This window comes from Acidovorax sp. Leaf78 (assembly GCF_001422735.1).
Lineage (GTDB): Bacteria > Pseudomonadota > Gammaproteobacteria > Burkholderiales > Burkholderiaceae_C > Acidovorax.
On record NZ_LMLZ01000001.1, the window covers coordinates 171218 to 282062 of the forward strand.

The following is a 110845-nucleotide window of genomic DNA, read 5'->3' on the forward strand; positions in this document are numbered from 1 at the left end:
CGCGCGGCGGCCAGGTCGTCGTGGTGCGTGGCCACCAGCGCCACCTGCGACGGCGCGGCGTCGAACACCCGCGCCACACCCAGGTAGGTGGCCGGGTCGGGCTTGTAGGCACGGAACACCTCGGCACTCAGCACGCAGTCCCAGGGCAGGCCTGCGCGCTTGGCCATGTGGGTCAGCAGGCCGATGTTGCCGTTGGACAGCGTGGTGATGATGAAGCGCGTCTTCAGGCGCTTGAGGCCTTCCACGCTGTCGGGCCAGGCATCCAGCCGGTGCCACACTCGGTTGAGGTGGCGGCGCTCCACCTCGGACAGATGCGCAAGGCCAAAGCGCGGCAGGATCTCGTCGAGGATGCTGCGGTGGAGGTCGTCGATCAGCGTCCAGCCCTGCTCGCCCCGCATCACCCGGGCCATGGCCGGCTGGTAGCCCGCGCGCCAGGCCAGCGCGAATGCATCGCCGTCCACGGCCGGGTACAGCGCCTGCATCTCGCGCACGATGCTGCCGTGCCAGTCCACCACGGTGCCGAAGATGTCGAAGGCCAGTACCTTGACGGTGGAGGCAATGCTGTCGGCGGTTCCTGCAGTCGATGTCATGGAAGGTCTTTCGTTCAGGGTGGGGCGTTGTCATGGCCTTTGCCGGCAGCGCAGGCGGCGCCAGCAGTGCTTGCGATGCCTGCGATGCCTGCGTTGGGCGCAAAGCCAAGGGTCTGCAGGCGCACCGCCAGCCTAGCAGTGCCTGCTGTTCGGCGTGTTCGCGCAGGTTACACATGTCCCCAGGCCTGCATGTTCGCGCAGAGAATGCTATGGTTACGGAAATCGGGTTTACCCCTGTAACTCGGTTTCTCCCTCCATCCCCTGTATTCGTTGTACGTCCCGCGCCGGCCCATCGGGTGAAGGCGGGGCGTTCGCTTGCTGCCGCCAGCCATGACCGCGCCTTTGTCTCCCCCATCCCCCGCGTCTTCCGAGCCGCCCATCGCCCACACCCCCACCGACGACCGCACCCTGGTGCGTGCCGTGCTGGCCCTGGGGGTGGGCGGCTTTTCCATCGGCACGGGCGAATTCGTCATCATGGGCCTGCTGCCCGAGGTGGCGCGCGACATCAACGTCACCATTCCGCAGGCCGGCCACGTCATCAGCGCCTATGCGCTGGGCGTGGTGGTGGGTGCGCCGGTGCTGGCGGTGCTGTGCGCCCACTGGGGGCGCCGCACGCTGCTGATGGCGCTGATGGTGGTGTATGCACTGGGCAACTTCGCATCGGCCCTGGCGCCGGGCTACCTGTCGCTCAGCGCCATGCGCCTGTTCACCGGCCTGCCGCACGGCACCTATTTCGGCGTGGCGGCGCTCGTCGCCGCGGCCCTGGCACCGCCCGGGCGCCGTGCGCGCGCGGTGGGCTGGGTGATGCTGGGGCTGACCACAGCCACGCTGGTGGGCGTGCCCATTGCGGCGGCGCTGGGCGAGTATTTCGGGTGGCGCGCGGCGTTCGTCTTTGTGGGGCTGATCGCCCTGGCCGCCGTGGCCATGGTGCGCCTGTGGGTGCCCGACATGCCCGCATCGCACGGCGCCAGTCCGCTGCGCGAGCTGGGCGCGCTGGCGCGCAAGCAGGTGTGGTTCACGCTGGGCATCGGCGCCATCGGTTTCGGCGGCATGTTCGCGGTGTTCAGCTACATCAAGCCCACGCTGCTGGAGGTGGCCGGCATGCCCCCTGCGCTCATGCCCTTCGTGCTGTCGCTGTTCGGCCTGGGCATGGTGGCAGGCAACATCGTTGGCTCGCGCATGGCCGACAAGGCGCTCATGCCCGCCATCGGCAAGGTGCTGCTGTGGTCCATCGCGGTCATGGCGCTGTTCGTGCCTGCTGCGCACCACCCCGTCAGCGCGGCGGTGGCGACCTTTCTGCTCGGCACGGTGGTCGCCATCGGCCCGGCCTTGCAGATCCGGCTCATGGATGTGGCCGGCGATGCGCAGACCCTGGCGGCGGCGCTCAACCACTCGGCCTTCAACGCCGCCAATGCGCTGGGCGCGTGGCTGGGCGGGGTGTCCATCGCGGCCGGCCTGGGCTGGACGTCCACCGGCTGGGTGGGCGTGGTGCTGGGGCTGTGCGGCGTGGGCATCTTTGCCCTGGCGCTGTCGTCCGAACGGAAAACGCAGCGCGCCACGGAAGGCCTGAGCGCCTGAGCGTAGCGGCGGTGCGACACCGCCGCGCCGGGCGCGGCGAACGCCGCGTTCTGCATTACAGTGAACGCGGGCCAACCCCATTGTTGGCCACGTCGCTCGGACGGTTCCGGGCGCTTACGTGAAAGTTCACCAGCATGTCTGCTTCTCAGGGCAAGCGCCGCTTTGCGCGCATCGATCGCCTTCCTCCCTACGTCTTCAACATCACGGCCGAGCTCAAGCTGGCCGCCCGCCGCCGTGGCGAAGACATCATCGACATGAGCATGGGCAACCCCGATGGCGCGACCCCGCCGCACATCGTGGCCAAGCTCACCGAAGTGGCCCAACGGCCCGACACCCACGGCTACAGCGCCAGCAAAGGCATCCCCCGCCTGCGCCGCGCCATCAGCCACTGGTACAAGGACCGGTACGCGGTGGACATCGACCCCGACACCGAGGCCATCGTCACCATCGGCTCCAAGGAGGGCCTGGCCCACCTGATGCTGGCCACGCTGGACCGCGGCGACACCGTGCTCGTGCCCGACCCGAGCTACCCCATCCACATCTACGGCGCGGTGATTGCCGGGGCCGACATCCGCAGCGTGCCCGTGGCGCCCGATGTGGACTTCTTTGCCGAGCTGGAAAAAGCCATCCGCGGCAGCTACCCCAAGCCCAAGATGATGATCTTCGGCTTTCCGAGCAACCCGACCGCACAGTGCGTGGAGCTGAGCTTCTTCGAGCGCGTGATCGCCCTGGCCAAGAAGCACGACATCCTGGTGGTGCACGACCTGGCCTACGCCGACATCGTGTACGACGGCTACCGCGCCCCCAGCATCATGGAAGTGCCTGGCGCCAAGGACGTGGCGGTGGAGTTCTTCACCCTCTCCAAGAGCTACAACATGGCCGGCTGGCGCGTGGGTTTCATGGTGGGCAACCCTGACCTCGTGGCTGCGCTGGCCCGCATCAAGAGCTACCACGACTACGGCACCTTCACTCCGCTTCAGGTCGCAGCCATCGCCGCGCTGGAGGGCGACCAGCAGTGCGTCAAAGACATCGCGGCCCAGTACCAGCGCCGCCGCGACGTGCTGTACAAGGGGCTGTCGGAATCCGGCTGGGCGGTGGACTGCCCCCGGGCCAGCATGTACATCTGGGCCCGCATCCCCGAGCCGTATCGGGCCCTGGGCTCGCTCGAGTTCGCGCGCCAGCTGCTCGACAAGGCCAAGGTGTGCGTGTCGCCGGGCATCGGCTTTGGCGACCAGGGAGACGAGTACGTGCGCTTCGCCCTCATCGAGAACGAGGCCCGCATCCGCCAGGCCGTGCGCGGCATCCGTGCCATGTTCAAGGCCGATGGCTTGCTGAAGGTGCCTGCGGCGCCTGCGCCGGCCACTGCTGCGGCCTGAGCGGCGGCTGCTGGATACCCGCCGTGCCTGTGTGCCAGTGAGTCAGCAGGTCAGCAGGTCAGCAGGTCAGCAGGCGTGTTCGATTCGATACCGAATCTACACGTCTGCTTACTGCCATCCTCACCGGTCGCGGATTAGACTGGCGGGTATGCATTTTCTCGACTACAACCCCGACGACCTGGACGTCACCATCTCGGAACTGCTGGTGGCCACCAGCGACTCTGCCGACCCCGAACTGCCCGCCGTGGTCGCCACCGTCTTGAAACTGCTGCGCACCCGACTGGGCATGGACGTCGCTTTTGTGTCCCAGATCGCCAATGGTCGCCGCACCATCGAGATGGTGGACAGCACGCCGGACTTCTCACCCATCCACGCCGGCATGTCCGACCCGGTGGAAGAAAGCTGGTGCCAGTACGTGGTCGAAGGCCGCCTGCCCGAGACCATCGAGAACGCCAAACCCTTGATCGAAGCGGGCAAGGTGCCCGACCCCGGGTTCCCCATCGGCACCCACCTGAGCACTCCTGTGCGCCTGCCCGGCGGCGAGTTGTATGGCACCCTGTGCTGCTTCAGCCGCGGCGTGCAGCCGGATGCCGATATCGAGCGCTTGAGGTACACCGCCAATTTGCTGGCGGCCAAGTTGTCGCCGGGTGTGGAGTCCCCGCTGGAGTCGCCGACAGGCCGGTAGGCGGGTCTAGCCGCCCAGGTAGAAATCCATCGGAATCAGCTCGACCGCCCATCCGCCTTCTTCGCCCAGCATGGCCGCCGGGTGCATGGACGCGATGCGAACGGCCTCGTCACGGCTGTCCGCCTCGATGATGAACAGGCCGCCAACCACTTCCTTCGACTCGGTGTAAGGCCCATCGCTGATGCGCGTCTTGCCGCTGTGCGGGCGCAGTGTCACCCACTGGTCCAGATCACCCAGCGACGCGGACACAAGCACCTTGCCGGTGGCGCGCATCTTCTCGTCCAGGGGCGGGCATTGGGTGACCAAAGCCTTGACGTCGTCGGGCGCCATGGCCGCGAATCTTTCGGGGGTGAAGTAGGCCAGGCCGAGGTATTTCATGGAGGTGCTTTCAGAGGGTTGATGCACTGACGACGAAGCTGACGGTCCGAAATCGACACAGTGAAAAAGAAATTGCGTCGGTCCCTGCGAGCGAAGGTCGGCGCGGGCCGGTGCGAGCTGGCTCCGACGCGCTGCCAGCTCGACAGGTGCCCAGAGTTTCTGTCCACTGGTGGCTGGTTCTGGTTGGCTCTGGCGGTCATCGGTTGGCGAGACCGGCGCAGCCCCACCCCTACATCGCCCAGATCCGGGGCGCATCCCCCGCCAGTTCCCACAATTGCTTCCTCCACGCCACGCGCACTGCCTTGAGCAGCTTCATCGCGGGCTCCACCTGCAGCGCCAGCACGCGCACCACCACCATCTGCGGGTTGGGGCTGGTGGCGCCTGCGATGGCTTTCACATGCGGATGCTGATCGATCACGGCTCGGGCGGCGTCCAGCGCGGCGTCGCGGCGATTGCGGTCCAGCGCGCCTCCGGCGGCGAAGAACAAGCTGGCGAGGCACTTGTGGCCTGCCAGGCCCAACGGGCTTTGCAACAGGCGCTTGTCGGCCGCATCGATCACGCCGCGCTCCAGCCACAGGCCGGGCACTTCCAGGTGCTGCACGAAGCGGCCCTGTTCAAAAGGCTGGTTGGCGTGGGGCAGGCCCAGCGCGGTCACGTCCCAGCCCATGCATTCGGCGCCGGGGGCGAGGTTCAGCGTGAGGTGGTTTTCGGCGTTGCAGGCGCTATAGCACAGGGCCTCCAGCGGCAACCATTCCAGGCGGCCTCCGTCGGCCACGCTCAGGTGGCTGCGCTGCAAGGCCTGCGGGCCGGTGGACCGGTAAAAGCGCGTGGCACCCGGTGTGGTGACCAGGCCATGTGCTCCCGGGCCGACGGTGGCGGTGATGTCCAGCGTGTCGCCGCCCACCAGGCCGCCGGGCGGGTGCACCAGCACGTTGTGGCAGATGGCGTCGCCCTCGGGGTACAGGCTTTGCAGAATGCGCAGCGGGCCGTTGTGCTCGTACCGCGCCACGGTGCGGGCGGGTTGGGTGTCTGCCGTGTAGTCGAGCTGCAGGCGGGCGTGCCAGGGCATGGGTGGGTTGTCTGCTATTAAATGAGTAGCTAATTATGCCCTGTGGGTGCGCGGTAGGGGCTATTTTTGGTCGTGTAGCTGTGCATGGCGGTGTGGCGAAGTGTGGCGGCGTGTGGCGCCGTCGGATGTTCGGCTCACAGTCTGCGGTGGGCCCACGCCCTGCCCGCAGCGTGCCAGGGCGAGCGAGGCCAATGGACAACTGCGGCAACTGCAGCAACAGCCTCAGGCCGTCTGGCGTTCCGGCGCTTGCACAGGTGTGGTCTCTTCAGCCGCATACCAGCTGCGCAGTTTGCCGGGGTTGAGCAGGCCCTGTGGGTCGAAGCGGCGCTTCATGTCCACCACGGCGGGGTCCAGGTGGTTTTGCTTGCCGTCTTCCACGATGTAGACGTGCGGGTTGTTGATCTGCACGCCGTGGTCGCGGTAGATCTGCATGATCTGGTTCAGGCGCTCTTCTGTGCTGTAGCGGATCAGCTGCAGCCCGCTGCAGTTGAAGGCGCCTTCCTTGGTGCGCAGAAACTCCAGGTGCATCATCACCTCGCCGCCCAGCGCCTTTTCCAGCGCCTTCACCTGGTCCAGCCGGGTGGCGGGGGTAAAGCCGCTCTGGATGTAGGTGAGTGTCTTGTCCACCTTCAGTGCGTGCAGGGTGGTGTGGTTCCAGGTGTATTCGAGCAAGGTCTTGTGGCTCTTGTCCACCTCTTCGGCGGTCTTGCGGTAGCTGACGGTGCCGCCGTATTTGGCAGCCATGTCGCGCATGCCGTCTTCCGACTGCGGGGCCACCAGCAGCATCACCGCGTGGCAGCCCGCGGGCAGGTGCTCGGCCAGGCTGGTGAAGTAGGCGGGGATGGGTGCTGCCAGAAAGCACACCTCTTTCTTCTCCAGCCCCGGCGCCGCGCCGAAGCGGTCGGCAAAGTCGAGTGCGGTGTCGAATTCGGTGAAGGTGACGATGCACTCCGTCCACGCCACGGTGGGGGTCAGCGCCACCTCCAACTCCAGCACGATGCCGTTGGTACCGTAGGTGTGGTGCAGCAGCATGGCCTCGGGGCCGCGCAATTCGATGATCTGCGGCTCGGGCTCCACCGTCATGGCGCGCACGGCCAGCACGTTGCCGGGCGCGGCCAGCGGGCCGTGGTTGAGGGACCCCGCGCCGCCAAAGCCGCCACCGAAAAGCCCACCCAGCGTGGCGCTGCGGTAGGTGGAGGGCAGCCAGCGCAGCTCCTGCCCCAGGGGCTTGGCCTGCGCGTCAAAGTCCGAAAGGCGGATGCCCGCCTGCGCCCGGCCCACGCCGCCGCGCACCCAGCCAAAGCCGTTGTAGCCCGACAGGTCCAGGATCACGCCGCCCTGCAGTGGCGTGCTCTGTCCGTAGTTGCCGGTGCCGCTGCCGCGCACTGTGATGGGGATCTGCGCTTGTGCACAGGCGGCCACCACCTGGCGGATCTCGTCCTCGGTGCGCGGGCGCACGGCCACGTCGCCGCGCTTGCCGGCCAGCTCGCGCTTGAGCACGGGGCTGAACCAGGCAAAGTCCTGCGACAGGCGGCCCACGCGCAGCGGGTCGGCAATCCAGTCCAGGCCGGGCAGTTGTTCGGGCAGTTGGTGGGCAGTGGTGGTGGTCATGTCGATATCTCCTGGGCCATCGGCGGCCGGTATGGGAAAAAGGGGCCCTGCACCGCGCGCGAACGAGCGGAGTGGCGGTGAAGGGATGGCTCAGTTGTTCGGCGCGTTACGCGCCATCCACAGACGTCGAACGCGCGCGGCCCAGGCCAGTGCCGCCGTGCAAGGGCCGCCCCGCCGCAGGGGCGGCGTCCCCCTGGGGGGAAGGCGCGCAGCGACTCAGGGGGGGCTTCTCAATCCATCGAGTTTTCGCTGGCGTGCCAACTGCCCAGCGCGACCCTGGTGCCCCAGGCCATCAGCGCGAACAGCGCCACCCCGGTCAGCGATATCAGCAGCAGCGCAGCGAACATGCGCGGTATGTTGAGCTGAAAGCCCGCTTGCAGAATCTGGTACGCCAGGCCCGCGCCCTGGCCGCCGGTGCCGGCCACGAATTCGGCCACCACGGCGCCGATGAGCGCCAGGCCGCTCGATATGCGCAGCCCGCCGAAGAAGTACGGCAGTGCACTCGGTATGCGTAGGCGCAGCAGGGTCTGCATGCGCGTGGCGCGGTTGAGCTTGAAGTAGCTTTGCAGGTCCGGCTCCACGCTGCGCAGGCCCAGCGTGGTGTTGCTGATGATGGGAAACAGCGCCACCAGCGCGGCGCAGATCACCATCGATGCCATCGGGTCCTTCACCCAGATGATGATGAGCGGCGCCACCGCCACGATGGGCGTGACCTGCAGCAGCACGGCATACGGGAACAGCGCGGTCTCGATGCGTTTGCTTTGCACGAACAAGAACGAGATCAGCACCCCGGCCACCGTGGCCACGCCAAACGCCAGCACTGTGATCTTGACGGTGACCCAGAGCGAGCCGCCCAGGGCCGCCCAGTCGGTGAACAGCGTCTTGAGCATGAGCAATGGCGAGGGCACCAGATAGGGCGGCAGCTCCAGCGCGGTGACCAGGCCCTGCCACAGCGCGATCAGCACCAGGCCCACCAGCAGCGGGTAGACCACGCGCTGCACGCGCGGCTGGGCCATGAGGGGAGTGCGTGGCTTGGCGAGCTTGGTGGGCTTGACGAGCTTGGGAGGGGCCGGTGCGCGCGTGGGTGTGCTGCGCTCTGCAGCGGCGGGTGCCGCGATGGGGGCTGCAGTTCCAGTGACAGAAGCAGTAGGGTAGGGCGTGCTCATGCTGCGGTCTCCTCGGCGTCTTCGGGACTGGCGCTGGCGCGCAGCAGGCTGTCCTGCAACTGCTTGGCATAGCGGCTGAACTCGGGCGACACCATGAAGTCGGCGGTGCGCGGGTAGGGCGCGTCGATGTGAAACTGCTCCACCACGCGGCCGGGGCGCGCGGCCATCATCACCACGCGGCTGGAGAGGAACACCGCCTCGTGGATCGAGTGGGTCACGAAGATCACGGTGAGTTTTTTCTTGCGCCACAGGTCCAGCAGGTCGGCGTCGAGCTTGTGGCGCGTGATTTCGTCCAGTGCGCCAAAGGGCTCGTCCATCAGCAGCAGGTCGGGCTGGGTGACCAGGCCGCGCGCAATCGATACGCGCATCTGCATGCCGCCGGACAGGGCGCGCGGCAGTGCGCTCGCAAACTTCGACAGCCCCACCAGGGCCAGCGCCTCGGCCACGCGGGCGTCGGCTTCGGCGCGGGGCACACCGGCCAGTTCCAGTGGCAGGCGCACATTGGTCTGCACGCTGGCCCAGGGCATGAGCGTAGGCGACTGGAAGACGAAGGCCATCTTCTTGCCGCTTTCGTCCAGCTGCGCCACCGGCTTGTGCCACAGCTGCAGCCGGCCATCGGTGGGCTCCAGCAGGCCTGCCACCATCTTGAGCAGCGTGCTCTTGCCGCAGCCCGAGGGGCCGAGCAGGGTGACGAACTCGCCCTCGTCGATGGTCAGGTCCACCGGCAGCAGGGCCTGCGTGCCGTTGGGGTAGGTCTTCTGGGCCGACAGCACCTGCACGGCAGGGGTGCTGCGCGGCGCGGGTGCCACGGGGGGGGAGGCAGCGGGAATGGACATGGTGGTGCCTTTCGATGGATGTGGCCGGGGCTGACCGCTGTGTCAGGGCGAGAGTGCGACTCTGTCGCCACGCTGGGCCCTTGCCGATGGCAACTGGCGCGGCTCAAGCCAGCGAACGCCGAGCAAGGGCCGCCCCGCAGCGAGTGTGTTGTCCCCCTGGGGGGAAGGCGCGAAGCGACTCAGGGGGGATCAAGGCAATACCTTGAGGTCCTTGACGAAGGCAGTGCTGTAGGTATCGGCCAGCTTCACCTTGGAAGGGTCGATGAGCTTGGCTTCCACCAGGAAGTCGTAGCTCGCCTTGGCGCGCGCATCGGTCATCACGCCGATGCCCATGGTGGCTGCGTCGCCGCCCGTGACCATGCCCATCTCCTTGAGCTTGGCCACGCTGTAGGCCAGCTGTTCGTCGGTCATGTTCGGGTTGTCCTTCTTGATCAGCGCATTGGCCGGGGCGGGGTCGGTCAGGTAGCTTTTCCAGCCTTCCATGGTGGCCTTCACGAACGAGGCGACGGCGGTGCCGCGCTCCTTCACGGTCTTGTCCATGCAGCTCACCGTGGTGGCGTAGGCGGGGTAGCCCTGGTCGCTGAACATCAGCGTGTTGGCCTTCACGCCAGCCTTGGCGATGGCGAACGGCTCGGACGTCAGGTAGCCCTGCTGGGCGGTGTTCTTGTCGGCCACGAAGGGCTGGATGTTGAAGGTGTAGGGGCGCGTCTGCGAGTCGCTGAAGCCGTACTTGGCTTTCAGCCATGGCCAGTAGCCGCGCTGCGCGGCCGAGGCGATGAGGATGGTCTTGCCCTTCAGGTCCTCGAACTTCTTCACGTCGTCGTGCGCGATCAGCACCTGCGGGTCTTTCTGGAACACCGCGGCCACCGTGGTCACGGGCACGCCGCCCTCTCGCATCTGGATCATCTGCAGGTCGCTCGACCCCATCACGCACTCGGCCTGTCCGGCCGCCATCATCTGCACGATGTTGACCTGCGGGCCACCCATCTTGATGGTCACATCCAGGCCGTGCTTCTTGTACAGGCCCGTGGCCACCGCCTGGTAGAAGCCGCCGTGCTCGGCCTGCGCGTACCAGTTGGTCATGTAGGTGAACTTTTCCTGCGCGTGGGCCGGCAGGGTGCCGGCGGCACCCGCAGCGAGCAGCGCGGCTGCACCAAGTCGGGAAAGGTGGGAGGCGGTGTTCTTCATCATGGCAGTGCTCCGGTAGGGGATGGAGGGGGAACAGGGACGAAAGGGACGAAAGGGACGAAAAGGGAGGCGGGATGCGGCTGGGTTCGCAGGTTTCAAGCCAGGGCGGATGCGTGCTCCACATGCCCCGTGTGGTGGGCGCGGCCCCAGGTGGCTTCGGCGCGCGGGGCCCAGCGCAGCTGGTGCAGCTCGGTGATGGCGGCGGCCCAGCTCACGGCCAGCGAATCGAGGATGGCGTGGCCCTGCTCGGCCGTGGCCGGCAGCGGGTCGCCGATGATGCCGCTGGGTCCGAAGTCGCGCGCGGTCCAGGCGCAGGCCGGGCGGCCATCGGGCGAGAGCAGGGGCGACGGGAAGGCAGGCGGGTAGTTCACCACCGCGCGCTCCATGTGCACGGTGTCGGGCGCCAGGGCCAGCATCAGCGCCGTCTCGGCATGGCCGGCGTGCATGGCCAGCTTCTTTTCCTGCTCCGACAGGTACTTGCCCGCCACGTGCGGCACGCGCCAGGTGAAGCTCGGGACCACGATGAAGTCGCCATGGCGCAGGCGCAGTTCGCGCGCGCACATCTCCATCACCTGCGGCTGGCCGCCGTGGCCGTTGACGAACAGCAGCTTGCGAAAGCCCGCGCGGTAGACCGACTCGCCCACCTCGTTCATCGTGGCCAGCAGGGTCTCGCCGCTCAAGGTGACCGTGCCGGGAAAGTGCAGGTGCTCCTCGGACTTTCCGTAGGTGATGGGTGCCATGGCGAAGGCCGGCACTTCGGCCGGCAGGCGGGCCATGGCATGGCCGACCACGCCCGCACTGATGACCGTGTCCACCGCACAGGGCAGGTGCGGGCCGTGCTGCTCGGTGGCGCCCGTGGGCAGCACGATCACGGTGTTTTCCTTGTCCGGCAGGTGGGCGATCTCGGTCCAGCTCAGGTAGGGCAGGTAGCGATGGGGCGGGGTGTAGCCGTGCAGCATGGGGCGGGTCTTTCGTGAAGGAGGATGTGGAGGTCAGCGCAAGGGGAGGTAGGCAGTCGCTTCGACCTCGACCAGGATGTCGGCCGTGGGCAGCATGCCGGTGACCTCCACCACGGTGGAGGCCGGCGGCTCGCCCGGGAAGAACAGCTTGCGCACGCGGCTGTACTGGGGAAAGTGGTCCAGGTGCTTGAAGTACTGCACCAGCTTGAACACGTCGGACATCTGGCCGCCCGCGGCCTCGACGGTCTGGCGGATGCGGTCGAGCACATACCAGCTCTGCGCCAGGATGGGCCCCTCCTTGATGTCGCTGCTGAACTCGCCAGTGCGGCCGATCAGCGTGGCCGCCTCGTCGGGGATGTCGGCATAGCCGCGCACGATGCGGCTGGCCGCAGGGTCCACGGCAATGATGCCGGACAGGAACACCAGGTCGCCCGCGCGGCGCCAGGCGGCGTAGCGGGCCAGGGGCTGGGCGATGCCCGGGGTGGTGGGTGCGGTCATGCAAGGCTCCGTGCAGGGATGGGGGAAGGGGACGGCGTTGTACCCGCCACATGCCACGCCGCGCTGGCATGGCCACCGGCGACGCAGCCCTGGCGCAGCACCACGCGCTGCTGCGTGCGCGACGGAAAGCCCCAGCCATCGGCCTGCTGGAAGACGATCAGGTCGGCGGGCATGCCGGGCTGCAGCGGCAGGGCCTCGGGCCCGCGGCGCAGCCAGTCGCTGCGGCACAGCGCCTCGGACCAGCGGTCGAACGACGCATCGAGCTGCGCGGCCAGCACGCCGGTGGCCAGGGCCTCCAGCGGGTCGAAGCTGCCCACGGGGCAGAACGGGTCCTGCACGTTGTCGCTGGCCACCAGCACCGGGATGCCGCGCGCACGCGCCTCCTTGACGAGGGTGATGCCGCGCTGGCGCGGTGTGCGGCCGGTCACTGCGTCCTGCAGCAGCAGGTTGGTGATGGGCAGCGTGACCAGGGTGATCGGGCTTTGCGCCACCGCGTCCAGCGTGGCCAGGGCGGAGGCCTCGTCCTGTGCGGCCAGTGCGCAGGTGTGGCCGCAGACCACATGGCCCCCGAAGCGCAATTCCTGGAGCAGCGCGGCCGTGGTGGCCAGGCCCTGGGCGCCGGGGTGCAGTTCCTCGTCCACATGCAGGTCCACGTTCAGGCCATGGTGCTGCGCGGCCTCGAACAGGTGGCGCAGGGCCTGCGGGTCCCAGTTGGTGGAATGCACGAAGCCGCCCAGCAGCGCGCCCGGGCCGCTGGCGGCCACGGTGGCGGCCAGCTGCAGGGCGGTGGCGCGCTCGGTGTACAGGTGCAATGGGATCAGGGCCACGCGCTCCAGCGCGATGCGGCCGGCCCATTCCTGCGCCAGCGCGCGCAGCACGTTCCAGGCGAGCGGTGGTGCATCGGGCTCCCACCAATCGCAGTGGGTGCGCAGGTGCACCGTGCCCGCCTCGTACGCCCATTGCAGGGCGCGGCTGGCGCGGGCGCGGATGTCGGCCTCGGTCCAGCCCTGGCGGTCGACCATCATGGCCTCGATGGCGCCCAGCAGGCCGGGCTTGACGGTGCCCATGCGCGGCAGGGTGAAGGCCTTGTCCAGGTGGGTGTGCGCATCCACCAGGCCGGGCAGCACCAGGGCGCCGGCCAGATCCCAGGTGGCGCCCGCGGGGGCAGGCTGCGCAGGGCTGTGCGGCGCTATGGATGCGACGCGGCCCTGCACCAGGTGCACATCGGCCAGCGCGGGCTGGCTGCCCTGGGTGGGCCACTGGCGTGGCAGCAGCCAGCGCGGCAGCCGGGCGCGCAGCAGGTGGTCGGGGGTGTTGGATGCATGCATGCGACGGAGCCCTTATGCGAAGCGCGCCATGGCCTGGCCCACGCGGGCCTTGAAGGCCTCGAGCCGCGGCGGCGTGGCCACGTTCATGTGGTAGTAGGCGTGGTAGTCCACGCGCGCCTTGCCACCGGTCAGCAGGCGCATGTAGCGCGTGACGGACTTGCGCGGCGGGTCGCCCATGAGCAGCGCCGTCCAGCGCGGGCGGCCGTAGGTCACCACGGCCGAGATGCGCTGGATGTGCGTGAGCGAGGGCTTGACGTTCTGCGGATCGCTGATGTCGAAGGCCACGCCGGGCATCAGCACCCGATCGAAAAAACCCTTGAGCATGGCCGGCATGCCGAAGCACCAGGTGGGAAAGCAGAACACCACCGCCTGGGCCCAGAGCAGCCGGTCCACATAGCCCTGCACGGGCAGGCGGTTGCTCGGCACCTCGTGGTAGCCCAGCCGCTCCTCGCGGCTGAGCACGGGGTTGAAACCCTCGGCATACAGGTCGCAGTCGTCCACCTGGTGGCCCGCGCCGCGCAGCTGTTGCACCACCTCGGCATGCAGGGCCGCGTTGTAGCTGGTCTCCACCGGGTGGCAATAGATCACGAGGATGCGCATGGCGGGCTCCTTCTTCAAAGGTCGAGCGTGAGCGTGGGCCCGTGGCTGCGTGCGCAGCACACGGCCACATGGGTGGCCTGCTCTTCAGGGCTCAGGCAGCTGTCGCGGTGGTCGGGTGCCCCGGCCAGCCAGCGCGTGGCGCAGGTGCCGCACACACCCTGCTCGCACAGCGTGTCGATGGCGACGCCGGCGAGCTGCAGCACATCGGCCATGCTTTCGCCGGGCTCCACGGGCAGCCGCATCTGGCTGCGCGCAAGCTCGAGTTCAAAGGAAGCCGGTTCCGTGGCGGGCAGCGGCGCTGCCATGGCTGGGGTTTGCATGTTTGACCACTTGATTTGATCGATTGGTCAAACTATTGCAAGTGCTGTGCCAGCAGGCTTTCGGGCCGTTGCCTGTGGGCCCTGGGTCAACGCGCCGCGCTGGCGCGGCTGCTACGCCCGCCAGCGTGCAGACCTGTTCACTCTGGTGCGCAATCCGGTGCCAGGCCACAGCCCAGCAGCACAAAGTTGGTGAGCTCGCGCACGATGGGCTCGCGGTCGATCGTCTCTTCGGGCGCCAGGCCCAGCATGATGTGCACCTGCACGCCGTAGTCGGCGTAGTGCTGCGTCATGCCCCAGATCTGCATGAGCAAGAGGCGCGCGTCCAGCGGGCGCATGCGGCCCTCGGCGATCCAGCGGTCGATCAGGTCCACCTTCTGCTGGGTGGACTTCACGGCCACGGGCCAGTACCGGCCCAGGTTGCGCCCGCCGCCCAGCACCTCGGTGGTGAAGATGCGCGACAGGCCCGGGTTGTCCAGCGCGTAGTCGAGCTTCTTGCGCACGTAGGTGCTCAGCACCTTCTTGGGGTCGTCGCTCTGGCTGTCGAACTGGAAGGCGCCCGACCAGCCGTTGAGCACCGAGTACAGCAGCTCCTCGTACAGCTCTTCCTTGCTGGCGATGTAATAGTGCAGCTGCGGCTTGGTCAGGCCTGCGCGCTCGGCAATGGCCTTGGTGGAAGCGCCCTTGAAGCCATGGCGGCTGAACTCGGCAATGGCCGCCTCGCGGATCGCGCCCAGGATGCGCTCGCGCCCCTGCTTGGGGCGGCTGAGCAGGGCGCCGGAAACGACGTTGCTGGGGGTCTCGGTGTCGGCGTCGTTCATGGGCGGGGCGGGGTTCGGCATGGTGGGCGATTGTCGCTGGTCACGACTTCCAGAAGCCGACATGCGGCGCGCTGGCCTCTTCGATCAGTGCGGGCCCGATGCACTCGATGGGGTGGTGCGATGCAGCGAACACGTCACGGCACGACAGTTCGGCGTCGCGCTGCTCGGGGCGGTCGCCGCGAAACTCGCGCAGGCGCACCGCGTCGATCCCGAAGACCACGCGGCCAATGCCCGCCCAGAAGATGGCACCGGCGCACATCACGCACGGCTCGGCCGACGAATACAGCGTGGCGCGGGCCAGCATCTCGCGCGCGAAGCGCGGGCTGAGCTGGCGCACGGCGTTGGTCTCCGCATGGCCCGTGCAGTCGCCCGTCTCGGTGGTGTTGCAATAACCCTCGGCCAGCAGGTCGCCCTGCTCGCTGACCACCACCGCACCAAAGGGCCGGTTGCCCCGCGCCCGCGCCGTGCAAGACCAGGCGATGGCCTGGCGCAGGTAGGTGCCATCGATGGCATCGAGTTGGGCAGGGTCGTCGAACTGCTGGGGCGCTGCGGACATGAGGGCAAGCATGGGGTGTCTCCGTCGTGGGTGCTGCTGTTCCCCTCGCTATGCATTTGGCATGCCATGAACAATGTGTGACATGTGCGCGGGCTGTGCGTCGTGCAGCACACCGCAGTGCTGCGCGGCACCGCCTGCGGGTTGCAGCACAAATCGCTCAATGGGGCCGGACTTTCAGGATTTCCACGCACCTTGGTGCGATGCGGACGACTCGTCGATCAGTGCCGGCCCTGTGCATTCGATCGGGTGCGGCGAGCTGTAAAAGACATCGCGGCACGACAACTCGGCGTCGCGCTGGTCCAGGCGTTCGCCGCGGAACACGCGCAGCCGCATCGCGTCGATGCCGTACACCACTCGCCCGATGTTGGCCCAGTAGATGGCGCCCGCGCACATCACGCAGGGCTCGGCCGACGAGTACAGCGTGGCGCCCGCCAGGTCGTCGCGGCTGTGCACGGGGCTGGCCAGTCGCACGGCGGAGGTCTCGGCATGTGCGGTGCAGTCGCCGTTTTCGCCGGTGGAGTTCCAGGCCTCGGCCAGCACACGGCCATCGGCCGCCACGATGAGCGCACCAAACGGCCGGTTGCCGCGCGTGCGGGCCTTGTCGGCCAGTGCGATGGCCTGGCGCAGGTACAGACCGTCGCGCGCGTCCAGGATGGCCTCCTGCGACAAGGCGATGGCTGGGGCTTCGGTGGTGAGGGGTGCAGCGCTCATGCCACCACCTTGCGGTCGGCCAGGGCGGGCAGGAAGGCGGGGTTGAACACGCGCTCGGGCGCGGGCTTGCGTGCGAGGTTGAACACGGCCGCCACTTCCTCGATCTGGTGCGCCAGCACGGCGCCCTGCACGCCGCCCAGGCCCACGGCCTGCGATTCGGCCGTCTGCAGGTACTGGCGCGTGATGGCCCAGCGATCGCGTTCCACGTCCATGTTCAGGATGGCTTCGCGCGCCTTGATGGCTGCGAACGCGGCCTCGGGGTTGGCCAGCGTCTCGCGCAGCGCGCGGTTGCTGGCGCGCAGGAACGCCTTGGCCGCCTCGGGTTTTTCCTGCAGCAGCTTGCCGGCCAGGATGGCGTTGCCATACAGGTTCAGGCCTGCCTTGTTGTATTCGAGCACCGACAGGTCCTTGGCTGGCAGGCGCGCGAACAGCGACACGGCCGAGTCATGGAAATAGGTGGCTGCATCCACATCGCCGCGCACCACCACGTTGTCGCGCGCACTGAAGTCTGTGGTCACCCAGTCGAACAGCTCGGGCTGTGTCTTGAGCGCGCGGGCCACCATGGGCCAGCTGCGGCGCGTGGACTCCACGGCGGCGGCCGCCACCTTCTTGCCCTTGAGCGACTGGAAGTCGGTGGTGATGCCCCGGTCCTTGCGGCCGATGATGACGAAGGGCGCGCGGTTGTAGTACTGGTAGATGGCCTGCACCGGCGTGTCGGGGTTCTGCGCGTGGAACTCGGCCAGCGAGCAGATGTCGCCCAGGCCGATGTCGTAGGCGCCGCTGGCCACGCGCGTGATCGAGGCGACCGAGCCCGCGCCCACGTCGATGATTACGTCCAGGCCTTCCTGCTTGTAATAGCCCTTGGCTTGCGCCAGGAAGAAGGGCGAGGTCTGGCTGGTAACGCGAAAGTCCAGCGTGAACTTGAGCGGAGTCACCGAGCCCTGCGCGTGCACGGCAGGAGTGCCCAGGGTGGCGGCGATGGAAGAGGCGAGGGTGGTCGAGAGAAAGCGGCGGCGTTGCATCATGGTGGTGGCCCAGGTTCGGTGGAGTGCCCGGACCGCAGGCGCATGCCGCCGCAGGACCGGATCGAACTGAGCAATTTCCGGGCGCCACCATCGCACAGGGGTGGCAGCGCTGAACGCTTCTACTCAAGGAATGCTGATGCAGGATGCGTGCCCGGTGTGGTGGGCACGCGGCAGCGCGCAGTGCGGCTGCATGCTCTGGGCAGGCTTTGCTCTGGGCAGGCTTTGCTCTGGACAGGCTTTGCTCTGGGGCAGGCGCTGGAGCGGCCCCATGTGCCGTGGGTGCGAGGCGCACAGCGCGATTCGGGCAACCGGCGCCATGCGGTGGTGCAGCAAGACCGCTCTGCCCTGGTGCGGCCCCGCCCCGGTTTGGTGACGGGCTTTGTTCTGGGCGGGGGCATTGACGGGCTGGCCCTGGGCTTTACCGTTGGCCCGCTGTTTGCTTGCTTCAGCGCCGAGAGTAGAAGCGTTCAGACCAGCAGATCCGCATTGCGTGGGCCGGCTGGCGGGTCATTGCTCTTGAAGCCGGTGGCGGCTTGTGCGCGGTGCGCGTGCCCTTGGAGGGCCTGCGCAGCCTGCGGGCCGTTGCCATTGTTCCCTTCAAGAGCCCATGGCGCCGCGCCGCTTCTTCAGCAGTTTTTGCGACGTGCCGTGTGCCTTGTTTGCCATTGATACAACGAGGAAACCACGCCATGCACAGCAGCAGCACTGCCACCCCTGCGGCACCGTCCGTCTATGAACCCACTGTCGCGCCCGATGTGCTGGGCGAGCTCGAAAAAGAATCGCGCATGGGCGGCGCGATGGACGGCGAGACCTCCACGCGCGAAGTGCGCCGCATCGACATATCGAACTTCGACGCGCGCAAGGAAGAGATCGCCGAGCAGCTGTGGGCCGCATCGGTCGACATCGGCTTCTTCCAGGTCACGAACCACGGCATCCCCATCGAAGACATCCGCGCCGCCTTCGCGCGCGCCGAAGCCTTCTTCGGCCAGCCGCAGGACACCAAGGCCCAGTGGCCCCTGTCGCGCAACGCCGGCTGGGAGCACAAGGCGCAGATCCGTCCCTCCACGCGCACGCCGGACCAGAAGGAGTCCTACCAGGTCACGCGCCCGCGCATGGCGGGCCTGTGGCCCACCGAGGCCGAGCTGCCTGGCTTTGAGGCCGCCACGCTTGCATTCGAGCGCCAATGCTGGGAGGTGGGCATGCGCCTGCTCTCGTGTTTTGCCTACAAGCTGGGCTTCGATGCAGACTTCTTCACCCGCGCCCACCAGCCCGACCTGCCCACCTACCAGAGCACGCTGCGCATGCTGCATTACTTTGCGGTGGACCCGGCGCTCAAGGACGAGCTGGGCCTGTGGCGCGCCGGCGCCCACACCGATTTCGACTGCCTCACCCTGCTGTTCCAGCGCCCCGGCCAGGGCGGCCTGCAGGTGCTGCCCGGCAAGGAGGCCGAGGGCCGCCAGTGGACCAGCGTGGAGCCGGCCGAGGGCGTGATCACCTGCAACATCGGCGACATGCTCATGCGCTGGAGCGACGACCAGTTGCCCAGCAACTTCCACCGCGTGCGCAACCCCCTGCCGCACGAATACCAGGGCGCGCGCTACAGCCTGGCCTTCTTCTGCCAGGCCAACGAAGACGCGGTCATCGAAGGCCCCGCCAAGAAGTACCCGTCCATCACCGGCGCGGAGTACCTCCGCCAGCGGATCAGCGCCAATTTCTCCAACAAGTACTGAAGCACCCCCTGAGTCGCTCCCCTCCCGACTCGCTGCGCGAGTCGGGAGGGGGACGCCCCCAGCGCGGCGGAGCGGCCCTTGCGCGGGAGCAATGGCTTGGGCCGCGCCAGTTTCGAGGCTCGCTGGTGGCGTCCAGCGCAATGGACAACTGGTCGAACAAGAGCCGGTCGGGTTCAGCCCCCGCCGCGCATCCAGAAGTAGGCCATCACCGTGATGACCAGCACCACTGCCACCACGATCCAGTTGCCCGCCCCGCCGGCGGGCTGCTGGCCCGGCGACAGCCCGGGCGCCACGGCACCCAGGCCGATGGACGCGGGCTCGTCCATGGACTGCTCGATCGCGTCGACTCGCTCCTTGGCCTCCTTCAGGCCCAGGCCTTCGTGGTCCCGCAGCAGGCGGATGGCCTCGATCTTGTGGCCCTCGGCCAGGGCCTGGCGCACGGCGTCGGGCACGTGGGCTGGGGATGCGGCCCGCGCGGTGGTGGCAAGCTCTTCGCCGCGCTGGTGCGCATCGATCAGGTCCTTGGCCTCCTTGAGGCCCAGGCCCGTGGCTGCGCGCAGGCGCTTGATGGCTTCGATGGTCTGGCCTTCATCGAGTGCGGCCAGTACATGGGGCGGGAGAGAGGTGCCGGCATGGCGCATGGCAGGTCCTGTTCAGCGGTTGCGACCGGGCTTTCTACCATGCGCAACGCAGCCCCTGGATCGGGGGTAGACACTTTCCGCGCCGATGGGCGCGGCACGCCGGGTTGCTGCGCCAGATCGCACTCGAATTGGTTGCAATGGAAATCAAGCCGGCGGTAGGCCCGGTCTTAGCCGGTGAGCAGGTCGAACCATTCCCGGTACGGCGTGTTCTTCACCATCTTGCGATTGAAGTCCGGCTCACCGTCTGTCCACCACACCGGTCCGCGTTCGCCGAGCGCGTTTTTTGTTTCGTCAACCTGCTCGCGCGCCTGGGCGCGCCGGGCCGCGGAGGGCTTGCCACGCAGGGCGCGTCGGGCATCCATCAGCTGCGTAACGAGTGCTGCCCGCACCTCCTCAGGCAGCGCGGGATTGGCCTTGCGCCACAGCCGGCCCCGCACGACGAAGTACCTGCCGTCTGGCGTTGTGGGGTAGGGGGGATGGTCCGGCGACACAGCCAGTCGACGGGTGGGCCTGCGCGCGAAGCGGGATCAGGACAGGGCCAGGTCCCGCTGCCGTGGCTCGCGCTGCTGCCAGTCCTGGGTGTGGGGCCGCAGATAGCGCTGTGCCACGTCCACCGTGGAGTGTTCGCCCAGCTGCCCGCCGTGCTCCGCGAGCCACGCATCGCAGGCACGCCGGCCGTCCTGGCGCAGCATCTCGAACAGCACGCGCCCCACGGTGCGCTTGATGGACGGCTCGGTGCCCAGCAGCCCGGCGGGCTGGTCGGGCAGGCTCAACACGTGCATGCGGATGTCGGCGTCCGGCACATTGCGGTTGATGACCTCCAGCGCCCGCAGCTCGGACACCAGCCCGCTGACGGACGCCACTTCGTTGATGCGGTTCAGAATGTTCTTGGCGGACAGCGGGGTCTCTGCGCGGTGCAGCGGGGTCAGCTCCACCAGCAGGATGTCGGTGTCCAACTGGTCCTCGTACAGCGGCCACAGCGAGGGGTTGGCCGCGTAGCTGCCGTCCCAGTAAGCCTCCCCGTCGATCACCACCGGCTGGTAAGACAGCGGCGCACAGGCAGACGCCAGCACGGCGTCAATGCTCATGTCCGCCGGACCGAACACCCGGCCAGCGCCGCTTTGCACGTGCAGTGCGTTCACAAAGAGCCTGGGCGCTGCGCTCGCCTCGCGCAGCAGGGCTTCGTCCACCACGGTGTTCAGGATGAAGCGCAGCGGCGCCATGCCCATGGGGTTGGTTTGGCAGGGAGAAAGGATGGGCAGCGCGTCGTCCCACATACCCATGCCCGGCTTGCGCAGCGGCAGCATGAGCAAGGTCATCAGCGACCCTGCCTGCGCCACCTGCTCCCACAGCATGGCCAGATGCTCCCGCGCACCGGCCCTGCCGCCGCGCGCCATGCCGGTGGCCAGCGCCGCACCGTTGAGCGCACCGGCACTGCTGCCGCTGATGGCACCGATGTCGATGTCCTCTTCTTCCAGCAGGCGGTCGAGGACGCCCCAGGTGAAGGCACCCTGTGCGCCACCACCTTGCAGTGCCAGATTCAGCTGCACCCGCCCAGGCGCTGCGCGCCGCATTGCTTTTGCCATGGTGGCCCCTTTGTGAAAAGGCCATCGTATGGGGCTGCTGGCGCAGGCGTGTCAGCCAAGGGCGCAATTACGGGTGTCGTGCAGCACCCACTCCACAGGGTTTGCCGCTTACTTGGCCGCCGGGGCCGGGCACCCCTCACCCATGCCCGCCATCCCCGCCAGCCGCTGCAGGCGCGAGCGGTTGTCCATACACGCCTTGTGTTCCGCTTCCCGCACCTTCTCCTGAGCCAGCTGCGCAGCGCGCGCACGTTCGGCCTGCAATTGGGCAATGCGCTCGCGGATCTGCGGCATGGCCGCCAGGGCGGCCTTTTCGCCTTCCAGGATGGCGCTGGCCCGCTGGCCGAAGTCAGCCGGGCCGATGTCCAGCACCTTGGGGCGGATGACCACGTCGGCGCGGGCCAGTTCGGCTTCGCCCAGCTTCTGGCCCATGATGGCAATCGACTGGCCCAGCGCGCCCAGCATGTTGCCCGGCGTCTGGCCCCGGGCCTTGTTGGAAATGTCCACCGCAATCACGATGTCGGCGCCCAGCTGGCGCGCCGCGTCCACCGGCACGGGGCTCACGATGCCGCCGTCCACGAAGTGGTACTTGCCGATGGTGACGGGCTGGAAGACGCCGGGCACGCTGCTCGATGCGCGCACTGCCTGCCCGGTGTTGCCGCGAGCGAACACGGTGCGCTCGCCGTCTTCGAGCCGGGTGGACACCACTGCGAAGGGCTTGGCCATCTGCTCGAGCGGCTTGCGGCCCACCTGTTCGTTCACATAGTCCTCCAGCTTCTGGCCCAGCACCAGCCCGCCTGAGGACAACTGCAGGTCGCGGATCTTGGCTTCGTCCAGCGCCACGGCCTTTTCCTGCATCTCGAACGCGTTCATGCCGCTGGCGTACAGCGCGCCCACCACGCTGCCCGCGCTGGTACCCGAGACAACGGCGGGCGCAAGGCCGTTGGCCTCGAGCATCTTGATCACGCCGATGTGGGCAAAGCCCTTGGCTGCCCCGCCGCCCAGGGCAATGCCGATCTTGATGGGGCCTCCTGCGGGGGCGCCTGCCGTGGTGGTGGATGTGGCCTGCGCAGTGGCTGCGGGCTGGGTCGGCGCTGTGCCGCCGCATGCGGCAAGACTTGCGCAAACCAGGAGCGCCAACGGGCGCAAGAAGACGTTGTCCAACCGCATATGCAGGATCCTGTTCTCAACGGAGGCGGCGAGTGTAGCGGCAGGGGCACGCCATCTGCCCATCCAATCAATCGGAACAAATTGTCACAGGCCCGTTCATCGCCGTTACCTACACTGCCACGTCCTTTTTCGGGCTGCCCTCATAACCCATCCAACATGGTCAAACCTGTCGTAGCTGTCATCCCCGGCACCATCATCGCCGGTGGTCCACTGAGCCAATCCACCATCCTTGCCGTCAACAAAGCGGCCGAAAAAACGCCTGCGCAATGGCGTCGGTTCGTGGCATACGCCTCCTTGGTCAAGGTCGGCGGCTCGCTGGCCTGGCGTGCCAACAACCCGGGCAATTTGCGTGATTCGCCGCTCAAAATCGGCAACGTCTCCGGCGCCGTGGGCGTCTTTGCGGTGTTTGCCAATATGGACGACGGCCATGCCGCGCAGCGCGCGCTGTATGTCAAGAAGTACGGGACCATGAAGGTGCGCGATGCCATCGCCAAGCTCACCCCGCCGAACGAGAACGACACCGAGCGGTATCTGCGGGAGCTGGAGAAGGCGGGCGTGGACCTGGACAAGGACGTCAACTCGCAGATCGACGTGCTGATGCCGGCTGTGGCAGCGAGTGAAGGCGTCATTGCCGGTATCGAGGTGCCACGCTCATGAAGCGCCTGGCACTTGTCGCATGTCTTGTCGCCGTCCCCGCACTGGCGCACGCGGCAGACCAGGTCGCCGTGGGTTGCCAGCGCGTGAAGCTGGTGCTCGACGAGCGGTTCACCCCGAGCGAACGCGACCGTCTGTGGGCCAGCGGCGAGGAGGCCAGCGGCGCGCCGGCTGTGTTGCAGTTGCGAGGTTGCCAAGGCGAATTGCTCGACAGCCTGACGCTGGAAGCACCCCTGGCCAAGCTGGACCGCACTGCCTTGCGCGGCGTAGGCACCCCCACCGTGCTCGTGACGGTGGACTTGACGGCGCCGGCGGGCAGCTACAGCGGACCGCTGACCAAGCCCGTTCAGGTGAAGGGCAACCGCCTGGCCTACGCGCAGGCCCGTGCTGCGGACGGCACGGTGCAGCCCATCGTGCTGGCCCAGACGGGCAAGGCAGCGTGGAAGAAGGTGCGGGTGGTGGCTGCAGACCAGTTGCTCGCGGTGCGCAGCGAGCCGCGCGATGGGGATTTCACGACCAGCTACCGCCGTTATGTCCATGGCAAGCAGGGCTGGACGGTGCGGGTCCGGTCACAGCCTGGCCTGTGGGAGTCGGACGGCGAGTTCCCTGCGCGCCGCTCGTTCCCCTGAGCGGGCGGGGCGGGCGGTGACCGGCGGGCGGTCACGGCGGGGTGGGGCGCGTTGACCGCGCCCCCGAGGCTCACTCGCCCTGCGACCCCCGGTGTGCCCAGCCCGTGGTGCGCTTTTCGACCCAGCTGAACAGCTCGTACATCACCATGGCCATGGCGCCCACCACCATCAGGCCGGCAAACGCCAGGCCCATCTGCATGGACGAGCCTGCCGAGATCAGCAGGTAGCCGATGCCCTCGTTGGCGGCCGTCATTTCCGACACGGTGGTGCCCACGAAGGCCAGCGTGATGGCGACCTTGAGCGAGCCGTAGAAGTACGGCATTGACCGCGGCAGGCCTACCTTGACCAGCACGTCCCAGCGCTTGGCGCCCAGCACGCGCAGCACGTCTTCGAGCTCGGGCTCCAGCGTGGCCAGGCCCGTGGCGATGTTCACCATGATCGGGAAGAAGCTGATGAGAAACGCGGTGAGGATGGCCGGCCCCACGCCGATGCCGAACCACACCACCAGGATGGGCACGAAGGCCGCCTTGGGCAGCGCGTTGAACGCGGTCATCAGCGGGTAGACGGCGGCATACGCCAGGCGCGAGCTGCCGATGAGGAAGCCGAGCAGCACGCCCACCACGATGGCAATGCCGAAGCCCGCCATGGTGACCCAGTAGGTGCGCCAGGCATGGGCGGCGATCACGCCTCCGAACTCGACCAGCTGCGTGCCGATGGCCCAGGGGCTGGGGAAGATGAATTCCGAGACGTTGAAGGCCGAGCAGATGATCTGCCACAGCAGGACGATGGCGACGAGCAGGATCCAGGGGGACCAGCGCTCCGCAGTTTTCTTGTGCATGGTGGTGGGGGCCTTGTGGGTTTCTTACTGCTGGAGGGGGGCGCCCGCTTTTCGCAGGGCACCGATGTGGCCGCGCAGCTCGTGCACGATGTCGGTGAACTCCTTGGTGTAGGTGATCTCCAGGTCGCGCGGGCGGGGCAGCTCGATGTCGCGCTGCACGACGAAGCGGCCGGGGCTTTTGCTCATCACGTACACGGTGTCGGCCAGGAAGACCGACTCGCGCAGGTCGTGCGTCACCAGGATCACGTTGAATTTCTGCTCGGCCTGCAGGTCGCGCAGGATGCACCAGAGCTCCTCGCGGGTGAAGGCATCGAGCGCGCCGAAGGGCTCGTCCAGCAGCAGCATCTTGGGCTCGTGGATGAGTGCGCGGCAGATGCTGGCGCGCTGCTGCATGCCGCCCGACAGCTGCCATGGAAACTTGTCCTCATAGCCGCCCAGGCCCACCTTCTGCAGCAGGGCGCGGGCGCGGGCCTCGTACTCCTTGCGCTTGGCCTTGAACTGGCTGCGGTGAGGCTCCACGATCTCGAGCGGCAGCAGCACGTTGTCGACCGTGGTGCGCCAGGGCAGCAGCGACGGCGCCTGGAAGGCCATGCCCGATATCTTGAGCGGCCCGGTCACAGGCTGGCCGTCGATGAGGATCTTGCCTATCGACGGCATCTTCAGGCCCGTGGCCAACTTCATGAAGGTGGACTTGCCGCAGCCCGACGGGCCGACGATGGCGATGAACTCGCCCTGCCGGATCTGCAGGTCGATGGCCTCGACGGCGAAGTGGTTCTGCGCGAGCAGCTCGTCGTTGTACGCGAGCCAGACATCGCGGAAGTCCACGAAGTAGGAGTCAGCAGCCTGCATGTGAAGAATCTGAGTAAAAATGGTCGCTACCGCTTGATAGGTAAGCGCTAGCAGCTATTGTTTTGATAGTAAGCCTGTGCCTGGTCTCCGCGCAGGCTTCCGTGGCGCACCGCGCCTTACTTCTTCGGCAGGATGTTCAGGTCGGCGGTGCTAGGGAGGAAGCTCGCGTTCCACACGTCGTCGGCGTTCACCCGGGTCTTGGTGTTGAACGCATCGGACACTTGCGACGCCATCAGCGACAGGCGGCCGGGCACGGCCTTGCCGAAGCCTTCGGCGCGTGCGTCGGGGCTGTTGATGACGGTGTCGATGGCCAGTTGCAGGCGGCGGGTTTCGAGCGGCACGTTCACGATGCCGTCACGTGCCTTCACGTGCTCGATGGAAGCGGCCGGGTTGGCGATGACTTCCTTGGCGCCCTTTGTGAAGGCGGCCAGGAAGGCCTTGATCGCGGCCGGGTTCTCCTTGATGAGCTTCGGCGACGCGATGATCACGTTGCCGTACAGCTTCACGCCGAAGTCGGCATAGGGCAGCACCACCACGTCGGCGGCCTTGGCGCCGCGGGCTTCCAGGTTGAGCAGCGAGGTGAAGGTGAAGCCGGTGATGGCGTCCACGTCGCCGCGCACCAGCATGGTCTCGCGCAGCGGCGGGTCCATGGCGGTCCACTGCACGCTGCCCACGCCGTTGGCCTTCTGGAAGATCGGGAACGCGCGGCGGCCAGCGTCGAACACCGGGGCGCCCAGTTTCTTGCCAGCCAGGTCGGCCGGCTTGGTGATGCCGCTCTTCTTGAGCGCCATGACCGACGCGGGCGTGTTGTTGTAGACCATCATCACCGCCACGGGCTTGTTCTGCGCGTCGGGGTTGTTGGCGTGGAACTCCATCACGGCGGCCAGGTCGGCAAAGCCCATGTCATAGGTGCCCGACGCCACGCGCTGTACGGCACCGCCCGAACCGTTGCCGGCGTCCACCGTCACGTCCAGGCCGGCTGCCTTGAAATAGCCCTTGGCCACCGGCTGCAGGAAGAGGGCGGCAGGGCCCTCGAAGCGCCAGTCGAGCTGGAACTTGATCGGGGTGGTGGCCTGCGCGTGGGCGGTGGAGAAAGCGCCGGCGGTGGCCAGCAGCAGGGCGGCTTGCAGGAGGGTGCGTTTGTTCATGGGAAGGTGTCCTGTCAGAAGTCGTCGAAGGGAAGGCATGCGGGGCCGGCGCCGCAGGCGGGGCCGGGCCTTGCCGCATACCATGCTGTCCCAGTCAGCAAAAACGATGCCTGCTTTCACCGGGGCGGGGTAGAAGAGCGGACTATTGTTCGCCAATTTGGTGCACGCGGCTCTAGAGGCTTTCCCGAAATGGTGCATGGCCGGTGCCGGCCGCTGGCTGTTGCTGGCTGCCGCGGGTGCACCGCGCCGGGGCACGGCACCGTGTGCGGCACGGCACATTGGGGCAAACGCGCAGGCAGCCGGTGCGCGCCGGTGGTACAACAAAAGTCCTCATCACCAGCACAGTCCTTGGGAGGGCTTTTCATGGCGGACATCCAGGCATTCTTCGAAAACGTGCAACTACCCACCATCCCAGATGTGGCGCGCGAGCTCATCGCCACCATGAAGGACGATGACATCCCCTTTGAAAAAGTGCGCGGCGCCATCTCCAAGGACCCGGCGCTCACCGCCAAGCTGATCCGCCTGGCCAACAGTGCCCGCTTCGGCCTGCCGCGCCAGGTGGCCTCGCTGGACGACGCCATCACCATGGTCGGCCTGAACCAGGTGCGCACGCTGGCGCTGGCTTCGTGCATGTCTGGGGTGTTCAAGGACGCGCCGGGCGTGGACGCCGAGGCCTTCTGGAAGGAGAGCATGGCGATTGCGGGCTATTCGCAGTGGCTGGCGCGCACGCTGGGCTCCAACGTGCAGGAGTCGTGGCTGGCGGGCTTTCTGGTGCGGCTGGGCGAACTGATCATTGCGCAGAAGGCGCCCGAGCAGATCCCGGCCATCGAGCAGCTGCCCCACCACGCTGGCGGCCGCTGGCAGCGCGAGCGCACGCTGCTCGGCTTTACCGAGGCGCAGGTCACGGCCGAACTGGCCCGGCGCTGGCGCTTTCCGGACACCATCGTGCAGGCGCTGGAGACGGCCGAGGACCCCGTCGCCACCACCCCGTTCTGCCGGCTGGGCGGCATCCTGCACGTGGCCACGCTGCTGGCCGAGATCGGGCTGGAAGAGCCCATGTCGCCCGCCGACACCATCGCCAGCCTGCCTGCCGAGATCAAGCAGGCGCTGCAGCTGGATTCGGCCTGGCTGGCAGAGCACCTGCCACCGGTGGCGGACTATGTGGATGTGTCTGTGCGCTAGAGGCTGAGAGCACCCCCTGAGTCGCTTCGCGCCTCGGTGCCACCGCCAGAGGCGGTGGCTCTTCGGGCACGTCCAAGCCTGCGCAGGCAGGCTTGGAGCCGCGGCCCTCAGCCCCTCTCTCTCCTCGCTCCGCGCGTCGGGAGGGGGATGCCCCCGGTGCACGCAAGCGAAGCGCCGCCTCCGCGCCTAGGCGGCCCTTGCACGGGGGCCCTGGCTGGGGCCGCGCCAGTTTTGTGCGATGTGGGTGGCGCGCAGTGCTATGAATGACTGAAACGACAAAGGGGGCCGAAGCCCCCTTTGTCGTTGGTGCGCTGCTGGCAGTCAGCTCTTGCGCGATGCCGCGCTGGCCACCGCCAGGGCCGTCATGTTGAACACCCGGCGCACCGTGGCCGCGGGGGTCAGGATGTAGGCGGTGGCGGCGCCGCCCATCAGGATGGGGCCCACCGTCACGCCGCCGCTGGTCGTGGTCTTGAGCACGTTGTACAGGATGTTGGCGGCATCCAGGTTGGGGCAGATCAGCAGGTTGGCCGAGTCGCTGAGCGTGGATTCCGCCATGTACACGTTGCGGATGTTCGGGTCCAGCGCGGCGTCGCCGTGCAGTTCGCCGTCGCACTCGATCTCGGGGTGGGCCGCCACGAACAGGTCGCGGGCTTCGCGCATCTTGCGGGCCGAGGGGCGCTTGGACGAGCCGTAGCTCGAATGCGACAGGAACGCCACCTTGGCGGGCAGGCCGAAGTGCTGCACCTCCTGCACCGACATCCAGGCGATGTCCGCCAGCTGCTGGGCCGTGGGGTTCTCGTTCACATAGGTATCGGCGATGAACAGCGTGCCGCGGTCGGTCATCAGCGCGTTCAGCGCCGCGTAGTCGTTCACGCCTGCCTGGCGGCCCAGGATGCTGTGGATGCGCTCCAGGTGCGTCTCATACGTGCCCACCAGGCCGCAGATCATCGCGTCGGCATCGCCCAGCGACACCATCAGCGAGGCGATGATGGTGTTGGAGCGGCGCACCGCAGCCTTGGCCACCTCGGGCGTCGCACCGTTGCGCTGGTTGAGCTGGTGGTAGTGCTCCCAGTACTGGCGAAAGCGCGGGTCATCCTCGGGGTTGCAGACCTCGACGTCCTTGCCCAGCCGCATGCGCAGGCCGGCTTTCTCGATGCGCGCCGCAATGACGGCAGGGCGGCCGATGAGGATGGGGTGGGCGATCTTGTCGTCGATGGCCATTTGCGCGGCGCGCAGTGCGCGCTCGTCTTCACCGTCGGCGTAGGCCACGCGCTTTTGGCCCTCAGGCAGGGCCTTGGCCGCCGTGATCACGGGGCGCATCAGCATGCCGGTTTGATACACGAAGCGCGACAGGGCTTCCTTGTACGCTTCCATGTCTTCGATGGGGCGCGTGGCCACGCCGGACTCTGCAGCGGCCTTGGCCACGGCCGGCGCGATCTTGAGGATCAGGCGCGAGTCGAACGGCGTGGGGATCAGGTAGTCGGGGCCGAAGGTGAGTTCCTTGCCCGCATAGGCGCTGGCCACTTCCTCGCTGATGTCGGCCTTGGCCAGGTCGGCGATCTGGCGCACGCAGGCGAGCTTCATCGCCTCGGTGATCTTGGTCGCGCCGCAGTCCAGCGCGCCGCGGAAGATGTACGGGAAGCACAGGACGTTGTTGACCTGGTTCGGGTAGTCCGAGCGGCCCGTGGCGATGATGCAGTCCGGGCGGATGGCCTTGGCCAGTTCGGGGCGGATCTCCGGCTCGGGGTTGGCCAGCGCCAGGATGATGGGCTTGGGAGCCATGGTCTTGACCATCTCGGCCGTGAGCACGCCGGGTGCCGAGCAGCCCAGGAACACGTCGGCGCCGTCGACCACGTCGGCCAGCGTGCGGGCCTCGGTCTTTTGCGCATAGCGCTGCTTGGAGGCGTCGAGCCCGCCGGGGCGGCCATCCCAGATCACGCCCTTGGAGTCCACCATGAAGATGTGCTCGCGCTTGACGCCCAGGCCCACCATCACGTCCACGCAGGCAATGGCTGCGGCGCCAGCGCCGGACACGGCGATTTTGACCGCGCCGATCTCCTTGCCCACCAGCTCCAGGCCGTTGAGCAGCGCAGCGCTGGAGATGATGGCCGTGCCGTGCTGGTCGTCATGGAACACCGGGATGTTCATGCGCGCACTGAGCTGCTGCTCGATGTAGAAGCACTCGGGCGCCTTGATGTCTTCCAGGTTGATGCCGCCCAGCGTGGGCTCCATCGCCGCGATGATCTCGACCAGCTTGTCCGGGTCGCGCTCGGCCAGCTCGATGTCGAACACGTCCACGCCGGCGAACTTCTTGAACAGGCAGCCCTTGCCTTCCATCACCGGCTTGCCGGCCAGCGGGCCGATGTCGCCCAGGCCCAGCACGGCCGTGCCGTTGGTGATCACACCCACCAGGTTCCCGCGCGAGGTGTAGTCGAACGCCTTGGACGGGTCGGCCTGGATATCCAGACACGGGTAGGCCACGCCGGGCGAATACGCCAGCGACAGGTCGCGCTGGTTGGACAGGGGCTTGGTGGGGGTCACCGCAATCTTGCCCCGGGTGGGGTTGCGGTGGTATTCACGCGCGGCGTCGCGCAGCGCCTCTTCGGCGGCGGAAAGTTTCTGGGTCATACGGAAATCCTGGAAGTCTTCGGCGGAATGCAAAACAAGGGTACCCGATGGCACGGGTGGCTGGCATGGCGGTTTATGCGTATGCAGCATGAAGCCAAAACCCCCTGGCAGCCCGGCTGCAAGGGGGTCATCACGGTGCGGGCGGCAGCGCTTTCTGGCAGCGGGCGGCGGGACGCTAGTGGGCGTCGGCCTGGCGTGCGGCGTTCACAGCGGCGGAGGTGTCGCGGCTGGCGCCATTGAAGAAAACGTTCAGGGCCACGGCCGTGATCGAGGCCAGCAGGATACCGGATTCGATCAGCGGGTGGATCGCATGCGGCATCCACTGGCGAAAGCTCGGCGCGATCAGCGGGATCATGCCCACGCCGATGGACACGGCCACGATCATCGCGTTGAAACGGTTGTGCTTGAAGTCCACCCCGCCCAGAATGCGGATGCCCGTGGCCGCCACCATGCCGAACATCACCAGGCCCGCGCCGCCCAGCACCATGGTGGGCAGCGATTCGACCAGCGCCGCCATCTTGGGCAGCACGCCCAGCACGATCAGGATCACGCCGCCCGCCACGCAGACGAAGCGGCTCTTGACGCCGGTCACGGCCACCAGGCCCACGTTCTGCGAGAAGCTGGTGTACGGAAAGGTGTTGAAGATGCCGCCCAGCAGCGTGCCCAGGCCGTCGGTGCGCAGGCCGCGCGTGAGGTCGGCCTGCTCGATCTTGCGGTCCGTCATCTCGCCCAGCGCGAGGAACATGCCGGTCGACTCGATCATCACCACGATCATCACGAGCGTCATGGTCAGGATCAATATGGGGTCGAACACCGGCCCTGCGATCTCGAACGGCAGCACGAAGTCGAACCACTGCGCCTTGGCCACCTTCTCGAACGACATCAGGCCCATGGCCACCGCGATCACGGCGCCGATCACGATGCCCAGCAGCACCGAGATGTTGGCGATGAAGCCGCGTGCGAACTTGGCGATGAGCAAAATGGACACCAGCACCACCGCCGAGATGCCCACGCCCGTGAGGTCCGCGTAGCGGGGGTTGGGCACCGTGGGCACCACCGCAAAGCCCTTGGGCACCGGCGGCAGCGACGAGCCCGGCGCGCCCGCGGCGGACTGCATCTCGGTGAGCCACTTCAGGTGCTCGGGGTTCACCACGCTGGGCGCGGTGGGCCCCACGGGGTTGCCGAAGATCCAGTTGATGCCCACCCGCATCAGGCTGATGCCGATGACCGCGATGATGGTGCCGGTGACCACCGGCGGAAAGAACCGCAGCATGCGGCTGACCAGTGGCGCGATCAGGATGGACACCACCCCCGCGCCGATCACCGAGCCGAAGATCAGCCCCGCCCCCGCCGTACCGCTGGTGCTCTGCGCCATGGACACCATGGGCGCCACCGAGGCGAAGGTCACGCCCATCATCACCGGCAGGCGGATGCCGAACCATTGCGTGGCGCCCAGCGCCTGGATCAGCGTGACCAGCCCGCACACGAAGAGGTCGGCCGAGATCAGCTTGGCCACCTGGTCGGGCGTGAGGTTGAGCGCGCGCCCGACGATGAGCGGCACGGCCACCGCGCCGGCATACATCACCAGCACATGCTGCAACCCCAGCGCGGTCAGGCGCCCCAGGGGCAGGTGTTCGTCCACGGGGTGCACAGACGGTTGCATGGGAAATCTCCTTGAGGTGGGGCGCGGTGTGGGGATCTGCGTGCATGTGCGTGGCACCCATCTTTGGTGCACAACGATCCATACAAAAAGTGTATACACATTGCCGGATCCGTTGGCTACGGTAAACCCTAGGTGCGGGCGCCCGACCGGGGCCGGTGCGCAGGCAAAAGGCCGCGGCGAGGCAGGGGTTTCGGGTGGTGGCGGCAGGCGCTTTTTTACAATCGCAGCTCGCCGCTGCGCCGTGACTGCGCCACCGCTGTGGCGTCGCACCTGCTGCGCAGCCGCCGCAGCGACTGCTCCTCCCCACACGCCCGCTCCATGAACCTGCCCCCGCTCCGAACCTCCCTTGCCGCTGATGCCGCTGATGCCCGTCCACCCGCGGGCGCGCTGGCCCGCTGGCGCCTGGCGCTGGCCGTGGGCATGGTGGTGGTGGGTGCGGCCTGCATGGACGGCTATCCCCAGCAAGACGCCCCCGCGCTCGACCCGTTCACGATGACGCAGGGCCAGCGGCTGGCGCACATGAACGTGTTGGGTGGTGAAGCGCACGCCGAGCGCCGCTGGAGCTACGAGCTGTTGCCCGGCTGCGTGCTGCGCATCGACGTGGACGGCAAGGCCGGGCCGCGCCCCTCCTTCGATATCCCGCTGCTGGGGGCTGCCGTCACGCTGGCCAACGACCGGGCGGATGCCACCTTCGACGTGAACGTGGCCACGGCGCTCGCGCACAGGCAGGAAGCCGCCGTGTCGGTGCTGGAAGCGCAGAACTGGGTGCACGCCAGCGGCATGCAGCTGCTGCTGCGTGTGCTGCAAAAAGGCTGCGTGGATGCGCAGAATGCGCACCACGCGGCGCGGTCCTGACGGGGTTCTCCGGGCCTGAAAAGGCTCAGGCCAGCAAGGCCTTGACCAAATCCGTCTGGCGGTCGGGCCGCCCGGTGTCGAGCTCCAGGTTGGCTTCAATGCGCCGCAGGTGCTCCATCATGCTGGCCACGGCGGCCTCGGCATCGCCGGCGCGGCACAGCTGCAGGAAGTCTGCGTGTTCTTCCGACGAGCAGTGCGGGTCGTTGGACGAGTGGTACAGCATGGCTATCAAGGAACTGCGGGCCACCAGCTCGCGCACCAGCTCGGCCAGCGTGCGGTTGCCCGTGGCTTCGGCCAGCACCACGTGGAAGTCGCCCAGCAGCTTCTCGCGCACGCGGCCGGTGGTGGTGCTGCCCCGCAGCGCCGCGCGTTCGAAGCGGATGTGCTGCTCCAGCAACTGGTAGTCGGCGTCGCCCGCCGTGGCCACGAACAGGCGCACGACCTCGCTCTCCAGCACACGCCGCACGGCGAACACTTCGCGCGCGTCCTGCACGCTCGGGCGGCTCACGAAGGCGCCCTTGTCGGGGATGATCTCGATCAACTTGTCCTTGGACAGCATCACCAGCGCCGCGCGGATCTTGGTGCGGCTCACGGTGTAGACGCGGCCCAGTGCTTCTTCGCGCAGCCAGGTGCCGGGCGGTAGGCGCTTCTCGACGATGGCGGTGGCCAGGTCCTGCGCAATGCTCTCGGTGGATGCCAGGCGGTCGTCCGCCGGGGCCAGCACGCCCTCCACGGGCTCAGGCGCGGTGTCGGGAGGGGCGGCGGTGCGGGTGCTGGATCGGGCGCGGGGCATGCCCGATTGTGGCCTGGATGGGCGGTGCGGCCCATCCTCGCAGACCCCCATTCAAGCCGCGCGCGGCAGGCGCACCGCCGTGGCAGGCTGCAGCGCAAAACCCGCCAGCGCGCCCGCCATGGCCTTCGGCAGGGGCCGCGCCAGCTCGCCGTGCTTGCTGGTGGACAGGCCCAGCAGCACCAGCGATTCGACCATGGACGTGGCGGCTGCCACGCCGTCGATCACCGGCACGCCGAGCGCTTGCGAAATGTGCTCGCACAGGTCAGCCATGCCCGCGCAGCCCAGCACCAGCGTGTCGCAGCCGTCTTCGGCCAGCGCGCGGCGGCATTCTTCGGTGATGCGCTCGCGCGCGTTCGAGCCCGGCACTTCAAGTTCCAGCACCGGCAGCTCGCAGGCCCGCACGTTGGCGCAAAAGCGCTGCATGCCGTAGATCTCGGCCAGGTGCCAGGCCTGGCCCATGGTGCGGGAGAGTGTGGTCACCACCGAGAACTTCGAGCCCACCATGCTGGCCATGTGCATGGCCGCCTCGGCGATGCCCACCACCGGGCCGTGCGCCAGCTCGCGCGCGGGTTTGAGGCCCGGGTCGCCGAAGCAGGCGATCACATAGCCGTCCATTGCGTCGCGCTCGCCGGCCGCGATCTCCTGCAGCAGGCCGGGCACGGCCAGTGCCTCGTCGTAGTGGCTCTCGATGGAGGCCGGGCCCATGGCAGGGCTCACCGCCAGCACCTCGGTGCCGGGCCGCGCCACGGCGCGTGCGCAGGCACCGATCTTCTCGGTCATGCTCCAGGTGGTGTTGGGGTTGATGATCTTGATGCGCACGGATTCGTTCTTTCTTTTTCAGTTCTTGCGGTTCAACGCCAGGTAGATGACGAAGCCCAGGCCCATGCCGATGAACCAGGCGTAGTTGGCGGCCGGCCGCAGCACGGGCACGAACACGCACAGGATGGGCACGAGGGCCGCGGGGATGAGCGTCCAGATGGCGCGCGGGTTGTAGCCCTTGCTGTACCAGTAGGCGCCGCGGCTGTTCATGGTGTAGAGGTCGTCCACCAGCACCTGCTGGCGGCGCACGCAGTAGTAGTCGGCGATCAGGATGCCGAACAGCGGGCCGATGAAGGAGCCCAGCACATCGAGGGTGTAGTGGATCACCTCGGGGTTGTTGTACAGGTTCCAGGGCGTGATGAAGATCGAGCCCACCGCAGCGATCATGCCGCCCGTGCGCCAGCTGATGTGCTGCGGCGCCACGTTGGAAAAGTCGAACGCGGGCGACACGAAGTTGGCCACGATGTTGATGCCCACGGTGGCGATCATGAAGGTCAGCGCGCCCAGCACCACCGCGGTGGTGCTGTCGATCTTGCCCACGGTGTGCACCGGGTCGGTGATCAGCTCGCCGAACACCGGCAGCGTGGCCGCCGTGGTCACCACCGTCAGCAGCGAGAAGAACACGAAGTTGACCGGCAGTCCCCAGAAATTGCCTTTCTTCACCGCGTCAAAACTCTTGCCGTAGCGCGAGAAGTCGCCGAAGTTGAGCATCGGTCCGCTGAAGTAGCTCACCACCAGCGCAATGGCCGACAGCATCACGGGCACCGCGTCCCAACCCTGGAACTTGATGCCGCCCAGGTTGAGGTCGATGTTCTTCCAGCCTGCCTTCCACACCAGCCAGCCGCACAGCACCGCCATCACCACGTACACCGCGGGGCCCGCCCAGTCGATGAACTTGCGGATCGCCTCCATGCCGTGCCAGAACACCAGCGCCTGCAGCACCCACATCACCATGAACGCCAGCCAGCCCAGGCTGGACAGGCCCGCAAAGCCGTGCTGCGCGACGTCCGCATACGGCGCCAGGCCCGGAAAGAAATGCAGCGTCAGCAGCAAGAAGGCGCCGGACGCCAGGTAGGTCTGGATGCCGTACCACGCCACCGCGATCAGCCCGCGGATGATGGCCGGGATGTTGGCGCCCAGCACCCCGAACGATGCACGGCAGATCACCGGGTAGGGCGTGCCCGTCACCTGGCTGGGCTTGGCCACCAGGTTGCAGAAGAACTGCACGATGAGGATGCCCACGAGCAGCGCCACCAGCACCTGCCAGCTCGACAGGCCCAGGGCGAACAGGCTGCCCGCCGTGATGTAGCCGCCCACGCTGTGCACGTCGGACATCCAGAACGCGAAGATGTTGTACTGGCCCCAGGTCTGGCGCTTGAGCGGCGCCAGGTCCTCGTTGGTCAGGCGCGGGTCGTAGCCCGGCTTGATCAGGGCGTTGCCATGGTGCGGGCCGGCGGGCTCGGTGCCCGCCGTCAAGGGTGTGCTGCTGACGGCTGTGTTCACGGGTGTCTCCTCGTGTGGAAAAGGACGGGTTCCGGGCATCTGCGGCCTGGATTATTTTGTACCCTATATTTGTATACAAAAAATGGGTGCAATAAAACGCCGTTGGGGCATGAATTGACAGGGGTTTACCCGCATGCGCACGAACGCGTGCAATAAACAAAAACCGCCCGAGCCGTGGAGGCCGGGGCGGTTGCTGGGTGGGAATGGAATGGGAGGGAGAAGGAGACGCAGAGAGAGGCAGGTCAGCCGTCGGTGCTGGCCCGCGCACCGGGCAGCGGCGTGAGCGAGTCGCGCAGCCGGTCGCGCACCATGGGCTGGTCGTGGTTCAGCGCATCTTCCACATGGCCGATGTGGGCCAGCAGGCGCTCGCGCGCCAGGGCGGTGTCGCCCGCTTCCAGCGCTTCGACGATGGCTTCGTGCTCGGCGCACGACTGGCTGGCCTCGTGCCGTGATTGGTAGAGCGATGCCGCCAGCGTGGTGCGTGCCGTCAGGTCGCGCAGGATGTCGCTCAGGCTGCGGTGGCCCATGCTCTCGGCCAGGCACACATGGAAGTCCGCCAGCAGAAAGGCGCGCGTGGCGGCATCGGCGCCTTCGATGGCCTGCTGCTCTTCGGCGATGTGCGCGCGCAGCCGCGGCGTGACCGACTGCAGGGGCCGCCCGGCGTCGGCCAGGATGCCCGATTCGATGATGCGCCGGGCCGAGAACGCATCGCGCGCATCGTCCACCGACGGCTCCACCACATACCAGCCGCGGCGCGGGCGCACCTCGACGAAGCCGCGCGCCTGCAGTTGCATCAGCGCTTCGCGCACCAGGGTGCGGCTCACGCCGAACAGATCGGCCAGCTCCTGTTCGCCCAGACGCTCGCCGGGGGACAGCTTCTGGGCCAGTATGGACTCGACCACCTGCTGTGCGATCTGGTTCGGGCTGATGCTCATGGATAGTGGTGGTGGTGATATGTGGCGGGCAGCGCCAGTCTAGGGGTAGGGCAGGGTAAAGGCAGCGTCAGCGCGGGAGCGCCAGGCGGGACGTCGCAGAAGATGCGGCGCGGTCGCCGTCGAGCTTGAAGCCTGCCACGGTGCGCGCCAGGTGGTGGGCCTGCTCGTTCAGCACGGACGACGCTGCGGTGGATTGTTCCACCAATGCCGCATTTTGCTGTGTCGAGCGGTCCATCTCGGCCACGGCCTGGTTGATCTGGCCGATGCCGGCGCTTTGTTCGTTCATCGATCCGTTGATCTCGCCGATGATCTGCGCCACCTGCTGGATGTCTTTGACGATCTCGCCCATGGTCTTGCCCGCGGCCTGCACGCGCTGCGTGCCGGTGGCCACGCTGGCGCCCGAGGCATCGATCAGCGTCTTGATCTCCTTGGCGGCCGTGGCACTGCGGTGGGCCAGGCTGCGCACCTCGCTGGCCACCACGGCGAAGCCGCGGCCGTTCTCGCCCGCGCGGGCTGCCTCCACCGCCGCGTTCAGCGCCAGGATGTTGGTCTGGAATGCGATGGAGTCGATCACGCCGATGATCTCGCCGATCTTGGCCGAGGCGGCCGAGATATCGTCCATCGTGCTCACCGCGCCGGCCACCACATCACCACCCCGCATCGCCGTGGCGCTGGCCGAGTCGGCCAGGCGTGTGGCCTGGGCGGCCGCCTCGGCCGACTGCTTGAGGGTGACCGTCAGTTGCGAAAGCGAGGCCGAGGTTTCCTGCAGCGCGCTGGCCGAGCCTTCGGTGCGGTTGGACAAATCCTGGTTGCCGGCCTTGATCTCGTCGGTGGCCGTCTTCATCGACTCCACGCCCTGGCGCACGTCCTGCAGGACGGTGCCGATCTTGTCCACGAAGCTGTTGAACGACATGGCGATCTGCGCCACCTCGTCGCGCCCCTGCACGGGCAGGCGGTGCGTGAGGTCGCCGCTGCCCGAGCCCACTTCATCCATCGCATCGCGCACCTGCGACAGGCGGCGGAACGACTGCGCGGTGAGCAACGCGGTGACGCCAGCCGCCGTCAGTACCAGCAGCACGATGGCGATGGCCGAGGTGCGCACCACGCTGGCGAGGCCCGCCGTGGCTTCGGCCTTGTCCAGCGCCACCACCAGCAGCCAGTCGGTGCCCTGCACGGGCAGTGCGCGCAGCAGCTTGGGCGCGCCGTTGAGTTCGGCTTCGAGCGAGTGGCTCGCGCCCTGCAGCGACGACACCACGGTGGGCGTGAGCGCGGCAGACAGCTCTGCCACCGGCTTGAGCATGCGCTTGGCGTCCGGGTGGGCCAGCACCAAGCCGTCCTTGTCGATCACGAAGCCCAGGCTGCTGGGCGTGGGGTGCACGGCGGACACCACCTCTTGCACGCCCTTGAGCGGCACCGCGCCGCTGATCGCGCCCTGCGCCGTGCCGTCCCGCAGGATGGGCGCGGCGAACGACACGAAGGGCTCGCCGGTGGAGGCATCGCCATACGGCTTGGTCACCACCAGCTTGCCGGCCTGCAGCGCGCTCTTGTACCAAGGGCGGGCGGTGGGGTCGTAGGTGGGCGGCGTGGTGCTGCTGCTCGACACCCAGGTCTTGTCCTGCCAGCCGCCCGTTGTCACCGGGAAACCGCCGGACTTGTTCATGTGCAGCACCAGGCCCTTGGGGTCGCCGGGTTCGACCACGGCGGCCGTCGCCGTCACGGCGGTGGCCTTGGCGGCGACCCATTTCTCGATGGCCAGCGTGTTGCCCGAGGCGATGGCGGCCAGGTTTTCTTCAATCGTCTGCAGTGTGGCCGACCGCACGATGGTGTAGGTGGCAGCGCCCGTGAGTGCCAAGGCTACGGTGACGGCTGCGGTGGTGATGAGCAGGATGCGGGTGCGAAGCGAGGTGATCATGGGAGTACGGCCTTTGCCGGGGTGGCGCAAAGCGGCGGTGCGGCGGTGGGGCGCTGCACGCCGCGGTCTTGGGGGCGGTGGTGCGTTGGCGGGGCTCAGCCCTTGGTGTCCTTGAACATCTCTGGCGAGACGCTGTGCTTGAACCAGTGCATGGCGTTGACCATCAGCGCCTGCGATGACCGGGCCTGCGCCAGGAACTCATCGACCCGCGCCAGCAGCCGGGGCTCGCGCTTGCGCACGCCGATGTAGCAGGGGCTTTGGCGCAGCACGGCCACCCGTTTGATGCGCTCGCGCATCGCAGCATCGGGGATGGATTCGGCGACCACGTTGCCCGCCGCAAAGGCGTCGATGCTGCGGCGCACGTACGCATCGAGCATGGGGGCGGAGCTGTCGAATGCCACGGCCGTGGCCTGCGGCGCCTGGGCCTTGAGTTCGGTTTCCTCCAGGCTGCCGCGCACCACGCCCACGCGGCGGCCCTTGAGGGCGGCGAGGTCAGCCGGACCCGCGCTGGCATCGCCGAAGATGCCCATGTAGGTGGGCGCGTAGGCAGTAGAAAAGTCGATCTCGCGCTCGCGCTCCGCGGTCTTGCCCAGGCTGGCGATGATCAGGTCCACCCGGTCTTCGAGCAGCGCGGCCAGGCGGTCGCCGCTGGCCACGGGCTGGATCTTGAGCGTCACCCGCAGGTCGCCGGCCAGCATGCGCGCCACCGCAATGTCAAAGCCATCGACCACGCCGTTGCGCGTGAAGCCGAACGGCGGGAACTCCTGCGGTACCGCCACGCGCAGCACCCGGCTGCGCAGGATGCGGTCCAACTGGTCGGGCTCGCCCTTGCCCTGGGCGGCGGCGGGGCCCCAGCCGAAGGGAAGGGCGTACAGCCCCGCAGCGCCTGCGATAGCGCGGCGGCGGGTCAGAACGGTAGAAGAGTGCATGGGGTGGGCCGTGGTGTTGTGGGTTGTTATGGCTTGGCTTGTCGCATGCGGTCACTGCTGCTGCGGCGGCACGGCCTGGCCGTCCAGCACGGCGTGGGCGCGCTCGCGGTCGATGTCGCCTTCCCACGCGGCGATGGCCACGGTGGCCACGCAGTTGCCGATCAGGTTGCCCAGCGCACGGGCAATGCCCATGAACCAGTCCACCGACAGCACCAGCACCAGCCCGATGGCCGGAATGGCCGGAATGGCGTGCAGCGTGGCCGCCAGCACCACGATGGCCGAGCCCGGCACGCCGTGCGCGCCCTTGGAGGTGACCAGCGATATCGCCAGGATGGTCAGCAAGTCGGTCATGGTGATGGGCGTATTCGTGGCCTGGGCGATGAACACGGCCGCCAGCGTGATGTAGATCGAGAACGCGTCCAGGTTGAACGAGTAGCCCGTGGGGATCACCAGGCCCACGGTCGAGTCGCGGATGCCCATGTGCTTGAGCTTGGCCATGATCTGGGGCAGCACGCTGTCGGACGACGTGGTGGCGAACACCACGGCCAGTTCTTCGCGCAGGTAGCGCAGCAGCTTGAACAGGCTGAAGCCCGAGACCCGCATGATGAGGCCCAGCACCACCACCACGAAGATGAACACGGCCGCATAGAACAGCACCACCAGCATGCCCAGCTGCTTGAGCGAGCCGATGCCGTACTTGCCCACAGTGAACGCGATGGCACCCAGCACGCCCAGTGGCGCCAGCTTGATGATCAGGCCCATGGTCTTGAACAGCACGTGCGACAGGTCTTCGATGAGGCTGGTGATGCGCGCGCCGCGCTCGCCCAGCAGCGCCAGCGCGCAGCCGAAGATGATGGAGAACAGAAGCACCTGCAGCACGTCGCCGGTGGCGAACGCGCTCACGGCGGTGGTGGGGATGAGCTTGAGCAGAAAGTCGCTGAAGCCGCCGCCCGTGAGCTTGCTGGCGTTTTCCGCATAGGCGCCCATGGCCTTGGGGTCCAGCGCGCTCGGGTCCACATTCATGCCGACACCGGGCTCGAACCAGAACGCAAGCGCCAGGCCCAGCACCAGCGCGATGGAGGTGACCACCTCGAAGTAGATGAGCGACTTGATGCCCACCCGGCCCACCCGCTTCAAGTCACCCGTGCCGGCAATGCCATGCACCACCACGCAGAAGACGATGAGCGGAATCAGCATCTTGATGAGCTTGATGAAGCCGTCGCCCAGCGGCTTGAGCTGCACGGCCGTGTCGGGCCAGAGCAGCCCGACGGCCACACCGGCAATCAAGGCCAGGATCACCCGGCCGAACAAGGAGTTGAGGAAGCGGAGCATGGGAACCCTTTGCGGAAAAAAGGAGAAAGTGGCACTGCGATCAATCTTGCATACAAGAAATGTAGGCAAGTGTTGCGCACCAGAACATAGGGTTATCCCCCGATGGCCACGCAGCAACGGCCCTGCACCCGGGGGTGGACGGTTGAAGTTCTTTTGACTTGCACGCAGGGTATCGGCCGGCCGGGTGCCGCACAATCGCCCGCGGAGACCACCATGACCGCTGACCACAACGTGCCCGACCCCCTTCGCCAAAGCGGCGAATTCCTCGAATACCTGTACCGCGTGGCCGTGCGCCGCGCGCTGCCGCTGCACAACACCGCGGCCTTCCTGCCCGCCCCGCCCAGCCCGGAGAGCGGCGGGCGCACCCTGGTGGTGGGCGCTGGCAAGGCCGGAGGCGCCATGGCCCAGGCGGTAGAGGCGCTGTGGCCGGCCGATGCGCCCTTGTCGGGCCTGGTGGTCACGCGCTACCACCACACGCCGCCCCGGCCGGAAGGCCTGCCGCAGCGCATCGAGGTGGTCGAGGCCGCGCACCCGGTGCCCGATGCGGCGGGGCTTGAGGCCGCGCAGCGCATCCTGGCGCTCACTCAGGGTTTGACGGAAAACGACCTGGTCCTGTGCCTGATCTCGGGCGGCGGCTCGGCCCTGCTCACGCTGCCGGCTGACGGACTCACGCTCGAAGACAAGCAGCGCATCAACAAGGCGCTGCTCGAGAGCGGCGCCGCCATCGACGAGATGAACTGCGTGCGCAAGCACCTCTCGCGCATCAAGGGCGGGCGCCTGGCGGCGGCCTGCGCACCCGCGCGCGTGGTCACGCTCACCATCAGCGACGTGCCGGGCGACGACCCCTCGGTCATCGCCAGCGGCCCCACCGTGCCCGACGCCACCACCTGCGCCGACGCGCTGGCCATCCTGGCGCGCTATCACATCGACATCCCCACCAGCGTGCGTGCTGCGCTGGAGGCGGGTGACCTCGAAACCCCCAAGCCCGGCGATGCCGTGTTCGCAGGCCACGCCGTGCACATGACCGCCACGCCCCAGCAGTCGCTGGAGGCTGCTGCCGAGGCCGCGCGGGCGGCGGGCGTGCCGGCGTACATCCTGTCCGACGAGATCGAGGGCGAATCGCGCGAAGTGGGCAAGGTGCACGCTGCGCTGGCACGGGCCGTGGCCCGGCACGGTCAGCCGTTTGCGCGGCCCTGCGTGATCCTCTCGGGCGGTGAGACCACGGTCACGGTCCGCCCGCGCGCACCGGGCGCCCCCAAGGGCCGGGGCGGTCGTGCGGGCGAGTTCTGCATGGGGCTCGCGCAGGCGCTGCAGGGCCAGCCGGGCGTGTGGGCGCTGGCTGCGGACACCGACGGCATCGACGGCGTGGAAGACAACGCTGGTGCACGCGTAGCGCCCGACACCCTGGCGCGTGCCGGGGCGCAGGGCCTGCGCATTGCGGACCACCTGGACCGCAACGATGCGTATGGCTACTTCGATGCGCTGGGCGATCTGGTCATCACGGGGCCCACGCACACGAACGTGAATGACTTTCGGGCGATCCTGATTTTGTAGTGGCTGGCGCTGGCTGCGCCTGGGCTGCGGGGCGATAAGGTCCAGGGTTTGGGCTGGCGCTGTGCCTGATCATTACCCCTCTCCCCAGCCCTCTCCCGCAAGGGGAGAGGGAGCTTGAGGGGCGCCACGACGGTAAGGATGTTTGCGACCGCCGCGCCCGCCGCGATGCGCGAAGGCCGCAGCAACGACGGCTCATGGGGCCAACACCGTGCCACCACCACCGGCGTCCCTGCCTTCACCCCCTCTCCCCTCGCGGGAGAGGGCCGGGGAGAGGGGGCCTCCCCCAGGGCGCAACCTCGTCATCTCCCAGCCCTCCTTTACTTCCTCGCAGCCCCCTCACGCGGCAAAGCGTCAACCCAGTCCTTGCCAAACCGCCCCTGCAAAAAAGCGACGAACGCCTGCACCTTCTGCGGCACCAGCCGCGGTGACGGGTACACCGCATGGATCTCCTGCTCGGGCAGGCGGCAGGTCTTGAGCACCTCCACCACGCGTCCTGCCGCCAGCGACTCCACCGCCACGTAATGCGGCAGCGCCGCAATGCCCATGTGCGCGCGCGCCGCCGCCAGCAGCGCAGAGAGGTTGTTGGACCGCAGCCGCCCCGTGACAGGCACCGACACCGCCTCGCCGCTCGCATTGCGCAGCCGCCACAGGTCATTGCCCTGCACGCTGCTGTAGATCAGCGTGGCGTGGTCCTTCAGGTCCGACGGCCGGCGCGGCGTGCCGTGGCGGCGCAGGTAGGTGGGCGATGCCACCAGCACCCAGGGGTTCATGCCCAGCGTGCGCGCACCCAGGGCCGAGTCGGCCAGCTTGCCCAGGCGGATCGCCACATCGATGCCGTGGGCCACCAGGTCGGTGTAGCGGTCCTCGAAGCTCAGGTCCAGCTGCACCTGCGGGTTCTGCGCCATGAACTCCAGCGCCAGCGGCACCACCACGCGCCGCCCGAACGCCACCGAGCTGCCCACGCGCAGTTGGCCCTGCACCTGCGTCTGGCGCACGCGCACCACGCTCTCGGCCTCGGCCACCTCGGTCACGATGGCCTTGCACTTCTCGTAGTACAGCGCGCCGGGCTCGGTCAGGCTCACGCCGCGCGTGTTGCGGTTGAGCAGCCGCACCTTGAGGTGTGCCTCCATGGCCGCCACCTGCTTGGTCACCGTGGGCTGCGTGGTGGCGAACTCGCGGGCCACCTTGGTAAAGCTGCCGGTCTCCACCACCCGCACGAACATTTGCATGGCATCGAGCCGGTCCATCGTGGTTGCCTCCTTGAAGCCTGCATGGTGCGGCATGCGCACGCCGAGGTTTATTCCTGTGTGGAATAAATTTTATGGTCTGCCGCCACCTTCCGCCGCAAAGGGTGCTTGCCTAGAGTTGCCACATCAACGACCCCAACCGAAGGAGATGTGCAATGCCAAGAATGAAGGCCATCGAGGCCGCCGTGAAGGTGATGGAGAAAGAAGGCGTGAGCGTCGCGTTCGGCGTGCCGGGCGCGGCCATCAACCCGCTGTATGCGGCGCTCAAGGCACATGGCGGCATCGGCCACATCCTCGCGCGCCATGTGGAAGGGGCCAGCCACATGGCCGAGGGCTACACCCGCGCCGTCGCCGGAAACATCGGCGTGTGCATCGGCACCAGCGGCCCGGCTGGCACCGACATGATCACCGGGCTGTACTCGGCCAGCGCGGACTCCATCCCCATCCTGTGCATCACCGGCCAGGCTCCGCGCGCCCGCCTGCACAAGGAAGACTTCCAAGCCGTGGACATCGCCGCCATTGCCAAGAGCGTGACCAAGTGGGCCACCACGGTGCTGGAGCCCGCGCAGGTGCCGCAGGCGTTCCAGCAGGCGTTCCACCTCATGCGCTCGGGCCGGCCGGGGCCGGTGCTGATCGATCTGCCCATCGACGTGCAACTGGCCGAGATCGAGTTCGACCCCGACACGTATGAACCCCTGGTGCCCTACAAGCCTGCCGCCACGCGTGCGCAGATCGAGAAGGCGCTGGCCATGCTGAACGACGCGGAGCGCCCGTTGATCGTGGCAGGCGGCGGCATCATCAACGCCGATGCGTCGGACCTGCTGGTGCAGTTGGCCGAGCTGCTGGGCGTGCCGGTGATCCCCACCCTCATGGGCTGGGGCAGCATCCCCGACGACCACCCGCTCATGGCCGGCATGTGCGGCCTGCAGACCAGCCAGCGCTACGGCAATGCCAGCATGCTCGCCAGCGACTTCGTGCTGGGCATCGGCAACCGCTGGGCCAACCGGCACACGGGGTCCGTCGATGTGTACACCCGGGGCCGGAAGTTCGTGCACGTGGACATCGAGCCCACGCAGATCGGCCGCGTGTTCGCGCCGGACTTCGGCATCGTCTCCGATGCGGGCGCCGCGCTCCGACTCTTCGTCGACGTGGCGCGTGAATGGAAGGCCGCGGGGCGCTTGAAGGACCGCAGCGGCTGGGCCGCCGAATGCCTGGGCCGCAAGCACAGCGTGGACTACCTGCGCAAGACCCACTTCGACAGCGTGCCCATGAAGCCGCAGCGTGTGTACCAGTGCATGAACCGCGCGCTGGGCAAGGACGTGTGCTATGTCTCCACCATCGGCCTGTCGCAGATCGCGGGCGCGCAGTTTTTACACGTGTACCAGCCGCGCCACTGGATCAACTGCGGCCAGGCCGGCCCGCTGGGCTGGACGGTGCCTGCCGCCCTGGGCGTGCGCGTGGCCGACCCGGCGCGCAAGATCGTGGCGCTGTCGGGCGACTACGACTTCCAGTTCATGATCGAGGAGCTGGCCGTGGGCGCGCAGTTCAAGCTGCCCTACATCCACGTGCTGGTCAACAACAGCTACCTGGGCCTGATCCGCCAGGCGCAGCGCAGCTTCAGCATCGACTACTGCGTGCAGCTCGCGTTCGACAACGTGAACATGGCCGAGGGCGAGGTGGCGCGCGGCTATGGCGTGGACCACGTGAAGGTCGTCGAAGGCCTGGGCTGCAAGGCCATCCGCGTGCACCGCCCCGAGGAGTTCGCACCCGCTCTTGCCCAGGCCGAGGCCTGGATGGCCGAGCACGCCACGCCCGTGGTCATCGAGGTGATCCTGGAGCGCGTGACCAACATCGCCATGGGCACGGAGATCGACAACATCGTCGAGTTCGAGGAGCTGGCCACGCAGGTGGCGGATGTGCCGAGCGCGCTGGCGGTGCTGGACTGAGGCGACCCCCACCGTTCAGCCTGAGCTTGTCGAAGGCTACCCCCGGGCCCTGGCTTCGACAAGCTCAGCCCGAACGGTGGATGGGACGGGCGGCAACCGGTGCCCTCCAAGACAACCTCAAACCCAAACCGTTCAGCCTGAGCTCGTCGAAGGCCACCCCCAAGCCCTGGCTTCGACAGGCTCAGCCCGAACGGTATGGGGTGGCGCCCCAGCTCAAAGTAATCCGCATTTTTACCCACCTTCACGGAGACTTCCTTATGCCCCGCTTTGCTGCCAACCTCAGCATGCTTTTCACCGAAGTGCCTTTCCTCGACCGCTTCGAGCGCGCTGCCCGCGCCGGATTCGAAGCCGTGGAGTTCCTCTTCCCCTACGCCCACACTCCTGATGAACTGCGCGCACAGATCGACGCGCACCACCTGCAGATCGTGCTGCACAACTTGCCCGCCGGCGACTGGGACGTGGGCGAGCGCGGCATTGCCTGCCACCCGGACCGCATCGCCGAGTTCCGCACCGGCGTGGCCCGCGCCATCACCTATGCGAAGGCGCTGGGCGTGCCACAACTTAACTGCCTGGCCGGCAAGGCGCCTGCGGGCGTGGACGCTGCCGTGCTGCGCCGCACTCTGGTCGAGAACCTGCGCTTTGCGGCCACCGAGCTCAAGGCGGCCGGCCTGCGCCTGCTGGTCGAGCCTATCAACCCGTTCGACATCCCGGGCTTCTACCTCACCCGCACAGACCAGGCGCTGGCCATCCTGGACGAGGTGGGCGCCAGCAACGCCTTCGTGCAATACGACATCTACCACGCGCAGCGCACCGAGGGCGAGCTGGCCGCCACGCTGCAAAAGCATCTGCCGCGCATCGGCCACGTGCAGGTGGCCGACAACCCCGGCCGCCATGAGCCGGGCACGGGCGAGATCAACTACCGCTACCTGTTCGCGCACCTGGACCGGCTGGGCTATGACGGCTGGGTCGGTTGTGAATACAAGCCCACGCGCACCACCGAAGTCGGCCTGGGTTGGCGCACGGCGCTCACCGCATGAGTCACAACCCGCGGATGGACGAATCACCACAACACAAGGAGAAAAAGAACATGACCGACACCCCCCTCAAACTCGGTTTTATCGGCCTGGGCATCATGGGCGCGCCCCTATGCGGCCACCTCATCGCCGCCGGCCACCAGCTGTATGTGCACACGCGTGGCCGGGTGGCGCCGCAGATCGCAGAGAGCAGTGCCACGCAGTGCACCACGGCGCGCGGCGTGGCCGAGCGGGCCGACATCATCTTCCTGATGCTGCCCGACACGCCCGATGTGGAGAAGGTGCTGTTCGGCGCCGACGGCGTGGCCCAAGGCTTGAAGGGCAGTGTGGGCAAGGTGGTGGTGGACATGAGCTCCATCTCGCCCGTGGCCACCAAGGACTTCGCGGCGCGCATCCAGGCCGTGGGCGCGCAGTACCTGGACGCCCCCGTGTCGGGCGGAGAGCTGGGCGCAAAGAACGCCACGTTGTCCATCATGGTCGGCGGCCCCGAGGCTGTGTTCGAGCGCATCCGACCGCTGTTCGAGCGCCTGGGCAAGAACATCACCCTGGTGGGCCGCAACGGCGACGGCCAGACCGCCAAGGTGGCCAACCAGATCATCGTCGCCCTGAACATCGAGGCCGTGGCCGAAGCACTGCTCTTCGCCGCCCGCGCGGGCGCCGACCCGGCCCGCGTGCGCCAGGCGCTGCTGGGTGGCTTCGCATCGTCGAAGATCCTGGAGGTGCATGCCGAGCGCATGATCAAGCGCACCTTCGACCCCGGCTTTCGCATCGGCCTGCACCAGAAGGATCTGAACCTCGCCCTGTCGAGTGCGCGGGCCCTGGGCGTGCCGCTGCCCAACACGGCGATGGCGCAGGAGCTGTTCAATGCCTGCGTCGCGCATGGCGGCCAGGGCTGGGACCACTCGGCGATGGTGCGGGCGCTGGAGACGATGGCGAATTTCGAGATCGGGCAGGCATCGCCAGCCTGAAGCTGGCGGGCATGAAAAATCCCGCTGGCCTTTCGGCGAGCGGGATTTTAGGTTTGATGGGCTGCTAACGCTTGTCTATCAATCGCTAGCAGCTATCAAATAAATAGCAATCAATACCCCAGCGTCTTCCCATCCGGATTGCGCGGGTCTGAGTAGCCATACAGCGCGCCGCCGCGGATCTGGATGGTCTGCGTGCGGCCCATCGACGGCTTGACTGCGATGTTGTGGCCGCGTTGCTTGAGCAGGGCCAGGGTGTCGGGCGAGAGGCCCTTTTCCACGCGCAGCTCGTCGGGCGTCCACTGGTGGTGCACGCGGGGTGCGGCAGCGGCTTCGGCGGGGTTCATGCCGAAGTCGATGGTGTTGACCACCGTCTGCAGCACCGTGGTGATGATGCGCGCGCCGCCGGGGCTGCCGGTCACCAGGGTGGGCTTGCCGTCCTTCAGGACCAGGGTGGGCGTCATCGACGACAGGGGGCGCTTCTTGGCGGCCACCGCGTTGGCGTCGCCGCCGACCAGGCCGTAGGCGTTGGCCACGCCGGGCTTGGCCGAGAAGTCGTCCATCTCGTTGTTGAGCAGGATGCCCGTGCCCTTGGCGACGATGCCGCTGCCGAAGTTGGTGTTCAGCGTGTACGTCACGGCCACGGCGTTGCCGGCCTTGTCCACCACGCTGTAGTGGGTGGTCTGGTCGCTCTCGTATGGCTGGGGTTGGCCGGGCTTGATGCTCTTGCCGCTGCGCGCGGTGTTGGCGTCGATGCCCTTGGCCAGGGATGCGGCGTAGCGCTTGGAGGTCAGGCCCTTCAAGGGAATCTTCACGAAGTCCGGGTCGCCCAGGTATTCGGCGCGGTCGGCGTAGGCGAGCTTCATGCTCTCGGCCATGTAGTGGATGGTCTGCGCGCTGTTGGGGCCCCACTGGGCCAGGGGCAGGGGCTCCAGCATGTTCAGGATCTGCACCAGGTGCGGGCCACCGGAGGAGGGTGGCGGCATGGTCACGATCTCATAGCCGCGGTAGGTGCCGCGCGTGGGCACGCGCTCGGCCACCTTGTATTCGCGCAGGTCCTGCAGCGTGAGGGCACCGGCGTGCGGTGCCATTTCGGCGGCGATCTTCTGGGCGATCTCGCCTTCATAGAAAGCCTTGGCGCCCTGCTGGCCGATCAGGCGCATGGACTGGGCCAGGTCTTTTTGCACCAGCGGCTCGCCCACCTTCAGCGGCTCGCCGTTCTTCCAGAAGATGGCCTGGGTGGCGGGCCAGTTGCCCATGTTCTTCTTTTCCTGCTGCAGGATCTTGGCCAGCGTCTCGCTGACCGGGAAGCCCTTGTCAGCCAGCTCGATGGCGGGCGCGATCACGCGCGACAGGGGCAGGGTGCCCCAGGTCTTGAGCGCATGCTCCATGCCGGCCACGGTGCCGGGCACGCCCACGGCGTAGTGGGTGTACAGCGACTTGCCGTCCACCACATTGCCCTTGGCATCGAGGTACATGTCGCGCGTGGCCTTGATGGGCGCCACTTCGCGGAAGTCCAGCGCCACGCTCTTGCCGGTCTTGGCGTCGTGCACCACCATGAACCCGCCGCCGCCCAGGTTGCCCGCATTGGGCAGGGCCACGGCCAGCGCAAAGCCGATGCCGACGGCGGCGTCCACCGCGTTGCCGCCGGCTTTCAGGATGTCGAGGCCGATCTGCGAGGCCAGTTCCTGTTCGGTGGCGACCATGCCGTTGCGTGCCACCACAGGGTGGAACACGTCCATGTCGAAGTCGTACGCGGCGCTGGCGGCCTGGGCCGAGGCCGTTTGCTGTACGGCGGGGGCGGGTGCTGCGGCGGCAGCGGGCGGCGTGCTGCTGCAGGCGGTGAGGCTGGCCAGGGCCAGCGCGACGCTGCCGGCCAGCAGCGTTTGGCGAATGTTCATTGCAGATCTCCTTGTGTTGTTGATGGGGGGCGCGACGAAAAACGCAAACCGGTTCAAAACAAAACGGGCGCCTCCATCGTGTGGACGCGCCCGCGACAGTGTAGGCCGGTCAACGCGCCGCCAGAAGCGATTGCGCCATGACTTTGCAGCGCGGCAATGATGCGCGTGCGGCATGACCGGGGCTTATGGATCGCTTCCCTTCACTTTCAAAAATACGAGAACCGTTCACGCTGAGCTTGTCGAAGCGCTGCGAAAGGCTTCGAAAGGCTCAGCCCGAATGGCGTGGGGCGGATGAAAGGTTGGACGCACATTCGTGTCAAACCGCCAAAGCGTTCCAAACTCGGAAAGAAGAAAAACCGTTCACGCTGAGCCTGTCGAAGCGCTGCGCAAGGCTTCGACAAGCTCAGCCCGAACGGTATGGGGTGTTGAACGACGGAGCGCGAACCCGTGTGAAATCGCCAAAGCGCTCCAAGCTCGGAAAGAAGAAAAACCGTTCACGCTGAGCTCGTCGAAGCGCCGCGCGAGGCTTCGACAGGCTCAGCCTGAACGGTATGGAGTGCTGAGTGATGGAGCGCGAATTCGCGTGGGATCGATCGCCCAAGCGTTCCAGGGTCAGGCCAACAGGTCGCTCAGCGTGCGCGCGATCACCTTGGTGGCGCGGCGCAGGTCTTCGAGTTGCAGGCGCTCGTCGGCGCGCTTGGCGTGAGATTCGAGCACGGTGCGCGGGCCGGAGCCGTAGATCACGCCCGGGATGCCGCGCTCCACATACAGGCGCACGTCGGTGTACAGCGGCGTGCCCACCGCAGGCACGGGCTCGCCGATCACGGCCTGCGCGTGCTTCTGGATGGCGTCCACCAGGGGCTGGTTGCCGGCCAGCGGCGTCATCGCGTTGGCCAGCAGCAGCCGCTTGATGTCCACGCTAATACCGGCACGCTCGCCCGCAGCCTGCTCGATGATGCGGCGGATGGCGGCTTCCACTTCCACCGGGTTCTCTTCGGGGATCATGCGGCGGTCGAGCTTGAACATGACCTTACCGGGCACGACGTTGGTGTTGGTGCCGCCCTCGATGCGGCCGACGTTCAGGTACGGGTGCTTGATGCCTTCGACCTTGGACGTGACCTTCTTGTACTCGTCGTTCTGCGCATACAGCGCGTTCAGGATGTGCACCGCGCCCTGCAGCGCGTCCACGCCGGTGTGGGGCACGGCGGCATGGGCCATCTTGCCGTGCACGGTCACTTCCATCTGCAGGCAGCCGTTGTGGGCGGTGACCACTTCGTAGCTGAAACCAGCCGCGATCATCAGGTCGGGCTTCGTCAACCCTTTTTGCAGCAGCCAGCCGGGGCCGAGTTCGCCGCCGAATTCCTCGTCGTAGGTGAAGTGCAGTTCCACCGCGCCCCGGGTAGGCTTGGCGACGGCTTCGAGCGCTCGCACCGCGAAGGTGAAGCTCGCGAAGTCGCTCTTGCTCACCGCGGTGGCGCGGCCGTACATGGCGCCATGAACGATCTCGGCGCCGTAGGGGTCGTGTGTCCAGCCTTCGCCGGGGGGCACCACGTCGCCGTGGGCGTTCAGGGCAATGGTCTTGCCGCCGTCGCCGTACGGTCTGCGCACGATGAGGTTGGTGATGGACTCCATGCCATAGGCCAATACGTCGGCGGCGGGTACAGCGTGCTTTTCGGCGGTGTAGCCGAACTCAGTCAACAACTCCGCAGTGCGTTCGGCGTGGGGGGCATTGTTGCCGGGCGGGGTGTCGGTGGGCACGCGCACCAGGGCCTGCAGAAAGCGCACTTCCTCGTCGAAGTGCTGGTCGATCCAGGCGTCCAGCGCGGCGTAGTTCTGTGGGGTGTTGTTCGTCGTCATGGTTGTTGTTCCTCTGCAAGTTGGCGCAGGACCTGGGTGAAGGCGTCCACGGCCAGCTGCATGTCGTTGTTGGTGGTGGATTCGAGCGGGTTGTGGCTGATGCCGGAGTTCAGCCCGCGCACGAAGAGCATGGCCTGGGGCATGATTTCGTGCAGCTTCATCGCATCGTGTCCCGCCCCGCTGGGCATGCGAAACACGGGCACGCCCAGAGTATCGACGGCGCGCTCCCAGTGGTGCTGCCACGCGGGCGCGCTGGGTGCTGCGGCGGCGCGCATGGATTCTTCCAGCGTGTAGCGCAGGCCGCGGCGGGCGGCGATCTTGGCAAGCTGCTCCTTCACGTCGCTCACCAGCGCGTCGCGCTGGGCGTCGGTGGGCGCGCGCAGGTCCAGGCTGAATTGGCAGCGGCCGGGCACCACGTTGATGGAGCCTGCAGGCACCTGCAGCTGGCCGATGGTGCCCACCGAGTCGCCGTCTTGCGCGGCGCGCTGCTCCACGTACAGCGCAAGCTCTGCCACGGCCACGGCCGCGTCGCGGCGGCGGTCCATGGGGGTGGTGCCGGCATGGCTGGCGGTGCCGATCATCTCGCACAGAAAGCGCACGCTGCCGTTGATGGAGGTGACCACGCCCAGGGGCAGGTCCAGCTCGTTGAGCACCGGGCCCTGCTCGATGTGCACTTCGATGAAGCCCAGGTACTGCGCGGGGTCGCGCTGCAGCTTGGGAATGTCGTCGATGCACAGGCCCGCGTGCTGCATGGCCGCGCGCATGGTTACGCCGTCCACATCCTTCTGGTCGAGCCAGGCGGGGTTGAAGTCGCCGATGAGCGCGCCCGAGCCGAGGAAGGTGGCCTTGTAGCGCTGGCCTTCTTCTTCGGCAAAGCCCACCACCTCGATGCCGAAGGGCAGCCGCCGGCCGGAGCGGTGCAACTCGCGCACGCAGGCCATGGGCACGAAGATGCCCAGGCGGCCGTCGTACTTGCCGCCGTTGCGCACGGTGTCGTAATGCGACCCGGTGATGAGGTAGCGGGCCCCTTCGGTGGCGGGGTGGTAGCGGCCCACCACGTTGCCCACGGCGTCCACTTCCACTTCGTCGAAGCCGCAATCGCGCATCCAGTGGCTGATGCGCTGGGCGCAGGCGCGGTGCGCGTCGGTCAGATACGTGACGGTGAGCTGGCCCTTTTCGGCGAAGCCGGGGTCGGAGTGTTCGGCCAGCTTTTCCTGCCAGTCCCACACGTCGTTGCCCAGCACGGGCTCGGCGGCGAACTTGTCGTTCAGGCGGATCTCGGCGATGCGGTGGATGTTGCGCAGGGCCTCGGCCAGTTCGAACTCGGGGTGGTTGTCCAGGCGGCGCGCAAACGTGTCGATGATCTCCCGCTTGGGCAGGCCGGTGCCGCGCGGCCCGCGCACCGCCAGGATGAACGGGAAGCCGAAGCGCTCGTTGTACGCGGTGTTGAGCGCCTGGATGCGGTCAAACTCTTCGGGCGTGCACTGCGTGAGGCCCGCCTTGCTCTGCTCGTTGGTGGACTCGGCCGTGAGGTTCTGCGCCACCATGGCCTTGCCCGCCAGTTCGGGGTGGGCGCGGATGAGGGCCAGCTGCGCATCTTGCCCCGCGGTGCGCACCGCCTGGGCCATGGCGTGCTGCAGGTGGGCCAGCGAGCGGAACGGCCGCTGCGCCAGCGCCTGCTCGGCGATCCAGGGTGAGTGCTCGTACAGGCCGTCCAGCAGCTGCAGGGCCTCGGCCGCACTGGCCGTGTTGAGTTGTTCCAGGGTCAGGGCCATGGTGTCAGCCTGCTTTCTGAGAAGGGTAGGGGTGCGCCTGTTTCCAGTGGCGCGCGATGTCGATGCGGCGGCACACCCACACGTCGCTGTGCTGCTGGATGTGGTCCAGGAATCGCTGCAGCGCCGTGATGCGGCCGGGGCGCCCGAGCAGGCGGCAGTGCATGCCGATGCTCATCATCTTGGGCGCGTTGTCGCCGGCCGGGTCGCCTTCGGCATACAGCGCGTCGAACGTGTCCTTCAAATATTGGAAAAACGGGTCGGCGTGCGAGTAGCCCTGCGGCAGCGCAAAGCGCATGTCATTGCAGTCGAGCGTGTAGGGAACGATGAGCTGGGGCACGGTGGCTCCGTTGCTCTTTTTCACTTCCATCCAGAACGGCAGGTCGTCGCCGTAGTAGTCGCTGTCGTACTCGAAGCCGCCGAAGTCGGCCACCAGGCGGCGGGTGTTGGGGCTGTCGCGGCCGGTGTACCAACCCTGAGCGCGGTGGCCCGTCATGCGCTGGATGATCTCCATGGCCTCGGCCATGTGGGCGCGCTCGACTTCTTCAGGTATGTGCTGGTAGTGGATCCACTTGAGGCCGTGGCAGGCGATCTCGTGGCCCAGCTGCACGAAGGCCTGGGTGAGCTCGGGGTGGCGCTGCAGCGCGCTGGAGACGCCGAACACGGTCAGCGGCAGCTTGCGCTTTTCGAACTCGCGCAGGATGCGCCACACGCCGGCCCGCGAGCCGTATTCGTAGATGCCTTCCATGCTCATGTGCCGCTCGGGGTAGCTCGCGGGGTTGAACATTTCGGACAGGAACTGCTCGCTGCCCGCATCGCCGTGCAGCACGGCGTTCTCGCCGCCTTCTTCGTAGTTGAGCACGAACTGCACGGCAATGCGCGCACCGCCCGGCCACTGCGCGTGGGGCGGGGTCTTGCCGTAGCCGATGAGGTCGCGGGGGTAGGGCTGGGTGGAGTCGTAGATCATGGGCGTCGGGGATTCAAGGGGTCATGTCACGGACGGGAATGTCACGCGCTGAGCGCGGCGGCCAGGTCGCTGGCCGGGCGCTTGCGGTCGAAGGTCAGGCTGGCCTCCACATGTTCGAGGTGGGCCTGCATGAGGGAGACGGCCAAGGTCTCGTCGCGTGCGGCGAGGGCGGCCACGATGTCGCCATGCTCCTCGTGGGAGTGCTCGGCGGCGCTGGCCGACTGGTACATCAGCGTGATGAGCGCGCAGCGCGAGATCAGGTCGCCCAGCATCTGCGCCAGCACCTCATTGCCCATGAGCTCGGCCATGCGCACGTGGAAGTCGCCGAGCAGCTCGGTGCGGCTGCTCGCATCGGCCGTGCCCATGACAGCCTTCTCGCTGGCGACGTGGGCGCGCAGCGCCTTGATCTTGGCGGGGGTTACGCTCTGCACGAAGGCGCGCGTCATCTCGGTCTCGAGCATGCGGCGCACGGCGAACACCTGGCGAGCTTCTTCTACCGACGGGGTGGACACGAACGCGCCGCGCGCGGGCTCCAGCGTGACCAGCCGGTTCTGTGCCAGCTGGAACAGCGCCTGGCGCACCAGCGTGCGCGACACGCCGAAGTGGTCGGCGAGCTTTTGCTCGGCCAGCTTGGTGCCGGGCTGCAGGCGGTGCTCCACGATGGCGCGGGTCAACGCCTCGACAATCGCACTGGTGGATGAGGATTCCATGGCTGCATGATAGGTGGATTGGATAAAAGTGTATACACTTTTGGTCTACAGGTCGCGCTGTTCCGGCCTGCTTTCTTCAGGAGAATCCCCAATGGGCTTGAGCACTCACGTTCTGGACACGATGCATGGCTGCCCCGCAGCCGGCATGGAAGTGGCGCTGTACTCCACGGACGGCGACGACAACGCCACGCTGATCAAGCGCCTGGTGCTGAACCACGACGGCCGCACCGATGCGCCGCTGTTCGACAACGCCAGCCTGCGCACCGGCACCTACCGGCTGCGTTTCGATGTGGCGGGGTACTTCAAGGCGCGGGGCGTGCAGCTGCCCGAACCCAATTTCCTGAACCAGGTGAGCCTGGACTTCGGCATTGCGCACACCGACCAGCACTACCACGTGCCGCTGCTGGTAAGCCCGTGGAGCTATTCGACGTACCGAGGATCTTGAGTGCTATGAGATAGATAGCGAGTGGCGCTTGCCAGTGCGGGCTTCAGGCCAAAAGAACTTGAAGCCCAATACAGTCAAGCGCGAGACGCTATCTTTTTAAAGCTGCCCTTCGGTCAGCGTGTCGAGCTGGAACTTGCCGCTCTTGTCCCACAACCAGGTCTCGGTGTAGGTGACCTTGCCCAGGCGGGTGGGGGCCGGAAAGGGCGCTGCGGCGCGCACGGTGCGCTCGATTTCCTTGATCACCTCGGGCGCGTGGCGCGGGGCGCGCAGCCAGTTCAGGCGGTTGACCTTGCCGGTGCGGTCGATGTCCACTTCCAGCACGCCGATGGCATAAAGCTGCGGCGGCAGCTTGCCCTTGAAGATGCGCTCGCTGTTGAGGCCGTACAGGTGCGTGGCCCCGTCCTGGCGGTAGGCTTTGGGTGTGGCGGCGGCCGAGGCGCGGGCCGAGCCGGCGGCAGCAGGCACGGGGCCCTTCACGCCAGGGGTTTCCGGGGCTGCCGGCGAGCGGCTTTCCGGCTCGGGCGTCGGGGTGGGTTCAGGGCCGGACCTGCAGGCTGCGACCAGGGCCGCACCTGCGGCCATGATGCCTGCCAGCAGCCAGTGGCTGCGCTTGCCGTTGGGGCCTGGGGGCGGGGTGTTGGACATGGTGGGGTGGCTCGTGGTGGGTGGCCGAAGGCGCTCGCCGTTCAGGCGGTGCCGCCGGGCCTGATGTAGGAACGAAAAGGACGATGGCGGTGGAACACTTGCGTTTGTTGCTGGAAGGCCTTGCGGCCGCGCCTGCCTGCCTGGTCAGGGTGGAGTCTACCCAAGGGTCCGTGCCGCGTGAACCCGGGGCCTGGATGGCCGTGTTCGCCGATGGGTTCGTGGGCACCATCGGCGGCGGGCACCTGGAGCACCAGGCCATGGCCGAGGCGCGCCGACGCCTGGCGGGCGTACCGTCGCCGCCGGGTGACGGTCCGATGCGCTTTGCGCTCGGCCCGGCCCTGGGGCAGTGCTGTGGCGGGGTGGTGCACCTGGCGTTCGAGCTGCTGACCGCAGGCGACGCGCCCACGCTCGCCGAGCGCCTGGCGCCCCGCCTGCACCCGGTGGCGCTGTTCGGCGGCGGGCACGTGGGCCACGCGCTGGCGCGGGTGCTGGCGCCGCTGCCGTTTGCACTCACCTGGATCGACAGCCGCGACGGAATCTTTCCGCAGCCCGCACCCGACGGCGTGGCCTGCGAGCATTCGGACCCGGTGCAGATGGCGGTGCCGGGGCTGGCGCCGGGCACGCGCGTGCTGATCATGAGCTTCAGCCACGCCGAAGACCTGGACGTGGTGGCCGCCTGCCTGCGCCGCCAGCGGGAGCGGCAGGATCTGCCGTTCATCGGCCTCATCGGCAGCAAGACCAAATGGGCGACTTTTTCGAACCGACTGCACGGACGCGGCTTTGCGCCGGAGGAGCTGGCGCAGGTGACCTGCCCGATTGGCGTGCCGGGCATTGGGGGCAAGGAGCCCGAGGTGATTGCGGTGGCGGTGGCTGCGCAGTTGCTGCAGACGCTGGGTTGAATTTTCCGGAAGACGGCGCGGCGTTAGTGCGGCCCTTCGACAGGCTCAGGATGAACGGGCGGGGGCGTTGGCAAGTGGACTCGCGAGTCACCACCTCCCGTTCGGACTGAGCTCGTCGAAGTCAGGGCGCAGCGTGGGCGAGCACTCCGCCGCCACGTGATCTCGCCTTCACCCCTTTGCCATCACTCCGCCGTCGCCCCCGACTTCTTCACCAGCGCCGCCCAGCGCGGGATCTCCTTGGCCATGTGCTCGCGCAGTTCTTCGGGCGTGCTGCCCACAATCTCCATCGCCAACTGGTCGGTCAGCTTGGCTTTCACGTCGGGCTGCTTCAGGGCCTTGACGATCTCGGCATGCAGCCGCTGGATGATGGGCCGCGGCGTTCCCTTCGGGACGTAGATCGCCTGCCAGGACGACATCTCGAAGCCCGCGATGCCCGACTCGATCATGGTCGGCAGCTCGGGTGCCAGGGTGATGCGCTGGCCCGTGGTCACGGCCAGCAGCTTGAGCTTGCCGGCCTTGACCAGCGGCAGCGCGGCGGTGAGCTGGTCGAACATGAAGGGCACCTCGCCCGCGGCGACATCCGTCATGGCGGGCGGCGTGCCCTTGTACGGCACGTGGGTGAGCGGCACGCCGATGAGGTCGGCCAGCATCTCGCCCGCCAGGTGGGTCGATGTGCCCGCGCCGGACGACGCGAACATGCGCTTGCTCGGGTCCTTCTTGAGCAGCGCGATCAGGTCGGCCACCGAGTTCACGCCCAGCTGGGCGTTGACGATGAGCACGTTGGGCAGGCGCGCGACCAGCGTCACGGGCTCGAAGTCCTTCATGGGGTCGTACGGCAGCTTCTTGTACAGGCTGGCGTTGATGGCGTGCGTGCTGATAGTGCCGCCGAACAGCGTGTAGCCGTCGGGCGCGGCCTTGGCCACGTAGGCCGCGCCGATGCCGCCGGCCTGGCCGGGCTTGTTCTCGACCACAACGGATTGCTTCAGGCTCTCCTGCAGCTTGTGGGCCACAGTGCGGCCCACGATGTCGGTGGAGCCGCCTGCAGTGAACGGCACCACGTAGGTGATGTGCTTGGCGGCGGGCCAGTCCTGGGCGTGGGCGTGCGGCGTGCCCAGCAGGGCGAACAGGGAGAAAAGGGCCAGCAGCGGTGCTGTGGCGCGGTGGATGGATGGCATGGTTTTGTCTCCGGGTGGTGGTGTTGAAGGCCGGGCGCCCTGGCGTTTTTCGCTCTGGGTGGGCTGCCTGGGTGGCTCAGACGGTGAACAAGTTTTCAGCGCCCTTGTGCGGCGCGCCAGGTGGCGAAGTCGGTGCGCGCCTGTTCGTCGGTGGGCGGGTACAGGCCGATGATGGAGCGGCCACCCAGCACCTGCTCCTGCACGAAGTCCTCGAACACGGTCATCTCGGTGGCCTCGGCGGCGACCTCGTCGGCCAGGTGGGCGGGGATCACGATCACGCCTTCGGCGTCGCCCACGATCACGTCACCGGGGAACACCGGTGCATCGCCGCAGCCGATGGGGCCGTTGATCTCGATGGCCTCGTGCAGCGTGAGGTTGGTGGGCGCGCTGGGGCGTGCGTGGTAGGCGGGCATGCTGTATTGGGCGATGTCCGGGCTGTCGCGAAAGCCGCCGTCGGTGACCACGCCCGCCACGCCGCGCTGCATGAGCCGCGCCACCAGGATGCCGCCGGCCGATGCCGCCCGTGCGTCCTTGCGGCTGTCGATGACCAGCACCGCGCCCACGGGGCATTGCTCCACGGCCACGCGCTGCGGGTGGTCGCGGTTCTGGAACACGCCAATGGGGTTGCGGTCCTCCCGCGCCGGCATGTAGCGCAGGGTGAAGGCCTCGCCCACCATGTTGGGCAGGCCCGGGTTCAGGGGCAGCACGCCCTGGATGAACTGGTTGCGCAGGCCGCGCTTGAAGAGTGCGGTGCACAGCGTGGCGGTGCTGACCTTCATCAGCAGCGCGCGGGTGGCGGGGGTCATGGGCATCAGCTCCGTTCAGAAAATGTCGGGTTCGGGAACCGCCTTGCCGAAGGTGGTCTCCAGGAAGTCGAAGTCGCAACCTTCGTCGGCCTGCAGGATGTGCCGGCCGAACATCCAGCCGTAGCCGCGCTCGTAGCGCGGGGGCGGCGGCGTCCAGGCGCTGCGGCGTGTGGCGAGTTCGTCGTCGGTGATCTCCAGGTGGATGGTGCGGGCGGGCACGTCCACCGTGATGCGGTCGCCGGTGCGCACCAGCGCCAGCGGGCCGCCCACGGCCGCCTCGGGCGAGCAGTGCAGCAGGCAGCCGCCATAGCTGGTGCCGCTCATGCGGGCGTCGGACAGGCGCAGCATGTCCGTCACGCCTTGCTTGAGCAGCTTGGTGGGGATGGGCAGCATGCCCCATTCCGGCATGCCGGCCCCGCGCGGGCCGGCGTTGCGCAGCACCAGGATGTCGTCGCCCGTGACGTCGAGGTCCGGGTCGTCCACCGCCTTCTTGAGCGAGGGGTAGTCGTCGAACACCAGCGCCCGGCCCGTGTGGCGCAGCAGGTGCGGCGCGCAGGCGCTGGGCTTGATGACCACGCCGTCGGGCGCCAGGTTGCCGCGCAGCACGGCCAGCGCGCCCTCGGCGTAGATGGGGTTGTCGATGGGGCGGATCACGTCGTCGTGGTAGACCTCGGCGCCCGCGATGTTCTCGCCCAGGGTCTTGCCGTTGACGGTGAGCGCATCGGTGTGCAGGTGGCCGCGGATGCGCTCCAGCAGGGCGCGCAGGCCGCCTGCGTAGAAGAAGTCTTCCATCAGGTAGGCGTCGCCGCTCGGGCGGATGTTGGCGATCACCGGCACGCGCCGGCTGGCCGCGTCGAAGTCGGACAGGTCCACCGGGTGCCCCGCGCGGCGCGACATGGCGATGAGGTGGATGATGGCGTTGGTCGAGCAGCCCATGGCCATCGCGCAGGCGATGCCGTTCTCGAAGTGGGCGCGGGTGAGCATCTTCGCGGGCGTGAGGTCGTCCCACACCATCTCGACGATACGGCGCCCGCACTCGGCGCTCATGCGCACATGGTTGGCGTCGGCCGCTGGAATGCTGGACGCGCCGGGCAGCGCCAGGCCCACGGCCTCGGCGATGCCCATCATGGTGGCGGCCGTGCCCATGGTCATGCAGGTGCCGTGGCTGCGCGCGATGCCGGCTTCCATCTCGCTCCAGGCCTGGTCGGACAGGCGGCCGGCGCGGCGCTCGTCCCAGTACTTGAAGGCGTCCGAGCCCGAGCCCAGCACCTTGCCGCGCCAGTTGCCGCGCAGCATGGGGCCGGCCGGCAGGTAGATGAAGGGCAGGCCCATGCTGAGCGCGCCCATGGTCAGGCCCGGCGTGGTCTTGTCGCAGCCGCCCATCAGCACCGCGCCGTCCACCGGGTGGCTGCGCAGCAGCTCTTCGGTTTCCATCGCCAGGAAGTTGCGGTACAGCATGGTGGTGGGCTTGACCATGCTCTCGCTCAGCGAGATGGCCGGCAGCTCCAGCGGAAAGCCACCCGCCTGCAGGATGCCGCGCTTGACGTCGTCCACCCGCTGCTTGAAGTGCGAATGGCACTGGTTGGCGTCGCTCCAGGTGTTGATGATGGCGATGACGGGCTTGCCCATCCAGTCGTCGTAGCCGTAGCCCATCTGCAAGACGCGCGAGCGGTGGCCGAAGGAGCGGAAATCGTCAGCAGCGAACCAGCGGGCGCTGCGCAAGGAATCTGGGGTGCGTCGGGTCATCGTGGTGCATTAAAACACTAATATATCACTCGCGCAATGCGAGAATCTTCCGATGTCTTTGACCCGCAAAATCAAGCTGGACCGCTCGCGCCTGGCCGCCCCCCAGGTGCTGGAAACGCTGCGCCACGCCATCCTGTCGCTGGAGCTGGCGCCGGGCGCGGTGCTGGTGCGCAGCGAGCTGGCCCAGCAGTTCGGCGTGAGCCAGACGCCCGTGCGCGAAGCGCTGTTGCGGTTGGAGGAAGAAGGGCTGGTGGATGTGTTCCCCCAGCACGCCACGCTGGTCTCGCGCATCGACGTGGCGGCGGCGCGCGAGGCGCATTTCCTGCGGCGCTCCATCGAACTGGAAATCCTGCACCAGCTGGCCAGCGACGCGCCGCCGGGCCTGCTGGCACAGCTGGAAGCGCAGATCGCGCTGCAGGCATCGCTGGCTGCGGCGCAGCGCTACGGCGACTTTGTGGATGCCGACCGGCGCTTTCACCAGCTCATGTACGAGGCCGCGGCGGTGCCGGGGCTGTGGGTGCTGGTGGAGAGGTCGTCCGGCCATGTGGATCGCCTCCGCCGCCTGCACCTGCCCACGGCGGGCAAGACCGAGGCCATTTTGGCGGACCACCGTGCCATCGTGGCGGCCTTGGGCCAGGGCGACGCTGCGCGTGCCCAGCAAGCCGCGCGGGACCACCTGTCGGGCACGCTGAGTGCGGTGGACGCCATCTGCGCACAGTACCCGGACTACATTGCGGTAGACCGCTGACCGGCCGCATGCCGCTATCCTCGGGACAACCCGGGGGTTTGCCTGCTGGCTTCCCAGGCGGAAAGTGCATACACTTCGTGTCCACAAACAGTGGTCGCAGCGGTGCCCCGGCATGCCAATTGCATACCAAGGTGCGCGACCTCCTGGAACGTGTTGGCGATCTACCCGTTGTGGAAGATCACCAGCCCGTCCTGTCTTGCTCAGAGCGCCCGCAGTGGTGAGCAGGTTGCACACAGGCGGCGCGCCCTGCGCCGCCAAAGTTGATTGAGAGATTTCCATGGAAAGCTACTTTCTCGACTGGGCCAACCTGCTGCTGCGCTGGGTCCATGTCATCACCGCCATCGCCTGGATCGGCTCGTCGTTCTACTTCGTCTTTCTGGACAGCAGCCTCACGCCGCCCGAGGACGAAGACCTGAAGAAGCAGGGCGTCTCCGGCGAGCTCTGGGCCGTGCACGGCGGCGGGTTCTACCACCCGGTCAAGTTCGCCGTCTCGCCGCCCAAGCTGCCCGGCCACCTGCACTGGTTCTTCTGGGAGAGCTACAGCACCTGGATCAGCGGGTTTGCGCTGTTCACGGTGTCTTACCTGTACAGCGCCAGCACGTACCTCATCGACAAGTCGCGCATGGACTGGGCGCCTGCCACGGCCATCGTGGTGGCGCTGGCGTTCTTCGTCGTGTTCTGGCTGCTGTACGACGCGATCTGCCGCATCTTCGGCCAGAAGAAGAACGGCGACGCCATCGTGGGCGCGCTGGTGTTCGGGCTGGTGTGCATCGCATCGTGGCTGGCGTGCCACTGGTTTGCCGGGCGCGCCGCCTTCCTGCTGGTGGGCGCGATGATCGCCACCGCGATGAGCGCGAACGTGTTCTTCTGGATCATCCCCGGCCAGCGCACCGTCATCCGCCAGATCCGCACCGGCCAGGACGTGGACCCCATCCACGGCAAGCGCGGCAAGCAGCGCAGCGTGCACAACACGTACTTCACGCTGCCGGTGCTGTTTGCGATGCTGAGCAACCACTACAGCTTTACCTGGAGCCACCCGCAGAACTGGCTGGTGCTGATCCTCATGATGTTCGCGGGCGCCGCCATCCGCCAGTTCTTCGTGGCACGCCACGGCTACAAGCTGGGGCGCAACGGCAACCCGCTGCCGTACGCGCTGGTGGGCGTGGTGGTCATCCTGAGCGTGATCGCGTGGATGCGGCCTGCGCCGGTGGTGGCTGCGGCGACGCCCGCAGCGCCCGCGGTATCCACAGCGCCTGCAGCTGCTGCTGCAGCAGCAGCCCCTGCTTCTGCCGCCGCCAATGGGAGTGCTACTGTTTCGATAGCTGGTGGCGCAAGCGGATCCAGCGGTAGCGCCCAAAATGACTATGCAACGCTGCAGCCCGTGTTGGCCCAGCGCTGCTACATGTGCCACGGCGAGCAGGTGCAGATGAAGAACCTGCGGCTGGACGCGCCCGCCAGCGTCAAGCAGCATGCGCAGGCCATCTACCAGCAGGTAGTGGTGCAGAAGTTGATGCCGATGAACAATGCGACCGGCATGACGGATGCGGAGCGGGCGCTGGTCAAGCGGTGGTTCGAGGCGGGGGCGGTGACGGGGCCATGAATTCAGTGGGGTACGTGGGCCCACTTGCAAGAGCCGGCCATGACCACTTAGTCGCCGCAACCACCGAAGACACCTGCAGATTGTTTGGTCGCAGGAAGACAGCTGTATGTCCGAACTGACCTTGTTCGATCCTTACCTTCAGCGCTGGAAGGCGGAGCCAGACGGCCAACCATTCGCGACCCATGCGGGTCACCTGATGCCGGTTCGCCTCGCCGAGCACCCGGACGGCCGCCTCGCGATGATCAAGATCGCCCGGCATATCGATGAGCGGATTGGCGCGTTGGTGATGTGTTGGTGGGACGGCCATGGCGCGGCGCGTGTCTATGCATGCGATGAGCAGGCGGGCGCGCTGCTGATGGAGCGCGCTGCCGGCCCGGGTCATCTTTTGACAATGGCTGCCAATGGCCAGGATGACGCCGCCACAAAAATTGTTTGCGACACCATCGGCCAGCTGCATGCAAAGCGCCCCTCGCCGCCGCCTGAGGAACTACTGTCTCTCTCCTGTTTCTTCGAATCGCTGGCGCCGATGGCGCAGCGCGAAGGCGGCCTGATGGCCGAATGTGCGGTAGTCGCCAACAGGTTGCTGGACTCACAGCACGAGCAGGTGGTGCTGCATGGTGATGCGCATCACAGCAACATCCTCGATTTCGGTGAGCGCGGCTGGCTTGCCATCGATCCCAAGCGCGTGACTGGCGAGCGCTCCTATGACTATGTGAATGTACTGTGCAACCCTGACTTGAAGACCTGCACCGACCCCACGCGTTTTGCGCGGCAGCTCGACATCGTGCTCAATACAGCTAGTCTGGACAGGCGCCGCTTGCTGCAATGGGTCATGGCGCATGCGGCGTTGTCGGCCGCCTGGTTTTTGGAGGACGGAGAGCGCGACGAGGCCGACAAGGAGCTGGCTGTAGCGGATCTGGCTCGCCACGCCTTGGGTTGATCTTTGCCAAGTCGGCCCGGGCCTAAACCAGGACCTGTGCTCGTAGAAGGCCTTTCAGGGGCCTTGCAATCGATGGGCTCGCTGCTGGATGCCGTCTCGCGCCACTGGCGAACTTTCTCATATCCGGGGTCTGGCTCAACCCGCTTCGTTACGCTGCCAACACATCCTGTAGCGCGCGGCCCAAGGCTGAGTTAGCTGTTGTGCCGTGCAGCACCACACCGCTGGCTGACTGCTTCGCCTCATGCTTGGCTACAGCCGCCAGGTTAGCCACCTCTTCCGCATGCCGAAACCGCCCCGCCATGATCCGCACCGCGCCGATCGACAGCGTCGTACACGGAAAGAACCGCTGCACCCCATGGCGGTCCTCGGCCCCGATGCCGCCCGCCTTGCGCGCCGCGTCGTCGAACAGCGTGAGCGCCTCGCGTGCAAATTCATCCACGATGTTCTTGCAGCGCTGCAGCCAGTTGCTGCTCTGGAACACCAGCATGAAATCGTCCCCGCCCACATGCCCCACGAAGTCGCGGCGGGCGTCGCAGTGGGCTGTGGCCAGGCGGGCCACCAGGCGGATCATCTGGTCGCCGCGCCAGTAGCCGTAGTGGTCGTTGAAGGGCTTGAAGTTGTTCAGGTCGGCATAGCAGGCGACGAACTCGGTGCCCGCGTCCAGCAGGCGCTGCATGTGCAGGCTGATGGGGATGTTGCCGGGCAGGAAGGTCAGCGGGTTGGCGTGGCGCGCGGCTTCGATGCGGGTCTCGGTCACGGCGCGCACCAGCTGGTCGCCGGTGCCCAGTCCGAGGTAGCGGCCGTTGTCGGTGACGATGTAGCCGTCGCTCAGGTAGCGCTGGTCCTGCGATGTGAGGATGCCCACGAGCTGGTCCACGTCGCAGTCCAGTTCCACCACGCGGGGCGACTGGTTGGCGAAGGCCAGGCACGGCTTGCGCCCGTGCACCTCGCGGAAGTACAGCGTGGCGTAGTGGTTCATGAACTGCTGGCGGTTGATGAGCGCCACCGGCCGTGTGCCGTCCACCACCGCCAGCGCGTGCAGTTCGGTGCGTTCGTGGAACAGGTCCGCCACCGCGTCGTTGCTGGTCGCGGGCGATGCCGTGGGCGCCTGCACCACCAGCAGGCTGCGCAGCACGCCGGGGCGCGCGGTCTGGCCCAGGTGCGGCAGCACGGCCACACGCCGGTCCTGCATGACCTCCAGCGCGGGGCCCTCCACGGCGCTGCGCGGTGCCGGAGCCGGGCGGCCCAGCAGCCAGCCCTGGCCGTAGGGGATGTCCAGGTCGCGCAGCGCGCGCAGGTCGTCGCGGGTCTCGATGCCCTCGGCGATCAGCGTGGTGCCGAACACGTCCGCAATGCCCTTGATGGCCTGCAGCATTTGCAGGTTTTCGGGGTGGTCGCTGATGTCGTGGATGAAGTACTTGTCGATCTTCACGAAGTCGGGTTTGACCTCGGACCACAAGCGCAGGCTGGAGCGGCCGTCGCCGAAGTCATCGAGCGCCATGCGGGCGCCGCAGGCGTGCACGGCCTTGATGGCCTGGCGCAGCTGCGGCATGTCGCTCACGCGTTCGTGCTCGGTGATCTCCAGCACCAGCATGCGGGCGCTCATGCCGAAGCTGCGTACCACCTCGCCCAGCCGCTCGGCACCCAACAGCGCCACGCCGTGCACCAGCGCATCGGCGCTGATGTTGACGAACAAACGCCCGGGTGCACCCAAGGCGCCCCATTGTTCGAGCGCCGTGAAGACGCACAGCAGCTCGAAGTCGCGCAGGATGCCTTCGCGCTGGGCCTGTGCCAGCAGCGCGTCGGGCGTGTGCAGCGGCGTGCCCTCGGGGCCGCGGATCAGTGCCTCGTGGGCATACACGGCGCCTTCGCGCAGGTCGGCCAGCGGCTGGAAGACACAGTGCAGGTGGCCGCCTTGCTGCATGAGCGCGGCCACGGGCCCGGTGCCGTCGCGCAAAGTGCACGAGAGCAGCCCCTTCATTGCCGCCAGCCGGCCCTCCTTCATGTTCTGCATCGCGTTGGTTACCTTGAGCTAAGTGCGAAAGATACCGGCGGTGTGTGACAGGTTAGTTACAAGCTGTCACGAATCTGCTGCAAGCTGTCCGTAGGGGCGGGCGCGCGTTGGCGCGGCGCTGCGGTGTGTGTTGCAGTGTGTGGGTTTGCAGCCACCACGGCCCGGCGCGGGCCGCGGCGTGGTGTGGCTTTGATCTGTCTCAATGCCGGCAGCCTGCCCGCGCGGCACAGTCGGTTCCATGCTGCCCTCTACCTATTTCTCACTGCCCGCCGCCACCGAGGTGATTGCCGCCGGTGAGGTGCTGCGCAGGCGCAACGAGGTGCTGACGTCGGTGATGCACCTTGAAAGCGGCCGTGTGCTGCGCGGTGTGCTCGACGACGGATTTTTGCGCCACCAGTTGGGAGCGGTGGAGGGGCCGTTCTGGCTGGACGCTGCGTCTGCGCTGCTGGGGATGCCGTTCCCGGTGGACATGGTGGCCGACACCCGCCTGCAGGTGCGTCGTCTGCCCATCGAGGAGTTCCAGCGCAGCCTGTCCGACATGCCTGCAGGCGCGCGCGGCCTGCTGCTGGACATGGCCCAGGGCTACCGCCAGCAGTCCGAGCTGGCCGTGAGCCGCCTGGCGCAGGACGCCGAATCGCGCTGCGCGCAGTGGCTGCTGAAACATGCGCAGCCTGACCATAGCGGCGCGATGCAGGTCACGCTGCACCTGCGCAAGCGCCTGATCGCCGCGCAACTGGGTATTGCCCCCGAAACCTTCTCGCGCGTACTGCGCCACCTGCGCGAGCTGGGCCTGGTGCACGGCACCGGCAACGTGCTCAACCTGCCGCATCCGCGGGCTCTTCAAACGATGGCCGGGTGCTGACCGGGCGCCAGTGCAAGTTTGCAGGGCGGCTTGCTGATGCGCGCGCCGTAACGTCCGCCCCCCGTCGCACAGGCACGCCCCAGGCCAGCGCACCCGTGGATCTGGCTCCGCCAGTCCACCGGGTGCGTCCCCCTCCGGGGGAAGCCGCGCAGCGGCTCAGGGGGGCTTCAAAGTCAGGGTTTTTCCCCTGCCTGACTGAGGGTTCCACCCAAGCCCCCAGGGGCAGGGGCTGCGTATATTCGTTGGCAAAAGTCCGGTTTCACCCGACACGCCCATGCCCAACGCTACCCATCTGCGTCGCGCTCCCTCCTCGGAGTGTCCATGACGCCCCCGGACCACCCCGCGCTCCCACCAGATGCGCCGGGCTGGTTCGTGCCCGGTTCGCTGGTGCTGCGGCTGGTGCTGGTGGCGGTGCTGGCGGTCGCGCTGTCCGGCGCGGTGGCAGCCTGGCTGGTTACCCGTGCCTCGGGGCAAGAGGCCATGCGCCGCGTGGTGGCCCAGCAGACCGACGAGGTCGAAGTCGTGGCGCGCCTGCTGGCCAGCAAGATCGAGCAAAGCCAGAAGGTGCTGCGCACCGTCTCGGCCGGCATCACGCCCGGCATGCTCGAATCGCCATCCACCCTGGAATGGCTGCTGCAGCAGGGTCTGCCCGCGGTGCAGTTTTTCGACGCCATGCAGGTTGCCCGCGCCAACGGCGAGCTGCGCATGAACCTGCGCGGGGGGCGGCTTGAGAAGGCCGCCGACCTGGACCCTGCCGAGCGCGATGCCCTGCGCCGCACGCTGGTCGACGGCAAACCTCTGGTTTCTGAACTCATCGCGGCCCGCACCAGCGATGCGCGGGTGATGTTCACCATGCCGCTGCACCGCGAGGACGGTTCTGTGCTGGGCGTGGTGGCGGGAGCGCTGCGCCTGCAATCCCAAGGCCTGCTGCCGCCGTCGATGACACTGCCGGCGCGCGACGGCTCGCGGCTCATCGTCTTCACACGCGACGGCACCATCCTGTCGCACACCGATCCCGCGCGCATCCTGGGCAAGGTGCAGGACGAGACCGGCCTGGCGCCTGTATACACCCGCTGGCTGAACCAGGCGCAACCCGTGGCGGGGCGCGGGGCCACGCACCAGGAGTCCGGGCACATCGTCAGCATGGCGGGCATGCCCTTGCCGCAGTGGATCGTGGCGCGGGTGAGCCCGTCACAGTCGCTGCTGGCCCCATTGCAAGGCGCGCAGCGCGAAGCCTGGTGGCTGGCGGCAGCCAGCATGGCGCTGTGCATGCTGCTCGTGGCCATTGCCATGGTCTGGATGGCCCAGCCCCTGGCCCACCTTCGGCACAGCGCACGCCAGATGCTGCGCCGCGACGTGCGGCAGCCGCTGCCCCAGGCGCCCGACATCGACTGGCCGCGCGCGGGCGGCGAGGTGGGCGAGCTGGTGCAGGTGTTCCAGGGTCTGGCCCAGCAGGGCAGCCGCGAGCAGATCCACAAAGCCACGCTCGATGGGCAGTTCCAGGCAGTGCTGGACAACGCATCGGTGGGCATCGTCATCTCGCGCCACGGCATCCTCGAGGTGGTGGGGCGCCAGGCCTGCGTGATGCTGGGCTACAGCGCCGGCGAACTGCAGGGCCGTCCCGCGCGCGCGCTGTATGCGAGCGACGCCGAGTACAGCCGCATCGGTGACCGTGTGCAGGCCGAATTTGCGTCGCATGGGGTGTTCGACGGCGACGTGTGTTTCATGCGCAAGGACGGCAGCCCCGTGTGGGCGCGCGTGCAGGGCCGCGGCGTGCAGCCCGACGAAATGGCCGGCGGCACGGTGTGGATTCTGGAAGACATCACCGCCGCACGCGAGGCCCAGGCCCAGCACGCGTGGGAGCGCACCCACGACGGGCTCACGCAGCTGTACAACCGCACCGCGTTCGACGAGCGCCTGGGCCTGCTGCTGGCCGAGCGCTCCGCACGCCCGCGCGAGCCGCAGGCCAGCGGCGGCGAGGCCCCGGGCGATGGCGTGGTGCTGTTCCTGGACCTGGATCATTTCACCGTGGTGAACGACATCGCCGGCCACGACGCCGGCGACGACGTGCTGCGCCACGTGGCCCGCCTGCTGGAGTCGCAAGTGCGCCAGGTGGGCTGGGCTGCGCGCCTGGGTGGCGACGAGTTCGCCGTGGTTCTGCCCGGCTGCGCCCTGGCCCGCGGCCAGGCCGTGGCAGAGCAGTTGCGCGCGTCCGTGCAGGCCTGGGAGCCCGCCTACCAGGGCCGGAGCTTCACGCTCGGGGTGAGCATCGGGCTGGTGGTGCTCGATGCCAGCCTGCAGGACGTGCCATCGGTGCTGTACGCCGCCGACATGGCCTGCTACGACGCCAAGCGCGCAGGACGCAATAGGGTGGAGATCCGGCACGCAAACGAGGCAACGGCGTCGTCGAGGATGGCGCTGGGGCCGGCCTGAGCTTTGGGCTGGGAGCATTTACCCAGCGCCCGGGCTCGGTTCATGAACAAGGTTGCACGCGCATGCTTTTGGCAGACGCCGCGCCACGACGTGCTGCGGAGAGTCTCACTGGCATTGACCGAGGCGCGCGGGGCGCAAGCAGTTATTTTCAGGAGTATTCAGGGTCGAGTCGCACCGAGCCGCTGTACGCCTTCCTCGATCACGGCCAGCCCCAGTGTGCGGTTTGTGAGCGTGTAGGCGAAGGTGTAGCGGTGGTTCGCAGCGAGTGTGCTGTGTCCACCAGGGTAGGCGCCATCGTTCACGTGGATGATCTGGCGCCGGGCCAGCTGGATGCGCGTCTTGCGATAGTGCGCGGCAGGCTGTGCCGGCAAGGCGTGCCAGCGGCTTGTCTGGCCCGGGGCCAGGGGGCCCAGTTCCACGGCGGTACCGTGGGTGGGCAGGCCTTGCCAGACTTGCTGGAAGGGCTCACGGGAGTCGTTGCGGATGCGCACCCACACGCGTGCGCCGCCCTGGGCGCGGCCTGGGTCGGCCAGCAGTGCTCGGCGCGCAGTAGGCCGCTCATTCATTCTTCAGGCTTTGCAGGTCGTTGCTCAGGTCGCACACGCGGGCGCGGCGGCGCTCCAGGGCGGCCCCGCCAATGTTCAGTGCGGCCGAACTGCCTTGGTCGGCATGCATCGCGACGTCCCATTGGCCCTGGGCGGTGTCAAAAGCCAGCCATGCCCGCTGCGCCGCACGCAGCGCATCACGCCGGGCAGGGCCTGCGGCTTTGAGTGTCTGGGTGTAGATGCGGTTGAGCTCCTTGTCCCACGCCGCATAGGCGGCGGACTGGGCGTCGTGCAGGTCGACGGTAACGCCACCGCTGCGCGCGGAGGCAGCACCAAGTGCCTTGTCGATGGGGTGGGCGGTGGGCTGGCCGCAGAAGTGCTCGGCTGCGTGGGCGGCGCCGGAGGTGATGAGTAGGGCGAGGGTGATGGTGTGCAGGGTGCGGAGCATGGTGGGTTGGGAAAGGTTGTCGCTTTTCATATAGCCCAGGCGTTGGTGCCCGCATTGCGGGATGCGGCGGCACTCGTTCATGCACCCACCCACAGCAGCACCATGAACGTGGCCAGCACGGCCATGACGGTATAGACCGCTACGGCGCCCGTGCCGGCTGCAGCGATGCTGGCCAGGTCCGACCAGCCGCGCTCCAGCCCCCACTGCGCCATGTGCCGGGCCAGGAACAGGCCCGCGATCCAGATGAGCGCCAGCAACAGTGCCATCGTGCCCAGCAGGCGGGCGCCCTGTGTTGAGTTGAGGCCGTTGCTGCCCAGCAGCACGGTGAACATGAAGAACAGCGCGGGCAGCAGGTTGGCGGCGCCGGTGAGCACCATGGCCAGGGTGGTGGTGCGCATGCCGGTTGTCACTCCGTGACCGCGTAGCTCAGCAGGTCCAGCGACTGCGTGTCCTTGGGGTTCCACGACAGGCCGGCCGCGCGCGCGATCACGGTGTAGGTCTTGCCCTGCTCGAGTTTGCCGCCCGGCATCAGCGCCTCGGTGCGTGGATCGATGTAGAGCATGGTGGTCAGGCCTTCGGCGCTGCGCATGAGCACGGCTTTTGCGCCGGACTTCAACTTTGCCTCGTTCACCCAGGCGCTTTTGACGCCCGTGGGCGGTGCCAGGTTTTCCACAGTGCCCGACAGGCGGGTGATCTTGCGCCAGGTCTTGCTTTGCTTGGGGTCCGTCACCTTGCCGTTCTCGGCGGCATCGGTTTTTTGCAGGTCACCCAGCGAGCTGTAGGCGATGGTCCAGTCCGAATGGCTGGTGTCGCGGCGGATGTGGTCGGCCGCGAGCATCAGGTTTTCCGTCCAGTTGCCGCACGCGTTCTTCTTTTTGCACAGGGTCCAGGCAGTCTTGATCCAGCGGTCGAGCTGGGCAGCCTTGTCCTGGCTGCCCATGTCCAGTGCCACGCCCGCGCCCAGCACGGCCGCGGCCTGGCCCTGCTCCGGGGCGACCACCAGCACGGCGCCGTTGCCCACGTCGAGCTTGCCCACGCGCAGCTGGCGCATCATGGCCTGGGCGTATTCCTCGGCGGTCTTGCCGTTCAGGTCCTTCACCAGCAGGGTGACGATCTCCACGCCGGTCTTCTGTGCATGGTCGTGCATCTGCTTTTCGAACTGTGCGCGGATCGCAGGGTCGAGGATGCCGAACTCGTCGTAGATGAACTGGACCCCCTTGGAGGGCAGGGCGTTGGCGTCTGCCTTGGGCAGGACCTGGGCCACGGCTGCCGTGGCGGCGGGTGCCGGTGCGGGCGCTGCCGTAATGGCAAGGGCATTGGCGGATGCAGGGGCGGGCTTGGCGACTGGCGTCTGTGCTGGGGTGGCTGCGGTCGCTGCAGGCGCAGGAGTGGCCGCTGGCGCGGGCGCCTGGGCCACGGCGACCGACTTGCCGCCTTGGGTGCCGCCGTGGCATGCGGCGCCACCGCCCTGCAGCTCGCAGGCTTCCGTCCAGCCTGCGGCAATGGCGGCCAGGCGCTTGCGGCGGCCGGGGTGAGTCTCGCCGTCCTTCTCGGGGATCAGCGTGGCGATGGCGTTCTGAGCGTCCTTGAGCGGTGCGCCCATCTTGTACAGCACGAAGCCGCTGAACTTGTCCGATTCCAGCTCGATGGGCGGCTGGCTGCCGCCGGGCACGATCGTGTGCCCCGACAGGTGGTGTCCGATCTCGTGCGCCATGATGCTCACGGGCGCCCAGTTGTTGGCCTTGGTGGCACGGATCACGTCGCCCATGAAGGACGGGTTGTAGGCGATCACGCGGCGCGGCACCTTGTCGGGGCCCTGCATGATGACGGCTGCCGCGTTGGGCACCTGGCCTTCCACCACCACGAAGTTGGCGGGCAGACCGGTGTATTTCATGATCTCGGCCACCACCTGCTTGCCGGTGCCGCCCCCCTTGGACAGGTCGGGCGGCGAAAACGCCACCGGGCTGCCGTCGTACGAGCAGGCCTGCAGCGTGGCGGCCAGCTCCGCTACGAGCTGTGCCTTGGTGGGCTTGGGGCCTGCGGTGGCGGCGGCCTTTTGCGCCAGCGCGACGCCCGCGCAGGCCAGTCCCAGCAAGGCGGCGCAGGCGATGGCGACGGGGCGGATGTTGGCGGTGGGGATGTGATTCATGCGGTCAGGCTCCTGGGTCTGGGATATGTATGGATAAGGAGAGGGATGGAAATTCAGGGCTGGACGAGGGCCGCCACGCGCAGCACGCGCTGGGCCAGTTCGGTCTGGCCGCGGGTGCCGGTCTTGGCATACAGGCTGGCCAGCTGGGTGCGCACCGTGGGCATCTTCACGCCCTGGTTGTCGGCCATCTCGCGCGGGGTCATGCCCTGGAGCAGCAGCGGCAGCAGGGCGCCTTCAGCGGGCGTGAGGCCGTAGAGCGCGCTGCACACGGGCATCGCGGCCTGGGTGTCCTGCACGGTCTCCGGCACCAGAACGAACTGCACCAGCGGGTCTTGCAGTGCCGCTCCGGGCTGGCCGCGCAGGGGCGTGGCCAGGGCCACCTGCGCGTGGTGGTGTGGGGTCTGCAGGCGTGCGGACACCGGTGTGCGTGTGCTCAGGCACGCCGAGAGCAGCGGCGGCAAGGCCGCGTGGACCTGGGCGAGCTGCAGTGGCTGGCGCGCATGCCAGCCCGTGGCATGGCGCAGCAGCACGCGGCAGTCGTCCTGCACGCCCATCCAGCGGCGAGCGTGGTCGTTCAGGTAGCGCACCGTGCCGTGGGGGTTCACGTGCAGCAGGCCCAGCGGCAACTGGTCCAGCGTGCGCTCCAGCGCGGCGGTGTGGCGCTCGGCCAGCCGCAGGCGGCGCTGGGCGCGCATGAGGCTGCGCACCCAGGGCGTGACGGCGCGCAGCTGGGCGAACTGGGCGGGGGTGAACTCGGGTTGGCCCAGTTCGTTGTACAGCGCCAGCACGTGCATGCCGCACTCGGGCGAGGCTTCGACGATGCTGTTGACCATGGCGTCGATGCCCAGGGGCCGCAGATAGTCGGCGTAGAACGCACTTTTCTTCAGCGCGCTGGTGGCCACCAGCTGCTGGCTGAGGGAGCCGCCGCGTGCCAGCGCCTGCTCGTGCTGCCGCTCCAGCGCGTCGCTCCAGGCGTCCTTCACCTGGATGAGGTCGGCGTAGCGCTGCAGAAAGTCGTCGGGCATGCCCCACTGGCTGGCCGCGAGCGGGTCTCCCTCGCCCGGTAGCGGGCAAAACAGCACGAGCTTGTGGCTGCCCAGGGCCTCGCCCAGGTGGCGCAGCAGGCGCGGCGCCATGTCGGGGTCGCCCAGGGCTTCCAGGCTCTCGGCCATCAGGGTCTCGAACCCTGCAATCCCGAGCTGCTGCCCATGCCAATCCTTGCTGCTCAATGCGCGCTCCCCGGTTGTGTCGATGAATGCGCCGGATGGTAGGAGCGGCAGGCTCGCAGTCACATCATTCAGGTGAATGATGTGGCGGACTTTTCACACATTTCGTGGAATTTTGAGGCGCGTTGTGGCGGATGTGCGTGCCGAACCTCAACCGCCGGCGCGACCGCCGCACGCTCCAGGGACCCTCTGCACGAATCATCGCGCCGTGGGCATCAGCGGTCTCGGGCGGCCTGCGGCGTTGCCAATACTCGCAATAGCTACGGCTATTGCTGCGTTTTGCGCCTTGCACKCCWTCCCGATCCGCAGTGCACACTTGGCAGCTCGATTCGTGCAGAGGATCCTTAGAGCCCCATCTGCCACAGCACGACCTCGACCACGCCGCGGGCATACAGCGCCGTCGCCTGCCACTTGAGCACGGCGAACAGCGCGCCGGCCAGCAGCAGACGCACCGCGTCGCGCCGCACATTGAGCAGGTAGAACTGCCGCAGGGCCAGCATGAACGCCAAAGCCTGCAGCGCGGTCATGTACCAGGGCGACCACTGCTTGTGCCACTTGAGCAGGGCCGGGGAATGCGCCAGCACCAGGGGCAACTGGTTGGCCATCTGCAGCGCGATGAACACCGACTGGCAGTACAGCGCCAGGGTCAGCAGTTCGGTGGCGTTGTAGCCCAGCCGGCGTCGAAACAGCAACCAGGCGCTTGCGAATGCGGCCACCGCGCCCAGCGAGAACGACCACTTCGAGTAGGAGCTCACCAGCGCATACATGCTGGCGGCGGCCTCGCTCGGGAATTCGGGCTTGAGGTAATCGGTATGGCCCAGCACGATCAGCAGCAGGCCGATGGCCAGGCACAGCAGCGTGAGCGGGTGCGGATGGTCCTTGCGCTGCCCGAGCACGTATTCGCGCGCCAGCGTGCCTGGCTGCGGCAGCACGCGCAGGGCGTGGCGGATCACCTCCCATTCAAACCACCGAAACCGGGCCCATGCCTCCTTGCGCACCGTCACTGCGCCCATGCGGCCGGCTTTCTTTTGCCCGCACTGCGCGCAGTAGGGGCCGGTGAGGAGGGCATTGCAGTTCAGGCACTGCGGTGTGTCAAATAGCGCGTCGGTAGTGGGGGTGGTCACGGCAAGCCATCCAGGCAAAGGCTGCGCATCGTAGGATGGCGAGCCTGTGCTTGGCATCGTTCAGGTGAATGATGGGAAAGGCCCGGTCGGCACTCCATGCTCCGTTGCCACCGGTATCGTTTCCACATCCAGGCCATCAAGTAGGCGGGCGTTGACCGCTACCCGGCGAGCGTGCCCGTCCCAGTCGCCAATGCTATCGAGCAGTGGGCCGTTGCTCAGTGTGGCCACGCCACAACGCCGGCAAAAGTAGTGGGCCACCATGCGTGTGTTCCATCGATACAGGGCGTGCGCGCCCTGTGGTGCATGCACGCGCACCTGCCGGGGCTCGTAGCAGGCGTGCAGTGCGCCGCGCTTGGTGCAGAACGAGCAGGTGCACCGCATCAGTTGGCGGGGCAGTTCACCATCGATGTCAAGGCGAACTGCGCCACAGTGGCAGCTGGCATGTAGGGGCATGGTTCATTGGACAATGGGCGGCGGAAGTGCATTGGCAGCTGAACGAGAAAGTAATCTTGGCATACCGGTTTTCCACCCTGATTGACTGCTGCCTTGCAGGAATATAAAAAGATTCGCTCGCACTGCCCATCCGAAAACTGGGGGATGAGATGTTGCGCCGCAACATCATTCAGGTGGACGATGACGCTGTGGTGGGATGTGCCTAGCATCCGCCCCTTTTCAAAAGGACTTCCCCTTGCACCCTGCCTTGGGCAATCTGATGGGTTCGGTGGCCGACGGCGAGCGTTTCAGCGAGGCGCTGTCGGGCTACGCCGCGAGCTTTCGTGCCGACCTGCTGGGCGGTGCCTTCCTGGCCAGCGGGCTGGACCAACTGGCGCAATGGGGCGCGCAGTTTGCCGCGCATCCCGAGGTGGACTACTGGCTGCAGTCGCCGTCGAGCGACGGCGCTCCCGCGCTGCTGGCCATGGGCGTCACGCCCGAAGCCGCACAGCGCTACGCCACGCACTACCGGCTGAGTGACCCGCTTTGGGACGACGCCATGGCGCGGCGTGCGCGCATGGGGCTGTCGGGTGTGTGGGTGGCCACCGATGCGCCGCTGGAGGCCACGCGGGGCTTTCGCCGCACCGAGATCTACAACGACTTCTTGCGGCAATACGGCATCGGCACGCGCATGTTCGGGGGCAGCCAAGGCGCGTCGAGCCCGGTGGGCAATCTGTTCATGTCGATGTTCCGCCAGGGCGACGACGAGGGCTTCTCGCGCGAGGAGGTGGCCCGCTTCGAGGCGGAATTCGCCACCGTGCAGCGCGCCGCCTACCTGCACCGAGAGATGGTGGCCCTGCGTGCGCGCACGCGCGGCATGGAGGCGCTGATGGAGCAGATGCCGATGGGCATCCTGTTCTTCGATACCGCTGGCCGGCTGCTGCACGCCAATGCCCGGGTGCGCGCGCTCTGGGCTGGGGCAGGGCAAGGCGGCTTGCTGCAGACGCTGCAGCGCGGCCCGCTGTTGGCGAGCACGGCCGACCCGACCCTGCGCGCCCTGTTCGTGCAGTCGCTGCAGGGGCACAGCGGCTGTGTGGAGCTCGACGGCGGGCTGTTGCTGGTCGCGTTGTCGATCAGCGACCTGGCATCGCTCGGCATGCTGCAGCAGGCGCCGGGCGTGGCCTGGGTGGTGATGCAGCGCAGCCTGGGCTGCGAGGCGGCGGTGGCGCTGGCGCGCCAGGCGTATCGCCTGAGCCCGGCAGAGGCGGACCTGCTGCAGGCGCTGATGCGCGGGCAGACGCCGCAGGACTTTGCCGATGCACGCGGAGTGCGCATCACCACCGTGCGCACGCAGCTCAGTGCGCTTTTGTTCAAGACCCGCACGGTGCGCCAACAGGACTTGGTGGCGCTGGTGGCGCGCCTGATGCTGCTGGCGCCGGGTGGGCAGCCGCTGGCCTGAGCGGGCCTGACGTCACTGAGGCGCCGTCCTGTGGCGGTGGACAGAGGTGGCGGACCACAGATCACCCGCCCCGTTTCATGTTGCACTGCACTGCATAATGCGCGCACGCGGCCCGGCAGGCCCCGGGAGCCCTGGCTTCCAGAGGCCGGGGCCAACGTCATTCGCCAGACAGGAGACAACCAGCCATGGCCCAGAACGTGCTCGCCGTATACCCCGGAACCTTCGACCCCATCACCCTGGGGCATGAAGACGTGGTGCGCAGGGCCACCCAGTTGTTCGAGCGCGTGATCGTCGCCGTGGCGGCGGGACACCACAAGAAGACCTTGTTCTCGCTGGAAGAGCGCATCGACATGGTCCAGGAAGCCGTTAAAAACTACCCGCAGGTGCAGGTGGAAGCCTTCTCGGGGCTGCTGCGCGACTTCGTGGTGGCCCGCGGCGGCAAGGCCATGGTGCGCGGCCTGCGCGCGGTGACCGACTTCGACTACGAGTTCCAGCTCGCCGGCATGAACCGCAGCCTGATGCCGCAGGTCGAAACCGTGTTCCTCACACCCAGCGACAAGTACCAGTTCATCAGCAGCACCTTCGTGCGCGAGATCGCGGTGCTGGGCGGCGAGGTGGTCAAGTTCGTCTCGCCGTCCGTGCAGGAGCGCCTGGCGGTGAAGGTGCGCAGCCTCACGCCGCCCTGATCGCGGGTCACAATCGCTTCTGCCGCTTGCCTGTAGGGACTTTTTGCTATCTAAACCGTAGCAATCGGATTTGGCCAGGCGCCAAGTCTGGTCTGTCCATGGGGCCCTATGCACCGCCTTGCATCCCGGTTGCTGGATTGCTGTGGTGCCTTGCTCAGTCCATGCCCTAGGCGATCTGCGTCAGCTGCTTCGCAAGCACTTTGGACTGGTGCCGCAGGGCGGCGAGCATGGGCTCCAGCTCCGGTTGCGGCGGCCGGTACAGCGGGCGCAGCGCCGTCACGCTGAACGGGATCGAAAACCCGAGCTGCCGCACCACCAGCCGGTCGCTGGCTTCGGCCAGGGCCGTCAGCGGGTTCACGATGGCCATGCCCAGGCCGTGCTGCACCATGGCGCAGACGGCGGCAGCGCTGTGGGTTTCCACGCGCTGGCTGCGGGTGATGCCTGCTTCGGCAAAGCGCGCGTCGATCTGGCGGCGGTAGGGGTCGTCGGGTGAAAGGCTCACGAACGGCTGGCCGGCGAAGTCCTCCAGCTGCAGGACCGCCTGGTGCGCCAGCGCATGGCCTGCGGGCAGCACGGCCACCTCATCCAGCGTGAGCAGCACTTCGGCGCTGGTGCCGGGCGGTGCGGCGGTCTGCTCGCATAGGCCAAGGTCGAAGCGCTGGGCGCTCATCCATTCCTCCAGCAGCGGTGATTCCTGCGGCGTGACCGCCAGTCGGGTGTCCGGGTGGGTCTGCACCAGCTGCGCGGCCGCAGCGGGCAGCAGCGCATGGGCGAGTGCGGGCAGGCACAGCACCGACAGCTGCACTGCGCCGTCTCGCCCCAGGGCGACTGCGCGGTCCACCACCCGCTCCAGCCCTTGCCAGGACCGCTGGACCTCGTCCCACAGCGCCAGCGCGCGGGCGTTGGGGCGCAGGCGGCCCTGGGCACGTTCGAACAGCGCGTAGCCCAGCAAGGATTCCAGCCGCGCCAGTTCGCGGCTCACGGTGGGCTGGGAGCTGTGCAGCAGGTCGGCCGCACCCGTGGCGCCGCCCGCCGTCATCACGGCGCGGAAGACTTCGATGTGTCGGTGGGAGATGCGGGTGGCGAGGGCGGGTGCTGGCGCGCAGTTGGGGGCCGATGTCATGGCCACGAGCATATCCAATTTGAATGGGGTGTCGAAAAATGAGCATTTGCTGAAATGGCTCACCATCGGCATCATTTCGCTTTTGCCTCAGCACCCCCGGAGACTTCTGCATGTCCAACCCTTTCTCGCCCGCCCAGCTGTGGGCCCTGGCCGACCAGTTCGGCACCCCCACCTGGGTGTATGACGCGGCCACCATCCGCCAGCGCATTGCGCAGGTGTCCAACTTCGAGACCGTGCGGTTTGCGCAGAAGGCGTGTTCCAACATCCACATCCTCAAGCTCATGCGCGAGCAGGGCGTGAAGGTGGATGCCGTCTCGCGCGGCGAGATCCTGCGGGCCCTGGCCGCTGGCTACGTGGCTGGGGGCGAGCCGTCCGAGATCGTCTTCACCGCCGACCTGTTCGACGCCGCCACGCTCGACTGCGTGGTCGAGCACGGCGTGCCGGTCAATGCGGGCTCCATCGACATGCTGCACCAGTTGGGCCGGCGCTCGCCAGGCCACGGCGTCTGGCTGCGCATCAACCCCGGCTTTGGCCACGGGCACAGCAACAAGACCAACACCGGCGGCGAGCACAGCAAGCACGGCATCTGGCACACCGACCTGCCCGCGGCGCTGGCTGCGATCGCCCAGCACGGCCTGAAGCTCGTGGGCCTGCACATGCACATCGGCTCCGGCGTGGACTACAGCCACCTGGCTGAAGTGTGCGGCGCCATGGTCAACCTGGTGCGCACCACGCATGCGGCGGGGCACGACCTGCACGCCATTTCGGCTGGCGGCGGGCTGTCCATTCCGTACCGCAGTGGTGACCCGGTGGTGGACACCCAGCACTACCACGGCCTGTGGGACGCGGCGCGCCAGCAGGCCGAGGCGGTGGTGGGCCACAAGCTGGGCTTGGAGATCGAGCCGGGCCGTTTTCTGGTGGCCGAGTCCGGTGTGCTGATCGGCGAGGTGCGCGCCACCAAGAACGCTGGCAACAACCGCTTCGTGCTGGTCGACACCGGCTTCAACGAACTCATGCGCCCCTCGATGTACGGAAGCTTCCATGCCATGGAGCTGCTGCGCCGCGATGGCACCACCACCGGTGCGTCGCAACCCACCGTGGTGGCGGGGCCGCTGTGCGAGTCGGGCGACGTGTTCACCCAGGGTGACGGCGGCGTGGTGCTGCCGCGCGACTTGCCTGCGGCGCAGGTGGGTGACCTGCTGGTGATCCACGACACGGGCGCGTATGGCGCATCGATGTCTTCAAACTACAACACGCGCCCCTTGACCGCCGAAGTGCTGGTCGATGGTGGCCATGCCCGGTTGATCCGCCGCCGCCAGACGGTGGATGAGTTGCTCGCGCTCGAACTGGGGCTGTAAGGCAGCGGCCCGCCGCGTGCGCGGGACGGTGGGCGGGGGCCGACACCCGGTAGGCACGGGACTACGCTCATGCGCAGTGCTGGCGCACAGACCGGTCTCGGGGTGGGCGATAAGGTGGACACATCTCAACACCACACCCTTTCAAGGAGTTCACCATGCCCATCATTGCCTGGCTTCTCGGCGTCCCACTGTCTGTTGTGCTGCTGCTCATGCTGTTCGGCGTGTTCTGATCGGCACGACCCTCCAAGTAATAAAGCCGCACCGCGCTTGAAAAAGCGCGGTGCGGCTTTTTTTATGTGGGCCCGCCGCATCAGACGAGCGCGTTCGCTGTACCGCTGGCGTACCGCAATCTGCCGTTTATCGCACTATCAAACCCTGTCACGACAGGCGACGCACATCCCGTTAAGCTGGCAGTCTCAACACACACACCAGGGACTGGCTTTGGCCCCGTGCATCGCTGTCGACCGGTCCTGGAACACAGGAAATCCGTCCATGCATGCCGAAGGACACACCATCGTCGAGCTCGCCTACCCGGGGGAATACCTCAGTGTCCTGGGCGGCGTCGAAACCAAGACCTGCAAGATCCGCCTGTCGCGCAAAGGCCAGGGCCTGTTGGCCCGCATGTATGCCAGCCGGGGCTACCACATGCAGGCCACGCTGTCGCACGACAGCGACCTGAGCAGCATCGTGGTGCAGATCGACGGGCAGGCCCAGGGTACGTTGTCGGTCCACATGGACGACGGCCACCTGGGGGCCGAGGAGCAGTACCCCGAATACATCGAAGCCCTGCGCGCGCGCGGCGCCCGCATCTGCGAGATCGGCAAGCTGGCCATGGATCCCGGCGTGCGCTCCAAGCAGGTGCTGGGCGCGATCTTTCACATCGGTTGCATCGTGGCCTTCCGGGCGCGGCGTGCGACCGACATCATCGTGGAGGTGAACCCGCGCCACGCGCCGTTTTACAAACGCATGCTGCGCTTCGACGAACTGGGGCCCGAACGCATCTGCCAGCGGGTGGGGGCCCCGGCGGTGCTGTTGCACATGAGTGCGGAGAAGGCGCGCCGGCTCATCGATCAGTTTGGCGGCCGGCCCAGTTTGTCGAAGGACGAGCGCAGCTTCTACCCGTACTTCTTTCATCCAGATGATGAAGAGGGCCTGCTGCTGCGGTTGTCGGTGGGTCGGTAGTTCAGCGTTAAGCAGTGCAGCAGTTTGCGCGGCGGGAACTCGGACAAGGCCATGGCCACGGTCGCAGCCACACCGGCGCCGGGGTCACCGATCAAATCTCGTCGCGGGGCCCGCGTCCCATGAGCTGGGCCACGGCCTCGGCGGGCTGCACGCGGCCATCGAGCAGCGCCACTGCCGCCTCGGAAATCGGCATGTCCACCCCCAACGCCTGCGCGCGCTGCACCACGGTGCGGGCGCTGTAGACGCCTTCTGCCACATGCCCCAGCGACTCCACGGCCTGCGCCAGGCTGTGGCCCTCCGCCATCAGCATTCCCACGCGCCTGTTGCGCGACAGGTCGCCGGTGGCAGTCAGCACCAGGTCGCCCAGGCCGGACAAGCCCATGAAGGTATCGGGCCGTGCGCCCAGCGCCAGGCCCAGGCGCGTCATCTCTGCCAGGCCGCGGGTGATGAGCGCCGCCCGGGCGTTGAGCCCCAGCGCCAGGCCGTCGCACAGGCCGGTGGCAATGGCCAGCACGTTCTTCACCGCGCCGCCCACTTCCACGCCGACGATGTCTTCGTTGGCATACACGCGCACGCTCTTGCTGTGAAACGCCGCCACCAACGCATCGCGCACGGCGGCATGGCTGCTGGCGGCGACCAGCGCCGTGGGTTGGCCCAGCGCCACTTCCTGCGCAAAACTGGGGCCACTGAAAACGCCTGCTATCAACTTAGGAGCTATCAGCGCTTGTACTTCGTGCGCCAGCAGCCCAAAAGCTTGCGGATCGCCACCTGGGGCTGCCGCCTCAAAGCCCTTGCAGAGCCAAGCCACGGGCGCGGTGCAACCACGCAACGACGTCAGCATGCCGCGAAGGGCGGCCATGGGCGTGGCCACGATGACCAGGTCGGCGCCGGGCAGCAGGGCGGTAAAGTCGCCGTCGGCCAGGGTGAGGGATGAAGGAAAGGCAATGCCAGGCAGGTAGCGCGCGTTCTGCCCCTGGCTGCGCATCTGCTGCGCCTGCGCCGCATCGCGGGCCCAGAGGGTGACGGCATGCCGTGCAGGATGCTGGGCCGCGCTCATGGCGACGGCCGAACCCCAGGCGCCTGCACCCAATACTATGATTTTCATAGCTGTTTGCGCTTGTCAGGCAAGCGGTGGAGCCCAAAAAGATCGGGAATTCAATGGCCCATGACGCGGTGTCTCGGCCTGAGCCCAGCAGCCAGCACTGTCCGGGCGAGGTCGCCGCGAAACCGGCTGTGCCAGGCCGCTGGCTGCATCCCCTCCCGAGCACACAGCGCGACGAGAGAGGAGCAGGGCGCGAAGCGGCGCCGGGGGCGTTACATCACTGCGTGATGATCGGCGAAGGCTGGCCGGCGGCCTGGGCCTGCTGCTGCTCGTACATGGCCTGGAAGTTGATTTCGGCCAGATGCACGGGTGGGAAGCCGGCGCGGTTGATCAGGTCGGCCACGTTGCCGCGCAGGTAGGGGTACACGATCTGCGGGCAGGCGATGCCCATGATGGGGCCCATCTGGTCTTCGGGGATGTTGCGGATCTCGAAGATGCCGGCTTGCTTGGCTTCGACCAGGAACACGGTCTTGTCCTTGATCTTGGTCTGCACCGTGGCCGTCACCGCGACTTCAAAGATGCCTTCGGCCACAGGAGTGGCTTCCACGCCGAGCTGGATGTCCACGCTGGGCTGCTCTTGTTCGAGCAGGATGCCGGGGGAATTGGGCTGCTCCAGCGACAGGTCCTTGAGGTAGACGCGCTGGATCTGGAAGACGGGGTTTTCTTGATCGGCCATGGTGGATAAGTCTCTTTGCGCTAACGGATTTTCAGCAAAACAAAACCCGCCGTGGGAAAGCTCCCGCAGCGGGCACATGGGGCAGCATTATGCAGCCGCCCGGGGTGGGGTCAGGCGGCAGCGCCCAGCAGGGGCATGAGTTCGCCCCGGCCGTCCAGGGCCACCAGGTCGTCGTGGCCGCCCACATGGGTGGTGCCGATGAAGATCTGGGGCACCGTGCGGCGCCCGGTGATTTCCATCATGTGGGTGCGCGCAGCGGGGTCGGTGTCGATGCGGATCTCCTCGATCTGCTCGACGCCCTTGGATTTGAGGATCTGCTTGGCCCGGATGCAGTAGGGGCAGACGGCGGTGGTGTACATCTTCACGGGTTGCATAAAGGGCCTTCCTTTTCTTTCCGGTGGGGCAACAAAACGGGTTGCAAGCCTATCGCGATGGCAATAGCTGGGGGCGACTCAGGCTTTTTCCACTGGCAGGCTGGCTTCGCGCCAGGCTTTCAGGCCGCCGGCCATGGCCTGGGCGTTCTCGTAGCCCAGCTTTTTGGCAATGGCCACCGCGCGGTTGGCGCGGGCGCCAGTGGCGCAGACCAGCACCAGCGGCAGGGCCTTGTTTTTGACCACGGTGGGCAGGCGCTCTTCGAGCTGGCCCAGGGGCACGTTCTTGGCACCGTTGACGTGGCCGGCGGCGAATTCCTCGGTCTCGCACACATCGATGACGACGGCTTTTTCGCGGTTGATGAGCTGCACGGCCCCGGCCGGGGTGAGCGAGCCGCCACTGGCGCTTTTGAGCACCGGCCACAGCAACATGCCGCCCGCAGCCGCTGCAACAAAGATCAGATACCAGTTGTCGATAATGAATTTCACGAAGATTCCTTGGGTTGGCGAACGGCGTAATTTTAGAATGCTCAGTTTTGACCTTAGGGAAGCCATGTACAAACTCGTCCTGATCCGCCACGGCGAATCCACCTGGAACCTTGAAAACCGATTCACCGGTTGGACCGATGTGGACCTGACGCCCACCGGCGTGTCGCAGGCCATGTCTGCCGGCAAGCTGCTCAAGGCAGAGGGTTACGAGTTCGACCTGGCTTTCACCAGTGTGCTCAAGCGCGCCATTCACACGCTGTGGTACACGCTCGACGAGATGAATTCGACCTGGCTGCCGGTGGTGAAGGACTGGCGCCTGAACGAGCGCCACTACGGCGCCCTGCAGGGCCTGAACAAGGGTGACATGGCCAAGCAGTACGGCGACGAGCAGGTGCTGGTCTGGCGCCGCAGCTACGACACGCCCCCGCCAGCGCTGGAACCCACCGACGCCCGCAGCGAGCGCAGCGACCGCCGCTATGCCAACCTGGACGAAGGCAACGTGCCCCTGACCGAATGCCTCAAGGACACCGTGGAGCGCGTGCTGCCGTTCTGGAACGACGCCATGGCCCCGGCCATCCGTTCGGGCAAGCGTGTGGTGGTGGCAGCCCACGGCAACTCCATCCGCGCACTTGTGAAGTACCTGGACGGCGTTTCTGACTCGGACATCGTGGGCCTGAACATTCCCAACGGAATTCCACTGGTATACGAACTGGACGCCGACCTCAAGCCCATCCGTCACTACTATCTGGGTGACGCCGAAGCGGCGGCGAAGGCTGCAGCGGCCGTGGCATCGCAAGGCAAGGCGTAAAAGTCGCGTAAAGACGGGGAAAATCAGCCAAATCCCCCGTCTGAACGAGCGCCCGAGCGGAACTGCGGCGGCTTCGGCCCCTCCAAGGTGTATATTGATTTCGAAGCGGTAAAAGGTGCTCTATGGGCCAGAAACTCAAAATTGCGGGATGGGTGTCGGTAGGTGTTGTGGCGGGTGCGCTGACCACCGTGTCGCTGCAGACAGTGGCGCGGGGGGCGATGACGCCGCTGCCGTTGGAGGAAATCCAGCAGTTGTCAGCGGTGTTCGGCCTCGTCAAGACCGACTATGTGGAGCCTGTGGATGACAAGAAGCTCATCACCGATGCCATCTCCGGCATGGTGTCGAGCCTCGATCCGCACTCCCAGTACTTCGACAAGAAGTCCTTCAAGGAATTCCGCGAGGGCACGTCTGGCCGCTTCGTGGGTGTGGGCATCGAGATCACCCAGGAAGACGGGCTGATCAAGGTGGTCTCCCCCATCGAAGGCTCTCCAGCCTTCCGCGCGGGCCTCAAGACCAACGACCTGATCACCAAGATCGACGAAACCGCCGTCAAGGGCCTGTCGCTGAACGACGCCGTCAAGCGCATGCGCGGCGAGCCCAACACCAAGGTCACGCTGACCATCTTCCGCAAGGACGAGAACCGCTCCTTCCCCGTGAACATCACGCGCGAAGAGATCAAGACCCAGTCCGTCAAGGGCAAGGTGGTGGAGCCCGGTTATGCGTGGATCCGCCTGTCGCAGTTCCAGGAGCGCACGGTCGACGACTTCGTGCGCAAGGTGGAAGAGGTCTACAAGCAAGAGCCCAACCTCAAGGGCCTGGTGCTCGACCTGCGCAACGATCCCGGTGGTCTGCTCGATGCGGCCGTGGCCATCTCGGCGGCTTTCCTGCCAGAGAACGTGACGGTGGTCACCACCAACGGCCAGCTGGCCGACAGCAAGGCCACGTACAAGGCCTCGCCCGACTTCTATCAGCGCCGTGGCGGCGGCGACCCGCTGCGCCGCCTGCCTGCTGCGCTGAAATCGGTGCCGCTGGTGGTTCTGGTGAACGAAGGCTCGGCCTCGGCGAGCGAAATCGTGGCCGGTGCATTGCAAGACCACAAGCGCGCCACCGTCATGGGCAGCCAGACCTTCGGCAAGGGCTCGGTGCAGACCGTGCGTCCGCTGGGGCCGGACACCGGCATCAAGCTGACCACTGCGCGCTACTACACCCCAAGCGGCAAGTCGATCCAGGCCAAGGGCATCGTGCCTGATGTGATGATCGACGAGTCGGAAGAGGGCAACATCTTTGCCGCCCTGCGCATGCGCGAAGCCGACCTGGACAAGCACTTGAACAGCGGCCAGGGCGAAGAGAAGAAGGACGAGGCCCGTGAAAAGGCCCGTGAGGATGCCCGCAAGCGCCTGGAAGAAGAAGCCAAGAAGCCAGTGGCCGATCGCAAGATTCCTGAGTTCGGTACGGACAAGGACTTCCAGCTGGTACAGGCGCTCAACCAGCTCAAGGGCCGGGCAGTGCTGGTCAGCAAGACGTTGACGGAACGCAAGGAAGAAAAGAAAGAGAATTGAGCTTTCGCTTCTGAGCCCTGAAAAGCCGGATTCCAGCGGAGTCCGGCTTTTTGCATTGGCGCTGCCGATTTTTATTTTGTTTTTTGTTTTTGTTTGCCTGAGATTGCCCCATGACCGACGACCAGCTCCTGCGGTACTCCCGCCACATCCTGCTCGATGAAATCGGCATCGAAGGGCAGGAGCGGTTGCTGGCGGCGCATGCCGTCATCATCGGCGCCGGCGGGCTGGGCTCGCCCGCGGCCCTGTACCTTGCGTCAGCCGGGGTGGGACACATCACGCTGGTGGACGACGACGTGGTGGACCTCACCAACCTGCAGCGGCAGATCGCGCACACCACCGACCGGGTGGGCCAGGCCAAGGTATCGTCTGCTGCGGCTGCCATGGCGGCGATCAACCCTGAGGTGAAGGTCACGGCGCTCAAGGCACGAGTCGATGCCGATGCGCTCGATGTGCTGGTGCGCGATGCCACGGTGGTGCTCGATTGCTGCGACAACTACGCCACGCGCCACGCGGTGAATCGCGCCTGCGTGCGGCATGGCAAGCCCTTGGTGGCGGGCGCTGCGATTCGCTTTGATGCGCAGATCACCGTGGTCGACCCGCGGGACGCAACCTGCCCGTGTTACGCCTGCATCTTTCCTCCGCAGGCGGAGTTCGAGGAAGTGCGCTGCTCGACGATGGGCGTGTTTGCGCCGCTGGTGGGCATCATCGGCGCCATGCAGGCTGCCGAGGCCTTGAAGCTCGTGGCGGGCGTGGGGTCTTCGTTGGCGGGGCGGCTCATGATGCTCGACGGCCGCTCGATGGAATGGAGCACGATGCACTTGCAGCGCGCACCTGATTGCGCAGTATGTGTTGCGCGGTAGGAGGGTTCCTACACCCCGCGCGTCAGGCCGCTGGCAGAATGCAAAGCTACGAGCATCTAAATTTGAGGTTCGACCAGCGCCAACCTCGGCCCTGATCGTGAAACTGGATACTCCTGTGAAACTGCGCACCTATATCGTTGAAGACAACGCCACCATCCGTGAGAATCTGATCGGAACTCTGGAAGAGTTGGCGTCTGTGGAAGCCGTTGGCGTTGCAGAGACCGAGGATGAAGGGAAGAACTGGCTGGCCACCAACGCAGGCCTTTGGGACTTGGCCATCGTCGACCTGTTCCTGCGCCAGGGCAGTGGTCTGGGTGTGCTGGCTGCCTGCCGTGCCCGCTTGCCGGGCCAGAAGATGGTGGTGCTCAGCAACTACGCAACGCCCGATGTGCGCATGCGCTGTGCGCAACTGGGCGTCGATGCGGTGTTCGACAAATCCAATGAAATCGACGCACTGGTGGACTACTGTGTCCAGCACAGCAATGCTCCAGGGGCCATGGAGATGGGTCAGCCCGGGGCGATTCCTGGCCAGCCGTTGTGACAGCCGACAGCCTCCCCGTCGTGTGCGGGAGGCTCGTTTTTTACCTGTGTGCGTGGTGCGATGGCCGGCCCCGTCCGGCTTGTCCGGACTAAAGGCCTCCCCGCATGTCAGTCGATCAGGCGATTCTTCAGTGCGTAGTACGTCAGATCGCTGTTGGAAGACAGGCTCATCTTTTCCATCAGGCGTGTGCGGTACGTGCTCACCGTCTTCACGCTCAGCGACAGGGCCTTGGCGATGTCGCCTGCCGTCTCGCCCTTGGCCAGCTTCAGAAACACCTGGAATTCGCGCTCGGACAGCTGTTCGTGCGGTGGCGCGTCGTCCTTGCGATTGAGCTGCTGCGCCAGCAGTTCAGCCACGGCGGGCGTGAGGTAGCGGCGGCCCAGCGCAATGGTGCGAATCGCTTCCACGATTTCGGCTGGCTCGCATTCCTTGTTCAGGTAGCCGCTGGCGCCCTGGCGAATCAGGTTGATCGCGTAGTGCTCTTCGGGGTACCCGCTCAGGATCAGGATTCCCATGTCGGGCGCCTTTGCGCGCAGCATGGCCAGCGCATCCAGGCCGCTTTGGCCGGGCATGGACAAGTCCATCAGCAGGACATCGATTTCCTTGTTGCGCACGAGGTCGATGGCTTCGCGGCCGTTGGCCGCCTCACCCTCGACCCGCAGGTCTACATGCTCCGACAGAAACTGCCGCAGGCCGGAGCGAACAATCGCGTGGTCATCCACAATACCAATCTTGATCATCGATCTTTCTTTCACAGGGCGGAGTGCCGCTCCCGATGCTTGTTGGTTGCACAGATTCTCCGGCCTCATGCTGCGCGGTGGCACCATGACACCCGGGTCACCAGACATTATCCAGAATAACGCGTATGAGCCTCAAAGAAAACACCCGTCGATGGTTGCCCAAGGTCCGCAGGATGGCGATCAGCCTGCCAATGGCCCTGCTGGCAGCCATGGTGCTGGTGGGTATCAACGAGACCGGCCATATGCGTTCGCAGGACGCAGTCGCACAAATGGCGCATGGCCAGGATACGCGCAAGGCTGTCAATTCGCTGCTGCAAAGCATGCTGGATGCCGAAACCGGGCAGCGCGGCTACTTGTTGACCGGCAACGACGCCTACCTCGAGCCCTATGACAAGGCCGTGGCCACGGTGCAGACCAACCTGGACGGGCTGCGCCAGCAGTTCATGGAGGCGCCCGACGACATGCAGGAATTCGCCCTGCTGTCGCGGCAGATATCGCGCAAGCTCGCCGAGATGGAGTTGAGCCTGCGGCTGCGCCGCCAAGGCAACGAGGACGCCTGGAAGTTCATCTTGCACACCGATGTGGGCAAAGAGCACATGGAGGCCATCCGCAAGCATTCGCAAGAGCTCATTGCCCGCAGCGACCGCTACGTGCAGCAGGGCCAGCAGCAGGTGGAGCAATCGCTCATGCTGTCGCGCATCGGCATCGCCACCGTCACCGCCATCGGCCTGCTGGCCTTCTACATGTACCTGCGCCAGACGCAGGCGGTGCAGCAGGTGAGCCAGCGCGAGCAGGCCCTGCTGGAGCACGAGCGCGATCGGCTTGAAGGCCTCGTGCGGGAGCGCACGGCCACGCTGTCCGAGCTGGCGAACCACCTGCAGCAGGTGCGCGAAGAAGAGCGCGCACACCTGGCGCGCGAACTGCACGACGAACTGGGGGCCTTGCTGACCGCGGCCAAGCTCGATGTCGCACGGCTCAAGTCCAAGATCGACGCCACGGCACCCGACATCGCCGAGCGCCTCAGGCACCTGACCGAAACGCTGAACAGCGGCATTGCGCTGAAGCGCCGCATCATCGAAGACCTGCGCCCGTCGTCGCTGTCCAACCTCGGGCTGACTGCGGCCATCGAGATCCTCACGCGTGAATACGCCGAGCGCGCGGCCATCGAGGTCGAGACCAGCCTGGAGCCCGTCAAGCTGCCCGACGCCTCGCAGCTCACCGTGTACCGCATGGTGCAGGAGGCGCTCACCAACATCGGCAAATACGCCAAGGCCGACAAGGTGCTGGTGTCGGTGCACGCCTATCCCACGCATGTCTCGGTGCAGGTGCGCGACAACGGCCTGGGGTTCGATCCCAGCAGCGTGCGCCCCACCTCGCACGGCCTGTCCGGCATGCGCCACCGGGTGGAGGCCGCAGGTGGCCGTCTCTCGATCACCTCACGCCCCGGCAATGGCACGCTGGTCTCTGCCGTGCTGCCCATGCAGCGCGATGCGACGGACGACCCGCAGCCAGGCGCTGCCAGCACGCAAGCCGCGGTGCCGGTGTCCCCCTCGAACTTCTGAGGCCGTCGCGCCTGGGGCGGCAGACAGCCTTGCTGGCAATCCGGGGCCTGCACATAGCCCGCAACTGAGCCCCCACTCGCGACTCAGCACGTTCCATTGCCTGGTAGACGAGCCTCGAAACTCAGTACACCCATTTGCGACGCCAGCCTCGCGCTGCATGTCCGCATTCGAGCGCAACCACCAGCCGTGAGTCGCGCGGCCTCGTCCTACACGGCCCGCGCGGCGCCGCCGACACGGGAGCGCGCCAGACACCGGCATTCACCAAACTCACTCCGCCATACAGTTGGTCCCAGGCGCTGAAGTTCTGGTGCCAACCGACCGACAGGCCGCTACCGGCCCCTTACAAGGAGAAGGAAATGTTGCACTACGCAGTTGTTTTTCTGGTGATCGCGCTGATCGCAGCACTGTTCGGCTTTGGCGGCATCGCTGCCGGCGCTGTGGGCATTGCCAAGATCCTGTTCTTCGTCTTCGTGATCATGGCCGTCGTGACCTTTGTCCTGGGCCTGCTTCGAAAGGGCTGACGCCCGTCCGCAAGCCCCAGCCACCCTGCATCCACACTTACCAGGAGTTTGAACAATGAGCATCCAGACCGCCACCGATAAAGTCGCCGACAACGCCCGCACCCTGGCCGACGACGTGCTGCAAAGCGCACAAGACGCCGTGCAGTCCACCCGCAAGGTTGCCGACAAGTCGCTTGAAAAAGCAGAAGAAGGCGTGAAGGCACTGCGTAACCAGACCGATCCCGTCATCGACGATCTGGCAGCCCGTGCCCAGGAACTGGCCAGCCGCGGTATCGACTACTGTGCAGAAACCAGTGCCCGTGCCCGCCGCCAGATGCAGCAGGCTGCAGACGCGACGACCCGCTATGTGGCTGAAGAGCCCACCAAGTCGCTCGTGATCGCCGCTGCATCCGGTGCTTTGCTCGCCACGCTGCTCATGATGGCTTCGCGCCGTCGCCCAGCGTACTGACCCCCTGAGAGCAGCGTGCGGCCCGCCGGCTGTGCTGAACCCGGGGTGATTAGAGACACCTCAGGCAGCGAAGCATCTGGTGGACCACACGACCGCTCTGACTTCATCGATCCCCTACAGTCCGCTGGCCGCGGAGGGTGCAACAGGCCGGCAGACTGCGATAACTCCAGCACCCGCGTTCCCAACCATTTTTCAACAAGGACAACATCATGAAATACGCACGTGCCCTCGCTTTCGCCGCAGTTGCTGGCATCACCATCGTCACGGCCACGGGCTGCTCGGTGGCCCGCGATCAGCAGACCATGGGTTCCTACGTTGACGATGCAGGCATCACGACGGCAGTCAAGGCCAAGATGGCTGAAGACAAGAGCGTGTCCGCCACCTCCATCAGCGTGGAAACGCTGAACGGCACGGTGCAGCTGTCGGGTTTTGCCAAGTCGCAAACCGAAAAGAACCAGGCTGAAGCCATTGCTCGCAACACCAAGCATGTGCGTGAAGTGCGCAACAGCATCGTTGTCCGTCCCTGAGCGGAACACTTGACCCAAGGGTGACGGCCAGCCTGGCCGCCACTTGTCGGGACGAGAACTGAGCAGGCTCCAGGGTCCCCTGGAGCCTGCTCTTTTTTTCTTTGTGACTGTTGTTTCCTCTGCTGTGCGCATATTGTGTGCTGCAGGGCGTACCAGGGTTTAAGCTCACCACCATGCGCGTATTCAATTGCGACCATTGCGGTCACCTGGTTTTCTTCGACAGCGTGCAATGCCTGAACTGTGGAAGTGCTCTGGCATTTCTGCCGGACCAGATGACTTTGGCCGCCCTGGCGCCGGCTCCGCAGGACGGCAACGGGCTGTGGCGGCGCAGGAGCCAGGCCGGCAGCGAGCAGCACACGGGCCGCCTGTACCACATGTGCCGCAACCACACCGAGTACCAGGCCTGCAATTTCGCCATTCCCTCCAACGACTTCGCCGACCTCTGCGCATCCTGCCGCCAGACGCGGTTTTTGCCCGATCTGTCCGAGTACGCCAACCTGCGGCGCTGGAAGCAGATCGAAGGCGCCAAGCGGCAGCTCTTCTACACCCTGGCGCGGCTGGGGCTGGAGCCCGTGCCAGGCCGCGCGGGGCCCGTGTTTGAATTTCTGGCCGACATGCCGGGCGGGCCGCCCATCCTCACCGGGCACCTGGGAGGCATCATCACGCTCAATATCGCAGAGGCTGACGACGACGAGCGTGCGCGCCGGCGCATTGCCCTGGGCGAGCCCTACCGCACGCTGATCGGCCACCTGCGCCATGAATCCGGCCATTTCTACTGGGACCAGCTGGTGCGCGATGGCGGCCTGCTCGAGTCGTTCCGCAGCCTGTTCGGCGATGAGCGACAGGACTACTCCGCAGCGCTGGACGCCCACTACGCCAAACAGGGCGAGCTGGGCGACTGGGCCACGCGCCACGTCAGCGCCTATGCAGCCTCGCACCCCTGGGAGGACTGGGCCGAAACCTGGGCGCACTACCTGCACATGATCGACCTGCTGGAGACTGCTGCCAGCTACCAGGCCGGTGTGGCCGTGCCCGACCCGCGTGGCAGTGTTCGCCACCACGTCACCGACCCGTTCGCCATACCGCGGCCGGGGTTTCAGGAGATGGTGCGCCAGTGGGTGCCGCTCACGCTCATGCTCAACAGCCTGAACCGCAGCCTGGGGCAGCACGACGCCTACCCGTTTGCACTGTCGGCGGGTGCCATGCTCAAGCTGCGGTTTGTGCACGACTTGGTGCAGGCGCAGACCCCTGCCGGTGGCGTGCCGGACGCTGGCGTGAACGGCTCCGGGGTGCCGACCGCTTTGTAGGTGGCTGCGTCACGATCCCTGCAAGTCGTGAAGGGGCGGGGAGAGGACGCCAGGCGTTGGCGACGCCGCACCCGGCAATTGGCCTCGACAGCTGGTACTCGAAAGCAGTAGCCAGCCCCCAATCTCCAGCCTCCAGCACCCCGGCGCAATCCTTGCGACACTCGGTGCCATGACGACACCTTCATCCCCCGCCCACGCCACGCCCCAGCTGGTCTTCATCCCCGGCCTCGCGGCCGATGCCGCCATGTGGCGGGCGCAGCTCCCCGCCATGCCTGCCGAATTGCGTCCGGTGGTGGCCACAGCCCACGCGCAGCCCGCCGCCCTGCGCATTGAAGACATGGCCGCGCTGGTGCTCGCAGCCCATGCCGGGCCCGTGCTGCTGTGCGGCGCCTCCATGGGCGGCATGATCGCGATGGAGGCGGCGCGCCAGGCGCCCGAGCGCGTGGCGGGCCTGGCGTTGCTCGGCACCACGGCCCGACCTGAAACCCCCGAGATGCGCGCCCTGCGCGAAGCCGCGATGGAGCTGTTCGCACAGGGCCGGGTGCGCGAGGTGATCGAGCCTAATGTTGCCTTCGCCTTCCACCCCGCCAACGCCGCCCAGCCCCATCTGGTGCAGGCCTACCTGGACTTCGTCCTGCGCGCCGGCGCCGAGCAGCTGGTTCGACAAAACCGCGCCGTCATCCACCGGCCCGACGCCCGGCTGCACCTGCCCCGCATCGCCTGCCCCACGCTGGTGGTGTGCGGCGATGCGGACCAGCTCACGCCGCCCGAATGCTCGGCCGAGATCGCTGCCCTGGTCCCGGGCGCTGAGCATGAGGTGCTGGCCGAGTGTGGTCACATGCTGACCATGGAGCAGCCCGACGCCGTCAACCGCGCGTTGCTGGGGTGGCTGGCGCGGGGCGGGTGGGTTGATTAGTTTTTTCCGAATTAAAGCAGCCGCTGCCGCTCATCTGGCAAGCGCTAGCTGCTATCAATAGCAGAGCATCAGAACTCCAGGTTGTCGATGAGCCGCGTGGTGCCCAGGCGCGCCGCACCCAGCGCCACCAGCGTGCCCGGCGCGTCCTCGGCCGTGGGTGCCAGCAGATCCACCCGGCGGCGCACCGTCAGGTAGTCGGGCTGCCAGCCGCGGGCGCGCAGGGCGTCCAGGGCATGCTGCTCCCACGCTGCGGCGTGCTGCGGGTCAGGGGCCGGGGCGCCGCGCCAGCGCTGTGCCAGTTGCTGCAGCGCCTGCGACAGCGCCACGGCTTCCTGCCGCTCCTGCAGTCCCAGGTAGCCATTGCGCGAGCTCAGGGCCAGCCCGTCGGCGGCGCGGAAGGTCTCGCCCGCCACGACCTCGATGGGCAGCGCAAACTGCCGCACCATGTGGCGAATGACCATGAGCTGCTGGTAGTCCTTCTTGCCGAACACGGCCGTGCCGCCCGTGGCGCCCAGCACGCAGGCAAACAGCTTCATCACCACCGTGCTTACGCCCACGAAGAAGCCGGGTCGGAAGTGCCCCTCCAGCATGTCGGCCAGCAGCGGGTCGGGGTGCACCTTGAAGGTCTGGGGCTCGGGGTACAGATCCGCCTCGCGCGGTGCGAACAGCACATCGCAGCCGGCGGCCTGCAGCTGGGCGCAGTCGGCCTCCCAGGTGCGCGGGTAGCTGTCGAAATCCTCGTGCGGCAAGAACTGCAGCCGGTTCACGAAGATGCTGGCCACTGTCACGTCGCCCAGGGGTTTGGCCTGGTGCACCAGGGCGATGTGCCCGTCGTGCAGATTGCCCATGGTGGGCACGAACGAGGGGCGGCGGTAGGGCGCCAGGGCCTGGCGCAGGTCGGCAACGGAGCGGGCGATGAGCATGGTGAAGACGCCGTGCGGCGATGAAGAAAAAAGGCAGGGAGTGCCGAACGCGATTTCGTGCGTGGGCAACGGGGCAACGGGGCAATCGGCGGCGGGCGTGGATCGATGGGTCCGGCTACCACGCGTGCAGTGCGTTGTCCGGAAACCGCCCCTGCTTGACGGCCTGCACGTACGCCTCGATGGCGCCGCGCACACTGCCCGCGTCCCGCATGAAGTCGTGCACGAACCGGGGCATCTTTCCCAGGTTCATGCCCAGCATGTCGTGCAGCACCAGCACCTGGCCCGCGGTGCCGTTGCCCGCACCGATGCCGATGGTGTGGCAGTGCGGCAGCCCGGCCGTGATGTCGGCCGCCAGCGCGGCGGGCACCATCTCCAGCACCAGCATGGCGGCACCGGCGTCTTGCAGTTCATGCGCCTCCTGGCGCAGCGTGCGGGCCGCACTATCCGTCCTGCCCTGCACGCGGTAGCCGCCCAGGGCGTGCACGGTCTGCGGCGTCAGGCCCAGGTGGGCGCACACGGGGATGCCGCGCTGCACCAGAAACTCCACCGTGGGCGCGGTCCAGCCACCGCCTTCCAGCTTGACCATGTGCGCCCCGGCCTGCATCAGCGCGCAGGCGCTGCGCAGGGCCTGCTCGCGGGTTTCGGCGTAGGTGCCGTAGGGCAGGTCGGCAATCAGCCAGGCCGTGGCCTGCACGCGGTGCAGCCCCCGCGCCACGCTGGCCGTGTGGTAGGCCATGGTGTCCAGCGCCACGCCCACGGTGCTGAGCAGCCCCTGGCAGACCATGCCCAGCGAGTCGCCCACCAGAATGCACTCCACACCCGCCGCGTCGGCCACGGCGGCGAACGTGGCGTCGTAGGCCGTCAGCATCGTGATCTTCTCGCCGGCGTCCCGCATCTGCGCGAGGCGCGGCAGGCTCACTGGCCTGCGTTGGGGCAGGGGCGACGCAGGCGGCAGGGTGCCGTAGGGCGTGGCAAACGCGGTGCTGGTGGCAGTCATGGGGCTCGCTGTGGCAAAAAAATTGCCGCGAGTCTATGCGACCAATCATGGGTGTACTTATGGGTTGGGGCGCAGGGCGGCAGGGGCCCTTTCGGGTGCAGTGGCCTTTGCGTTCCCGGTATGCTCGCGGCCCATGACAGCAGCGTTACACCCCGCGGACACCACCATGAGCGACAACGATGTGAAGGCCCTGGCCCAGGCCGATGTGGCCCGTGCCCTGGCCGAAGACGTAGGCACTGGCGACCTCACCGCCGGCCTCATCGACCCCACCCGCCGGGCCCGCGCCCGCATCCTGGCGCGCGAGCCCGCCGTGATCTGCGGCGCCCCCTGGGCCGAGGCCGCGCTGCGTGCGCTGGACCCTGGTGTGCAGCTCACCTGGCGCGTGCAGGAGGGCCAGCGCTGCGTGGCCGACCAGATCGTGCTGGAGATCGAAGGCCAGGCCCGCGCGCTGCTCAGCGCCGAGCGCACCGCGCTCAACTTTCTGCAGTTGCTCTCTGCCGTGGCCACCAAGACGCGGCACTACGTGGACGTGGTGGCCGGCACCCGCGCGCAGATCGTCGACACCCGCAAGACCCTGCCGGGCCTGCGCCTGGCGCAGAAGTACGCTGTGCGTATGGGCGGTGGCACCAACCACCGCATCGGCCTGCACGACGCGGTGCTGATCAAGGAAAACCACATTGCCGCGGCCGGTGGCGTGACAGCGGTGCTGCAGGCCGCGCAAGCGATTGCGGGCCAGGCGAAGTTCATCGAGATCGAGGTGGAAACCCTGCACCAATTGACCGAGGCACTGAACGCTGGCGCCAAGATGGTGCTGCTGGACAACATGCCCCTGCCCACGCTGCAGGAGGCCGTGCGTATCAACGCCGCGCACCCTGGCGGTGGCGCCATCCTCGAGATTTCGGGCGGCGTCACGCTCGATGGCCTGCGCGCACTGGCCGACACCGGCGTGGACCGCATCTCCATCGGCACGCTGACCAAGGACGTGCAGGCCACCGACTTTTCGATGCGCCTGCAGGACCTGGCCTGAGCCCCCGGCCCCCCCGCCCGGCTGACCCTGCGCCGCGCAGGGTTGCCAGCGCCAGGCCAGCTCGGCCGATATGCTTACCCCTCCATGAAACCAGCCCCAGCCGCTGGTAGCCAGTACCCCATGACCACCATTGCCATCAAGGACGTCGAGTACGAGCAGCCCGCCCCGGGCGCGGACGGCGCCGTCTGTTCCACCCAGCACGCCTGGGCGCGCGTGCCGCCCGAGCCCGCACCAGCCGAGCGCGCGGCGCTCAAGGACCGCATCCGCCGCCTGCTCAAGGAAAAGAACGCGGTCATGGTGTCGCACTACTACGTGCACCCCGACCTGCAGGACCTGGCCGAAGAGACCGGTGGCCTCGTGAGCGACTCGCTCGAGATGGCGCGCTTTGGCCGCGACCACGCGGCGCAGACGCTGGTGGTGAGCGGCGTGCGCTTCATGGGCGAGACGGCCAAGATCCTGAGCCCCGAAAAAGCCATCCTGATGCCCGACCTGGATGCCACCTGCTCGCTCGACCTGGGCTGCCCGGTCGACGAGTTCAGCGCCTTCTGCGACGCGCACCCCGACCGCACCGTGGTGGTCTACGCCAACACCAGCGCCGCGGTGAAGGCACGGGCCGACTGGCTCGTCACCTCCAGCTGCGCCCTCGACATCGTGGGCGCGCTCAAGGCCGCCGGGCAAAAAATCCTGTGGGCGCCCGACCGGCATCTGGGCGGCTACATCCAGCGCGAGACCGGTGCCGACATGGTGTTCTGGAACGGCGCCTGCATCGTGCACGACGAGTTCAAGGCCTTCGAGCTGGAAGCCCTCAAAAAGGAACACCCCCGCGCCAAGGTGCTGGTGCACCCCGAGAGCCCCGCCGACGTGGTGGCGCTGGCCGACGCCGTGGGCTCCACCAGCGCCATCCTCCAGGCCGCGCGCGAGCTGGATGCCACCGAGTTCATCGTGGCCACCGACAACGGCATGATGCACAAGCTGCGCACCCTCAACCCCGGCAAGACGTTCTACGAAGCCCCTACGGCCGGCAACAGCGCCACCTGCAAGAGCTGCGCGCACTGCCCCTGGATGGCGATGAACGGTCTGGCCGACGTGGCCCGCGTGCTGGAGACCGGCGCCAACGCCATCACGGTGGACCCGGCCCTCATCCCGCGCGCCCGCCAGCCCATCGACCGCATGCTGGCCTTCACTGCGGCGCTCAAGAACGGGCAGCCCACCGCAGGCCTTGTGCCGCACCTGGGTGCAGCCTGAGGGCGTGGTGGCAATGATGTGCTATTTATTTGATAGCTGCTTGCGCTTATCCATCAAGCGGTAGGGGCATTTTTGACTGGTATTTCACGCATCGACTTCACCCAACCGCAGGATGCCGACAAGCCGCGCCTGCGCCATGCGTTTGGCGCGCCGCGCGAAGTGCTGGTGGCGCACGACCTGGTCGATGTGCGCGGTGTGCTCGACGCTGTGCATGCGGCCGCCGCGGCAGGGCGCTGGTGCGTGGGGTATGTGCGCTACGAGGCCGCTGCCGCGTTCGACGCTGCGCTGCAGACCCATGCGGCCGATGGCCCGCTGGCGTGGTTTGCGGTGCACGACGCGCCCCTGCCGTGGCCTGCTGACGCGGCAGTCGCTTCTCCCCACGATGTTGCCGAAGTGACCTGGACCGGCCCCCCCCGTCGCGCCGCCTTCGATGACGCCATGGCGCGCATCCAGCACGCCATCGGCGCGGGCGAGCTGTACCAGGTCAACCACACCGCACCGCTGACCGGCACCCTGCAGGGCAGCCCCGCCAGCCTGTTTGCTGCACTACTGCGGGCGCAGCCCGGCGGTTACGCCGCGCACATCGACGCGGGCGGCGAGCAGGTGCTGTCGGTGTCGCCCGAACTCTTCTTCGACTGGCAGGACGCGCCCGACGGCGGTCGCATTCTGGCCCGCCCCATGAAGGGCACCGCCCCGCGGGGCGCCACGCCCGAGCAGGACGCGGCCCATGCCGACCACCTGCGCACGGCCCCCAAGGAGCGGGCCGAGAACGTGATGATCGTGGACCTGCTGCGCAACGACCTGTCGCGCATCGCGCTGCCGCACAGCGTGCAGGTGCCCGCACTGTTCGCCACCCAGGCCTTGCCCACCGTGTGGCAGATGACGTCCGACGTGGTGGCGCGCACGCGGCCTGGCACCACGCTCACCGATGTGTTCGCGGCGCTGTTCCCGTGTGGCTCCGTCACCGGCGCGCCCAAGGTGCGGGCCATGCAGATGATCCATGCGCTCGAAGGCCAGCCCCGGGGTGTGTACTGCGGCGCGGTGGGTGTGGTGCGGCCCGCGGGACGGCTGAGAAAGGCGGGGCCGGGCGGCGCCACCCACGCCGTGGCCGCCACCTTCAACGTGCCCATCCGCACCGTGGTGCTCCACGAGAGGAGCGGACCGGAAGATGGGTGGAGCGCCACCTGCGGCATTGGCAGCGGCATCACCTCGGGCGCCGAAGCTGCCGCAGAATGGCAGGAGTGGCGCCACAAGCGCGCATTCGTGGAGCGTGCGAGCATGCCTTTCGACATTCTGGAAACACTGGCCCTGAACGACGGCAAGTTCCGCCATGCAGACCTGCACGTGGCGCGCATGGGCCAGGCGGCGGTGCACTTCGGCTATCCGTGGAACGCCCATGCCGTGCGGCAAGAGCTGCAAATCGCGGCCCTGCAGAACCTCAACGGTGCCTGGCGCGTGCGGCTGCTGCTGTCGGCCGACGGCAGCGCGCGCGCCGAATCCTTTGCCCTGCAGCCCACCGCGGAGCCCGTGCGCCTCCAACTGGCCGCCACCGCCTTCGAATCGGCCCACGGCGAATTCGTGCGGCACAAGACCACGCGCCGCGCGCACTATGCTGCGTATGCGCCCACCACGCCGGGCGTGTTTGACACCGTGCTCTGGAACGAGGCGGGCGAGATCACCGAGAGCACCTTCGGCAACATCGCCGTGCTGCTGGACGGCCAGTGGGTCACCCCGCCCCTGGCCTGCGGCCTGCTGCCCGGCGTGGGCCGCGCGGTGGCGCTGCGCGAAGGGCAGGTGGCCGAAGCCGTGGTGCGCCTGGCCGACTTGCCGCGCGTGCAGGGCTGGGCCTTCATCAACAGCCTGCGCGGCTGGCTGCAGGCAGAGATGGCAGCGCCCGGCGCACTTCCGCAGGTGGCCGGACCCGCGGACCGCGAAGCCCGCTGAACGCGGGGCCCGCTGCTGCCGCTGGCACGCGGCGGCTATCGGAGGGTCAGAGCCGTTCCTTGGCGTAGGAGCCGCGGTCCATGTCCACCACCTCCACGCTCAATTGCACCAGCACGCCAGACGGCCGGGGCGAGAGCTCGCGCAGCACGGCGGCCACGCGGCCGGAGAGGTCCTTCTTGGCCTCGGGCGAGCGGCCAGCCAGCAGGCGCAGTTGTGCATGCACAAAGGCGCGGTTGGCTGGTGCAGTGCCGATCTCGAAACTGTCGGCCACCACGAAGCGGGTCTTCAGGTCGGCTTCGTCCTGGATTTCGGGGTGGGCGCACAGCTGGGCGTTCAGGGCCTTGAGCGCCTCGGCTTCGGGGAAGTGCGGCAGGTTGCTGGTGTATTCGACGACGAGATGGGGCATGGTGAAGGGTCCGTTCAGGGGCATGTGCCGCATCAGCAGGCACACAGGGCACAAAGGTTGCGCACCCGGCGCCAGTTTAAGGGGCTGGATGGTGCCGGCGGGGCGGCGTGCCCTCGTGGGGGTGTGGCCCAAGCGCAGCCAGCGCGCCACAAACCACAGATTTCTTATCGCTTCCTTAAGCTCGCCCAGTTCGGGCGCTGTCGTGGCCCGGTACCGACGGTGGCGGCCATTCGTAACATTTGTGTTGCAACTCCGCAGGCAGGTGCGCAGAATACGGCGCGTTCGGCCGCAGAGCAGGCCCTGGCCGGGCGTCGCGTGTTCGGCAAGGGGTTGGACGCGCGCAGATCGATGATTGCCTGTTCACCATCCCCCTCCACGCCATGACCCACCCTGCATTCATCCGACACATCGCCCTGGCCGCCATCGCACTGTGCACCGCTGCCGCGGCCAACGCACAAGGCGCCAACCCGCACTGGGAATACAAAGGCAAACACGGCGCCGCCCACTGGGGCGAGCTGGAAGCAGGCTTCGAAGCCTGCGCGCGCGGCGCGGCGCAAAGCCCGGTGAACATCCGCAAGACCGTCAAGGAAGCGCTGCCCGCGCTCGACTTCCAGTACACGCCCGCCGCTCCCACCTTGCTCAACAACGGCCACACGGTGCAGGTCAACATGCCCGCCGGCAGCAAGCTGGTGGTGGACGGCAAGCCGATGGAGCTGCTGCAGTTCCACTTCCACACGCCCAGCGAAGAAGCCATTGGCGGCAAACGCGCGGCCATGGTGGCGCACTTCGTGCACAAGGCCGAAGACGGCACGCTGGGCGTGGTGGCCGTGCTGATCCAGCCCGGCAAGGCCAATGCCGCCTGGGCCCCCATCTTTGCCCACCTGCCACGTGTGGGCGAGCAGGTCACGGTGAACGGGTTCTCGCTCGATGCCAGCAGCCTGCTGCCCGCCAGCAAGGGCTACTACAGCTTTGCCGGGTCGCTGACCACACCGCCATGCTCCGAGGGCGTGCAGTGGATGGTGCTCAAGGAGCCCGTCAAGCTCAGCCCGCAGCAGATCAATGCGTTCCGCCACATGTACAGCGCCAACGCACGGCCGCTGCAGCCCATCAACAGCCGGGTGATCAAGGAAAGTATCTGAGGACTGCCGAAGGACCGGGGACCCACCCCGATCCTTCGAGCGGCTAGCCCAGAAGCTCTGCCGCATGCTGGCGCAATGCGGCCAGCAGGTCTTCCACGTCCGCCTCGGTGTGCGCGGCAGACAGTGCGATGCGCAGCCGTGCCGTACCCGCCGGCACCGTGGGTGGCCGAATGGCCGGCACCCACAGGCCCTGCGCGCGCAGGCTTTCCATGGCGGCCAGTGCGGCCTCGTTGCTGCCCACCACCAGTGCCTGCACAGGCGTGTGCGACGGCAGCAGGTGCCAGGCCAGCGGTGGCGGCAGCGCCGCCAGGCCACCGCGCAACTGGGCGATGCGGGCCTGCAGGTGCGCGCGGCGGTCGTCGGCCGCGGCGATCAGCACCAGGCTTTCGCGCAGCGCGCTGGCCAGCAGCGCCGGGGCCGCGGTGGCAAAGATGTAGGTGCGCGTTTTCTGCAGCAGCCATTCAATCAGCGCTGCATCGCCCGCCACGAAGGCGCCGGCCACGCCCGCGGCCTTGCCCAGCGTGGCCATGTAGAGCACGCGGCGCGCGGCATTCGCACCCGTCAAGCCCGCCTGCGCCAGGCTGCCGCGCCCCTGGGGCCCCAGCACGCCGAAGCCGTGCGCGTCGTCCAGCAGCAGCAAGGCGTCGTAGCGCTCGCACAGCGCCAGCAGGGCAGGGATGTCGATCAGGTCGCCGTCCATGCTGAACACCGCATCGCTGATCACCAGCTTGCGCCGGGCGGGGCTGGCGGCCAGGGCGGCCTCCAGCGCGGGCAGGTCGGCGTGCGGGTAGCGGTGGATGGTGGCGCGCGACAGGCGGGCGCCGTCGATCAGGCAGGCGTGGTTGAGCGCATCGGAGAACACCGCATCGCCATCGCCCACCAGCGCCGGGATGATGCCCGCGTTGGTGGCGTAGCCCGCGTAGAAGTACAGCGCACGGGGCAGTTGCACGAAGGCGGCCAGATCGTGCTCCAGCGCGGCGTTGGCGGCGCTGTGGCCGCTGACCAGGGGCGAGCCGCCCGAGCCCACGCCGAAGGTGTGCGTGGCCTCGCGCGCGGCCTGCGCCAGCGCGGGATGGCTGGCCAGGCCCAGGTAGTCGTTGCTGCAGAACGCCAGCATGGGCTGGCCGTCCACCAGCAGGCGTGCGCCGCCTGCCGGCTCCACCACGCGGCGGCGGCGCAGCAGGTGGGCGCGCTCGATGTCGGCCAGGCGGCCCGGGATCTCATCGAGCCACGATGTTGCGGTCGAGCCCGCAGCGGACGTGCCGGTCACAGCCATGCCGGCGGCAACTCCAGTTGCATGCTGCGTGCCTCGGGCAGGTCCTGGTAGGGCACCTCGGCCAGCAGCGGGGCGCCCAGGCGGGCGCGCAGGAAGGCGATGTTGTCGCCAGCCGCTTCCATCCCGGGGTCCATGCGGTTGGCCACCCAGCCGATGAGCGTGAGGCCGCGGGCGCGGATGGCCTCGGCCGTCAGCAGCGCGTGGTTCAGGCAGCCCAGGCGCAGGCCCACCACCAGCACCACAGGCAGTGCCAGGGCCTGGGCCAGGTCGGCGCCGGTGAGCGTGTCGGACAGCGGCACCAGAAAGCCGCCTGCGCCTTCCACCACCACGGCGTCCGCCTGCGCCGCCAGCGCCTGGTAGCTGCGCACGATGGCCGCGATGTCGATCTCCACGCCGGCCCGCGCCGCCGCGATGTGGGGCGAGAGCGGGTCGGGCAGCAGCACGGGGTTGTCCAGCTCGGGCGCCACGGCCAGGGTGGAGGCCGAGCGCAGTGCGATGGCATCCTCGCTGGCCCAGTCCTCGCCCCAGGGCACCAGGCCCGCGGCCACGGGCTTCATGCCCACCACGTGGCGGTGGTGCGGCGCCAGCGCGTGCAGCAGGCCGGCGGACACCAGCGTCTTGCCGACGCCGGTGTCGGTGCCGGTCACAAAACATCCAATCATTTAAATTTCCTCTTGCAGGGTGGCGTCGAGCGCGTCGAGCGCGCCGCGGGCCAGGCATTGCACGGCCTCGTCGTCGAGCAGATAGGGCGGCATGGCGTACAGGGTCTTGCCGATGGGACGCAGCACCAGCCCGCGCGCCATGGCGTGCTGGTGGTAGCGGCGGGCAAAGTCGGGCAGCGAAGTGTCCACGTCCCACGCCCAGATCATCCCCTGGCGCCGCGCATGGTGCACGCGTGGGTGGTGGGTGATGGGTGCGCATGCCGCGTCAAGGCGTTGCGCCAGCGCGGCGTTGGCTTTCAGTGCGTCGAGCTGGCCGAACAGTTCCAGCGTGGCCAGCGCCGCGCGGCAGGCCAGCGGGTTGCCGGTGTACGAGTGCGAATGCAAAAAGCCGCGCGCCACGTCGTCGTCGTAGAACGCGGCGTACACCGCATCGGTGGTCAGCACGGCCGACAGCGGCAGCGTGCCGCCGGTGAGGCCCTTGGACAGGCAGATGAAGTCCGGCCGGATGCCCGCCTGCTGGTGCGCGAACATCGTGCCCGTGCGGCCAAAGCCCACGGCGATTTCGTCCACCACCAGGTGCACCTCATAGCGGTCGCACAGCTCGCGCGCCCGGCGCAGGTAGTCGGGGCTGTGCATCGCCATGCCGGCGGCGCACTGCACCAGCGGCTCGACGATGAAGGCCGCGGTGGTTGCGTGGTGTTCTGCCAGCCAGCCTTCCAGGCCCGCCGCGGCGCGCCGCGCCACATCGTCAGCGCTCTCGCCCGGCGCGGCACCGCGTGCATCGGGGCTGGGCACGGTGTCGGCCAGGCGCACCAGCGGCGCGTACGCCTCGCGGAAGATCGCGATGTCCGTCACGGCCAGCGCGCCCACCGTCTCGCCGTGGTAGCCGCCGGCCAGGCCCACGAAGCGGCTCTTGGCGGGCCGGCCCCGGTTGCGCCAGCAGTGCGCGCTCATCTTCAGTGCGATCTCGGTGGCCGCCGCGCCGTCGCTGCCGTAGAACGCGTGGCCCAGGCCGGTGAGTGCAGCCAGGCGCTCGGAGAGCTCCACCACCGGCGCGTGCGTGAAGCCCGCGAGCATCACGTGGTCGAGCCGGCCCAGTTGGTCCACCAGCGCAGCCTGGATGTGCGGGTGGCTGTGGCCGAACAGGTTGACCCACCAGGAGCTGATGCCGTCCAGGTAGCGCTTGCCGTCGGTGCCGTACAGCCAGGGGCCCTGCGCGCGGGCGATGGCCACGGGCGGCTGGGCCTCGTGCCGCTTCATCTGCGTGCAGGGATGCCAGACGCTGGCCAGGCTGCGCGCGGCCAGGGTGTCGGGTGGAGGTTGTGGGGTCGCACTCATGCGGATTTGCGCCGGTTCATTGCATTCACAGCCGTTCGGGCTGAGCTTGTCGAAGCCTCGCGCGGCGCTTGGACAGGCTCAGCGTGAACGGGGTCGGGTAAGTTTGCAGACAAAGTGAAATCACAGCGCCTGGGTGGGCACCGCGTGGCGCAGTTCCGTCTGGCGGTTGTTCTCGTCCACGAATACCAGCTGTGGCTGGTGCGTGGCGACTTGGTCTTCATGCACCTGGGCGAAGGCCGCGATGATGATCAGGTCGCCCACCGACGCGCGGCGTGCGGCCGAGCCGTTGACCGAAATCATTCCGCTGCCGCGCTGGCCCTTGATGGCATAGGTGATGAAGCGTTCGCCGTTGTTGATGTTCCAGAGGTGCACCTGCTCGTTCTCGGCGATGTCGGCCGCATCGAGCAGGTCTTCGTCGATGGCGCAGGAGCCCTCGTAGTGCAGCTCGCACTGGGTCACGGCCACGCGGTGGATCTTGGATTTGAGCAGGGTGCGGAACATCGGGCGTCCTGGGTTGGCGTCTGAAAACTGTGGCGGTGCGGGCAGTCTGCGTCAGGCCACGGGCAGGTCCAGCGTGCAGCTGTCGCCCAGCGCGTCGCGCCAGACGCGCACCCGGCTCACGCGTGGCTGCAGGTCGGCGGGCAGGGCCGCTGCGATGAACACGCACAGGTTCTCCAGCGTGGGGGTGCCCAGGCCGGGCACGTCGTCCAGCTGGTGGTGGTCCAGCTGCTCGCGCACCACGGCCAGGCCCTGGCGCAGCAGGCCCAGGTCCAGCACCATGCCGGTGGCGGGATCGCGCGGGCCGCTCAGCGAAACCTCGGCATGGTAGGTGTGGCCGTGCACGCGGCGGCTGCCTTCGGCCTCGATCTCGCGGCGCAGGGTGTGGGCGGCGTCGAAGAAGAAGCGCTGGGAAATGGTGAACAACATAGGACTGACGGAGAGATTCGGTTCACCGGATGCCGGTGAGCTTGTGGGTCTGCAGGCTCAGGCGCCATGCGGGGTGGGCCATGCAGGCGTCGATGCAGGCGGCAGTGTTCTGGCGCTGCAGCAGGCCATCCATGGGCTGCAAGAAGCGATGGCTGAACTGGGTGTCACGCTCCAGCGCCTGCAGGTCGAACCCGGGCTGGGGCCACACGAGTTTCAGCTCCTGCCCGCTGCGCTGCACGAACGGCGCGCCCGCCTTGGGGCTGATGCACAGCCAGTCGATGCCGTCCGGCGCCTTCACCGTGCCGTTGCTCTCCACGGCAATGCGGAACTGCTGCGCATGCAGCGCGTCGATGAGGGCGGCGTCCACCTGCAGCAGGGGCTCGCCGCCGGTCAGCACCACCAGGCGGTGGCCCGCGCCCGCAGGCCACTGCGCGGCGATGGTCTCGGCCAGCCGCTCGGCGGTGTCGAACTTGCCGCCCAGCGTGCCGTCGGTGCCCACGAAGTCGGTGTCGCAGAACTGGCAGACGGCCTGCGCGCGGTCCTGCTCGCGGCCGGTCCAGAGGTTGCAGCCCGCAAAGCGGCAGAACACGGCGGGCGTGCCCGCCTGGCCGCCTTCGCCCTGCAGGGTGTAGAAGATTTCCTTGACGCTGTAGGTCATGGCCGCAGGCTCGGTTTTTCGGCGGTGCGTTTGACCACGGGGGGAACGAGAATGGTGGGCGCAGCGGGAGCGGCCAGCTCGGGGTAGTCGCGGCTGAAGTGCAGGCCCCGGCTTTCGCGGCGCATCTGCGCGCTCTGCACGATGAGGTCGGCCACCTGCACCAAATTGCGCAGCTCCAGCAGGTCGCGCGTGACGTGGAAGTTCGCGTAGAACTCGTTGATCTCGCCCTGCAGCGTGGCGATGCGGTGCGCGGCGCGCTCCAGGCGCTTGTTGGTGCGCACGATGCCCACGTAGTCCCACATGAAGCGGCGCAGCTCGTCCCAGTTGTGCGAGATGACCACGCACTCGTCGGCGTCGGTCACGCGGCTGTCGTCCCAGGCGGGCAGGGCGGGCAGGTCTGCCGCGGGCGCTGCGGCAATGGCCTGGGCAGCGGCGCGCGCGAACACCATGCATTCGAGCAGCGAGTTGCTGGCCAGCCGGTTGGCGCCGTGCAGGCCGGTGCAGGCCACCTCGCCCACCGCAAAGAGGCCCGGCAGGTCGGTGCGGCCCGCCAGGTCGGTCAGCACGCCGCCGCAGGTGAAGTGCGCGGTGGGCACCACGGGGATGGGCTCCTTCGTGATGTCGATGCCCAGCGCCGCGCAGTGCGCGAGGATGTTCGGGAAGTGCTCCTGCAAAAACGCCGGGCTCTGGTGCGAGATATCGAGGTGCACGCAGTCCAGGCCATGCTTCTTCATCTCGAAGTCGATGGCGCGGGCCACCACGTCGCGCGGGGCCAGCTCGGCGCGCGGGTCATGGTCCAGCATGAAACGGGTGCCATCGGGGAGTTTGAGCTGTCCGCCCTCGCCGCGCACGGCCTCGCTGATGAGGAAGGATTTTTCGTGCGGGTGGTACAGCCCCGTGGGGTGGAACTGGATGAACTCCATGTTGGCCACGCGGCAGCCCGCGCGCCACGCGGCCGCAATGCCGTCGCCGGTGGCGGTGTCGGGGTTGGTGGTGTACAGGTACACCTTGCCCGCGCCGCCCGTGGCCAAAATGGTCTGCGGCGCGCGGAAGGTCACCACAGAGTCGGTGGCGTCGTCCAGCGCATACAGGCCCAGGCACCGGTGGCCGGGCAAGCCCAGCTTGTGCGTGGTGATCAGGTCCACCAGCGTGTGGTGCTCGAACACGGTGATGCCGGACGTGGCGCGCACCACGTCCATCAGCGTGCGCTGCACGGCCGCGCCGGTGGCGTCGGTCACGTGGGCGATGCGCCGGGCGCTGTGGCCGCCTTCGCGGGTCAGGTGCAGCTGGTCGCCTTCGAGCGTGAAGGGCACGCCCAGCTCGCGCAGCCAGGCGATCGATGCGGGCGCGTTCTCCACCACGAAGCGCGTGGTGGCCAGGTCGCACAGGCCAGCGCCTGCGACCAGCGTGTCCTCGATGTGCGCCGCAAAGCTGTCGTCATCGGCCAGCACGGCGGCAATGCCGCCCTGCGCCCAGCCGCTGGAGCCATCCTGCAGCGCGCGCTTGGTGATCACCGCCACGCGGTGCGTAGGCGCCAGGTGCAGCGCGGCAGAAAGGCCGGCCAGGCCGCTGCCTACGATGAGGACGTCGAAGTCGTGGGATGCCATATGGGGTCCGTAGTTGCCGTTGGAACCGGCGCTGCTTCAGGCCAGTGCCACCGTGGAACTGGCTTCGCCAGGCCGCCGGTGGCGTCCCCCTCCCGCGCAGCGAGAAAGGGGGAAGCGGCGCAGCCGCTCAGGGGGTGTCATGCCGGTACATAGGCCAGGCGCACGTAAATGGGCGCGAAGGCTTCGGCCTGCGTGATCTCGATCAGCGTCTCCTTGGCCAGCTCCAGCAGCGCGATGAAGGTCACGACCAGCACGGTGCTGCCGTTCTCGGGCTCGAAGAGTTCTTCGAACTCGACGAACCGGCGGCCCTGCAGGGTCTTGAGCACCATGCTCATGTACTCGCGCACCGACAGCTCCTCGCGCGTGATCTTGTGGTGCTGCACGAGCTTGGCGCGCTTCAAGATGTCGCGCCACGCGTCCTGCAGCTCCACCACGTGCACGTCCGGAAAGCGCGGCTGCAGGCTTTGTTCGATGTAGACCTGCGCCTTCAGGAAGTCGCGGCCGTACTGCGGCAGCTGCCCCAGGCGGGCGGCGGCCATCTTCATCTGCTCGTACTCGAGCAGGCGGCGCACCAGCTCGGCGCGCGGGTCTTCGGGTTCTTCGCCTTCGGCCTGCTTCTTGGGCGGCAGCAGCATGCGCGACTTGATCTCGATCAGCATCGCCGCCATCAGCAGGTATTCGGCCGCCAGCTCCAGGTTGCGGCTGCGGATCTCGTCCACATACACCAGGTACTGCTTGGTCACCCCCACCATGGGGATGTCGAGGATGTTGAAGTTCTGCTTGCGGATCAGGTACAGCAGCAGATCGAGCGGGCCTTCGAAAGCTTCGAGAAACACCTCCAGCGCATCGGGCGGGATGTACAGGTCGGTCGGCATCGCGAACAGCGGCTCGCCGTACAGGCGTGCCAGTGCGACCTGATCGACCACGTCGGGCATGGTGCCCGCGTTACCGCCGGCATCGGCTTGGCGCGATGGGATCATCAGGTGCTACTAAAAATATAGCTGCTAGCGCTTATCTGGCAAGCGGTAGCAGCGATTTTTATGCCTAAACGGAACACCAATGCGGGTCAGTCCGCGTTGGTCTGGTACACGTAAGGCCTCTGGGCGACCTCGCCATCGCGGTATTCGACCCAGATCTTGCGGTCGACCTGCTTGTCCCACAGCAGGGCGCGGCCGGCCTGCTGCTGCGCATCCAGCGCGGGCTGGCTGGTCTTGAGCTGGTTGATGAACTGGGTGGCGTCGGACTGGTAGTCGGGGCGGCGGAAAATGGACATGACTGTTAACCTCTTTGGCGTGGATTTTACCGGGACCGACTTATGCCTCTGATATATCGCGCTGCCGCGCTGGCTGCCGCCGCTTTTTCGTTGCTGGCGCTCACTGCCTGCGACCCGCAGCGCATCAGTGAATTGAAGGAGGGCGTCTCCACCGAAGCCGACGTGCGCGACCGCTTCGGCGCCCCCGACAACGTGTGGGACGAGCCCGGCGGCGCCCGCACCTTCGAGTACAACCGCCAGCCCGCGGGCCAGGTCAACTACATGATCACCCTGGGCGCCGATGGCCGCATGACAGCCCTGCGCCAGGTGCTCACGCCCGAGAACTTCGCCCGCGTGCAGCCCGGCCAGCGCATGGACGAAGTCCGCCGCCTGCTGGGCAAGCCCGCCAAGGTCACGCCCTATACGCTGAAGAACGAGACCCACGTGGACTGGCGCTACCTGGAAGGCTCCAACCAGGCCAAGGTGTTCACCGTGGTGCACGGGCCCGACCACGTCGTACTGCGTACGCAAACGGGTCCCGACCTGGACTCCCCCGAGTTCAAGGGCGGCGAGTGAGCAGCACGTCTGTCATGGCGAGGCCGCCGCTGGCATGGATGATGCTGGCTCGGTGCTGGTGCAGTCGCCAGGCTGCTGCGGCCACCGCCCACCCCCTTGAAACCCCGCCATGAACGACGCTCCCCCGCAACCCCACACCCCGCCTGACGGCGCAGCGCCCCACGTGCGGCAGCCACAACCGCAACCGCAACCACAGCCTCAGAACCAGCCGCTGCCATCGCTGCGCCACGGCGCTTTCGAAGACGCCCAGGCCCTGTTCGCCGGCACGCTCTTCGTGGCCATGGCGCTCATGCTCTTCAACCAGGCGGGGCTGCTGGTGGGCGGCACCGCGGGGGCAGCCTTCTTGCTGCATTACGTCACCGGCATCTCGTTCGGCAAACTGTTCTTTGTGGTCAACCTGCCGTTCTACTGGTTTGCCTGGACCCGCATGGGCCGCGAGTTCACCATCAAGACCTTTGTCTGTGTGGCCCTGCTGTCGCTGCTGACCGAGCTGTTCCCGCATGTGATGCACGTGGACTACCTGAACCCGCTGTTCGCCTCGCTGCTGGGCGGGCTGCTGCTGGGCACGGGCTGCCTGTTCCTGGCGCGCCACCGCTCCAGCCTGGGCGGCGCCACCGTGGTGTCGCTGTACCTGCAAAGCCGCTACGGCATGCGCGCCGGCAAGGTGCAGATGATGATCGACGGCACGGTGGTGCTGCTAGCGCTGTTTGTGGTGCCACCCGAGCGCGTCGCGTACTCGGTGCTGGCTGTGCTGGTGATGAGCGGGTTCCTGTGGATCAGCCACCGGCCGGGGCGGTATGTGGGGCATTGAACGTGAAGGCCGCCGGGCTCAGAACCGGTACAGATAGCCGGCAGTGACCGCTGGCTGGCTCGATCGGCCGACCAGCGGGCTGTCTTTGATGGCGCTGGCCAACCGTGTGCTGCTCACGTCCACGAACACCCACTGGCGCGGCGCCAGCGCATAGCCCACGCGCACGCCGGCCTGCAGGTTCACGGCAGAGCTGCCTTCGTAGGCCGCGCGGCCTGCGCGCACCTCGGCGCCTTCCACGCCGTAGTAGTAGTCCACGTACTTGCGGTCCTGCTGCTGCACCGCCAGGCGGGGCGTAATGTCCCAGGCGCCGAGCTGGAAGCGGCGCTCGGCCTTCAGCGTGACCTGGCGCCCCTTGCTGTGGCCCGATGCATCGGCCAGCAGCTCGGCCGACAACTGCACCGGCCCCGTGTCCCAGCTGGCGGCTGCGCCCAGCCAGAGGCTGCTCTTGCGCTCCTGCATGCCGGCCAGAAAGGGCGAATCCTTGGCCTCGTAGCCCTCGAAGCCAAAGCGCGAGCGCAGCCGCAGGCCCACGGGGCCGACCGACGGC

The 110845-nt window shown here is 67.5% G+C and carries 107 protein-coding genes (2 of these 107 cut by a window edge); 39 read left to right on the forward strand and 68 right to left on the reverse strand.

Annotated elements, in window-relative coordinates; translation table 11 throughout:
- Positions 1 to 590: the 5' portion of a haloacid dehalogenase type II gene (locus ASF16_RS00755; protein ID WP_056161478.1), read on the reverse strand. It extends 139 nt beyond the left edge of the window; only the first 590 of its 729 coding nucleotides appear in the window; the start codon lies at positions 588 to 590; its stop codon lies off the left edge, out of view.
- Between the two features lie 330 nt (positions 591 to 920).
- On the opposite strand from ASF16_RS00755, the gene ASF16_RS00760 reads away from it, so the two are divergent.
- The 3 genes from ASF16_RS00760 (at position 921) to ASF16_RS00770 (ending at position 4229) form a co-directional block, all read left to right on the forward strand.
- Complete coding sequence (locus ASF16_RS00760) at positions 921 to 2168, forward strand: MFS transporter (RefSeq protein ID WP_056161480.1); 1248 nt, start codon at positions 921 to 923, stop codon at positions 2166 to 2168.
- Between the two features lie 134 nt (positions 2169 to 2302).
- Positions 2303 to 3544: an alanine transaminase gene (gene alaC, locus ASF16_RS00765; RefSeq protein WP_056161482.1), complete on the forward strand. Its 1242-nt coding sequence runs from the start codon at positions 2303 to 2305 to the stop codon at positions 3542 to 3544.
- Positions 3545 to 3692: 148 nt separating this feature from the next.
- The gene (locus ASF16_RS00770; RefSeq protein WP_056161484.1) at positions 3693 to 4229 is read left to right on the forward strand and encodes a GAF domain-containing protein; all 537 of its coding nucleotides are present in this window, start codon (positions 3693 to 3695) and stop codon (positions 4227 to 4229) included.
- A 6-nt stretch (positions 4230 to 4235) separates the two neighbouring features.
- On the opposite strand, the gene ASF16_RS00775 is transcribed toward ASF16_RS00770, so the two are convergent.
- The 15 genes from ASF16_RS00775 to ASF16_RS00845 all read right to left on the reverse strand — a co-directional run bounded on the left by ASF16_RS00775 (position 4236) and on the right by ASF16_RS00845 (position 17289).
- Positions 4236 to 4607, reverse strand: coding sequence for a YciI family protein (locus ASF16_RS00775; protein ID WP_056161486.1), 372 nt, complete (start codon positions 4605 to 4607; stop codon positions 4236 to 4238).
- Positions 4608 to 4836: 229 nt separating this feature from the next.
- Complete coding sequence (locus ASF16_RS00780) at positions 4837 to 5676, reverse strand: urease accessory protein UreD (protein ID WP_056161488.1); 840 nt, start codon at positions 5674 to 5676, stop codon at positions 4837 to 4839.
- A 222-nt stretch (positions 5677 to 5898) separates the two neighbouring features.
- On the reverse strand, positions 5899 to 7287 hold the full coding sequence (locus ASF16_RS00785; protein ID WP_056161490.1) for an FAD-binding oxidoreductase: 1389 nt from the start codon (positions 7285 to 7287) through the stop codon (positions 5899 to 5901).
- A 230-nt stretch (positions 7288 to 7517) separates the two neighbouring features.
- On the reverse strand, positions 7518 to 8453 hold the full coding sequence (locus tag ASF16_RS00790) for an ABC transporter permease (protein WP_082516671.1): 936 nt from the start codon (positions 8451 to 8453) through the stop codon (positions 7518 to 7520).
- On the reverse strand, positions 8450 to 9289 hold the full coding sequence (locus tag ASF16_RS00795) for an ABC transporter ATP-binding protein (protein ID WP_056161494.1): 840 nt from the start codon (positions 9287 to 9289) through the stop codon (positions 8450 to 8452). Before ASF16_RS00795 ends, ASF16_RS00790 begins: the two co-directional genes overlap by 4 nt.
- A 189-nt stretch (positions 9290 to 9478) precedes the next feature.
- A complete protein-coding gene (locus ASF16_RS00800) occupies positions 9479 to 10477 on the reverse strand; it encodes an ABC transporter substrate-binding protein (protein ID WP_056162471.1) in 999 nt (332 codons plus the stop codon).
- A 95-nt stretch (positions 10478 to 10572) separates the two neighbouring features.
- A complete protein-coding gene (locus ASF16_RS00805; protein WP_056161496.1) occupies positions 10573 to 11436 on the reverse strand; it encodes a creatininase family protein in 864 nt (287 codons plus the stop codon).
- 33 nt (positions 11437 to 11469) lie between these two features.
- Positions 11470 to 11934, reverse strand: coding sequence for a RidA family protein (locus tag ASF16_RS00810; RefSeq protein WP_056161497.1), 465 nt, complete (start codon positions 11932 to 11934; stop codon positions 11470 to 11472).
- Positions 11931 to 13262 (reverse strand): amidohydrolase family protein, encoded by a 1332-nt coding sequence (locus ASF16_RS00815; protein ID WP_056161499.1) that lies wholly within the window; start codon positions 13260 to 13262, stop codon positions 11931 to 11933. The genes ASF16_RS00810 and ASF16_RS00815 overlap by 4 nt, the downstream gene beginning before the upstream one ends.
- A 12-nt stretch (positions 13263 to 13274) precedes the next feature.
- Positions 13275 to 13862 carry an NAD(P)H-dependent oxidoreductase gene (locus tag ASF16_RS00820; RefSeq protein ID WP_056162474.1) on the reverse strand — a complete coding sequence of 196 codons (588 nt, stop codon included), beginning with the start codon at positions 13860 to 13862 and terminating at the stop codon, positions 13275 to 13277.
- 14 nt (positions 13863 to 13876) lie between these two features.
- Complete coding sequence (locus ASF16_RS00825; RefSeq protein ID WP_082516672.1) at positions 13877 to 14182, reverse strand: 2Fe-2S iron-sulfur cluster binding domain-containing protein; 306 nt, start codon at positions 14180 to 14182, stop codon at positions 13877 to 13879.
- 137 nt (positions 14183 to 14319) lie between these two features.
- Positions 14320 to 15021, reverse strand: coding sequence for a TetR family transcriptional regulator C-terminal domain-containing protein (locus ASF16_RS00830; RefSeq protein WP_235507215.1), 702 nt, complete (start codon positions 15019 to 15021; stop codon positions 14320 to 14322).
- A gap of 19 nt (positions 15022 to 15040) precedes the next feature.
- Positions 15041 to 15568, reverse strand: a complete 528-nt coding sequence (locus ASF16_RS00835; protein ID WP_156371823.1) for a nucleoside deaminase — start codon at positions 15566 to 15568, stop codon at positions 15041 to 15043.
- Positions 15569 to 15730: 162 nt separating this feature from the next.
- Entirely contained in the window at positions 15731 to 16267 is a 537-nt protein-coding gene (locus tag ASF16_RS00840; protein WP_056161505.1) for a nucleoside deaminase, read from the reverse strand.
- A complete protein-coding gene (locus ASF16_RS00845; RefSeq protein WP_056162482.1) occupies positions 16264 to 17289 on the reverse strand; it encodes an ABC transporter substrate-binding protein in 1026 nt (341 codons plus the stop codon). Before ASF16_RS00845 ends, ASF16_RS00840 begins: the two co-directional genes overlap by 4 nt.
- Before the next feature lie 788 nt (positions 17290 to 18077).
- On the opposite strand from ASF16_RS00845, the gene ASF16_RS00850 reads away from it, so the two are divergent.
- Positions 18078 to 19022 carry an isopenicillin N synthase family oxygenase gene (locus tag ASF16_RS00850; protein WP_235503999.1) on the forward strand — a complete coding sequence of 315 codons (945 nt, stop codon included), beginning with the start codon at positions 18078 to 18080 and terminating at the stop codon, positions 19020 to 19022.
- Positions 19023 to 19195: 173 nt separating this feature from the next.
- Here ASF16_RS00850 and ASF16_RS00855 read toward each other — a convergent pair whose 3' ends face one another.
- From ASF16_RS00855 to ASF16_RS00870, 4 genes are all read right to left on the reverse strand, one after another.
- Positions 19196 to 19663, reverse strand: a complete 468-nt coding sequence (locus ASF16_RS00855; RefSeq protein WP_056161507.1) for a ribosomal protein L7/L12 — start codon at positions 19661 to 19663, stop codon at positions 19196 to 19198.
- Between the two features lie 167 nt (positions 19664 to 19830).
- On the reverse strand, positions 19831 to 20154 hold the full coding sequence (locus ASF16_RS26620) for a hypothetical protein (protein ID WP_056161510.1): 324 nt from the start codon (positions 20152 to 20154) through the stop codon (positions 19831 to 19833).
- 36 nt (positions 20155 to 20190) lie between these two features.
- On the reverse strand, positions 20191 to 21249 hold the full coding sequence (locus tag ASF16_RS00865; RefSeq protein WP_082516673.1) for a patatin-like phospholipase family protein: 1059 nt from the start codon (positions 21247 to 21249) through the stop codon (positions 20191 to 20193).
- A 108-nt stretch (positions 21250 to 21357) separates the two neighbouring features.
- Positions 21358 to 22416, reverse strand: a complete 1059-nt coding sequence (locus tag ASF16_RS00870; RefSeq protein ID WP_056161513.1) for a patatin-like phospholipase family protein — start codon at positions 22414 to 22416, stop codon at positions 21358 to 21360.
- A gap of 156 nt (positions 22417 to 22572) precedes the next feature.
- Here ASF16_RS00870 and ASF16_RS00875 point away from each other — a divergent pair, with 156 nt between their 5' ends.
- On the forward strand, positions 22573 to 23073 hold the full coding sequence (locus tag ASF16_RS00875) for a hypothetical protein (RefSeq protein WP_056161514.1): 501 nt from the start codon (positions 22573 to 22575) through the stop codon (positions 23071 to 23073).
- Entirely contained in the window at positions 23070 to 23699 is a 630-nt protein-coding gene (locus ASF16_RS00880; protein WP_056161516.1) for a hypothetical protein, read from the forward strand. The genes ASF16_RS00875 and ASF16_RS00880 overlap by 4 nt, the downstream gene beginning before the upstream one ends.
- Positions 23700 to 23769: 70 nt before the next feature.
- Here ASF16_RS00880 and ASF16_RS00885 read toward each other — a convergent pair whose 3' ends face one another.
- From ASF16_RS00885 to ASF16_RS00895, 3 genes are all read right to left on the reverse strand, one after another.
- Positions 23770 to 24537 carry an ABC transporter permease gene (locus ASF16_RS00885; RefSeq protein WP_056161518.1) on the reverse strand — a complete coding sequence of 256 codons (768 nt, stop codon included), beginning with the start codon at positions 24535 to 24537 and terminating at the stop codon, positions 23770 to 23772.
- A gap of 24 nt (positions 24538 to 24561) precedes the next feature.
- On the reverse strand, positions 24562 to 25386 hold the full coding sequence (locus ASF16_RS00890) for an ABC transporter ATP-binding protein (protein ID WP_056161520.1): 825 nt from the start codon (positions 25384 to 25386) through the stop codon (positions 24562 to 24564).
- Positions 25387 to 25502: 116 nt separating this feature from the next.
- Positions 25503 to 26534, reverse strand: a complete 1032-nt coding sequence (locus ASF16_RS00895) for an ABC transporter substrate-binding protein (protein ID WP_056161522.1) — start codon at positions 26532 to 26534, stop codon at positions 25503 to 25505.
- 363 nt (positions 26535 to 26897) lie between these two features.
- Here ASF16_RS00895 and ASF16_RS00900 point away from each other — a divergent pair, with 363 nt between their 5' ends.
- Positions 26898 to 27716: an HDOD domain-containing protein gene (locus tag ASF16_RS00900; protein WP_056161524.1), complete on the forward strand. Its 819-nt coding sequence runs from the start codon at positions 26898 to 26900 to the stop codon at positions 27714 to 27716.
- Positions 27717 to 28037: 321 nt separating this feature from the next.
- On the opposite strand, the gene ASF16_RS00905 is transcribed toward ASF16_RS00900, so the two are convergent.
- Both ASF16_RS00905 and ASF16_RS00910 read right to left on the reverse strand, forming a co-directional pair.
- Positions 28038 to 30344: an NADP-dependent malic enzyme gene (locus tag ASF16_RS00905; RefSeq protein ID WP_056161526.1), complete on the reverse strand. Its 2307-nt coding sequence runs from the start codon at positions 30342 to 30344 to the stop codon at positions 28038 to 28040.
- Between the two features lie 175 nt (positions 30345 to 30519).
- Positions 30520 to 32007 carry a nucleobase:cation symporter-2 family protein gene (locus ASF16_RS00910; RefSeq protein WP_056161528.1) on the reverse strand — a complete coding sequence of 496 codons (1488 nt, stop codon included), beginning with the start codon at positions 32005 to 32007 and terminating at the stop codon, positions 30520 to 30522.
- 318 nt (positions 32008 to 32325) lie between these two features.
- Between ASF16_RS00910 and ASF16_RS00915 the strand changes: the two genes are divergently transcribed.
- The gene (locus tag ASF16_RS00915) at positions 32326 to 32862 is read left to right on the forward strand and encodes a hypothetical protein (RefSeq protein WP_156371825.1); all 537 of its coding nucleotides are present in this window, start codon (positions 32326 to 32328) and stop codon (positions 32860 to 32862) included.
- Positions 32863 to 32887: 25 nt separating this feature from the next.
- Here ASF16_RS00915 and ASF16_RS00920 read toward each other — a convergent pair whose 3' ends face one another.
- The 7 genes from ASF16_RS00920 to ASF16_RS00950 form a co-directional block, all read right to left on the reverse strand.
- On the reverse strand, positions 32888 to 33655 hold the full coding sequence (locus ASF16_RS00920) for a GntR family transcriptional regulator (RefSeq protein WP_056161529.1): 768 nt from the start codon (positions 33653 to 33655) through the stop codon (positions 32888 to 32890).
- A gap of 51 nt (positions 33656 to 33706) precedes the next feature.
- Positions 33707 to 34474, reverse strand: a complete 768-nt coding sequence (locus tag ASF16_RS00925; protein WP_056161533.1) for an aspartate/glutamate racemase family protein — start codon at positions 34472 to 34474, stop codon at positions 33707 to 33709.
- Positions 34475 to 34492: 18 nt separating this feature from the next.
- A complete protein-coding gene (locus ASF16_RS00930) occupies positions 34493 to 35977 on the reverse strand; it encodes an NCS1 family nucleobase:cation symporter-1 (protein ID WP_056161535.1) in 1485 nt (494 codons plus the stop codon).
- A 242-nt stretch (positions 35978 to 36219) separates the two neighbouring features.
- A complete protein-coding gene (locus ASF16_RS00935) occupies positions 36220 to 36912 on the reverse strand; it encodes a GntR family transcriptional regulator (protein WP_056161538.1) in 693 nt (230 codons plus the stop codon).
- A gap of 67 nt (positions 36913 to 36979) precedes the next feature.
- Positions 36980 to 38824 carry a methyl-accepting chemotaxis protein gene (locus ASF16_RS00940; protein ID WP_056161539.1) on the reverse strand — a complete coding sequence of 615 codons (1845 nt, stop codon included), beginning with the start codon at positions 38822 to 38824 and terminating at the stop codon, positions 36980 to 36982.
- 95 nt (positions 38825 to 38919) lie between these two features.
- Positions 38920 to 39753: a transporter substrate-binding domain-containing protein gene (locus ASF16_RS00945; protein ID WP_056161540.1), complete on the reverse strand. Its 834-nt coding sequence runs from the start codon at positions 39751 to 39753 to the stop codon at positions 38920 to 38922.
- Between the two features lie 51 nt (positions 39754 to 39804).
- The gene (locus ASF16_RS00950; protein WP_056161543.1) at positions 39805 to 41085 is read right to left on the reverse strand and encodes a C4-dicarboxylate transporter DctA; all 1281 of its coding nucleotides are present in this window, start codon (positions 41083 to 41085) and stop codon (positions 39805 to 39807) included.
- Between the two features lie 213 nt (positions 41086 to 41298).
- Here ASF16_RS00950 and ASF16_RS00955 point away from each other — a divergent pair, with 213 nt between their 5' ends.
- Positions 41299 to 42639: a glycerate kinase gene (locus ASF16_RS00955; protein ID WP_056161544.1), complete on the forward strand. Its 1341-nt coding sequence runs from the start codon at positions 41299 to 41301 to the stop codon at positions 42637 to 42639.
- Between the two features lie 317 nt (positions 42640 to 42956).
- Here the strand turns inward: ASF16_RS00955 and ASF16_RS00960 are convergent, their stop codons facing one another.
- A complete protein-coding gene (locus tag ASF16_RS00960; protein WP_056162492.1) occupies positions 42957 to 43886 on the reverse strand; it encodes a LysR family transcriptional regulator in 930 nt (309 codons plus the stop codon).
- Between the two features lie 155 nt (positions 43887 to 44041).
- Between ASF16_RS00960 and gcl the strand changes: the two genes are divergently transcribed.
- The 3 genes from gcl (at position 44042) to glxR (ending at position 47834) form a co-directional block, all read left to right on the forward strand.
- Positions 44042 to 45832, forward strand: a complete 1791-nt coding sequence (gcl, locus tag ASF16_RS00965; protein ID WP_056161546.1) for a glyoxylate carboligase — start codon at positions 44042 to 44044, stop codon at positions 45830 to 45832.
- A 257-nt stretch (positions 45833 to 46089) separates the two neighbouring features.
- On the forward strand, positions 46090 to 46869 hold the full coding sequence (hyi, locus tag ASF16_RS00970) for a hydroxypyruvate isomerase (protein ID WP_056161548.1): 780 nt from the start codon (positions 46090 to 46092) through the stop codon (positions 46867 to 46869).
- Between the two features lie 50 nt (positions 46870 to 46919).
- The gene (gene glxR / locus ASF16_RS00975; RefSeq protein WP_056162496.1) at positions 46920 to 47834 is read left to right on the forward strand and encodes a 2-hydroxy-3-oxopropionate reductase; all 915 of its coding nucleotides are present in this window, start codon (positions 46920 to 46922) and stop codon (positions 47832 to 47834) included.
- 110 nt (positions 47835 to 47944) lie between these two features.
- Here glxR and ggt read toward each other — a convergent pair whose 3' ends face one another.
- From ggt to ASF16_RS01000, 5 genes are all read right to left on the reverse strand, one after another.
- Positions 47945 to 49732 carry a gamma-glutamyltransferase gene (gene ggt, locus ASF16_RS00980; RefSeq protein WP_056161550.1) on the reverse strand — a complete coding sequence of 596 codons (1788 nt, stop codon included), beginning with the start codon at positions 49730 to 49732 and terminating at the stop codon, positions 47945 to 47947.
- Positions 49733 to 50344: 612 nt separating this feature from the next.
- Complete coding sequence (locus ASF16_RS00985) at positions 50345 to 51589, reverse strand: ArgE/DapE family deacylase (RefSeq protein WP_056161552.1); 1245 nt, start codon at positions 51587 to 51589, stop codon at positions 50345 to 50347.
- Positions 51586 to 53364: a 2-oxo-4-hydroxy-4-carboxy-5-ureidoimidazoline decarboxylase gene (gene uraD / locus ASF16_RS00990; protein WP_056161554.1), complete on the reverse strand. Its 1779-nt coding sequence runs from the start codon at positions 53362 to 53364 to the stop codon at positions 51586 to 51588. The genes ASF16_RS00985 and uraD overlap by 4 nt, the downstream gene beginning before the upstream one ends.
- Positions 53365 to 53368: 4 nt before the next feature.
- Positions 53369 to 54328 carry an allantoinase PuuE gene (puuE, locus tag ASF16_RS00995; RefSeq protein WP_056161556.1) on the reverse strand — a complete coding sequence of 320 codons (960 nt, stop codon included), beginning with the start codon at positions 54326 to 54328 and terminating at the stop codon, positions 53369 to 53371.
- Positions 54329 to 54369: 41 nt separating this feature from the next.
- Positions 54370 to 55038: a GntR family transcriptional regulator gene (locus tag ASF16_RS01000; RefSeq protein ID WP_056161558.1), complete on the reverse strand. Its 669-nt coding sequence runs from the start codon at positions 55036 to 55038 to the stop codon at positions 54370 to 54372.
- A gap of 91 nt (positions 55039 to 55129) precedes the next feature.
- Between ASF16_RS01000 and uraH the strand changes: the two genes are divergently transcribed.
- Positions 55130 to 55483 (forward strand): hydroxyisourate hydrolase, encoded by a 354-nt coding sequence (uraH, locus tag ASF16_RS01005; protein ID WP_056161560.1) that lies wholly within the window; start codon positions 55130 to 55132, stop codon positions 55481 to 55483.
- A 96-nt stretch (positions 55484 to 55579) separates the two neighbouring features.
- Here the strand turns inward: uraH and ASF16_RS01010 are convergent, their stop codons facing one another.
- Positions 55580 to 56065, reverse strand: a complete 486-nt coding sequence (locus ASF16_RS01010; protein ID WP_056162499.1) for a hypothetical protein — start codon at positions 56063 to 56065, stop codon at positions 55580 to 55582.
- A 146-nt stretch (positions 56066 to 56211) separates the two neighbouring features.
- Between ASF16_RS01010 and xdhC the strand changes: the two genes are divergently transcribed.
- Positions 56212 to 57027 (forward strand): xanthine dehydrogenase accessory protein XdhC, encoded by an 816-nt coding sequence (xdhC, locus tag ASF16_RS01015; RefSeq protein ID WP_056161562.1) that lies wholly within the window; start codon positions 56212 to 56214, stop codon positions 57025 to 57027.
- Between the two features lie 182 nt (positions 57028 to 57209).
- Here xdhC and ASF16_RS01020 read toward each other — a convergent pair whose 3' ends face one another.
- The 3 genes from ASF16_RS01020 to araD all read right to left on the reverse strand — a co-directional run bounded on the left by ASF16_RS01020 (position 57210) and on the right by araD (position 60754).
- A complete protein-coding gene (locus tag ASF16_RS01020) occupies positions 57210 to 58202 on the reverse strand; it encodes a tripartite tricarboxylate transporter substrate binding protein (RefSeq protein WP_056161565.1) in 993 nt (330 codons plus the stop codon).
- 95 nt (positions 58203 to 58297) lie between these two features.
- A complete protein-coding gene (locus tag ASF16_RS01025; protein WP_056162503.1) occupies positions 58298 to 59008 on the reverse strand; it encodes a ribonuclease activity regulator RraA in 711 nt (236 codons plus the stop codon).
- Between the two features lie 15 nt (positions 59009 to 59023).
- A complete protein-coding gene (gene araD / locus ASF16_RS01030; RefSeq protein ID WP_056161567.1) occupies positions 59024 to 60754 on the reverse strand; it encodes an L-arabinonate dehydratase in 1731 nt (576 codons plus the stop codon).
- A 52-nt stretch (positions 60755 to 60806) separates the two neighbouring features.
- On the opposite strand from araD, the gene ASF16_RS01035 reads away from it, so the two are divergent.
- From ASF16_RS01035 to ASF16_RS01045, 3 genes are all read left to right on the forward strand, one after another.
- Positions 60807 to 61502, forward strand: a complete 696-nt coding sequence (locus ASF16_RS01035; protein ID WP_056161569.1) for a GntR family transcriptional regulator — start codon at positions 60807 to 60809, stop codon at positions 61500 to 61502.
- A 277-nt stretch (positions 61503 to 61779) separates the two neighbouring features.
- The gene (locus ASF16_RS01040; RefSeq protein ID WP_056161571.1) at positions 61780 to 63102 is read left to right on the forward strand and encodes a urate hydroxylase PuuD; all 1323 of its coding nucleotides are present in this window, start codon (positions 61780 to 61782) and stop codon (positions 63100 to 63102) included.
- A gap of 106 nt (positions 63103 to 63208) precedes the next feature.
- Positions 63209 to 64042: an aminoglycoside phosphotransferase family protein gene (locus ASF16_RS01045; RefSeq protein WP_056161573.1), complete on the forward strand. Its 834-nt coding sequence runs from the start codon at positions 63209 to 63211 to the stop codon at positions 64040 to 64042.
- Positions 64043 to 64190: 148 nt separating this feature from the next.
- Here the strand turns inward: ASF16_RS01045 and ASF16_RS01050 are convergent, their stop codons facing one another.
- Entirely contained in the window at positions 64191 to 66056 is a 1866-nt protein-coding gene (locus ASF16_RS01050) for a phosphodiesterase (RefSeq protein WP_056161575.1), read from the reverse strand.
- 238 nt (positions 66057 to 66294) lie between these two features.
- Here ASF16_RS01050 and ASF16_RS01055 point away from each other — a divergent pair, with 238 nt between their 5' ends.
- Together ASF16_RS01055 and ASF16_RS01060 are read left to right on the forward strand one after the other, a co-directional pair.
- On the forward strand, positions 66295 to 66918 hold the full coding sequence (locus tag ASF16_RS01055) for a Crp/Fnr family transcriptional regulator (protein ID WP_056162506.1): 624 nt from the start codon (positions 66295 to 66297) through the stop codon (positions 66916 to 66918).
- A gap of 321 nt (positions 66919 to 67239) precedes the next feature.
- Positions 67240 to 69351 (forward strand): diguanylate cyclase, encoded by a 2112-nt coding sequence (locus tag ASF16_RS01060; protein WP_056161577.1) that lies wholly within the window; start codon positions 67240 to 67242, stop codon positions 69349 to 69351.
- A gap of 158 nt (positions 69352 to 69509) precedes the next feature.
- Here the strand turns inward: ASF16_RS01060 and ASF16_RS01065 are convergent, their stop codons facing one another.
- The 6 genes from ASF16_RS01065 to ASF16_RS01090 all read right to left on the reverse strand — a co-directional run bounded on the left by ASF16_RS01065 (position 69510) and on the right by ASF16_RS01090 (position 74843).
- Positions 69510 to 69917, reverse strand: a complete 408-nt coding sequence (locus ASF16_RS01065; protein ID WP_056161579.1) for a hypothetical protein — start codon at positions 69915 to 69917, stop codon at positions 69510 to 69512.
- Positions 69910 to 70344 (reverse strand): lysozyme inhibitor LprI family protein, encoded by a 435-nt coding sequence (locus ASF16_RS01070; protein WP_156371827.1) that lies wholly within the window; start codon positions 70342 to 70344, stop codon positions 69910 to 69912. The genes ASF16_RS01065 and ASF16_RS01070 overlap by 8 nt, the downstream gene beginning before the upstream one ends.
- 77 nt (positions 70345 to 70421) lie before the next feature.
- Positions 70422 to 70742 carry a hypothetical protein gene (locus ASF16_RS01075; RefSeq protein ID WP_056161583.1) on the reverse strand — a complete coding sequence of 107 codons (321 nt, stop codon included), beginning with the start codon at positions 70740 to 70742 and terminating at the stop codon, positions 70422 to 70424.
- A gap of 8 nt (positions 70743 to 70750) precedes the next feature.
- The gene (locus ASF16_RS01080) at positions 70751 to 72493 is read right to left on the reverse strand and encodes a TPM domain-containing protein (protein WP_056161585.1); all 1743 of its coding nucleotides are present in this window, start codon (positions 72491 to 72493) and stop codon (positions 70751 to 70753) included.
- A gap of 53 nt (positions 72494 to 72546) precedes the next feature.
- Complete coding sequence (locus ASF16_RS01085) at positions 72547 to 73722, reverse strand: helix-turn-helix transcriptional regulator (RefSeq protein ID WP_056161587.1); 1176 nt, start codon at positions 73720 to 73722, stop codon at positions 72547 to 72549.
- A gap of 341 nt (positions 73723 to 74063) precedes the next feature.
- Positions 74064 to 74843 (reverse strand): DUF3667 domain-containing protein, encoded by a 780-nt coding sequence (locus tag ASF16_RS01090; protein ID WP_056161589.1) that lies wholly within the window; start codon positions 74841 to 74843, stop codon positions 74064 to 74066.
- Between the two features lie 688 nt (positions 74844 to 75531).
- Between ASF16_RS01090 and ASF16_RS01095 the strand changes: the two genes are divergently transcribed.
- Positions 75532 to 76734 carry a helix-turn-helix transcriptional regulator gene (locus tag ASF16_RS01095; RefSeq protein WP_235507216.1) on the forward strand — a complete coding sequence of 401 codons (1203 nt, stop codon included), beginning with the start codon at positions 75532 to 75534 and terminating at the stop codon, positions 76732 to 76734.
- Positions 76735 to 76919: 185 nt separating this feature from the next.
- Positions 76920 to 77420 carry a pantetheine-phosphate adenylyltransferase gene (gene coaD, locus ASF16_RS01100; RefSeq protein WP_056161593.1) on the forward strand — a complete coding sequence of 167 codons (501 nt, stop codon included), beginning with the start codon at positions 76920 to 76922 and terminating at the stop codon, positions 77418 to 77420.
- 166 nt (positions 77421 to 77586) lie between these two features.
- Here the strand turns inward: coaD and ASF16_RS01105 are convergent, their stop codons facing one another.
- Positions 77587 to 78543: a LysR family transcriptional regulator gene (locus ASF16_RS01105; RefSeq protein ID WP_056162508.1), complete on the reverse strand. Its 957-nt coding sequence runs from the start codon at positions 78541 to 78543 to the stop codon at positions 77587 to 77589.
- 110 nt (positions 78544 to 78653) lie between these two features.
- Between ASF16_RS01105 and lysA the strand changes: the two genes are divergently transcribed.
- Together lysA and ASF16_RS01115 are read left to right on the forward strand one after the other, a co-directional pair.
- Complete coding sequence (gene lysA / locus ASF16_RS01110) at positions 78654 to 79901, forward strand: diaminopimelate decarboxylase (RefSeq protein ID WP_056161595.1); 1248 nt, start codon at positions 78654 to 78656, stop codon at positions 79899 to 79901.
- Positions 79902 to 80393: 492 nt separating this feature from the next.
- Entirely contained in the window at positions 80394 to 81083 is a 690-nt protein-coding gene (locus tag ASF16_RS01115; protein WP_056161597.1) for a hypothetical protein, read from the forward strand.
- 91 nt (positions 81084 to 81174) lie between these two features.
- Here ASF16_RS01115 and ASF16_RS01120 read toward each other — a convergent pair whose 3' ends face one another.
- The 4 genes from ASF16_RS01120 to ASF16_RS01135 all read right to left on the reverse strand — a co-directional run bounded on the left by ASF16_RS01120 (position 81175) and on the right by ASF16_RS01135 (position 83721).
- Positions 81175 to 82188 carry an NAD(P)H-dependent glycerol-3-phosphate dehydrogenase gene (locus ASF16_RS01120; protein WP_056161599.1) on the reverse strand — a complete coding sequence of 338 codons (1014 nt, stop codon included), beginning with the start codon at positions 82186 to 82188 and terminating at the stop codon, positions 81175 to 81177.
- A 214-nt stretch (positions 82189 to 82402) separates the two neighbouring features.
- Entirely contained in the window at positions 82403 to 82861 is a 459-nt protein-coding gene (gene secB, locus ASF16_RS01125; protein WP_056161602.1) for a protein-export chaperone SecB, read from the reverse strand.
- A gap of 110 nt (positions 82862 to 82971) precedes the next feature.
- On the reverse strand, positions 82972 to 83235 hold the full coding sequence (gene grxC / locus ASF16_RS01130) for a glutaredoxin 3 (RefSeq protein WP_056161604.1): 264 nt from the start codon (positions 83233 to 83235) through the stop codon (positions 82972 to 82974).
- A gap of 78 nt (positions 83236 to 83313) precedes the next feature.
- On the reverse strand, positions 83314 to 83721 hold the full coding sequence (locus tag ASF16_RS01135) for a rhodanese-like domain-containing protein (protein ID WP_056161606.1): 408 nt from the start codon (positions 83719 to 83721) through the stop codon (positions 83314 to 83316).
- 64 nt (positions 83722 to 83785) lie between these two features.
- On the opposite strand from ASF16_RS01135, the gene gpmA reads away from it, so the two are divergent.
- The 4 genes from gpmA (at position 83786) to ASF16_RS01155 (ending at position 87489) form a co-directional block, all read left to right on the forward strand.
- Positions 83786 to 84529, forward strand: coding sequence for a 2,3-diphosphoglycerate-dependent phosphoglycerate mutase (gpmA, locus tag ASF16_RS01140; RefSeq protein WP_056161608.1), 744 nt, complete (start codon positions 83786 to 83788; stop codon positions 84527 to 84529).
- A gap of 122 nt (positions 84530 to 84651) precedes the next feature.
- Positions 84652 to 86088, forward strand: coding sequence for a S41 family peptidase (locus ASF16_RS01145; RefSeq protein ID WP_056161610.1), 1437 nt, complete (start codon positions 84652 to 84654; stop codon positions 86086 to 86088).
- A gap of 110 nt (positions 86089 to 86198) precedes the next feature.
- Positions 86199 to 86948: a molybdopterin-synthase adenylyltransferase MoeB gene (locus ASF16_RS01150; protein WP_056161612.1), complete on the forward strand. Its 750-nt coding sequence runs from the start codon at positions 86199 to 86201 to the stop codon at positions 86946 to 86948.
- 115 nt (positions 86949 to 87063) lie between these two features.
- Entirely contained in the window at positions 87064 to 87489 is a 426-nt protein-coding gene (locus tag ASF16_RS01155; protein WP_056161614.1) for a response regulator, read from the forward strand.
- Between the two features lie 107 nt (positions 87490 to 87596).
- On the opposite strand, the gene ASF16_RS01160 is transcribed toward ASF16_RS01155, so the two are convergent.
- Complete coding sequence (locus ASF16_RS01160; protein WP_056161617.1) at positions 87597 to 88229, reverse strand: response regulator transcription factor; 633 nt, start codon at positions 88227 to 88229, stop codon at positions 87597 to 87599.
- A 125-nt stretch (positions 88230 to 88354) separates the two neighbouring features.
- Here ASF16_RS01160 and ASF16_RS01165 point away from each other — a divergent pair, with 125 nt between their 5' ends.
- From ASF16_RS01165 to ASF16_RS01185, 6 genes are all read left to right on the forward strand, one after another.
- Complete coding sequence (locus ASF16_RS01165; RefSeq protein WP_056161619.1) at positions 88355 to 89791, forward strand: CHASE3 domain-containing protein; 1437 nt, start codon at positions 88355 to 88357, stop codon at positions 89789 to 89791.
- Positions 89792 to 90147: 356 nt separating this feature from the next.
- A complete protein-coding gene (locus tag ASF16_RS25180) occupies positions 90148 to 90312 on the forward strand; it encodes a DUF1328 domain-containing protein (protein WP_082485988.1) in 165 nt (54 codons plus the stop codon).
- A 55-nt stretch (positions 90313 to 90367) separates the two neighbouring features.
- A complete protein-coding gene (locus tag ASF16_RS01170) occupies positions 90368 to 90760 on the forward strand; it encodes a DUF883 family protein (protein WP_056161622.1) in 393 nt (130 codons plus the stop codon).
- Positions 90761 to 90969: 209 nt separating this feature from the next.
- Positions 90970 to 91287 (forward strand): BON domain-containing protein, encoded by a 318-nt coding sequence (locus tag ASF16_RS01175; protein WP_056161625.1) that lies wholly within the window; start codon positions 90970 to 90972, stop codon positions 91285 to 91287.
- A gap of 173 nt (positions 91288 to 91460) precedes the next feature.
- Complete coding sequence (locus ASF16_RS01180; RefSeq protein ID WP_056162512.1) at positions 91461 to 92594, forward strand: putative zinc-binding metallopeptidase; 1134 nt, start codon at positions 91461 to 91463, stop codon at positions 92592 to 92594.
- A gap of 169 nt (positions 92595 to 92763) precedes the next feature.
- Entirely contained in the window at positions 92764 to 93510 is a 747-nt protein-coding gene (locus tag ASF16_RS01185) for an alpha/beta fold hydrolase (RefSeq protein WP_056161626.1), read from the forward strand.
- A gap of 68 nt (positions 93511 to 93578) precedes the next feature.
- Here ASF16_RS01185 and panC read toward each other — a convergent pair whose 3' ends face one another.
- Together panC and panB are read right to left on the reverse strand one after the other, a co-directional pair.
- A complete protein-coding gene (panC, locus tag ASF16_RS01190; protein ID WP_056161628.1) occupies positions 93579 to 94433 on the reverse strand; it encodes a pantoate--beta-alanine ligase in 855 nt (284 codons plus the stop codon).
- Positions 94434 to 94548: 115 nt separating this feature from the next.
- Positions 94549 to 95430 (reverse strand): 3-methyl-2-oxobutanoate hydroxymethyltransferase, encoded by an 882-nt coding sequence (gene panB, locus ASF16_RS01195; RefSeq protein WP_056161630.1) that lies wholly within the window; start codon positions 95428 to 95430, stop codon positions 94549 to 94551.
- Positions 95431 to 95596: 166 nt separating this feature from the next.
- Here panB and nadC point away from each other — a divergent pair, with 166 nt between their 5' ends.
- The 3 genes from nadC (at position 95597) to ASF16_RS01210 (ending at position 99646) form a co-directional block, all read left to right on the forward strand.
- Entirely contained in the window at positions 95597 to 96457 is an 861-nt protein-coding gene (nadC, locus tag ASF16_RS01200; protein WP_156371831.1) for a carboxylating nicotinate-nucleotide diphosphorylase, read from the forward strand.
- Positions 96458 to 96577: 120 nt separating this feature from the next.
- The gene (gene nadA, locus ASF16_RS01205; RefSeq protein ID WP_056161634.1) at positions 96578 to 97702 is read left to right on the forward strand and encodes a quinolinate synthase NadA; all 1125 of its coding nucleotides are present in this window, start codon (positions 96578 to 96580) and stop codon (positions 97700 to 97702) included.
- 72 nt (positions 97703 to 97774) lie between these two features.
- Entirely contained in the window at positions 97775 to 99646 is a 1872-nt protein-coding gene (locus ASF16_RS01210) for a chorismate-binding protein (RefSeq protein ID WP_056161636.1), read from the forward strand.
- 46 nt (positions 99647 to 99692) lie between these two features.
- On the opposite strand, the gene ASF16_RS01215 is transcribed toward ASF16_RS01210, so the two are convergent.
- On the reverse strand, positions 99693 to 100052 hold the full coding sequence (locus ASF16_RS01215) for a 5-carboxymethyl-2-hydroxymuconate Delta-isomerase (RefSeq protein WP_056162514.1): 360 nt from the start codon (positions 100050 to 100052) through the stop codon (positions 99693 to 99695).
- Between the two features lie 380 nt (positions 100053 to 100432).
- Between ASF16_RS01215 and ASF16_RS01220 the strand changes: the two genes are divergently transcribed.
- Positions 100433 to 101191, forward strand: coding sequence for a carbonic anhydrase (locus ASF16_RS01220; protein ID WP_056161638.1), 759 nt, complete (start codon positions 100433 to 100435; stop codon positions 101189 to 101191).
- A 43-nt stretch (positions 101192 to 101234) separates the two neighbouring features.
- On the opposite strand, the gene bioF is transcribed toward ASF16_RS01220, so the two are convergent.
- The 9 genes from bioF to ASF16_RS01265 all read right to left on the reverse strand — a co-directional run bounded on the left by bioF (position 101235) and on the right by ASF16_RS01265 (position 108932).
- Positions 101235 to 102467, reverse strand: a complete 1233-nt coding sequence (gene bioF, locus ASF16_RS01225; protein ID WP_056161640.1) for an 8-amino-7-oxononanoate synthase — start codon at positions 102465 to 102467, stop codon at positions 101235 to 101237.
- On the reverse strand, positions 102458 to 103129 hold the full coding sequence (gene bioD / locus ASF16_RS01230) for a dethiobiotin synthase (RefSeq protein ID WP_056161642.1): 672 nt from the start codon (positions 103127 to 103129) through the stop codon (positions 102458 to 102460). The genes bioF and bioD overlap by 10 nt, the downstream gene beginning before the upstream one ends.
- On the reverse strand, positions 103130 to 104467 hold the full coding sequence (gene bioA / locus ASF16_RS01235) for an adenosylmethionine--8-amino-7-oxononanoate transaminase (protein ID WP_056161644.1): 1338 nt from the start codon (positions 104465 to 104467) through the stop codon (positions 103130 to 103132). It lies immediately after the preceding gene.
- Between the two features lie 120 nt (positions 104468 to 104587).
- Positions 104588 to 104968, reverse strand: a complete 381-nt coding sequence (panD, locus tag ASF16_RS01240; RefSeq protein WP_056161647.1) for an aspartate 1-decarboxylase — start codon at positions 104966 to 104968, stop codon at positions 104588 to 104590.
- Between the two features lie 51 nt (positions 104969 to 105019).
- Positions 105020 to 105394: a 6-carboxytetrahydropterin synthase gene (locus ASF16_RS01245; RefSeq protein ID WP_056161649.1), complete on the reverse strand. Its 375-nt coding sequence runs from the start codon at positions 105392 to 105394 to the stop codon at positions 105020 to 105022.
- Positions 105395 to 105416: 22 nt separating this feature from the next.
- Positions 105417 to 106052 carry a 7-carboxy-7-deazaguanine synthase gene (gene queE / locus ASF16_RS01250; RefSeq protein WP_056161652.1) on the reverse strand — a complete coding sequence of 212 codons (636 nt, stop codon included), beginning with the start codon at positions 106050 to 106052 and terminating at the stop codon, positions 105417 to 105419.
- On the reverse strand, positions 106049 to 107659 hold the full coding sequence (gene nadB, locus ASF16_RS01255; protein WP_056161655.1) for an L-aspartate oxidase: 1611 nt from the start codon (positions 107657 to 107659) through the stop codon (positions 106049 to 106051). Before nadB ends, queE begins: the two co-directional genes overlap by 4 nt.
- A 137-nt stretch (positions 107660 to 107796) precedes the next feature.
- Complete coding sequence (locus tag ASF16_RS01260) at positions 107797 to 108639, reverse strand: ScpA family protein (RefSeq protein WP_056161657.1); 843 nt, start codon at positions 108637 to 108639, stop codon at positions 107797 to 107799.
- 86 nt (positions 108640 to 108725) lie between these two features.
- The gene (locus tag ASF16_RS01265; RefSeq protein WP_056161660.1) at positions 108726 to 108932 is read right to left on the reverse strand and encodes a DUF3460 family protein; all 207 of its coding nucleotides are present in this window, start codon (positions 108930 to 108932) and stop codon (positions 108726 to 108728) included.
- A gap of 42 nt (positions 108933 to 108974) precedes the next feature.
- Between ASF16_RS01265 and ASF16_RS01270 the strand changes: the two genes are divergently transcribed.
- Both ASF16_RS01270 and ASF16_RS01275 read left to right on the forward strand, forming a co-directional pair.
- Positions 108975 to 109487, forward strand: a complete 513-nt coding sequence (locus tag ASF16_RS01270) for a hypothetical protein (protein ID WP_056161661.1) — start codon at positions 108975 to 108977, stop codon at positions 109485 to 109487.
- Positions 109488 to 109596: 109 nt separating this feature from the next.
- Positions 109597 to 110298, forward strand: coding sequence for a YitT family protein (locus ASF16_RS01275; protein WP_235507217.1), 702 nt, complete (start codon positions 109597 to 109599; stop codon positions 110296 to 110298).
- 18 nt (positions 110299 to 110316) lie between these two features.
- On the opposite strand, the gene ASF16_RS01280 is transcribed toward ASF16_RS01275, so the two are convergent.
- Positions 110317 to 110845, reverse strand: partial view of a MipA/OmpV family protein gene (locus tag ASF16_RS01280; protein ID WP_056161664.1) — the 3' portion only. It continues 269 nt past the right edge of the window; the window shows 529 of its 798 coding nt (coding positions 270-798); its start codon lies off the right edge, out of view; the stop codon is at positions 110317 to 110319.

Bases quoted from the DNA above. Each gene is read 5' to 3' on its own strand.
- ASF16_RS00760 (WP_056161480.1), top strand. From the start codon at position 921: ATGACCGCGCCTTTGTCTCCCCCATCCCCCGCGTCTTCCGAGCCGCCC.
- alaC (WP_056161482.1), top strand. From the start codon at position 2,303: ATGTCTGCTTCTCAGGGCAAGCGCCGCTTTGCGCGCATCGATCGCCTT.
- ASF16_RS00770 (WP_056161484.1), top strand. From the start codon at position 3,693: ATGCATTTTCTCGACTACAACCCCGACGACCTGGACGTCACCATCTCG.
- ASF16_RS00775 (WP_056161486.1), bottom strand. From the start codon at position 4,607: ATGAAATACCTCGGCCTGGCCTACTTCACCCCCGAAAGATTCGCGGCC.
- ASF16_RS00780 (WP_056161488.1), bottom strand. From the start codon at position 5,676: ATGCCCTGGCACGCCCGCCTGCAGCTCGACTACACGGCAGACACCCAA.
- ASF16_RS00785 (WP_056161490.1), bottom strand. From the start codon at position 7,287: ATGACCACCACCACTGCCCACCAACTGCCCGAACAACTGCCCGGCCTG.
- ASF16_RS00790 (WP_082516671.1), bottom strand. From the start codon at position 8,453: ATGAGCACGCCCTACCCTACTGCTTCTGTCACTGGAACTGCAGCCCCC.
- ASF16_RS00795 (WP_056161494.1), bottom strand. From the start codon at position 9,289: ATGTCCATTCCCGCTGCCTCCCCCCCCGTGGCACCCGCGCCGCGCAGC.
- ASF16_RS00800 (WP_056162471.1), bottom strand. From the start codon at position 10,477: ATGAAGAACACCGCCTCCCACCTTTCCCGACTTGGTGCAGCCGCGCTG.
- ASF16_RS00805 (WP_056161496.1), bottom strand. From the start codon at position 11,436: ATGCTGCACGGCTACACCCCGCCCCATCGCTACCTGCCCTACCTGAGC.
- ASF16_RS00810 (WP_056161497.1), bottom strand. From the start codon at position 11,934: ATGACCGCACCCACCACCCCGGGCATCGCCCAGCCCCTGGCCCGCTAC.
- ASF16_RS00815 (WP_056161499.1), bottom strand. From the start codon at position 13,262: ATGCATGCATCCAACACCCCCGACCACCTGCTGCGCGCCCGGCTGCCG.
- ASF16_RS00820 (WP_056162474.1), bottom strand. From the start codon at position 13,862: ATGCGCATCCTCGTGATCTATTGCCACCCGGTGGAGACCAGCTACAAC.
- ASF16_RS00825 (WP_082516672.1), bottom strand. From the start codon at position 14,182: ATGCAAACCCCAGCCATGGCAGCGCCGCTGCCCGCCACGGAACCGGCT.
- ASF16_RS00830 (WP_235507215.1), bottom strand. From the start codon at position 15,021: ATGCCGAACCCCGCCCCGCCCATGAACGACGCCGACACCGAGACCCCC.
- ASF16_RS00835 (WP_156371823.1), bottom strand. From the start codon at position 15,568: ATGCTTGCCCTCATGTCCGCAGCGCCCCAGCAGTTCGACGACCCTGCC.
- ASF16_RS00840 (WP_056161505.1), bottom strand. From the start codon at position 16,267: ATGAGCGCTGCACCCCTCACCACCGAAGCCCCAGCCATCGCCTTGTCG.
- ASF16_RS00845 (WP_056162482.1), bottom strand. From the start codon at position 17,289: ATGCAACGCCGCCGCTTTCTCTCGACCACCCTCGCCTCTTCCATCGCC.
- ASF16_RS00850 (WP_235503999.1), top strand. From the start codon at position 18,078: ATGGGCGGCGCGATGGACGGCGAGACCTCCACGCGCGAAGTGCGCCGC.
- ASF16_RS00855 (WP_056161507.1), bottom strand. From the start codon at position 19,663: ATGCGCCATGCCGGCACCTCTCTCCCGCCCCATGTACTGGCCGCACTC.
- ASF16_RS00865 (WP_082516673.1), bottom strand. From the start codon at position 21,249: ATGGCAAAAGCAATGCGGCGCGCAGCGCCTGGGCGGGTGCAGCTGAAT.
- ASF16_RS00870 (WP_056161513.1), bottom strand. From the start codon at position 22,416: ATGCGGTTGGACAACGTCTTCTTGCGCCCGTTGGCGCTCCTGGTTTGC.
- ASF16_RS00875 (WP_056161514.1), top strand. From the start codon at position 22,573: ATGGTCAAACCTGTCGTAGCTGTCATCCCCGGCACCATCATCGCCGGT.
- ASF16_RS00880 (WP_056161516.1), top strand. From the start codon at position 23,070: ATGAAGCGCCTGGCACTTGTCGCATGTCTTGTCGCCGTCCCCGCACTG.
- ASF16_RS00885 (WP_056161518.1), bottom strand. From the start codon at position 24,537: ATGCACAAGAAAACTGCGGAGCGCTGGTCCCCCTGGATCCTGCTCGTC.
- ASF16_RS00890 (WP_056161520.1), bottom strand. From the start codon at position 25,386: ATGCAGGCTGCTGACTCCTACTTCGTGGACTTCCGCGATGTCTGGCTC.
- ASF16_RS00895 (WP_056161522.1), bottom strand. From the start codon at position 26,534: ATGAACAAACGCACCCTCCTGCAAGCCGCCCTGCTGCTGGCCACCGCC.
- ASF16_RS00900 (WP_056161524.1), top strand. From the start codon at position 26,898: ATGGCGGACATCCAGGCATTCTTCGAAAACGTGCAACTACCCACCATC.
- ASF16_RS00905 (WP_056161526.1), bottom strand. From the start codon at position 30,344: ATGACCCAGAAACTTTCCGCCGCCGAAGAGGCGCTGCGCGACGCCGCG.
- ASF16_RS00910 (WP_056161528.1), bottom strand. From the start codon at position 32,007: ATGCAACCGTCTGTGCACCCCGTGGACGAACACCTGCCCCTGGGGCGC.
- ASF16_RS00915 (WP_156371825.1), top strand. From the start codon at position 32,326: ATGAACCTGCCCCCGCTCCGAACCTCCCTTGCCGCTGATGCCGCTGAT.
- ASF16_RS00920 (WP_056161529.1), bottom strand. From the start codon at position 33,655: ATGCCCCGCGCCCGATCCAGCACCCGCACCGCCGCCCCTCCCGACACC.
- ASF16_RS00935 (WP_056161538.1), bottom strand. From the start codon at position 36,912: ATGAGCATCAGCCCGAACCAGATCGCACAGCAGGTGGTCGAGTCCATA.
- ASF16_RS00940 (WP_056161539.1), bottom strand. From the start codon at position 38,824: ATGATCACCTCGCTTCGCACCCGCATCCTGCTCATCACCACCGCAGCC.
- ASF16_RS00945 (WP_056161540.1), bottom strand. From the start codon at position 39,753: ATGCACTCTTCTACCGTTCTGACCCGCCGCCGCGCTATCGCAGGCGCT.
- ASF16_RS00950 (WP_056161543.1), bottom strand. From the start codon at position 41,085: ATGCTCCGCTTCCTCAACTCCTTGTTCGGCCGGGTGATCCTGGCCTTG.
- ASF16_RS00955 (WP_056161544.1), top strand. From the start codon at position 41,299: ATGACCGCTGACCACAACGTGCCCGACCCCCTTCGCCAAAGCGGCGAA.
- ASF16_RS00960 (WP_056162492.1), bottom strand. From the start codon at position 43,886: ATGGACCGGCTCGATGCCATGCAAATGTTCGTGCGGGTGGTGGAGACC.
- gcl (WP_056161546.1), top strand. From the start codon at position 44,042: ATGCCAAGAATGAAGGCCATCGAGGCCGCCGTGAAGGTGATGGAGAAA.
- hyi (WP_056161548.1), top strand. From the start codon at position 46,090: ATGCCCCGCTTTGCTGCCAACCTCAGCATGCTTTTCACCGAAGTGCCT.
- glxR (WP_056162496.1), top strand. From the start codon at position 46,920: ATGACCGACACCCCCCTCAAACTCGGTTTTATCGGCCTGGGCATCATG.
- ggt (WP_056161550.1), bottom strand. From the start codon at position 49,732: ATGAACATTCGCCAAACGCTGCTGGCCGGCAGCGTCGCGCTGGCCCTG.
- ASF16_RS00985 (WP_056161552.1), bottom strand. From the start codon at position 51,589: ATGACGACGAACAACACCCCACAGAACTACGCCGCGCTGGACGCCTGG.
- uraD (WP_056161554.1), bottom strand. From the start codon at position 53,364: ATGGCCCTGACCCTGGAACAACTCAACACGGCCAGTGCGGCCGAGGCC.
- puuE (WP_056161556.1), bottom strand. From the start codon at position 54,328: ATGATCTACGACTCCACCCAGCCCTACCCCCGCGACCTCATCGGCTAC.
- ASF16_RS01000 (WP_056161558.1), bottom strand. From the start codon at position 55,038: ATGGAATCCTCATCCACCAGTGCGATTGTCGAGGCGTTGACCCGCGCC.
- uraH (WP_056161560.1), top strand. From the start codon at position 55,130: ATGGGCTTGAGCACTCACGTTCTGGACACGATGCATGGCTGCCCCGCA.
- ASF16_RS01010 (WP_056162499.1), bottom strand. From the start codon at position 56,065: ATGGCCGCAGGTGCGGCCCTGGTCGCAGCCTGCAGGTCCGGCCCTGAA.
- xdhC (WP_056161562.1), top strand. From the start codon at position 56,212: ATGGCGGTGGAACACTTGCGTTTGTTGCTGGAAGGCCTTGCGGCCGCG.
- ASF16_RS01020 (WP_056161565.1), bottom strand. From the start codon at position 58,202: ATGCCATCCATCCACCGCGCCACAGCACCGCTGCTGGCCCTTTTCTCC.
- ASF16_RS01025 (WP_056162503.1), bottom strand. From the start codon at position 59,008: ATGACCCCCGCCACCCGCGCGCTGCTGATGAAGGTCAGCACCGCCACG.
- araD (WP_056161567.1), bottom strand. From the start codon at position 60,754: ATGACCCGACGCACCCCAGATTCCTTGCGCAGCGCCCGCTGGTTCGCT.
- ASF16_RS01035 (WP_056161569.1), top strand. From the start codon at position 60,807: ATGTCTTTGACCCGCAAAATCAAGCTGGACCGCTCGCGCCTGGCCGCC.
- ASF16_RS01040 (WP_056161571.1), top strand. From the start codon at position 61,780: ATGGAAAGCTACTTTCTCGACTGGGCCAACCTGCTGCTGCGCTGGGTC.
- ASF16_RS01045 (WP_056161573.1), top strand. From the start codon at position 63,209: ATGTCCGAACTGACCTTGTTCGATCCTTACCTTCAGCGCTGGAAGGCG.
- ASF16_RS01050 (WP_056161575.1), bottom strand. From the start codon at position 66,056: ATGCAGAACATGAAGGAGGGCCGGCTGGCGGCAATGAAGGGGCTGCTC.
- ASF16_RS01055 (WP_056162506.1), top strand. From the start codon at position 66,295: ATGCTGCCCTCTACCTATTTCTCACTGCCCGCCGCCACCGAGGTGATT.
- ASF16_RS01060 (WP_056161577.1), top strand. From the start codon at position 67,240: ATGACGCCCCCGGACCACCCCGCGCTCCCACCAGATGCGCCGGGCTGG.
- ASF16_RS01065 (WP_056161579.1), bottom strand. From the start codon at position 69,917: ATGAATGAGCGGCCTACTGCGCGCCGAGCACTGCTGGCCGACCCAGGC.
- ASF16_RS01070 (WP_156371827.1), bottom strand. From the start codon at position 70,344: ATGCTCCGCACCCTGCACACCATCACCCTCGCCCTACTCATCACCTCC.
- ASF16_RS01075 (WP_056161583.1), bottom strand. From the start codon at position 70,742: ATGCGCACCACCACCCTGGCCATGGTGCTCACCGGCGCCGCCAACCTG.
- ASF16_RS01080 (WP_056161585.1), bottom strand. From the start codon at position 72,493: ATGAATCACATCCCCACCGCCAACATCCGCCCCGTCGCCATCGCCTGC.
- coaD (WP_056161593.1), top strand. From the start codon at position 76,920: ATGGCCCAGAACGTGCTCGCCGTATACCCCGGAACCTTCGACCCCATC.
- ASF16_RS01105 (WP_056162508.1), bottom strand. From the start codon at position 78,543: ATGACATCGGCCCCCAACTGCGCGCCAGCACCCGCCCTCGCCACCCGC.
- lysA (WP_056161595.1), top strand. From the start codon at position 78,654: ATGTCCAACCCTTTCTCGCCCGCCCAGCTGTGGGCCCTGGCCGACCAG.
- ASF16_RS01115 (WP_056161597.1), top strand. From the start codon at position 80,394: ATGCATGCCGAAGGACACACCATCGTCGAGCTCGCCTACCCGGGGGAA.
- ASF16_RS01120 (WP_056161599.1), bottom strand. From the start codon at position 82,188: ATGAAAATCATAGTATTGGGTGCAGGCGCCTGGGGTTCGGCCGTCGCC.
- secB (WP_056161602.1), bottom strand. From the start codon at position 82,861: ATGGCCGATCAAGAAAACCCCGTCTTCCAGATCCAGCGCGTCTACCTC.
- grxC (WP_056161604.1), bottom strand. From the start codon at position 83,235: ATGCAACCCGTGAAGATGTACACCACCGCCGTCTGCCCCTACTGCATC.
- gpmA (WP_056161608.1), top strand. From the start codon at position 83,786: ATGTACAAACTCGTCCTGATCCGCCACGGCGAATCCACCTGGAACCTT.
- ASF16_RS01145 (WP_056161610.1), top strand. From the start codon at position 84,652: ATGGGCCAGAAACTCAAAATTGCGGGATGGGTGTCGGTAGGTGTTGTG.
- ASF16_RS01150 (WP_056161612.1), top strand. From the start codon at position 86,199: ATGACCGACGACCAGCTCCTGCGGTACTCCCGCCACATCCTGCTCGAT.
- ASF16_RS01160 (WP_056161617.1), bottom strand. From the start codon at position 88,229: ATGATCAAGATTGGTATTGTGGATGACCACGCGATTGTTCGCTCCGGC.
- ASF16_RS01165 (WP_056161619.1), top strand. From the start codon at position 88,355: ATGAGCCTCAAAGAAAACACCCGTCGATGGTTGCCCAAGGTCCGCAGG.
- ASF16_RS25180 (WP_082485988.1), top strand. From the start codon at position 90,148: ATGTTGCACTACGCAGTTGTTTTTCTGGTGATCGCGCTGATCGCAGCA.
- ASF16_RS01170 (WP_056161622.1), top strand. From the start codon at position 90,368: ATGAGCATCCAGACCGCCACCGATAAAGTCGCCGACAACGCCCGCACC.
- ASF16_RS01175 (WP_056161625.1), top strand. From the start codon at position 90,970: ATGAAATACGCACGTGCCCTCGCTTTCGCCGCAGTTGCTGGCATCACC.
- ASF16_RS01180 (WP_056162512.1), top strand. From the start codon at position 91,461: ATGCGCGTATTCAATTGCGACCATTGCGGTCACCTGGTTTTCTTCGAC.
- ASF16_RS01185 (WP_056161626.1), top strand. From the start codon at position 92,764: ATGACGACACCTTCATCCCCCGCCCACGCCACGCCCCAGCTGGTCTTC.
- panC (WP_056161628.1), bottom strand. From the start codon at position 94,433: ATGCTCATCGCCCGCTCCGTTGCCGACCTGCGCCAGGCCCTGGCGCCC.
- panB (WP_056161630.1), bottom strand. From the start codon at position 95,430: ATGACTGCCACCAGCACCGCGTTTGCCACGCCCTACGGCACCCTGCCG.
- nadC (WP_156371831.1), top strand. From the start codon at position 95,597: ATGAGCGACAACGATGTGAAGGCCCTGGCCCAGGCCGATGTGGCCCGT.
- nadA (WP_056161634.1), top strand. From the start codon at position 96,578: ATGACCACCATTGCCATCAAGGACGTCGAGTACGAGCAGCCCGCCCCG.
- ASF16_RS01215 (WP_056162514.1), bottom strand. From the start codon at position 100,052: ATGCCCCATCTCGTCGTCGAATACACCAGCAACCTGCCGCACTTCCCC.
- ASF16_RS01220 (WP_056161638.1), top strand. From the start codon at position 100,433: ATGACCCACCCTGCATTCATCCGACACATCGCCCTGGCCGCCATCGCA.
- bioF (WP_056161640.1), bottom strand. From the start codon at position 102,467: ATGGCTGTGACCGGCACGTCCGCTGCGGGCTCGACCGCAACATCGTGG.
- bioD (WP_056161642.1), bottom strand. From the start codon at position 103,129: ATGATTGGATGTTTTGTGACCGGCACCGACACCGGCGTCGGCAAGACG.
- bioA (WP_056161644.1), bottom strand. From the start codon at position 104,467: ATGAGTGCGACCCCACAACCTCCACCCGACACCCTGGCCGCGCGCAGC.
- panD (WP_056161647.1), bottom strand. From the start codon at position 104,968: ATGTTCCGCACCCTGCTCAAATCCAAGATCCACCGCGTGGCCGTGACC.
- ASF16_RS01245 (WP_056161649.1), bottom strand. From the start codon at position 105,394: ATGTTGTTCACCATTTCCCAGCGCTTCTTCTTCGACGCCGCCCACACC.
- queE (WP_056161652.1), bottom strand. From the start codon at position 106,052: ATGACCTACAGCGTCAAGGAAATCTTCTACACCCTGCAGGGCGAAGGC.
- nadB (WP_056161655.1), bottom strand. From the start codon at position 107,659: ATGGCATCCCACGACTTCGACGTCCTCATCGTAGGCAGCGGCCTGGCC.
- ASF16_RS01260 (WP_056161657.1), bottom strand. From the start codon at position 108,639: ATGATCCCATCGCGCCAAGCCGATGCCGGCGGTAACGCGGGCACCATG.
- ASF16_RS01265 (WP_056161660.1), bottom strand. From the start codon at position 108,932: ATGTCCATTTTCCGCCGCCCCGACTACCAGTCCGACGCCACCCAGTTC.
- ASF16_RS01270 (WP_056161661.1), top strand. From the start codon at position 108,975: ATGCCTCTGATATATCGCGCTGCCGCGCTGGCTGCCGCCGCTTTTTCG.
- ASF16_RS01275 (WP_235507217.1), top strand. From the start codon at position 109,597: ATGAACGACGCTCCCCCGCAACCCCACACCCCGCCTGACGGCGCAGCG.